The sequence below is a fragment of the Comamonas sp. DB36 genome (assembly GCF_057914905.1).
In genome coordinates, this window is record NZ_CP196631.1 from 2,004,885 (window position 1) to 2,116,390 (window position 111,506).

General features: G+C 66.4%; 101 protein-coding genes (2 of these 101 cut by a window edge). 50 read left to right on the forward strand and 51 right to left on the reverse strand.

The annotated features are described in order from the left end of the window. Positions 1-144, reverse strand: partial view of a glutathione S-transferase gene (locus ACSVDO_RS09300; protein ID WP_489596049.1) — the start only. It extends 519 nt beyond the left edge of the window; 144 of the gene's 663 nt are visible here — the first part of the coding sequence; it begins with the start codon at positions 142-144; the stop codon falls past the left edge of the window. A gap of 87 nt (positions 145-231) precedes the next feature. Further along, positions 232-1,578, reverse strand: a complete 1,347-nt coding sequence (argA, locus tag ACSVDO_RS09305) for an amino-acid N-acetyltransferase (protein ID WP_489596051.1) — start codon at positions 1,576-1,578, stop codon at positions 232-234. A 298-nt stretch (positions 1,579-1,876) separates the two neighbouring features. Between argA and hrpA the strand changes: the two genes are divergently transcribed. The 4 genes from hrpA to ACSVDO_RS09325 all read left to right on the forward strand — a co-directional run bounded on the left by hrpA (position 1,877) and on the right by ACSVDO_RS09325 (position 9,479). Next, a complete protein-coding gene (hrpA, locus tag ACSVDO_RS09310) occupies positions 1,877-5,878 on the forward strand; it encodes an ATP-dependent RNA helicase HrpA (RefSeq protein WP_489596374.1) in 4,002 nt (1,333 codons plus the stop codon). A 140-nt stretch (positions 5,879-6,018) separates the two neighbouring features. Further along, on the forward strand, positions 6,019-6,582 hold the full coding sequence (locus ACSVDO_RS09315) for a hypothetical protein (RefSeq protein ID WP_489596053.1): 564 nt from the start codon (positions 6,019-6,021) through the stop codon (positions 6,580-6,582). A gap of 123 nt (positions 6,583-6,705) precedes the next feature. After that, complete coding sequence (locus ACSVDO_RS09320; RefSeq protein WP_489596055.1) at positions 6,706-8,397, forward strand: long-chain fatty acid--CoA ligase; 1,692 nt, start codon at positions 6,706-6,708, stop codon at positions 8,395-8,397. A gap of 74 nt (positions 8,398-8,471) precedes the next feature. Continuing rightward, positions 8,472-9,479, forward strand: a complete 1,008-nt coding sequence (locus ACSVDO_RS09325; protein WP_332534181.1) for a Bug family tripartite tricarboxylate transporter substrate binding protein — start codon at positions 8,472-8,474, stop codon at positions 9,477-9,479. Between the two features lie 36 nt (positions 9,480-9,515). Here ACSVDO_RS09325 and ACSVDO_RS09330 read toward each other — a convergent pair whose 3' ends face one another. Both ACSVDO_RS09330 and ACSVDO_RS09335 read right to left on the reverse strand, forming a co-directional pair. Then, positions 9,516-12,668 (reverse strand): multidrug efflux RND transporter permease subunit, encoded by a 3,153-nt coding sequence (locus ACSVDO_RS09330; protein ID WP_489596056.1) that lies wholly within the window; start codon positions 12,666-12,668, stop codon positions 9,516-9,518. Positions 12,669-12,704: 36 nt separating this feature from the next. After that, positions 12,705-13,805 (reverse strand): efflux RND transporter periplasmic adaptor subunit, encoded by a 1,101-nt coding sequence (locus tag ACSVDO_RS09335; RefSeq protein WP_489596058.1) that lies wholly within the window; start codon positions 13,803-13,805, stop codon positions 12,705-12,707. Between the two features lie 255 nt (positions 13,806-14,060). Between ACSVDO_RS09335 and ACSVDO_RS09340 the strand changes: the two genes are divergently transcribed. From ACSVDO_RS09340 to ACSVDO_RS09350, 3 genes are all read left to right on the forward strand, one after another. After that, a complete protein-coding gene (locus ACSVDO_RS09340) occupies positions 14,061-14,627 on the forward strand; it encodes a TetR/AcrR family transcriptional regulator (RefSeq protein ID WP_332534184.1) in 567 nt (188 codons plus the stop codon). 76 nt (positions 14,628-14,703) lie between these two features. Continuing rightward, positions 14,704-15,513: a glucose 1-dehydrogenase gene (locus ACSVDO_RS09345; protein ID WP_489596059.1), complete on the forward strand. Its 810-nt coding sequence runs from the start codon at positions 14,704-14,706 to the stop codon at positions 15,511-15,513. Positions 15,514-15,564: 51 nt separating this feature from the next. Next, positions 15,565-16,860 carry a M20/M25/M40 family metallo-hydrolase gene (locus ACSVDO_RS09350; RefSeq protein ID WP_489596061.1) on the forward strand — a complete coding sequence of 432 codons (1,296 nt, stop codon included), beginning with the start codon at positions 15,565-15,567 and terminating at the stop codon, positions 16,858-16,860. A 40-nt stretch (positions 16,861-16,900) separates the two neighbouring features. Here ACSVDO_RS09350 and ACSVDO_RS09355 read toward each other — a convergent pair whose 3' ends face one another. After that, positions 16,901-17,788 (reverse strand): LysR family transcriptional regulator, encoded by an 888-nt coding sequence (locus ACSVDO_RS09355; protein ID WP_489596063.1) that lies wholly within the window; start codon positions 17,786-17,788, stop codon positions 16,901-16,903. Positions 17,789-17,943: 155 nt separating this feature from the next. Here ACSVDO_RS09355 and ACSVDO_RS09360 point away from each other — a divergent pair, with 155 nt between their 5' ends. From ACSVDO_RS09360 to ACSVDO_RS09380, 5 genes are all read left to right on the forward strand, one after another. Continuing rightward, positions 17,944-18,906, forward strand: coding sequence for a Bug family tripartite tricarboxylate transporter substrate binding protein (locus tag ACSVDO_RS09360; protein ID WP_332534188.1), 963 nt, complete (start codon positions 17,944-17,946; stop codon positions 18,904-18,906). Further along, on the forward strand, positions 18,903-20,138 hold the full coding sequence (locus ACSVDO_RS09365; RefSeq protein ID WP_489596065.1) for a CaiB/BaiF CoA transferase family protein: 1,236 nt from the start codon (positions 18,903-18,905) through the stop codon (positions 20,136-20,138). The genes ACSVDO_RS09360 and ACSVDO_RS09365 overlap by 4 nt, the downstream gene beginning before the upstream one ends. A gap of 13 nt (positions 20,139-20,151) precedes the next feature. Beyond that, positions 20,152-20,562, forward strand: coding sequence for a cupin domain-containing protein (locus ACSVDO_RS09370; protein WP_489596067.1), 411 nt, complete (start codon positions 20,152-20,154; stop codon positions 20,560-20,562). Then, positions 20,559-21,722 (forward strand): acyl-CoA dehydrogenase family protein, encoded by a 1,164-nt coding sequence (locus ACSVDO_RS09375; protein WP_489596069.1) that lies wholly within the window; start codon positions 20,559-20,561, stop codon positions 21,720-21,722. Before ACSVDO_RS09370 ends, ACSVDO_RS09375 begins: the two co-directional genes overlap by 4 nt. A gap of 66 nt (positions 21,723-21,788) precedes the next feature. Next, positions 21,789-21,998, forward strand: a complete 210-nt coding sequence (locus tag ACSVDO_RS09380; RefSeq protein ID WP_332549471.1) for a hypothetical protein — start codon at positions 21,789-21,791, stop codon at positions 21,996-21,998. A 117-nt stretch (positions 21,999-22,115) separates the two neighbouring features. Here the strand turns inward: ACSVDO_RS09380 and ACSVDO_RS09385 are convergent, their stop codons facing one another. Continuing rightward, positions 22,116-22,553, reverse strand: a complete 438-nt coding sequence (locus tag ACSVDO_RS09385; RefSeq protein ID WP_332534193.1) for a winged helix-turn-helix transcriptional regulator — start codon at positions 22,551-22,553, stop codon at positions 22,116-22,118. Between the two features lie 169 nt (positions 22,554-22,722). Here ACSVDO_RS09385 and ACSVDO_RS09390 point away from each other — a divergent pair, with 169 nt between their 5' ends. After that, a complete protein-coding gene (locus ACSVDO_RS09390) occupies positions 22,723-23,052 on the forward strand; it encodes a DUF4148 domain-containing protein (protein ID WP_332682857.1) in 330 nt (109 codons plus the stop codon). 31 nt (positions 23,053-23,083) lie between these two features. Here ACSVDO_RS09390 and ycaC read toward each other — a convergent pair whose 3' ends face one another. Both ycaC and ACSVDO_RS09400 read right to left on the reverse strand, forming a co-directional pair. Further along, positions 23,084-23,710 carry an isochorismate family cysteine hydrolase YcaC gene (gene ycaC / locus ACSVDO_RS09395; protein ID WP_489596072.1) on the reverse strand — a complete coding sequence of 209 codons (627 nt, stop codon included), beginning with the start codon at positions 23,708-23,710 and terminating at the stop codon, positions 23,084-23,086. An 86-nt stretch (positions 23,711-23,796) separates the two neighbouring features. Next, positions 23,797-24,663: a pirin family protein gene (locus tag ACSVDO_RS09400; RefSeq protein ID WP_489596073.1), complete on the reverse strand. Its 867-nt coding sequence runs from the start codon at positions 24,661-24,663 to the stop codon at positions 23,797-23,799. A 122-nt stretch (positions 24,664-24,785) separates the two neighbouring features. Here ACSVDO_RS09400 and ACSVDO_RS09405 point away from each other — a divergent pair, with 122 nt between their 5' ends. Then, positions 24,786-25,691: a LysR family transcriptional regulator gene (locus tag ACSVDO_RS09405; RefSeq protein WP_087743192.1), complete on the forward strand. Its 906-nt coding sequence runs from the start codon at positions 24,786-24,788 to the stop codon at positions 25,689-25,691. Position 25,692: 1 nt separating this feature from the next. Here the strand turns inward: ACSVDO_RS09405 and ACSVDO_RS09410 are convergent, their stop codons facing one another. The 4 genes from ACSVDO_RS09410 to ACSVDO_RS09425 all read right to left on the reverse strand — a co-directional run bounded on the left by ACSVDO_RS09410 (position 25,693) and on the right by ACSVDO_RS09425 (position 29,657). After that, positions 25,693-26,382, reverse strand: coding sequence for a hypothetical protein (locus tag ACSVDO_RS09410; RefSeq protein ID WP_489596075.1), 690 nt, complete (start codon positions 26,380-26,382; stop codon positions 25,693-25,695). A gap of 87 nt (positions 26,383-26,469) precedes the next feature. Then, positions 26,470-27,642: a CoA transferase gene (locus ACSVDO_RS09415; RefSeq protein ID WP_489596077.1), complete on the reverse strand. Its 1,173-nt coding sequence runs from the start codon at positions 27,640-27,642 to the stop codon at positions 26,470-26,472. Between the two features lie 89 nt (positions 27,643-27,731). After that, positions 27,732-28,727 carry a tripartite tricarboxylate transporter substrate binding protein gene (locus ACSVDO_RS09420; protein ID WP_489596079.1) on the reverse strand — a complete coding sequence of 332 codons (996 nt, stop codon included), beginning with the start codon at positions 28,725-28,727 and terminating at the stop codon, positions 27,732-27,734. Between the two features lie 51 nt (positions 28,728-28,778). Beyond that, positions 28,779-29,657 carry an HpcH/HpaI aldolase/citrate lyase family protein gene (locus tag ACSVDO_RS09425; RefSeq protein WP_489596081.1) on the reverse strand — a complete coding sequence of 293 codons (879 nt, stop codon included), beginning with the start codon at positions 29,655-29,657 and terminating at the stop codon, positions 28,779-28,781. Positions 29,658-29,732: 75 nt separating this feature from the next. Between ACSVDO_RS09425 and ACSVDO_RS09430 the strand changes: the two genes are divergently transcribed. The 10 genes from ACSVDO_RS09430 to ACSVDO_RS09475 all read left to right on the forward strand — a co-directional run bounded on the left by ACSVDO_RS09430 (position 29,733) and on the right by ACSVDO_RS09475 (position 39,383). Further along, on the forward strand, positions 29,733-30,656 hold the full coding sequence (locus ACSVDO_RS09430) for a LysR family transcriptional regulator (protein WP_489596083.1): 924 nt from the start codon (positions 29,733-29,735) through the stop codon (positions 30,654-30,656). 85 nt (positions 30,657-30,741) lie between these two features. Next, positions 30,742-31,860: a 4-oxalomesaconate tautomerase gene (locus ACSVDO_RS09435; protein WP_489596084.1), complete on the forward strand. Its 1,119-nt coding sequence runs from the start codon at positions 30,742-30,744 to the stop codon at positions 31,858-31,860. Between the two features lie 72 nt (positions 31,861-31,932). After that, positions 31,933-33,309, forward strand: coding sequence for an MFS transporter (locus tag ACSVDO_RS09440; protein ID WP_489596085.1), 1,377 nt, complete (start codon positions 31,933-31,935; stop codon positions 33,307-33,309). A 30-nt stretch (positions 33,310-33,339) separates the two neighbouring features. Then, positions 33,340-34,368 (forward strand): amidohydrolase family protein, encoded by a 1,029-nt coding sequence (locus ACSVDO_RS09445; protein ID WP_087743206.1) that lies wholly within the window; start codon positions 33,340-33,342, stop codon positions 34,366-34,368. 28 nt (positions 34,369-34,396) lie between these two features. Further along, positions 34,397-35,080, forward strand: coding sequence for a 4-carboxy-4-hydroxy-2-oxoadipate aldolase/oxaloacetate decarboxylase (gene ligK, locus ACSVDO_RS09450; RefSeq protein WP_489596086.1), 684 nt, complete (start codon positions 34,397-34,399; stop codon positions 35,078-35,080). A 13-nt stretch (positions 35,081-35,093) separates the two neighbouring features. Next, positions 35,094-36,011 carry an amidohydrolase family protein gene (locus tag ACSVDO_RS09455; RefSeq protein WP_489596087.1) on the forward strand — a complete coding sequence of 306 codons (918 nt, stop codon included), beginning with the start codon at positions 35,094-35,096 and terminating at the stop codon, positions 36,009-36,011. Between the two features lie 2 nt (positions 36,012-36,013). Further along, complete coding sequence (gene ligA, locus ACSVDO_RS09460; RefSeq protein ID WP_087743211.1) at positions 36,014-36,457, forward strand: protocatechuate 4,5-dioxygenase subunit alpha; 444 nt, start codon at positions 36,014-36,016, stop codon at positions 36,455-36,457. Further along, a complete protein-coding gene (locus tag ACSVDO_RS09465; RefSeq protein WP_087743213.1) occupies positions 36,458-37,324 on the forward strand; it encodes a class III extradiol dioxygenase subunit beta in 867 nt (288 codons plus the stop codon). It begins immediately after the preceding gene. Next, positions 37,321-38,280, forward strand: coding sequence for a Gfo/Idh/MocA family oxidoreductase (locus ACSVDO_RS09470; RefSeq protein ID WP_489596089.1), 960 nt, complete (start codon positions 37,321-37,323; stop codon positions 38,278-38,280). The genes ACSVDO_RS09465 and ACSVDO_RS09470 overlap by 4 nt, the downstream gene beginning before the upstream one ends. An 89-nt stretch (positions 38,281-38,369) precedes the next feature. After that, positions 38,370-39,383, forward strand: coding sequence for an aldo/keto reductase (locus tag ACSVDO_RS09475; RefSeq protein WP_489596091.1), 1,014 nt, complete (start codon positions 38,370-38,372; stop codon positions 39,381-39,383). A gap of 88 nt (positions 39,384-39,471) precedes the next feature. On the opposite strand, the gene ACSVDO_RS09480 is transcribed toward ACSVDO_RS09475, so the two are convergent. Further along, positions 39,472-40,473, reverse strand: coding sequence for a Bug family tripartite tricarboxylate transporter substrate binding protein (locus tag ACSVDO_RS09480; RefSeq protein ID WP_087743219.1), 1,002 nt, complete (start codon positions 40,471-40,473; stop codon positions 39,472-39,474). A 165-nt stretch (positions 40,474-40,638) separates the two neighbouring features. Here ACSVDO_RS09480 and ACSVDO_RS09485 point away from each other — a divergent pair, with 165 nt between their 5' ends. After that, entirely contained in the window at positions 40,639-41,547 is a 909-nt protein-coding gene (locus tag ACSVDO_RS09485) for a LysR family transcriptional regulator (protein ID WP_489596093.1), read from the forward strand. A gap of 15 nt (positions 41,548-41,562) precedes the next feature. On the opposite strand, the gene ACSVDO_RS09490 is transcribed toward ACSVDO_RS09485, so the two are convergent. Beyond that, positions 41,563-42,363 (reverse strand): IclR family transcriptional regulator domain-containing protein, encoded by an 801-nt coding sequence (locus ACSVDO_RS09490; RefSeq protein WP_489596094.1) that lies wholly within the window; start codon positions 42,361-42,363, stop codon positions 41,563-41,565. A gap of 129 nt (positions 42,364-42,492) precedes the next feature. Between ACSVDO_RS09490 and pobA the strand changes: the two genes are divergently transcribed. Beyond that, complete coding sequence (gene pobA / locus ACSVDO_RS09495; RefSeq protein ID WP_332683775.1) at positions 42,493-43,668, forward strand: 4-hydroxybenzoate 3-monooxygenase; 1,176 nt, start codon at positions 42,493-42,495, stop codon at positions 43,666-43,668. Positions 43,669-43,746: 78 nt separating this feature from the next. On the opposite strand, the gene ACSVDO_RS09500 is transcribed toward pobA, so the two are convergent. From ACSVDO_RS09500 to ACSVDO_RS09510, 3 genes are all read right to left on the reverse strand, one after another. Then, the gene (locus tag ACSVDO_RS09500; RefSeq protein ID WP_489596096.1) at positions 43,747-44,736 is read right to left on the reverse strand and encodes a TauD/TfdA dioxygenase family protein; all 990 of its coding nucleotides are present in this window, start codon (positions 44,734-44,736) and stop codon (positions 43,747-43,749) included. 25 nt (positions 44,737-44,761) lie between these two features. Continuing rightward, entirely contained in the window at positions 44,762-45,805 is a 1,044-nt protein-coding gene (locus tag ACSVDO_RS09505; protein ID WP_489596098.1) for a tripartite tricarboxylate transporter substrate binding protein, read from the reverse strand. Positions 45,806-45,944: 139 nt separating this feature from the next. Next, the gene (locus ACSVDO_RS09510; protein WP_332534219.1) at positions 45,945-46,625 is read right to left on the reverse strand and encodes a GntR family transcriptional regulator; all 681 of its coding nucleotides are present in this window, start codon (positions 46,623-46,625) and stop codon (positions 45,945-45,947) included. Between the two features lie 106 nt (positions 46,626-46,731). Here ACSVDO_RS09510 and ACSVDO_RS09515 point away from each other — a divergent pair, with 106 nt between their 5' ends. The 4 genes from ACSVDO_RS09515 (at position 46,732) to ACSVDO_RS09530 (ending at position 50,419) form a co-directional block, all read left to right on the forward strand. After that, entirely contained in the window at positions 46,732-47,712 is a 981-nt protein-coding gene (locus tag ACSVDO_RS09515; RefSeq protein ID WP_332534221.1) for a Bug family tripartite tricarboxylate transporter substrate binding protein, read from the forward strand. 38 nt (positions 47,713-47,750) lie between these two features. Beyond that, positions 47,751-49,025, forward strand: coding sequence for a glucarate dehydratase family protein (locus tag ACSVDO_RS09520; protein WP_489596101.1), 1,275 nt, complete (start codon positions 47,751-47,753; stop codon positions 49,023-49,025). A gap of 91 nt (positions 49,026-49,116) precedes the next feature. Next, positions 49,117-49,884, forward strand: coding sequence for a 2OG-Fe dioxygenase family protein (locus ACSVDO_RS09525; protein ID WP_489596102.1), 768 nt, complete (start codon positions 49,117-49,119; stop codon positions 49,882-49,884). 97 nt (positions 49,885-49,981) lie between these two features. Then, entirely contained in the window at positions 49,982-50,419 is a 438-nt protein-coding gene (locus ACSVDO_RS09530; RefSeq protein ID WP_087743264.1) for a universal stress protein, read from the forward strand. 405 nt (positions 50,420-50,824) lie between these two features. Here the strand turns inward: ACSVDO_RS09530 and ACSVDO_RS09535 are convergent, their stop codons facing one another. From ACSVDO_RS09535 to ACSVDO_RS09545, 3 genes are read right to left on the reverse strand one after another with little or no spacing between them, the layout of a single operon-like run. Next, on the reverse strand, positions 50,825-51,886 hold the full coding sequence (locus tag ACSVDO_RS09535; protein ID WP_489596104.1) for a porin: 1,062 nt from the start codon (positions 51,884-51,886) through the stop codon (positions 50,825-50,827). A 42-nt stretch (positions 51,887-51,928) separates the two neighbouring features. Then, positions 51,929-52,933, reverse strand: a complete 1,005-nt coding sequence (locus ACSVDO_RS09540; RefSeq protein WP_087743268.1) for a Bug family tripartite tricarboxylate transporter substrate binding protein — start codon at positions 52,931-52,933, stop codon at positions 51,929-51,931. A gap of 37 nt (positions 52,934-52,970) precedes the next feature. Further along, a complete protein-coding gene (locus ACSVDO_RS09545; protein WP_489596106.1) occupies positions 52,971-54,062 on the reverse strand; it encodes a 4-oxalomesaconate tautomerase in 1,092 nt (363 codons plus the stop codon). 178 nt (positions 54,063-54,240) lie between these two features. On the opposite strand from ACSVDO_RS09545, the gene ACSVDO_RS09550 reads away from it, so the two are divergent. Next, the gene (locus tag ACSVDO_RS09550; protein WP_087748118.1) at positions 54,241-55,167 is read left to right on the forward strand and encodes a LysR family transcriptional regulator; all 927 of its coding nucleotides are present in this window, start codon (positions 54,241-54,243) and stop codon (positions 55,165-55,167) included. A gap of 14 nt (positions 55,168-55,181) precedes the next feature. Here ACSVDO_RS09550 and ACSVDO_RS09555 read toward each other — a convergent pair whose 3' ends face one another. Beyond that, entirely contained in the window at positions 55,182-56,006 is an 825-nt protein-coding gene (locus ACSVDO_RS09555) for a sulfite exporter TauE/SafE family protein (protein WP_489596108.1), read from the reverse strand. Between the two features lie 81 nt (positions 56,007-56,087). After that, the gene (locus ACSVDO_RS09560; protein ID WP_332534227.1) at positions 56,088-56,510 is read right to left on the reverse strand and encodes a hypothetical protein; all 423 of its coding nucleotides are present in this window, start codon (positions 56,508-56,510) and stop codon (positions 56,088-56,090) included. A 107-nt stretch (positions 56,511-56,617) separates the two neighbouring features. Between ACSVDO_RS09560 and ACSVDO_RS09565 the strand changes: the two genes are divergently transcribed. Then, positions 56,618-57,502, forward strand: a complete 885-nt coding sequence (locus tag ACSVDO_RS09565; RefSeq protein WP_489596111.1) for a LysR family transcriptional regulator — start codon at positions 56,618-56,620, stop codon at positions 57,500-57,502. Positions 57,503-57,654: 152 nt separating this feature from the next. After that, positions 57,655-59,535: an FTR1 family protein gene (locus ACSVDO_RS09570; RefSeq protein WP_489596113.1), complete on the forward strand. Its 1,881-nt coding sequence runs from the start codon at positions 57,655-57,657 to the stop codon at positions 59,533-59,535. Positions 59,536-59,614: 79 nt separating this feature from the next. On the opposite strand, the gene ACSVDO_RS09575 is transcribed toward ACSVDO_RS09570, so the two are convergent. Continuing rightward, on the reverse strand, positions 59,615-60,013 hold the full coding sequence (locus ACSVDO_RS09575) for a hypothetical protein (RefSeq protein ID WP_489596115.1): 399 nt from the start codon (positions 60,011-60,013) through the stop codon (positions 59,615-59,617). Between the two features lie 20 nt (positions 60,014-60,033). Between ACSVDO_RS09575 and ACSVDO_RS09580 the strand changes: the two genes are divergently transcribed. After that, entirely contained in the window at positions 60,034-61,053 is a 1,020-nt protein-coding gene (locus tag ACSVDO_RS09580) for an MBL fold metallo-hydrolase (RefSeq protein WP_489596117.1), read from the forward strand. A gap of 36 nt (positions 61,054-61,089) precedes the next feature. Here the strand turns inward: ACSVDO_RS09580 and ACSVDO_RS09585 are convergent, their stop codons facing one another. The 5 genes from ACSVDO_RS09585 to ACSVDO_RS09605 all read right to left on the reverse strand — a co-directional run bounded on the left by ACSVDO_RS09585 (position 61,090) and on the right by ACSVDO_RS09605 (position 67,275). Beyond that, positions 61,090-62,004, reverse strand: a complete 915-nt coding sequence (locus ACSVDO_RS09585; protein WP_489596119.1) for an ankyrin repeat domain-containing protein — start codon at positions 62,002-62,004, stop codon at positions 61,090-61,092. A gap of 241 nt (positions 62,005-62,245) precedes the next feature. After that, complete coding sequence (locus tag ACSVDO_RS09590; protein WP_489596121.1) at positions 62,246-63,838, reverse strand: MFS transporter; 1,593 nt, start codon at positions 63,836-63,838, stop codon at positions 62,246-62,248. A gap of 2 nt (positions 63,839-63,840) precedes the next feature. Beyond that, the gene (locus ACSVDO_RS09595) at positions 63,841-65,730 is read right to left on the reverse strand and encodes an amidohydrolase (RefSeq protein ID WP_489596122.1); all 1,890 of its coding nucleotides are present in this window, start codon (positions 65,728-65,730) and stop codon (positions 63,841-63,843) included. An 81-nt stretch (positions 65,731-65,811) separates the two neighbouring features. Further along, complete coding sequence (locus ACSVDO_RS09600; RefSeq protein WP_489596124.1) at positions 65,812-66,495, reverse strand: hydrolase; 684 nt, start codon at positions 66,493-66,495, stop codon at positions 65,812-65,814. Between the two features lie 60 nt (positions 66,496-66,555). Beyond that, positions 66,556-67,275: a pirin family protein gene (locus ACSVDO_RS09605; RefSeq protein WP_489596126.1), complete on the reverse strand. Its 720-nt coding sequence runs from the start codon at positions 67,273-67,275 to the stop codon at positions 66,556-66,558. Positions 67,276-67,438: 163 nt separating this feature from the next. Between ACSVDO_RS09605 and ACSVDO_RS09610 the strand changes: the two genes are divergently transcribed. Beyond that, entirely contained in the window at positions 67,439-68,341 is a 903-nt protein-coding gene (locus ACSVDO_RS09610) for a LysR family transcriptional regulator (protein ID WP_332534245.1), read from the forward strand. Here ACSVDO_RS09610 and ACSVDO_RS09615 read toward each other — a convergent pair whose 3' ends face one another. Continuing rightward, positions 68,342-69,550 (reverse strand): MFS transporter, encoded by a 1,209-nt coding sequence (locus tag ACSVDO_RS09615; RefSeq protein WP_489596127.1) that lies wholly within the window; start codon positions 69,548-69,550, stop codon positions 68,342-68,344. Positions 69,551-69,705: 155 nt separating this feature from the next. Between ACSVDO_RS09615 and ACSVDO_RS09620 the strand changes: the two genes are divergently transcribed. The 4 genes from ACSVDO_RS09620 to ACSVDO_RS09635 all read left to right on the forward strand — a co-directional run bounded on the left by ACSVDO_RS09620 (position 69,706) and on the right by ACSVDO_RS09635 (position 73,519). Continuing rightward, positions 69,706-70,623 carry a LysR family transcriptional regulator gene (locus ACSVDO_RS09620; RefSeq protein ID WP_489596129.1) on the forward strand — a complete coding sequence of 306 codons (918 nt, stop codon included), beginning with the start codon at positions 69,706-69,708 and terminating at the stop codon, positions 70,621-70,623. A 123-nt stretch (positions 70,624-70,746) separates the two neighbouring features. Beyond that, complete coding sequence (locus ACSVDO_RS09625) at positions 70,747-71,085, forward strand: helix-turn-helix transcriptional regulator (RefSeq protein ID WP_489596131.1); 339 nt, start codon at positions 70,747-70,749, stop codon at positions 71,083-71,085. A 17-nt stretch (positions 71,086-71,102) separates the two neighbouring features. Beyond that, complete coding sequence (locus ACSVDO_RS09630; RefSeq protein ID WP_489596133.1) at positions 71,103-72,200, forward strand: carboxynorspermidine decarboxylase; 1,098 nt, start codon at positions 71,103-71,105, stop codon at positions 72,198-72,200. 44 nt (positions 72,201-72,244) lie between these two features. Further along, positions 72,245-73,519 carry a saccharopine dehydrogenase family protein gene (locus tag ACSVDO_RS09635; RefSeq protein ID WP_489596135.1) on the forward strand — a complete coding sequence of 425 codons (1,275 nt, stop codon included), beginning with the start codon at positions 72,245-72,247 and terminating at the stop codon, positions 73,517-73,519. Between the two features lie 68 nt (positions 73,520-73,587). Here the strand turns inward: ACSVDO_RS09635 and ACSVDO_RS09640 are convergent, their stop codons facing one another. The 12 genes from ACSVDO_RS09640 to gcvT form a co-directional block, all read right to left on the reverse strand. Next, positions 73,588-74,568, reverse strand: coding sequence for a Bug family tripartite tricarboxylate transporter substrate binding protein (locus tag ACSVDO_RS09640; RefSeq protein WP_332534255.1), 981 nt, complete (start codon positions 74,566-74,568; stop codon positions 73,588-73,590). 385 nt (positions 74,569-74,953) lie between these two features. Beyond that, a complete protein-coding gene (locus ACSVDO_RS09645; protein WP_489596136.1) occupies positions 74,954-75,712 on the reverse strand; it encodes an SDR family NAD(P)-dependent oxidoreductase in 759 nt (252 codons plus the stop codon). 270 nt (positions 75,713-75,982) lie between these two features. Continuing rightward, on the reverse strand, positions 75,983-76,693 hold the full coding sequence (locus ACSVDO_RS09650; protein WP_489596138.1) for an ABC transporter ATP-binding protein: 711 nt from the start codon (positions 76,691-76,693) through the stop codon (positions 75,983-75,985). After that, positions 76,693-77,460 carry a high-affinity branched-chain amino acid ABC transporter ATP-binding protein LivG gene (gene livG / locus ACSVDO_RS09655; protein ID WP_489596140.1) on the reverse strand — a complete coding sequence of 256 codons (768 nt, stop codon included), beginning with the start codon at positions 77,458-77,460 and terminating at the stop codon, positions 76,693-76,695. Before livG ends, ACSVDO_RS09650 begins: the two co-directional genes overlap by 1 nt. Next, positions 77,457-78,710: a high-affinity branched-chain amino acid ABC transporter permease LivM gene (locus ACSVDO_RS09660; RefSeq protein ID WP_489596142.1), complete on the reverse strand. Its 1,254-nt coding sequence runs from the start codon at positions 78,708-78,710 to the stop codon at positions 77,457-77,459. The genes livG and ACSVDO_RS09660 overlap by 4 nt, the downstream gene beginning before the upstream one ends. Next, positions 78,710-79,639: a high-affinity branched-chain amino acid ABC transporter permease LivH gene (gene livH, locus ACSVDO_RS09665; RefSeq protein WP_332534261.1), complete on the reverse strand. Its 930-nt coding sequence runs from the start codon at positions 79,637-79,639 to the stop codon at positions 78,710-78,712. The genes ACSVDO_RS09660 and livH overlap by 1 nt, the downstream gene beginning before the upstream one ends. A gap of 86 nt (positions 79,640-79,725) precedes the next feature. Continuing rightward, the gene (locus ACSVDO_RS09670; protein ID WP_489596145.1) at positions 79,726-80,850 is read right to left on the reverse strand and encodes a branched-chain amino acid ABC transporter substrate-binding protein; all 1,125 of its coding nucleotides are present in this window, start codon (positions 80,848-80,850) and stop codon (positions 79,726-79,728) included. A gap of 130 nt (positions 80,851-80,980) precedes the next feature. Further along, on the reverse strand, positions 80,981-81,637 hold the full coding sequence (locus tag ACSVDO_RS09675; RefSeq protein ID WP_489596147.1) for an RluA family pseudouridine synthase: 657 nt from the start codon (positions 81,635-81,637) through the stop codon (positions 80,981-80,983). 4 nt (positions 81,638-81,641) lie between these two features. After that, positions 81,642-83,837: a PAS domain-containing hybrid sensor histidine kinase/response regulator gene (locus tag ACSVDO_RS09680; protein ID WP_489596148.1), complete on the reverse strand. Its 2,196-nt coding sequence runs from the start codon at positions 83,835-83,837 to the stop codon at positions 81,642-81,644. A 100-nt stretch (positions 83,838-83,937) separates the two neighbouring features. Further along, a complete protein-coding gene (gene gcvP, locus ACSVDO_RS09685) occupies positions 83,938-86,856 on the reverse strand; it encodes an aminomethyl-transferring glycine dehydrogenase (protein WP_489596150.1) in 2,919 nt (972 codons plus the stop codon). A 78-nt stretch (positions 86,857-86,934) separates the two neighbouring features. After that, positions 86,935-87,309, reverse strand: coding sequence for a glycine cleavage system protein GcvH (gcvH, locus tag ACSVDO_RS09690; protein ID WP_332548377.1), 375 nt, complete (start codon positions 87,307-87,309; stop codon positions 86,935-86,937). A 91-nt stretch (positions 87,310-87,400) separates the two neighbouring features. Beyond that, positions 87,401-88,567 carry a glycine cleavage system aminomethyltransferase GcvT gene (gcvT, locus tag ACSVDO_RS09695; RefSeq protein WP_489596152.1) on the reverse strand — a complete coding sequence of 389 codons (1,167 nt, stop codon included), beginning with the start codon at positions 88,565-88,567 and terminating at the stop codon, positions 87,401-87,403. A 118-nt stretch (positions 88,568-88,685) separates the two neighbouring features. On the opposite strand from gcvT, the gene ACSVDO_RS09700 reads away from it, so the two are divergent. Both ACSVDO_RS09700 and ACSVDO_RS09705 read left to right on the forward strand, forming a co-directional pair. Next, positions 88,686-90,275, forward strand: coding sequence for a long-chain-fatty-acid--CoA ligase (locus ACSVDO_RS09700; RefSeq protein WP_489596154.1), 1,590 nt, complete (start codon positions 88,686-88,688; stop codon positions 90,273-90,275). Between the two features lie 93 nt (positions 90,276-90,368). Further along, complete coding sequence (locus tag ACSVDO_RS09705) at positions 90,369-91,883, forward strand: amidohydrolase family protein (protein ID WP_489596155.1); 1,515 nt, start codon at positions 90,369-90,371, stop codon at positions 91,881-91,883. Between the two features lie 2 nt (positions 91,884-91,885). Here ACSVDO_RS09705 and ACSVDO_RS09710 read toward each other — a convergent pair whose 3' ends face one another. From ACSVDO_RS09710 to ACSVDO_RS09740, 7 genes are all read right to left on the reverse strand, one after another. Continuing rightward, on the reverse strand, positions 91,886-93,373 hold the full coding sequence (locus ACSVDO_RS09710) for an amino acid permease (protein ID WP_332548375.1): 1,488 nt from the start codon (positions 93,371-93,373) through the stop codon (positions 91,886-91,888). 170 nt (positions 93,374-93,543) lie between these two features. Next, positions 93,544-95,019, reverse strand: a complete 1,476-nt coding sequence (locus ACSVDO_RS09715; protein WP_489596157.1) for an ankyrin repeat domain-containing protein — start codon at positions 95,017-95,019, stop codon at positions 93,544-93,546. A gap of 150 nt (positions 95,020-95,169) precedes the next feature. Continuing rightward, complete coding sequence (locus ACSVDO_RS09720; protein ID WP_489596159.1) at positions 95,170-95,964, reverse strand: ABC transporter ATP-binding protein; 795 nt, start codon at positions 95,962-95,964, stop codon at positions 95,170-95,172. 16 nt (positions 95,965-95,980) lie between these two features. Next, positions 95,981-96,871 carry an ABC transporter permease gene (locus ACSVDO_RS09725; protein ID WP_489596161.1) on the reverse strand — a complete coding sequence of 297 codons (891 nt, stop codon included), beginning with the start codon at positions 96,869-96,871 and terminating at the stop codon, positions 95,981-95,983. A gap of 109 nt (positions 96,872-96,980) precedes the next feature. Beyond that, the gene (locus ACSVDO_RS09730; protein WP_332534283.1) at positions 96,981-97,946 is read right to left on the reverse strand and encodes an ABC transporter substrate-binding protein; all 966 of its coding nucleotides are present in this window, start codon (positions 97,944-97,946) and stop codon (positions 96,981-96,983) included. Between the two features lie 158 nt (positions 97,947-98,104). Continuing rightward, on the reverse strand, positions 98,105-99,811 hold the full coding sequence (locus tag ACSVDO_RS09735; protein ID WP_489596163.1) for an electron transfer flavoprotein-ubiquinone oxidoreductase: 1,707 nt from the start codon (positions 99,809-99,811) through the stop codon (positions 98,105-98,107). Next, positions 99,801-99,962, reverse strand: coding sequence for a hypothetical protein (locus ACSVDO_RS09740; protein ID WP_332534285.1), 162 nt, complete (start codon positions 99,960-99,962; stop codon positions 99,801-99,803). The genes ACSVDO_RS09735 and ACSVDO_RS09740 overlap by 11 nt, the downstream gene beginning before the upstream one ends. Positions 99,963-100,014: 52 nt before the next feature. On the opposite strand from ACSVDO_RS09740, the gene ACSVDO_RS09745 reads away from it, so the two are divergent. After that, positions 100,015-100,437: an acyl-CoA thioesterase gene (locus ACSVDO_RS09745; protein ID WP_332549607.1), complete on the forward strand. Its 423-nt coding sequence runs from the start codon at positions 100,015-100,017 to the stop codon at positions 100,435-100,437. A 3-nt stretch (positions 100,438-100,440) separates the two neighbouring features. On the opposite strand, the gene ACSVDO_RS09750 is transcribed toward ACSVDO_RS09745, so the two are convergent. Next, complete coding sequence (locus tag ACSVDO_RS09750; RefSeq protein WP_332534289.1) at positions 100,441-101,445, reverse strand: LysR family transcriptional regulator; 1,005 nt, start codon at positions 101,443-101,445, stop codon at positions 100,441-100,443. 142 nt (positions 101,446-101,587) lie between these two features. Between ACSVDO_RS09750 and ACSVDO_RS09755 the strand changes: the two genes are divergently transcribed. The 8 genes from ACSVDO_RS09755 (at position 101,588) to ACSVDO_RS09790 (ending at position 110,128) form a co-directional block, all read left to right on the forward strand. Then, positions 101,588-102,775 carry a muconate/chloromuconate family cycloisomerase gene (locus ACSVDO_RS09755; protein WP_489596165.1) on the forward strand — a complete coding sequence of 396 codons (1,188 nt, stop codon included), beginning with the start codon at positions 101,588-101,590 and terminating at the stop codon, positions 102,773-102,775. Positions 102,776-102,833: 58 nt separating this feature from the next. Continuing rightward, complete coding sequence (gene catA / locus ACSVDO_RS09760) at positions 102,834-103,769, forward strand: catechol 1,2-dioxygenase (protein WP_489596167.1); 936 nt, start codon at positions 102,834-102,836, stop codon at positions 103,767-103,769. A 91-nt stretch (positions 103,770-103,860) separates the two neighbouring features. Next, entirely contained in the window at positions 103,861-105,222 is a 1,362-nt protein-coding gene (locus ACSVDO_RS09765) for a Rieske 2Fe-2S domain-containing protein (protein ID WP_489596169.1), read from the forward strand. Next, positions 105,222-105,713 carry a benzoate 1,2-dioxygenase small subunit gene (gene benB / locus ACSVDO_RS09770; RefSeq protein ID WP_489596170.1) on the forward strand — a complete coding sequence of 164 codons (492 nt, stop codon included), beginning with the start codon at positions 105,222-105,224 and terminating at the stop codon, positions 105,711-105,713. Before ACSVDO_RS09765 ends, benB begins: the two co-directional genes overlap by 1 nt. A 16-nt stretch (positions 105,714-105,729) precedes the next feature. Further along, complete coding sequence (gene benC / locus ACSVDO_RS09775; RefSeq protein ID WP_489596172.1) at positions 105,730-106,749, forward strand: benzoate 1,2-dioxygenase electron transfer component BenC; 1,020 nt, start codon at positions 105,730-105,732, stop codon at positions 106,747-106,749. A gap of 13 nt (positions 106,750-106,762) precedes the next feature. Then, complete coding sequence (locus ACSVDO_RS09780) at positions 106,763-107,536, forward strand: 1,6-dihydroxycyclohexa-2,4-diene-1-carboxylate dehydrogenase (protein WP_489596174.1); 774 nt, start codon at positions 106,763-106,765, stop codon at positions 107,534-107,536. A 47-nt stretch (positions 107,537-107,583) separates the two neighbouring features. After that, entirely contained in the window at positions 107,584-108,942 is a 1,359-nt protein-coding gene (locus ACSVDO_RS09785) for an MFS transporter (RefSeq protein WP_332534302.1), read from the forward strand. Positions 108,943-108,964: 22 nt separating this feature from the next. After that, a complete protein-coding gene (locus ACSVDO_RS09790; RefSeq protein ID WP_489596376.1) occupies positions 108,965-110,128 on the forward strand; it encodes a benzoate/H(+) symporter BenE family transporter in 1,164 nt (387 codons plus the stop codon). 65 nt (positions 110,129-110,193) lie between these two features. Here ACSVDO_RS09790 and ACSVDO_RS09795 read toward each other — a convergent pair whose 3' ends face one another. Next, on the reverse strand, positions 110,194-110,784 hold the full coding sequence (locus ACSVDO_RS09795; protein WP_489596176.1) for a peroxidase-related enzyme: 591 nt from the start codon (positions 110,782-110,784) through the stop codon (positions 110,194-110,196). Positions 110,785-110,921: 137 nt separating this feature from the next. Further along, positions 110,922-111,506: the 3' end of a catalase gene (locus ACSVDO_RS09800; RefSeq protein ID WP_489596178.1), read on the reverse strand. Its footprint extends 861 nt past the window's final position; 585 of the gene's 1,446 nt are visible here — the last part of the coding sequence; its start codon lies beyond the right edge, outside the window; its stop codon occupies positions 110,922-110,924.

The following is a 111,506-nucleotide window of genomic DNA, read 5'->3' on the forward strand; positions in this document are numbered from 1 at the left end:
GGGCGAGGCCTGCAGCAGCGCTTCGGGCTTGGCGCGCAGATTGACTTCGCGCAGCTCGCAGGCAATGCCCGAATGGGCCAGCGCCAGGCGGGCGCGAATGGCATAGGGGCAGCGGCGAAAGGAGTAGAGAACGGGCAGGGGCATGGGCTGGGGTGAATGGGGCCGAGGAAAAAAGTGTGCCGATGATAGCCCCGCGTCGCAGTAAAAGCGGGCGCGAGGCCATTACATGCTTCAGAGCTTTTTGACCAGTACCTGGCTCTTGCGGTCCCAGTTGTACTTGGCCTTGCGCGATTCAGGCAGCCAGTTCGGGTCCACGGGCTGGAAACCGCGCTTGATGAACCAGTGCATGGTGCGCGTGGTCAGCACGAACAGGCTTTCCAGCCCCTGGTTGCGCGCGCGCTGCTCTATGCGCTTGAGCAGCTTTTCGCCGTCGCCCGTGCCCTGGCTCTTGGGCGAGACCGTCACGGCCGCCATTTCGGCGGTCTTTTCCTTGGGATAGGGGTAGAGCGCGGCGCAGCCGAAGATCACGCCGTCGTGCTCGATCAGCGTGTAGTTGGTGATGTCGCGCTCGATCTCGGTGCGGCTGCGCTTGACCAGCGTGCCGTCGTTCTCGAACGGCTCTATCAGCTGCACGATGCCCGCGACATCGTCGGCCGTGGCTTCGCGCAGCTCTTCGAGCTTCTCGTCGATGACCATGGTGCCTATGCCGTCGTGCACATAGATTTCGAGCAGCAGCGCGCCGTCGACCGCGAACGGCAGGATATGGCTGCGCTCGACGCCGGCCTTGCAGGCCTTGACGCAGTGCTGCAGGTAGAACGCGGTGTCGGTGGGCTGCTGGGGCGCGGGCAGCTGGGCCAGCAGCGACTGGGCGGTGGCCAGCGGCAGCTCGGTGTCTATGGGGTTGTCGTCGCCCGCGGGCTCGAGCGGGTGCTGGTAGATGCCGGGCACTTCGGTCAGGAAGATCAGCTTGTCGGCCTTGAGCTCTATGGCCACGCTGGTCGCGACCTCTTCCATGTTGAGGTTGAAGGCCTCGCCCGTGGGCGAGAAGCCGAACGGCGACAGCAGCACCATGGCGTCCATGTCGAGCGTCTGGCGTATCGCGTTCACGTCGACCTTGCGCACCAGTCCCGAATGCTTGAAATCGACGCCGTCGACGATGCCCACGGGGCGTGCGGTGACGAAATTGCCCGACAGCACGCGCACCGTGGCGCCGGCCATCGGCGTGTTGGGCAGGCCCTGGCTGAACGCCGCTTCGATTTCATAGCGCAGCTGGCCCGCGGCTTCCTGTGCACAGTCGAGCGCCACGGAGTCGGTGATGCGGATGCCGTGCGAATACTGCGGCGCATGGCCCTTGGCCTGGAGCTGCTCGTTGACCTGGGGACGGAAACCGTGGACCAGCACGATGCGCACGCCCATCGCCTGGATCATCGCCAGGTCCTGGGCGATGCTTGTGAGCTTGCCGGCCGCAATGGCTTCGCCCGTGATGCCGACGACAAAGGTCTGGTTGCGGAATTTGTGGATATAGGGCGCAACCGAGCGGAACCAGGGAACGAAGGTGAAGTTGAAGACGGTGGACATGGGCGGCGTGGACGGGGCGGGCGAAGGCGGGCTACAAGCCCGGGGCGACAAATGTCGCATCATAAGCACGCCGCGACATCCTGCGAGGCGCAGGGCGAAGAAGTTGTCAGCGCGCATCGGTCGCCTGCAGAGTCCTGCGCCGGCCCGGAATAAATCATGGGCCGCCAGCGCTGGGAGCCCGGGCTGCGGATAATGGCGGGCTATGCCTTTTTCCGATCCGCAGACCGCTGCCGCGCCGCGCGCGTACACCCTTGACTTTCCTGCCTCCCTGCCCGTGTCCACGCGGCGCGAGGAGATCATGCGCGCCATGGAGCAGCACCAGGTGATCATTGTCTGCGGCGAGACCGGCTCGGGCAAGACCACGCAGCTGCCGAAAATCGCGCTGGCGCTGGGCCGCGGCAAGTGCAATGCGCCGGCCGGCACCCAGGGCAAGCTGATCGGCCACACCCAGCCGCGGCGCATTGCCGCCAGTTCGGTCGCCAAGCGCATTGCCGAGGAGCTCAAGACGCCGCTGGGCGGCGTGGTCGGCTACAAGGTGCGCTTCCAGGACCGGCTGTCCAAGGACACCACGGTCAAGCTGATGACCGACGGTATCCTGCTGGCCGAAACCCAGACCGATCCGCTGCTCAAGGCCTACGACACGCTGATCATCGACGAGGCGCACGAACGCAGCCTCAACATCGACTTTCTGCTGGGCTATCTGCGCCAGATCCTGCCCAAGCGCCCCGACCTCAAGGTGGTCGTGACTTCGGCGACCATCGACGCCGACCGCTTTGCGCGCCATTTCGCCTCCGCCGACGGTCCGGCGCCCGTCATCATGGTCTCGGGCCGCACCTTCCCGGTCGAGCAGCGCTACCGGCCGTTCGAGGAAAGCCGCGACTACGGCCTCAACGAGGCGATTGCCGACGGCGTCGACGAGCTCTGGGCCGGCGGGCGCGGCGGCGACATCCTGGTGTTTTTGCCGGGCGAGCGCGAAATCCGCGAAGCCGCCGACCATCTGCGCAAGCACCTGCAGCACCAGCCCGTGCTGCGCGGCGCCGAAGTGCTGCCGCTGTTCTCGCGGCTGTCGCAGGCCGAGCAGGACCGCATCTTCGAAGGCCACACCGGCCGGCGCATCGTGCTGGCGACCAACGTTGCCGAGACCTCGCTGACCGTGCCCGGAATCCGCTATGTGATCGACGCGGGCACGGCGCGCGTCAAGCGCTACAGCTTCCGCAGCAAGGTCGAGCAGCTGCTGGTCGAGCCCATCAGCCAGGCCGCGGCCAACCAGCGTGCGGGCCGCTGCGGCCGCGTGGCCGACGGCATCTGCATTCGTTTGTACGACGATGCCGATTTCCTCGCGCGCCCGGCGTTCACCGACCCCGAAATCCTGCGCAGCTCGCTGGCCGGCGTGATCCTGCGCATGAAGTCGCTGGGCCTGGGCGACGTGGTCAACTTCCCCTTCCTCGAGGCGCCTTCGGGCCGGGCCATTGCCGACGGCTACCAGCTGCTGGCCGAGCTCGGCGCGGTGACCGACCACGGCGACATCACGCCCATGGGCCAGGAGCTGTCGCGCCTGCCGCTGGACCCGCGCGTGGGCCGCATGATTCTCGAGGCGCGCGCGCGCGGCGCCGTGGCCGAAGTGCTGGTCATCGCCTCGGCGCTGTCGGTGCAGGATGTGCGCGACCGGCCCATAGACGCCCAGCAGCAGGCCGACCAGCAGCACGCCAAGTTCGACGACGAGAAAAGCGAGTTCAGCGGCTATCTGCGGCTGTGGAAATGGCTGCAGGACGCGCGCGGCGGCAAGGTCGTGGCGCAAAGCCGGCGCGAGATGGCCAGTCAGGCCGCGCCCGCGCCCAAGGCCTCGGCGCGCAATGCGGCCTTCCTGCCCGTGGCCCAGCGCAGCACGGGCGCTCAGGCATCGGTCCAGGCCGATGCGGCCCCGGCCTGGAAGCCCGACGCCGGCGTGCCCGTGCCGGCCGACGACGCCTCGCACAAGATCAGCAACCGCCAGTGGGAACAGCTGCTGCGGCAGAATTTCATCAACATCCGCCGCGTGCGCGAGTGGCGCGACATCTATTCGCAGCTGCTCACAGTGGTCAAGGAGCAGCGCTGGCAGATCAACACCCAGCCCGCGGGCTACGAGGCGCTGCACCTGTCCATGCTTTCGGGCCTGCTGGGCAACCTCGGCTACAAGGGCGACGAGAGCGACAGCTACCTTGGGGCGCGCGGCATTCGCTTTCACCCGCACCCGGGCGCGCACCTGTCGAAAAAGCCCGGCCGCTGGATCGTTGCCGCCGAACTGGTCGAGACCTCGCGCCTGTACGGCCGCGGCATTGCGGCCGTGGAGCCGGTGTGGCTGGAAGAGGTCGGCGCCCATCTGCTGAAGAAACAGCTGCTCGACCCGCACTGGGAAAAGAAAAGCGCCGATGTGGTCGCGCTCGAGCGCGCGACGCTGTACGGCCTGGTGGTCTACAACGGCCGGCGCACCAGCTTCGGCAAGGTCGATCCGCAGTCGGCGCGCGAGCTGTTCATCCGCCAGGCGCTGGTCGACGGCGGCTGGGACACGCGCCTGCCTTTCCTGCAGGCCAACCGCAAGCTGGTCGCCAAGATCGAGGAGATGGAGCACAAGTCGCGCCGCCAGGACGTGCTGGTCGACGACGAGCTGATCTACGCCTTCTATGACCAGCAGTTGCCGCAGGGCGTGTTCAGCGGCGCCACATTCGAGCGCTGGTTCCAGATGGCCAGCCGCGAGAACAGCGACCTGCTGCGTCTCACGCGCGACGAACTCATGCGCCACGAGGCCGCGGGCATCACCACCCAGGCGTTTCCCAAGGTCATCAAGCTCGGCGGCGTCGACTGCGCGGCCCAGTACCTGCATTCGCCGGGCGACGCGCGCGACGGCGTCACCGTCACGGTGCCGCTGTTCGTGCTCAACCAGGTCAGCGAGGAGCGCGCCGAATGGCTGGTGCCGGGCATGCTCAAGGACAAGATCCAGGCGCTGCTCAAGAGCCTGCCCCAGCGCCCGCGCAGCCGCTTCGTGCCGCTGCCCGAGAACGCGCAGCGCCTGGCCGAGCTGCTGTGCGCGCCCGAACGCTTCGTGCAGGGCGGGCTGGTCGACGCGCTGCTCAAGCAGGCGCGCGATGAAACCTCCCTGGACATCAAGCGCGCCGATTTCAAGCTCGACATGCTGAGCCCGCACCTGTTCATGAACTTCCGCGTGACCGACGAGCATGGCCGCCAGCTGGGCCAGGGCCGCAACCTGGGCGCGCTCAAGGCCCAGCTCGGCGCCAAGGCGCGCGGCGCGTTCCAGGCGCTGGCCGGAATGAAGCTGGCCAATGTGCTCGAAGACGGCGCGCCCGCACCGGCATCGGCATCGGCGGCGGCAAAGCCGACGGCCAAGGCCGCGGCGCCCGTGGGCAAGTCCCAGGCACAGCCCGTGGCCAAGCCGGCCAGCGACGCGCCCGCGGCCGGCCAGCGCTACACGCAATGGAGCTTCGGCACGCTGCCCGAGCTGATGGAAATCCGCCAGGGCGCGCAGTCGCTGGTGGGCTTTCCGGCGCTGATAGACCACGGCGATGCCGTCGGCATCGAAGTCTTCGACGAGCCCGAAGTCGCGGCCGCCAAGCACCGCGCGGGCCTGCGCCGGCTGTTCGCGCTGCAGATCAAGGACGCGCTCAAGTACCTGGAAAAGAACATTCCCGACCTGCAGAAAATGGCCGTGGCCTTCATGCCGCTGGGCACGCAGGAGGAGCTGCGCCAGCAGATCATCGATGTCGCGCTGGACCGGGCTTTCGTGCTCGATCCCCTGCCCACCAACGCCGCGGAATTCACGCAGCGCGTGCAGGACGGGCGCGGCCGGCTGACCTTGATCGCCAACGAAGTCGCGCGGCTGGCGGGCGCCATCCTGGTCGAGTACACGGCTGCGGCGCGCAAGATCAAGGACACGAAGAATGCGCCCGAGGCCACGGCCGATGCGCTGCAGCAGCTGCAAAAGCTCATGCCCAAGCAGTTCATTGCCGCCGCGCCCTGGACGCAGCTGGCGCATTTTGCGCGCTACCTCAAGGCCATCACGCTGCGCCTGGACAAGTGGCGCGCCGATCCCGCGCGCGACGCCGCGCGCCTGGCCGAGCTGCGCCCGCACGAGCAGCGCTACTGGCGCCTGGTTGCCGACCGCAAGGGCCAGGTCGATGCGCGCATGCAGGAATACCGCTGGATGCTCGAAGAGTTGCGCGTGGGCTTCTTCGCCCAGGAACTGCGCACGCCTTACCCGGTGAGCGTCAAGCGCCTGGACAAGCTCTGGGCGCAGATGCAGAAATGACCCCCCTGAGCGGCTACGCCGCTTCCCCCCAGGGGGACGGCAGCCTCGGTGCGGGGCGGCCCTTCCTCGCTGCCCCCTTGTCGGGGCACGCCGGTTTCATGGACAGAGGGTTTGGAGAGCACCTTGAGTAACCGAACACAATGAGCGCGATGGTGGACTGGTTCTGGAGCCGTCCGCTGCTGCCGCTGGAGCGCGCTTTCGTGCGCCGGCATTTCGGCGCCACGCTCGATGCGCATCTGCCCGGGCTGCGCATCTACCTGCGCCGCGTGGGCGACACGCGGCGCGCGCTGTCGTTCAACGGCGGGCGCATCTCCATGCCACGCATCTGCTTTGTGGCCAGCGATCCGCGCCAGCCGCTGCGCCTGGTGCAGCCGCAGATCGCGGGCGTTTTTGCGCACGAACTGCTGCACCAGTGGCAGCGCGTGCAAGGCCAGGCCGTGACGCGCCAGGCGTTCTGGCTGCAGCTGCGCCAGCTGTGCGGCGGGCACAACCCCTATGCGTATGCGCGCTGCAGCGATGCGCAGGTGATGCACGACACGTTTCTTCAGGCCCAGGTGGAGCAGCAGGGCCAGATATGGGAAGACCATGTGCAGGCTTGCGTCGCCGGCGCGCCCGCGGCGGAATTCGCGCGCATTGCCGCCCATGTGCGCGGTGACCGGGCGATGGCCGGCGCCGCGCCTGGGGACGCGGCTTCGCGCGCTTGAGTTTTCGGCGGGGTTGCGGCCGTGTCAGCGTCGCGCAGGTGACCCGTACCTAGGTCTTGTGCCTAGTGCCAGCGCCGGCGCGCTGGCCTAGTCTAGCTGTTGATTTCATAGCGAGCAACATCCATGCGCCCTCATCACGCTTTCTGGCCCGCCCGGCTGCCCCATTCGATCACCGTTCCCGCCACGTCGGTATGGGACAACCTGGCCGTCAGTGCGCGGCGCTATCCCGACAAGACCGCGCTGGTGTTCTTCGGCCGCCACCTGACCTACGGCGCGCTGGCCGCGGACGTGGAGCGCGTCGCGGCCTATCTGCAAAGCCTGGGCGTGGGCCGGGGTGACCGCGTGGTCGTGCTGATGCAGAATTCGCCGCAGCTGGTCATTGCGCATTACGCGATCATGCGTGCCAACGCAGTCGTGGTGCCGGTCAACCCCATGAACCGCGCCGACGAGTTGCAGCACTACATCACCGATCCCGACGCCAAGGTCGCGCTGACCAGCGGCGATCTGGCCGGCGAACTCGCCAAGGCCAGCAATGCCTTGCCCGCGGGCAGCGGACTGCAGCATCTGGTGGTCACGCAGTTCAGCGATGCCTTCGATGCCGATGTGCAAGGCCCCGACGCGCCGCCCGAACAATGGCGCGAATGGCTGCTCACGCGCCACCCTTTGCCGGCCCTGGCGCAAGGCCAGGTCCACCCCTGGGACGAGGCGCTGGCCTGCACGGCCATGGCTTCGGCGCATACCGTGGGCGCCGACGATCTGTGCGTGCTGCCGTACACCAGCGGCACCACGGGACTGCCCAAGGGCTGCATGCACACCCACCGCTCCATCATGCACAACGCCGTGGCTTCGGGCTTCTGGAGCAACGCGACCAGCGAGCAGGTGGTTTTGGGCGTGGTGCCTATGTTCCACATCACGGGCCTGGTGTCCATGCTGCACACCTGCATCTGCCTGGGCGCGACGCTGGTCATCATGCCGCGCTGGGAGCGCGAGCTTGCCGGCCGGCTGATCTCGCGCTACCAGGTCACGAGCTGGACCAATATCCCGACCATGGTCATCGACCTGATGGCCAGCCCCCACTTCGACCAGTACGACCTCACCAGCCTGCGCCACATCGGCGGCGGCGGCGCGGCCATGCCCCAGGCCGTGGCCCAGCGCCTGCTCGACCAGTTCGGCCTGCGCTACATCGAAGGCTATGGCCTGACCGAAACCGCCGCGCCTTCGCACAGCAATCCGCCCGACCGCCCCAAGCAGCAGTGCCTGGGCATTCCTTTCATGAGCACCGACGCGCGCGTGATCGACCCCGATACGGGTCAGGAAGTGCCGCAGGGCGAGCAGGGCGAGATCGTGATCCACGGCCCCGAAGTGTTTGCCGGCTACTGGAAATGCCCCGAAGCCACGGCGGCGGCGTTCATCGAGATCGAAGGCAAGCGCTTTTTCCGTTCGGGCGACCTGGGCCGCATCGACGAGGAAGGCTACTTCTTCATCACCGACCGCCTCAAACGCATGATCAATGCCAGCGGCTTCAAGGTCTGGCCGGCCGAAGTCGAGGCGCTGATGTTCAAGCACCCGGCGGTGCAGGAAGCCTGCGTGATCTCGGCGCGCGACAGCTACCGCGGCGAGACCGTCAAGGCCGTGGTCGTGCTGCGCGCCACGCACAAGGGCCAGGTCGGCGAACAGGAAATCCTCGACTGGTGCCGCGAACACATGGCCAGCTACAAGGCGCCGCGCCAGCTGGTGTTTGTCGATGCGCTGCCCAAGAGCGGCAGCGGCAAGGTGATGTGGCGCGTGCTGCAGGAACGCGAAGCCGCGGCGTGAAGGCGCCGGCTCCGATTCGATCAATTCCGGGTTTTTAGGCTTTACGCATGACTTCGCACTCTCAGGATTTCGCCATGAATGTTCCCCCATTGAGCCGCCGCAGGCTGCTGCAAGGCGCGGCCGCCTGGACCGGCGCCGGCGTGCTGGGCAGCGCCCAGGCACAGGGCAGCAAGGCCGCCTGGCCGTCCAAGCCGATACGCATCATCGTGCCCTACAACGCGGGCGGCAGCACCGATGTCGTCGCGCGCACGCTGGCCGACGGCATGAGCAAGCGGCTGGGCAAGCCGGTGCTGGTCGACAACCGCGGCGGCGCGTCCGGCATTCTCGGCACCGACGCCGTGGCGCGCGCGCCGGCCGATGGCCATACGCTGCTGGTGTCGCTGTCGACCTCGATGATGGTCAACCAGTTTCTCTACTCCAAACTGCCCTACAACCCCGAAAAGGACCTGGAACTCATCACCCAGATCGCGACCGCGCCCATCGTGCTGGTGGTCCACCCCTCGGTGCCGGCCAACAACATGCAGGAGCTGCTGGCGTACGTCAAGGCCAACCAGGGCAAGCTGTCCTATGGCTCCTGGGGCCAGGGATCGCAGGCGCATCTGGTCGGCGCCTATCTGAGCAAGATGACGGGCTCCGACATGACCCATGTGGCCTACAAGGGCGAGGCACCCATGCTGCAGGACCTGCTGGGCGGGCAGCTGCAGCTGTGCTTTGCCGGCGTGGCCGGCGCCAAACCTTTTGTCGACGCCGGCCGGCTCAAGGCCATAGGCCTGGTGGGCCGCGAGCGCGCGCCTACCTTGCCCAAGGTCGCGACCCTGCATGAGCAGGGACTGACCGACTCCGCCTATTCGGTGGTCGGCTGGATAGGCATGGGCGCGCCCGCGGGCATTCCCGCGGATGTCGTCGCCCAGCTCTCCAGCCTGGTCAAGGAGCTGGCGCAGGACCCCAAGGTGCAGGAGCAGTTGGTCAACACGGGTGGCCTCGCGGTGATGGGCACGCCGCAGGCGTTTCGCGCCGCCTACCAGCGCGACGCGCCGGCCTGGAAGGCGCTGGTCGCGGCGGCCAACGTGCAGCTCGACTGAGGCCGCGTCAGCGCGCCGCCGGGAAGTTGAAGTTCCTCACTTTTCCGGGCAGGCCGGTTCGCCGGCCTGTGGGGTGGCGTTGCCCTGCGGCTTCCTGCGGCGGGTCAGCGACAGCACCCAGACAAAGAAGACGGGAACGAAAACCACGCCCAGCAGCGTGGCGCTGAGCATCCCGCCGATGACGCCGGTGCCTATCGAGCGCTGGCTGGCGGCGCCCGCGCCCGAGGCCATGACCAGGGGCAGCACGCCCAGAATGAAGGCCAGCGAAGTCATGACGATGGGCCGAAAGCGCAGGCGCGCGGCGCGCAGCGCGGCATCGACCAGCGGCTGGCCCTGGGCCATCAGGTCCTTGGCGAACTCGACGATCAGAATCGCGTTCTTTGCCGCCAGGCCGATGACGGTGATCAGCCCCACCTTGAAGTAAACGTCATTGGACATGCCCAGAATGCTCACGGCCAGCACCGAGCCCAGGGCGCCAATCGGCACGATCAGCATCACCGAAGCCGGTATGGACCAGCTCTCGTAGAGCGCCACCAGCAGCAGGAACACCACCAGGATGGCCAGCGTGAAGAGAAAGGGCGCCTGCGCGCCGGCAAGCTTTTCCTGGTGCGACAGGCCCGTCCATTCGTAGCCGATTCCCGGTGGCAATTCGCCCATCATGCGCTCGAGCTCGGCCATGGCCTCGCCCGTGCTGTGGCCGGGCGCGGCGTCGCCGCCGATGTTGAACGCCGGATAGCCGTTGTAGCGCGAGATCTGCACCGCGCCGCTTTCCCAGCGCGGGGTGACAAAGGACTTGAGCGGCACCAGCTTGCCGTCGCGGTTGGGGACGTTGAGCTCCAGCACTTTTTCCGGCGTCATGCGGCTGCTCACATCGGCCTGCACGACCACGCGCTGCAGCCGCCCCGCGTTGGCGAAGTCGTTGATCGTCGCCGAACCGTAGGCGGTGGAGATTGCCGAGCGCACGGCATCGAAGTTCACGCCCAGCGCCTGGGCCTTGTCGCGGTCCACGTCCAGCCGCAGCTGGGGCGCGTCCTGCAGGCCTTCCATCATGGCGTAGGCAATCACGGGCGAGCTGCTGGCCATCTGCAGCAGCTTGTCGCGCGCAGCGGTCAGCGCCGCGCGGCCCAGGCCGGCGCGGTCCTGCAGGCGCAGCGAAAAGCCGCCCGAGTTGCCCAGGCCTTCGATGGGCGGCGGCGAGACCGCCATCACGGTGCCGTCGGAAACGCTGGCAAAGCGCGCGTTCAAGGCCGCGACTTCATCCATGGCCGACTGGCCGGCGCCGCGCTGCGACCAGTCCTTGAGCGTGGGAAACGCAATGGCCGCGTTCTGGCCGCTGCCCGAGAAACTGAAGCCCAGCACCGAGAACGCCGAATCCACGCCGGCGCGCGACAGCAGGTATTGCTCCACGTCGTCGACCAGCGCCTGCGTGCGCAGATGCGTCGCGCCCGGCGGCAATTGCATGTCGACAATCAGCGTGCCCTGGTCTTCGGTGGGCACGAACGACTCGGGCAGGCGCGCATACAGCACGGCCAGCACCGCCACAAGGGCCAGGTAGACCAGCATGTAGCGTCCGGTCCTGCGCAGCAGTTGGTGGTTGAGCGCCTCGAAGCGCTCGCTCAGGCGCGCGAAGAGGCGGTTGAACCAGCCGAAGAAGCCTTTCTTCTCGGCGTGCTGTCCCTGGGGGATGGGCCTGAGCAGCGTGGCGCACAGCGCGGGCGTCAGCGTCAGCGCCAGGAAGCCGGAGAACATGATGGACACCGCCAGCGACAGCGAGAACTGCTGGTAGATCACGCCCACCGAGCCGCTCATGAACGCCAGCGGCAGGAACACCGCCGCCAGCACCAGCGTGATGCCGACAATCGCGCCGCTGACCTGCTCCATGGCCTTGATGGTGGCCGCGCGCGGCGACAGGCCTTCCTCGGCCATGATGCGCTCGACGTTTTCCACCACCACGATGGCGTCGTCGACCAGAATGCCTATGGCCAGCACCATGCCGAACATGGTCATCATGTTGACCGAGAAGCCGAGCACCGACATCACCGCAAACGTGCCCAGCAGGCACACCGGCACGACAATGGTGGGAATCAGCGTGTAGCGCAGGTTCTGCAGGAACAGGAACATCACCAGGAACACCAGCACCACGGCTTCGATCAGCGTGTGGATCACCTTTTCAATCGCCACCTCGACAAACAGCGAGGTGTCGTAGGGAATGGAGTACTCCACATCGGCGGGGAAGGCCGCCGACAGCTCCTGCAGGCGCGCGCGCACCGCCTTGGCGGTCTTGATGGCATTGGCGCCCGGGGCAAGCTGCACGGCGGCGGACACCGCCTTCTTGCCGTCCAGCGTGGTGTCGAAGCTGTAGTCCTGGCGACCGATCTCCAGCCGCGCCACATCGGCCAGGCGCACGGTGGAGCCGTCGACATTGGCGCGCAGCACGATGCGCTCGAACTCCTGCGGCGTCTCCAGCATGCCCTTGACGGCAATCGTTGCCGTGAGTTCCTGCTCGGGTGAGCCTGGCCGGCTGCCGAAACTGCCCGCGGGCACGGGAACGTTCTGCGCGGCAATCGCGCGGTTCACATCCTCGACCGACAAGCCATAGCCCAGCAGCTTCTGCGGATCGATCCAGATGCGCATTGCGGCTTCCGAGCTGAAGAACTGCAGCTTGCCCACGCCCGGCAGGCGCCGGAGCTCGTTGTTGATGCTGCGCGCCGCGTAGTCGGACAGGCCGACCACGTCCTTGTGGCTGTCATCGCCCTTGTAGGTCAGGGCGTAGATGATCAGGAAGCCGGCATTCGCCTGATCGACCTGCAGCCCCTGCTGGGTCACAGCCGCGGGCAGGCGCGCTTCGGCCTTCTTGAGTCGGTTCTGCACGTCGACCTGGGCCAGATTGGGATCGGTGCCGGGCTCGAAGGTGGCGGTGATTTCGGCCGTGCCATCCGAGCTGCTCGATGAGGCGAAGTACATCAGACGGGTCGCGCCGTTGAGCTCCTCCTCGATCACGCTGGTGACCGAATCGACCAGCGTGGCAGCCGAAGCGCCGGGGTAGGTGGCGAAGATGGAGATCTGCGGCGGAGCGACCACCGGAAACTGCGACACCGGCAAAGACGGTATCGCCAGCACGCCGGCCAGCGTGATGAAAATGGCCACGACCCAGGCAAAGTTGGGCCGGCCAATGAAGAAATTGGGCATTGTCTGTCCTTGGGAATCCTGGCGCGCGCAGGCGCCTTATTTGCCCGCGTCGGCGGGCGCGGCCTGCGGCTGGGCCCATGTCACCTTGTCGCCGGGGTTCACGGCCGGCCCGCCGACAATCACCCGCTCGCCGGCCTGCAGGCCTTCGGTGATCAGCCAGTCCGGGCCGTACATCGCGCCGGTCTTCACCAGCCGCACGGCGGCGGCGCCGGCTTCGTCGACCACCAGCACCTGGGGTTTGTTGTCGGTGCTGCGCTTGACCGCGCGCTGCGGCACCAGCACGGCCTGGGGGTTCACGCCCTGGTGGGTGGTGACGCGCACGTACATGCCGGGCAGCAGCAGGCCGTCGGGGTTGGCGAATTCGCCGCGCACCAGGATCTGCCCGCTGGTGGGGTCCACCGCGATGTCGGAGAACTTCAGCCGGCCCTCGCGCACCTTGTCCGTGCCCTCGACCGTGACGCTGACGCGGCCGGCATGCGCGGACGCGCGCGCTGCCGGGGCGGCGGCGTCGCGCAGGCGCAAGGCCTGGGCCACGGGCTGCGTGAAATCGGCATAGATGGGATGCAGCTGCTGGATGGTGGCCAGCGCCGTCGCCTCGCCCTGGCCCACGAGCGCGCCCTCGCTGACCAGCGAGCGGCCTATGCGGCCCGAGATCGGCGCCTTGACGCTGGCGTAGCCCAGGCTCAGCTGCGCGCTCTCGAGATCGGCCAGCGCCGACAGCCGCGCCGCCTGGGCGCGCTTGAACGCGGCGCTGGCGGCGTCGAAATCCTGCTGGCTGATGGCCGCCATCTTGACTAGCGGTTCGTAGCGTCTGAACACGGCCTGGGCCTCGGTCAGCGCGGCTTCGGTGCGCGCCAGCTCGCCCTGGGCGCGGCGCAGGGCGGCGGCCAGGGGCGCGGGGTCTATGCGAAACAGCAGCTGGCCGGCCTTGACATCGGCGCCTTCCTCGAAATGGCGGCTCAGCACGATGCCGGCCACGCGCGCGCGCACCTCGGCGACGCGCGCCGCCGTGATGCGCCCGGGATATTCCTCGCTCATGTCCAGCGCCCGCGGCTGCACCGAAATCGTCTCCACCTGGGGCGCAGGCATCTCGGCCGGCTCCGGCACGCCACGGCTGCAGCCGCTCAACAAAACCATTGCAGCCACGCCTGCTGCGAGCGGCGCCACGCGACCCTTGCCCATCTCAAACCCCTGGTGATTGATGCGCATTGATGTCTGCGCGAGTCACATAGTGTTTCACAGTTTCAAATGAATCACAAGTGATTCATTTGATCTTTGATGGCTGGAATTTGAATGTCAGCAATGTGAATCGATTAAAATAAAGGCTATTTGAATCACGACATCTGTCGTCCCGTACGGTGCCGACAGACGTCACCAGAGGGGAGTCCACCGATGAATGCGCTTGCTGCCGTGGAAGACGAGAAGACTTTGGCGGCCCTGGCCCTGGCGATGGTGAACCACCCGCGAGCCACCTTGCAGGAGCTGGCCAAGGCCATAGGCGTGAGCAAGGCCACGCTCTATCGGTTCTGCAAGACCCGCGACCAGCTGATCGAACGCCTGTTCGAGCACAGTGCCAGCCAGCTGCGCCGCTCCATCGATGAAGCCGAACTGCACCAGGGCCCGGCTGAGCAGGCCTTGCGCCGCCTGATACAGGGCCAGCTGCGGCACAAGGAACTGACCGCATTCCTGACCTATTACTGGAAGCCGGATTCCATGCAGGACCCGCGCGCGGTTGCAACCTGGGCGGCCTTCGATGCGGCGGTCGATGCGTTCTTTCTGCGCGGCCAGCAGGAAGGCGCGTTCCGCATCGACATCAGCGCCGCGGCGCTGACCGAAACCCTGTTTTCCATGGTCATAGGCCTGCTCGATGCCGAGCGCCGCGGCCGGGTGGCGCGGGCGGCCGTGCCGGACATGGTCGAGCAGGTGTTTCTGCGCGGCGTGGCGGCGCCGGCAAAGTGATTGCCGCGCCGCGCCGGGTCAACGCGTAGACTGGGCCATCCCCATTTCGCGCGCCTTGCGGCTGCGCTGCTGCCCCATGACCCAGAAACTCGCTTCCAAGACCGCCATCATCACCGGCGCTGCCCAGGGTATAGGCGCGGCCATCGCCCGCGCTTTCGTGCAGGAAGGCGGCTTTGTCTATGTCACCGACATCAACGATGAACTCGGCATGCGCGTGGCGCAGGCGCTGGGCGAGCAGGCGCGCTATGTGCCGCTCGATGTGCGCAGCGAGGACGACTGGCAGCGCGTGACGGGCCAGGCGCTGCTCGAGCGTGGCCGGCTCGATGTGCTGGTGAACAACGCCGGCATCACGGGTTTCGAGCAGGGCGCGGTCGCGCATGACCCGGAAAACGCCAGCCTTGCGGACTGGCAGGCCGTGCACCGCACCAATCTCGACGGCGTGTTCCTGGGCTGCAAGCACGCGATACGCGCCATGCGCGGCCATGGCATAGGCGCCATCATCAATATCTCCTCGCGCTCGGGCCTGGTGGGCATTCCCGGGGCCGCGGCCTATGCGTCCTCGAAGGCCGCGGTGCGCAACCACAGCAAGACCGTGGCGCTGTACTGCGCCGAGCAGGGCCTGAAGGTGCGCTGCAACTCCATCCACCCGGCGGCAATTCTCACGCCCATCTGGGAGCCCATGCTTGGCACGGGCGCGGACCGCGAGGCGCGCATGGCGGCGCTGGTGCGGGACACGCCGCTGCGCCGCTTCGGCCTGCCCGAGGAAGTCGCGGCCATGGCCGTGCTGCTGGCGTCGGACGATGCCACCTACATCACCGGCAGCGAGTTCAACATCGACGGCGGGCTGCTCGCGGGTTCGGCCGCAACGCCCGCGAAGGTGGAGTAGTCTGGCGGGCGGTATTTCCTTTTTCCCATCCATAGCCTGAGGGTTCCATTCATGTCCATCCGTCCGTTCGCCGGTCCCGTCATCCGGCCCCTGTTCGCATCCCTTTCGCTGGCGCTGTTCGCCACGCTGGCGCAATCACAGCCCGCGCCCCATGCTGCGGTGCACGCGCTGGCCCAGCAGGAGCAGCAGCCGCTGCTCGACACGCTGCGCGACCTGGTGCATATCGAGTCGGGCAGCAAGGACCTCGAAGGCCTGGACAAGATCGCGGCGCTGATCGCCAGCCAGCTGCAGCAGCGCGGCGGCAAGGTGGAGATCCTGCGGCCGACCGACATCTACCGTCTCGACGACACGCCCGAAAAAGTCGGCCCCGTGGTGCATGCCACCTTCCAGGGCCAGGGCACGAAGAAGATCATGTTCATTGCCCACATGGACACCGTCTACCTCAAGGGCATGCTCAAGGATCAGCCGTTTCGCATCGATGGCGACAAGGCCTACGGCCTGGGCATAGGCGACGACAAGCAGGGCGTGGCGACCATCATCCATACCGTGGGCATGCTGCAAAAGCTGGGCTTCAAGGACTACGGCACGCTCACGGTGCTGATCAACGGCGACGAGGAAATCAGCTCGCCCGGCGCGCGCGGCACCATCACGCGGATTGCGGCCGAGCAGGACGCGGTGTTCTCGTTTGAAGGTGGCGGCGCCACGGGTTCGCTGCGCCTGGCGACCAGCGGCATTGGCGCGGCCTACCTCACGGTGGACGGCAAGGCCTCGCACGCGGGCGCCTCGCCCGAGAAAGGCGTGAACGCGCTTTACGAGCTGTCGCACCAGCTGCTGCAGATGAAGGAGCTGTCCAAGCCCGAGCAGGGCCTCAAGCTCAACTGGACCGTGGCCAGCGCCGGCACCAACCGCAACGTGGTGCCCGCCCAGGCCAAGGCCCAGGCCGATGCCCGCGCGCTCAAGGTCTCCGACTTCGACGCGCTCGACAAGCAGCTGCAGTCCAAGGTGCAGAGCAAGCTGCTGCCCGAATCCAAGGTGCAGGTGAAGTTCGAAGTGCGCCGCCCGCCGCTGGAAGCCACCGAGACCTCGCGCCGCGTGGCCGAGCATGGCAAGAAGATCTACCAGGAAATCGGCCTGCCGCTGACCGTGGTGGCCGAAGCCACGGGCGGCGGCACCGACGCCGCGTTTGCCGGGCTCAAGACCCGCGGCGCGGTGGTCGAGGGCATGGGCCTGTCGAGCTTCGGCGCGCATTCCAACGACGCCGAATACGTGCTCATCAACACCATCGTGCCGCGCCTGTATCTGGCCACGCGCATGGTCATGGACCTGTCCAGCGGCAAGCTCCAGTAACGCGCCTTGGCGGTGCGCCGCACTTCCTGGCGTGGCGCGCTCAGCGCGGCTGCAGGATTCTCTCGGCGCACTCGATGAAACTGCGCAGCGTGGGCGGGCAGTAGGCGGGATTCCAGACCAGCATGGCCGGGGCCCGCACCTGCTCGCCCTTGATCTTCACGAACCGCACACCATGCACCCGTGACTGCGCCAGCGAGCGCGGAACCACGGACACGCCCAGTCCGTTGGCGACCATGGCCACGATGGTCAGCCACTGGCGCGCGGCGTGGGCCAGGCGCGGGTGGATTCCGGCGCGCGAGAAGATGGCAATCACGTTGTCATAGTTGGCCGGAGCGACATCGCGCGAGAACATCACAAAGCGCTCGTCGACCAGCTGCGTCAACTCGATGGCCGCGCACTGTGCGTGCGCATGGTCTTCGGGCAGACAGATCAGGAATTCATCTTCCGCCATGGGCAGAAATGCCAGCTGCGGCGGCACCGCCGAGGCATTGACAAAGCCCGCATGGATCTGGCCGCGCAGCAGTTCGTTGACCTGGTCGGCGCTCGACATCTCGCCGAGCACCACGTCGACATCGGGCGTCTCGGCGTTGAACTGCCGCACGATGGCCGGAACCTCGCGGTAGACCTGCGAGCCGGTCATGCCGATATCGAGCCGCCCGCGCATTCCCCGGCCGACGATCCTGGCGACATTCGATGCCCGCGCCACCTGCTCCAGGATCTGGCGTGCCTCCTCCAGAAACGCCGCGCCGGCCTGGGTCAGCTCGACATGCTTGCTGTCGCGTATCAGCAGCTTGACTTCCAGTTCCTCTTCCAGCGACTTGATGGCGCTGCTCAGCGGCGGCTGGGTGATCGCCAGCTTGCCGGCCGCGCGGCCGAAATGCAGCTCTTCGGCCAGGACGACAAAGTAGCGCAGAAAGTGAAGCTTCATGGGGCAGGGGGGCGAAGGCGCAGCACCTTCAACGATTCTCAAAAAGAATCACTCTAGCCAAATTGAGGATTGGACGCGAATGGTTGTGCCCATGAAGATGGCGCTGCATCGCTTGACACGGCGCTGCGCATTCGAACTACAAAAGGAGACACGGCATGAAAATCTTTCCCCGGGCCCTGACCCTGGTGGCCAGCCTGCTGGCGGCTGCAGCGTCCATAGCCCAGACCTACCCGTCCGCGCCGGTCACCATGGTCGTGCCGTTTGCCGCCGGCAGCGGCACCGATGCCGTGGCGCGCATCGTCGCCAAAAAGCTAGGCGAGCGCCTCAAGCAGCCGGTGCTGATCGACAACCGCGCCGGCGCCAACGCCCAGATCGCGGCCCAGTTCGTCGCCAAGGCCAAGCCCGACGGCTACACCTTGTTCATGACGACCAATACCTCGCACTCGGCCAACCCCAGCCTGATTGCCAATCTCAAGTACGACCCGATCAAGGATTTCACGCCGGTGGCGCGCGTGGGCGAGCTGCCGTTCGCGCTGGTCGTGGGCAGGAACGACCCGGCAAAGACGCTCAAGGGCTGGATAGAGCAGGTCAAGGCCAACCCCGGCAAATTCTCCTATGCGACGCCCAACAGCACTTCGCTGGTGGCCTCGGAAACCATCAAGCGGATTCTGGGCCTGGACGTGGTGGCCATTCCCTACAAGTCGAGCCCGCAGGCGCTGACCGATCTGATTGGCGGCTCGGTGCAGATGTATGTGGTCGATCTGGGCTCGGGCATGGGAATGATCAACGCGGGCAGCGTGCGCGTGCTGGGCGTGACCACCAAGGAGCCGCTCAAGTCCATGCCCGATGCCGTGCCCATCGTCAAGGAGGTGCCGGGCTTCGATCTGACGTCCTGGAACGGCATCTTCGGCCCCGCAGGCATGGCCAAGCCCGTCGTCGACAAGCTCAACCAGGAGCTGCAGGAAGTGCTGGCCGACAGGGAGGTGCAGAAATCGCTGGCCCAGCTGGGCTTCGAGACCTGGCCGACCAGGACGCCCGAGGAATTCGCCAAGTACGTGGCCGACCAGCTCGCGCACTGGAGCACGCTCGTCAAGCAGGCCGGCATACGCGCCGAATGAACATGACTGCAGCGCATTCCCCCGCCGCCACCGGACCGCTGGCCGGTGTCAAGGTGCTTGACCTGACATCGGTCGTGATGGGGCCGTTTGCCACCCAGATCCTGGCCCAGCTCGGCGCCGAGGTCATCAAGGTCGAGACGCCCGAAGGCGACAACATGCGCCATGTCGGGCCGATGCGCCATGCGGGCATGGGGCCCATCTTCCTGCATGCGAACGCAGGCAAGAAAAGCATCGTGCTGGACCTCAAGCAGCCCGAGGGCCGCGAGGCCGCGCTCAAGCTGGCCGAAAGCTGCGATGTGTTCATCAGCAACGTGCGGCCCCAGGCGCTGGCCCGTCTGGGACTGGACTACGCGGCGGTGGCCGCGCGCAGCCCGCGCATCATCCATGTGAGCTGCTGCGGCTTCGACCAGGAGGGGCCCGATGCCGCGCGCCCGGCCTATGACGACCTGATCCAGGGCGCGACCGGCGTGCCCTGGCTCATGGAGCAGTACGGCGCGCCCGAGCCCGCCTACATGCCGACCACGCTGGCCGACCGCGTGACCGGCCTGCACACGGTCTACGCGGTGACGGCGGCGCTCTATGCGCGCGGCCAGACGGGCCTGGGCCAGGCCGTGGTGGTGCCGATGTTCGAGGCCATGGCGCAGTTCATCCTGGGCGATCACATGGCGGGCCTGACGTTCGACCCACCGATAGGCAAGCCCGGCTACGCGCGCCTGCTGACGCCGCACCGCAAGCCCTATGCGACCCGCGACGGCATGCTGTGCGTGCTGATCTACAACGACCAGCATTGGCAGCGGTTCTTTGCCGCCATGGACGAGAGCGAAGGGCTGGCGCGCGATCCGCGCTTTGCCACGCACAGCGCGCGCGCCGCGAACATCGATGCGGTCTATGCCGAAGTCGCGCGCCTGATGCGCACCCGGACCACGCAGGAATGGCGCGCGCTGCTGGATGCGGCCGACGTGCCCAACATGCCGATGAACAGCCCGCAGGACCTGCTGGCCAATCCCCAGCTGCGCGCCACGGGCTTTGTCAGCGACAGCGTGCATCCCAGCGAAGGGGCCATGCATGCCCTGGCCCATCCCACCAAGTGGTCGGCGACGCCGCCCGCGCGCCAGTTCTCTCCCGCGCCCCGCTTGGGCGAACACACCCGCGAACTGCTGCAGGCCGCCGGCTATACCGGCGAGCGCATAGACGCGCTGCTGGCGCAGGGCGCCTGCCGCACCGAACCCTGAAGGAAAGATCCCCATGAATCCCAGCTACCTGGTGCGCAGCGCCGATGTGCCGGCCTATCAGCCCGCCAATCACCATCACACCTTCAACCAGCGGCTGATCGGCCCCGAAACCGTGGGCGCGCGGCAGATGGAAGTGCTGCTGGGAACGCTGCACAAGGGCGGCGGCGCCTTGCCGCATGCCCATCCCGGCATAGAGCAGGCCTGCCATCTGCTCGAAGGCACGGCCCATGTCGAGGTCGCCGGCCAGGCCTTCGACATGGTGGCCGGCGACACCTGCTTTTTTCCCGCCGATGCCATGCATGTCTTCACCGTGACCAGCGACAGCCCGGTGAAGCTGCTGGTGATCTACAGCCCGCCCTACGGCGAATCGCCCGACAAGGTGATACGCCCAGCCGCCGTGGCTGTCGAAGGAGCCGCGCAATGAACTTCGCCCTGAGCTCCGAACAGGAACAGATCCGCGACGCCATCGAGCGCGTGTGCGCGCCCTTCGATGCCGATTACTGGCTGCGCAAGGACCAGGAAGGCGGCTTTCCCGAGGATTTCCACCAGGCGCTGGCGGCGTCGGGCTGGCTGGGAATTGCCATGCCCGAGGCCTATGGCGGCGCCGGCCTGGGAATCAGCGAGGCGGCGCTGATGATGCACACGATTTCCGCCACCGGCGCCGGCCTGTCGGGCGCCTCTGCGGTGCACATGAACATCTTCGGCCTGCACCCGGTGGTGGTGTTCGGCACCGACGAACAAAAGCAGCGCTGGCTGCCGCCGCTGATCGCCGGCACCGACCGCGCCTGCTTTGGCGTGACCGAACCCAATACCGGGCTCAACACGCTCAAGCTCAGGACACGCGCGCTGCGCGACGGCGACCATTACGTGGTGCATGGCCAGAAAGTCTGGATCAGCACCGCCCAGGTGGCCAACAAGATGCTGCTGCTGGCGCGCACCACGCCGATAGAGGAGTGCACGGGCACCGAAGGCCTGAGCCTGTTCTACACCGATATGGACCGCAGCAAGGTGGAAGTGCGCGAGATCGAGAAGCTGGGCCGCAAGTGCGTGGACTCCAACCAGGTGTTCATCGACGGCCTGCGCATTCCCGTGGAAGACCGCGTGGGCGAGGAAGGCAAGGGCTTCAGCTACATCCTGCACGGCCTGAACCCGGAGCGCATCCTGATTGCCAGCGAGGCCGTGGGCCTGGGGCGCGCGGCGCTGCAGCGCGCCGCGGGCTATGCCAACGAGCGCGAAGTGTTTGGCCGGCCCATAGGCCAGAACCAGGGCATACAGCATCCGCTGGCCAAGTCCTGGATGGAACTCGAAGCCGCCCACCTCATGGTGCAAAAAGCCGCCTGGCTCTACGACCAGCACCTGCCCTGCGCGGCCGAAGCCAACAGCGCCAAGTACCTGGCCGCAGAGGCCTGTTACCACGCCTGTGAAAACGCCATCTTCACGCATGGCGGCATGGGCTATGCGAAGGAATACCATGTCGAGCGCTATCTGCGCGAGTCCTGGATTCCGCGCCTGGCGCCCGTGAGCCCGCAGCTGATCCTGTGCTTCATTGCCGAGAAAGTGCTGGGGCTGCCCAAGTCCTATTGAGCCTGCAGCGGTGGCCGCCGGCGTTTTGCGGCCACAATGCGGGTTGTCTAGAATCTGGAAATACCTGTGAACCAACCCATTGCCCACGCCGAACTGATTGCCAGCTACCGCAAGGTCGCCGCCGAGGCTGCCATGAAGGCCGCCAAGGTGCAGGCTGCATCCTCCAAGGGCCCGGCGGTCGCCAAGGCGGCCAGCGATACCGCGGCCAAGGCGGCGCGTCGCCGCGACGTGCTTGCCGCCAAGCTCGCCAAGCTGGGTGTCGTGCTCGCTGACTGAGGCCCTGTCTCAGCCAGCCGCGATCCGCAGATCGCGCAAGAAAGCGGCGAATCCCGTTGTGGACTCGCCGCTTTTTTTCGCCTGGCTTTCATGGCGGCCCGGGGTGGGGCCGCAGGCTCATTCCGGGTAGACGGCCTTGATGGCGCGCGTGCCCAGTTCGGCCCCTGTGGCCGCATCGATGGCCAGGGGCTGTATTTCGGTGCCGGTTTCCGCGTCGAGCAGCCGCACCATGGAGCCGTAACCGCGGTGCTTGCGCCCCCAGGCGCCAATCAGCAGCAGCACCGGCAGGAAATCGCGTCCTGCCTGGGTCAGCACGTACTCGTCGCGCGGCGGACGCTCGGAGTATTGGCGCTTTTCGAGCAGATTCTCCTCGGTCAACACGGCCAGCCGCTTGGTCAACATGGTGGGCGCGATGCCCAGGCTTTTCTTGAACTGCTCGAAGCGGGTCATGCCCGCGTTGGCATCGCGCAGTATCAGCATGCTCCAGGCGTCGCCCAGCAGATTGAGGCTGCGGGCAATCGGGCAGGGGCAATCGGCAGAATTTTTCAAGTCCATATCGTTTTAGTATTGACTCACTATTGTTTCGATACTAACATCCAGACCACAGCCAGTCCAGCAAAGCCACTTCGGCTGATGGAGAACGCCATGGGCGCCTGCGCATTCTGCGTCCAGGCAAGGTGTTGCGGTTGTCAAAGATGTCAAATCAAACGAAAAGGAAATGAAAATGGCCACCCCTTCGAACGCAGCTTCTCGCGCCATCGCCCACAGCGTGCTTCCGTCGCTGGCGACTTCGCTCGCGCTGTCGCTTGCCTTCATCCTGCCGGTCCAGGCCCAGCAAAAGCCCGTCGATCAACGCGATGCCGCGACCGCGCGCGCCGAAGTGATTGCCGACCTGGCGCTGTGGCGCCGCGCCGGTCTGGACCGCAGCGAGCCGCTGCACAGCTCCTACAGCCTGCAGTCGTCGGAGTACAGCGCGGCGCAGCAGGAATATCTGCGCCTGCGCGCCAGCGACGAGTTCCAGCGCGAAGTCCAGAAGGCGCTGGCGCAACAGTGAGCGCGGGCCGCACCATGCCCGCGCCTGGCGCTTACTTGCGCCCGGTCAGCTGGGCATAGCTGTTCATCAGGTTGCGGTAGTCGGGAATGTGGTTGGAGAACAGCGTGCCCAGGCCTTCCACATCGTTGCGCCAGTCGCGGTGCAGCTCGCAGGCCACGCCGAACCAGGTCATGAGCTGCGCGCCCGCCGACGACATGCGGTCCCAGGCGGACTGGCGCGTGAGTTCGTTGAAGGTTCCCGACGCGTCGGTGACGACAAACACCTCGAAGCCTTCGGCAATCGCCGACAGCGCAGGGAAGGCCACGCAGACTTCGGTGACCACGCCGGCGATCAGCAGCTGCTTCTTGCCCGTGGCCTTGATGGCCTTGACGAAGTCCTCGTTGTCCCAGGCATTGATCTGGCCGGGGCGCGCGATATAGGGCGCGTCGGGAAACTGGGCCTTGAGCTCGGGCACCAGCGGGCCGTTCGGGCCGTCCTCGAAGCTCGTGGTCAGTATGGTCGGCAGCTGGAAGTAGCTCGCGAGATCGGCAAGAGCAAGCACGTTGTTCTTGAACTTGTCGGGGTCTATATCGCGCACCAGCGACAGCAGGCCGGTCTGGTGGTCGACGAGCAGCACGGCGACGTCGTTCCTGTCGAGACGCACATAAGGCTTGGACATGGTATTTCCTTTGAACTCACAAACAAAGCCCGTCAGGGCGGGAAAAGCCGGTGCGGCCGGCGACATGGCCGGTCGCACCGACGGTATCAGGCGTGCATCTGGCCGAAGCGGCCACTGTTGAAGTCGGTGATCGCTTCGGCGATTTCGGCCTGGGTGTTCATCACGAACGGCCCGTGACCCACGATGGGCTCGTCAATCGGCTGGCCGCCTAGCAGCAGCAGCGTGGCATCGCTGTTGGCTTCGATTTCCACGCCGCTGCCGTCGCGCTCGAACTGCAGCAGCTGGCCTTCGCGCACCACTTCCTGGCCATTGACCAGCACCGTGCCGTGCAGCAGCACCAGCGCCAGCGTATGGCCCGCGGGCGTGTCAAAGTGCGCGGCGCGCCCTTGCTGCAGCCGCACATCCCACACATCGACCGGCGTGAAAGTCTGCGCCGGGCCGCGCTGGCCGTCGAACTCGCCCGCGATCACGCGCACCTGGCCCGCGCCTTCGGGCAGCGCCACCGACGGAATCTGCGCGTCCTGCAGCGTCTGGTAGCGCGGCGCGGCCAGCTTGTCCCTGGCCGGCAGGTTGACCCACAGCTGCACCATTTCCAGCGTTCCGCCGCGTTGCGCGAACGCTTTTGAATGGAACTCTTCATGCAGGATGCCGCCGGCGGCAGTCATCCACTGCACGTCGCCCGGGCCTATCAGGCCGCCGGCGCCGGTGGAATCGCGGTGTTCGACTTCGCCCTCATAGACGATGGTCACGGTCTCGAAGCCGCGGTGCGGGTGCTGGCCCACGCCGCGCGGCTGGTCGGTGGGCGTGAACTGCGCCGGGCCGGCGTGATCGAGCAGCAGGAACGGGCTCAGATGCGCGCCGTGGCTGTTGTAGCTGAACAGCGAGCGCACGGGAAAGCCGTTGCCCACCCAGTGCGGGCGGGGCGCGCTGTAGGTTGCGAGGATCTTCTTCATGGCTTTTCTCCTGTGGCACGAGGCGGTGCCTCGAATGCATGGCTAGAGAATAAATCCAGAACGATGCTGGCGGTAGTCAGTAATATTTGCCTTCATCGTTCTATTTGAGGAACAATGAGCGCATGAGAGACCTCAACGATCTTTATTACTTCGTACAGGTGGTGGAGCAGGGTGGCTTCGCACCCGCGGGCCGCGCCCTGGGCGTGCCCAAGTCCAAGCTGAGCCGGCGCATCGCGCTGCTCGAGGAACGGCTGGGCGTGCGCCTCATACAGCGCTCGACGCGGCGCTTCGCCGTGACGGACATTGGCCAGACCTACTACCAGCACTGCAAGGCGATGCTGGTCGAGGCCGATGCCGCGGAGGAGGCGATTGCCCTGACCCAGGCCGAGCCCTGCGGCACGGTGCGCATGACCTGTCCCGTGGCGCTGCTCGATGCGCGCGTCGCCGCGATGCTGGCGGACTTCATGGCGCTGTATCCGCGCGTGCAGATCCAGTTGGAGGAAACCAATCGCCGTGTGGATGTGCTGGGCGAAGGCATCGATCTCGCGATACGCGTGCGCCCGCCGCCGCTCGATGACAGCGACCTGGTGATGCGCGTGTTCGCCCAGCGCGACCAGTGCCTGGTGGCCAGCCCGCGGCTGTTGGAGAAGACCGGCATGCCGCGCAATCCGGCCGATCTGGCCGGTCTGCCGAGCATGGGGCTGGGCCAGCCACAGACCGACCATGCCTGGGCGCTGATCGGGCCGGACGGCGCCCACGCCAGGATTGCCCACGCGCCGCGCTTCGTCACGCAGGGCATGTTCGCGCTGCGCACCGCGGCCATCGCGGGCGTGGGCATTGTGCAACTCCCGCGGATGATGATCAACGGCCATTGCGCGCGCGGCGAACTCGTCGAATTGCTGCCCGGCTGGGCGCCGCGCAGCGAAATCATCCATGCGGTGTTCGCTTCGCGCCGCGGCCTGCTGCCTTCGGTCAGGGCCTTGCTCGATTTCCTGGCCGAGCGCTTCGCGGCGCTGCAGGAGGATTGAACTATTGCGGCGGCGGCTGGGGTTGGTCGGCCGCGGGGATGTCGGGCCGCAGCTCGGTCATCACCGCGCTGTCCACCGCGCCTTGCAGCGTGCAGGTCACCCGCGTCCTGCCGCCCTGGCTGCCTTCATCGGGCTCCAGTATGAGCACCCGCTCCAGGCGGCTGCGGCCAGGCGCGTCGCCGGACAGGGTGGCGACCGGCTGCCACAGCCCGTCCTTGCGCACTTCGCCCCGGGCATAAAGCGCTTTCACCGGTTTCAGGTGCGCGGCCTGATCAATCAGCGGGCGCAGCTGCTGCGCAACCTTGTCGGGGCTGCCTTCGACCACAAAGCCCCAGAACAGGTAGTTGCCCAGCAGGTCGAGATCGATGCTCTTGTCGAAATAGGACAGCAGCTTCACGCCGCCCACCTGCGGCGCATTGCGCAGCGGCGCGAAGTTGGCCGCGTTGTACGCGCGCTCGCCGACGGGAATCCAGCTGATGCTGCCTGCGGATTTGAGCCCCACGTGCTTTTTCCACGCCGGCGCATGCGCATGCAGGCTGGAGAAGAATGTGCCATCGCAGCGGGTGAATGCCTTGAACGTTGCATCCAGCGCGCCGTTGCCGGCTTGCAGCGTGGGGGCCAGCAGCAGGCTGGAAAGCAGCAGGGCCTTGCGGGTCGGCGGGCGGCAAAAAAGTGCACGGTTCTGTGTCATTGTCTCGAGAAGGCGGAATTTCAACCAGCCGCATATTCCAGCAGATGGTTGAATGCCGCCTTGTCGGCAAAGCGCTTGACTTGCTGTTTACCGCGGCGGCTGGGAGTCCAGCGTGTCGCGCAGCCACTGCGTGTGCTGGCCCAGCGTGGGCGCGGCAAACGGCGCGGGGCCGGGCGTGCGGTCAAAGGCAATGGCGCGCGTGAAGCCGCGGTAGCTGCCCAGCGTGGGATGGGCGATATCGGCAATCATTTCCTCGGCCACCACCTGCGGGTGGTCGAACATGTCTTCGACCGCGCGCGCCGCGGCGCAGGGCACGGCTTCGCCAAACAGCGCTTCCCATTCGAGCGCGCTGCGCGCGGCCAGCGCCTGGCGCAGCAGCGGCACCAGTTCATCGGCATGCTGGGCGCGCAGGCGCACGCTCGCATAGCGCGGGTCGGCGGCGAGTTCGGCCAGGCCGACCTTCTCGCACAGCGCCTGCCAGAAATGCGGCGTGTTGGCCGAGATGTAGAGGTGACCTTCGCGTGTCGGATGGATGCCGGTGATGCCGCCCGAGCGCATGTCGCGGCCGATCTCGCGCGGCTCGCCTTCGGCCCACACCAGGCGCGCCGACTGCATGGTCAGCGCCGCGCGCAGCAGCGACACGCCCACATGCTGACCCAGTCCGCTTTGCGCACGCTCGTACAAGGCGGACGACACGCCCGCGGCAACCAGCGCCGAAGCGTAGTAGTCGACCACCGAGCCATAAAGGATTTCGGGCGGACCGCCTTCCTTGGCCTGCATGGCACACATGCCGGTCATGGTCTGCAGCACCTGGTCGTAGCCGGCCTTGGTGCGCAGCGGGCCGCTGGCGCCGTAGCCGGTGACGCTGCAGTAGACCAGGCGCGGATTGATCTGCGTGAGCTGCTCGAAGGCAATGCCCAGGCGCTCGGGCACGCCGGGGCGGAAGTTGTGCACCAGCACGTCGGCGTCGCGCACCAGGCGCAGCAGCGTCGCGAGTTCCTCGGATTGCTTGAGGTCCAGCACCATGCCCCACTTGCTGCGGTTGACGCCGACAAAGGCGCGGCTTTCGGCCTCCAGCGTCGACGGGTACTTGCGCAGGTTGTCGCCCGTGGGCGGCTCGATCTTGATGACTTCGGCGCCCTGGTCGGCGAGCAGTGAACAGCCATAGGGTCCGGCAATGTAGGCGCTCAAATCAAGCACGCGAATGCCGCTCAAAGGGCCGCGCGGGCCGGGCCGCTGTTCTGTCAGGTCTTGCTGCATGGTGTCTTGTGTCTCACGGGAATGCCATGGGCCTTGAGCCCATGGCGGCAGGCCGCATGCGCGGCGCTGCCTGGGGAAGTGGCGACCGGTCAGTCGGCCACGATGTTGCGGTCCTTGGCGAGCTTTTTCCAGCGCTCGACGTCCTTCTGGATGACTTCGCCGAACTGCTGGGGCGAGATCGATGACGTCAGTGCGCCTTCGCGCAGGAAGTTGGCCTTGATCTGCGGGCTGGCAAGTATCTGGTTCACCGCCTGATTGAGCTGGTTGACGATGGGCGCGGGCGTGCCCGCGGGCGCCAGCAGCCCCCACCACAGGTCGAACTCGTAGCCCGGCACGGCCGTGGCCATGGGGGTTAGGTCGGGAGCGACCGGGCTGGGTTGCAGGCTGGTGATGCCGATCGCGCGCAGCTTGCCGTTGCGCACCATGGGCAGGATGGACGGGCCGCTGGAAATCATCAGCTGCACCTGGTTGCCGATGACGTCGGTGACGGCAGGACCCTGGCCCTTGTAGGGCACATGGGTGATGTCGAAGCCCGGCGCCATGGAGCGCAGCAGCTCGGTGGCGAAATGGTTGACGCTGCCCGTGCCCGAAGACGCATAGTTGAACTTGCCGGGGTTGGCCTTGACGGCGCTGATCAGCTCGGCCGGTGTGCGCGCCGCGAAATCATTGTTGACGGCGACGATGAACGGGCCGCGCGCGAACATCGCCACGGGCGCAAAGCTCTTGACCGGATCGAAAGGCATCTTGGTCTGCACGGCGGAGTTGGTCGTCATGCTCGACGAGACCGCAACCAGCGTATAGCCGTCGGGCTGGGCCTTGGCGACCTGACCGGTGCCGGTGTTGCCGCTGGCGCCGGGACGGTTCTCGACAATCACCGACTGCTTGAGCACATCGCCCAGCTCCTTGGCGATCTGGCGCGCAAACGAATCGTTGGAGCCGCCCGGCGGGTAGGGCACGACCATGGTGATCGGCTTGGCGGGGTATTGCTGGGCCTGGGCCAGCGGCGCGAAGCCGGCGACGGCCAGCGCGGCGGCGCTGCACAGCAGGCTGCGGCGCAGCAAGGGGTTGCGGTTCAAGGTCTGCATTTTTGTCTCCTGGTTGTCATTGGTCTCGGCGGGCTCTTCGGCCCCTGGCCATCAGTTGTCGTCTGCAATCAGTCCCAGCGCCCGTGCCTGGGCGACGATCGCCTGGGCGCGCAGCACGAAGGGCTTGTCTATCATCTTTCCGTCGACCACATAGGCGCCCACGCCGTCGGCATCGGCCCGCGCCGCGGCGCTGACCACCTTGAGCGCGCTGGCCAGTTCCGCGGCGCCGGGCTGGAACACCTCGTTGGCCGTCGCCACCTGGCTGGGATGTATGCAGGTCTTGCCCGTGAAGCCCAGGCGCGCGGCAAGCTGGGCTTCGGCGCGAAAGCCGTCGGCGTCCTGGATGTTGGCAAACGCGCCGTCGTAGGCCGCGATGCCGGCCTCGGCTGCGGCCATGCGCACGCTCATCAGCACCTGGGCAATCGCCGCGGGCTCGCGCCGGTGCACGCCATAGGGCTCGAACAGATCGCCCAGGCCCACCTGCAGGCCCACGGCCAGCGGATGGGCGCAGGCAATCTCATGCGCCAGGCGCAGCGCGCGCGGTGTCTCGATGTTCAGCAGCAGGCGCGGCGCCCGTGCCATGCCCGCGGCGCGCGCCGCGCGCTCCACGGCGTCGGCGGCGGCGCGCACATCGGCGGCGCTCTCGGGCTTGGGCAGGTTGATCCAGTGCACGGCGGGGCACACGATGTCCGCGACATCGCGCTCGAAATGTGCCGTGTCCATGGCGTTGATGCGCACGATCAGCGTCTTGCGGTGGCCGCCCAGAGCTTCTGGACTGCGCAGAAAGCCTTGCAGCAGCGCGCGCGCTTCGTCCTTGCGCGGTTCGGCGACGGCGTCTTCGAGGTCGAAGGACAGGCTGTCGGCCGAGCCGACCAGCGCTTTGGCGAACAACTCGGGGCGGGATGCGGGGACAAACAGTTTGCTTCTCATGCGGCCATTGTGGAACGCGCAAAAAACAAAAGAAACACATGCAATCTTTCTTCAAAAGAAAGAAATAATGATGAAATGGAAACCCAATATCTGCGCAGCTTCCTGCTGGTCATGGAAACCGGGTCGATTGCCGAGGCCGCGCGCCGCCTGCACCTCACGGCCGCGGCCGTGGCCCAGCAGATGCGCACGCTGGAGCGCGAGTTCGGCACCGAGCTGCTGGCGCGCGCCGGGCGCACCGTGGCGCCCACGCCCGCGGGCCACCGCCTGGCCGCGACCGCGCCGCAGCTGCTGCGCGACCTGGCCCATGCGCGCACCCATGTGAACCAGGAGTCCGAGGTCGGCGAGCTGACCCTGGGCACGATCAACACCGCGCTGCACAGCCTGCTGCCCGACATCCTGGCGCGCTTCGTGGCCGAGCTGCCCGGCGTCAAGGTATTCCTGCAGTCAGGCACGACCCAGCAGGTCTACCAGGCGGTGCAGCAGGGCGCGCTCGATGCGGCGATCTGCCTTTACCCCTCGTTTGCGCTGTCCAAGGCCTTTGACTGGTCGCTGCTGCGCGAGGAGTCGCTGATACTGCTGGCGCCGCGCCATCTCGCCGGCCTGACGCCGTTCGAGCTGCTGCGCAGCCAGCCGCTGATACGCTACGACCGCAGCCTGGGCGGCGGGCAGATGATAGAGCGCTACCTGCGCGCCAACCAGATCACGGTGCAGCGCGAGCGCTTCGAGCTCAGTTCGCTGGTGGCGATCTCCATGATGGTCGACCGCGGCCTGGGCGTGGCCGTCGTGCCCGACACCGCGCTCGACTGGCCCGACGGCCACAACGTCGTGCGGCTGGCGCTGCCCGGCCAGACCGAGTCGCGCCGCTTTGGCACGCTGTGGCTGCGCTCCTCGCCGCGGCTGGCACGCATACGCCGGCTGGTCGAATGCGCCCAGGCGGTCGTGCTGGAGCGCGGCTATGCCGTTCCCGGCAGCAGGCCCTCTGCGGGTTATGCCGAATAGCTATACCTGCTAGCGGGCGATAAGGCTGGTGGGGTCCGCTGCAAGTGTTCAGAATGTGCAGCAATACACAGGAGAGACAACAGCAATGCAAACGGCCATTCCCTGCCTTTTGATGCGTGGCGGCACCTCGAAAGGCCCGTTCTTTCGCGCCGAAGACCTGCCGCAAGACCTGGCAACGCGCGACAAGGTGCTGCTCGCGGCGCTGGGTTCGCCCGACAAGCGCCAGATCGACGGCATTGGCGGCGCCCACCCGCTGACCAGCAAGGTCGGCATGGTGTCGCTGAGCCAGCGCGAAGGCATTGATCTCGAATTCCTGTTTGCCCAGCTTCAGCCCGAGAAAGACACTGTCGACACCACGCCCAACTGCGGCAACATGCTGGCCGCGGTCGTGCCGTTTGCGCTCGAGACCGGCATGGTCAAGGCGCGCGGCGAGACCAGCACCTTTCGCGTGCTGACGCTCAACACCGACATGGCGGCCGACATCACGGTGCAGACGCCGGGCGGCCAGATTTCCTATGAGGGCCAGGCGCGCATCGACGGCGCACCGGGCCAGTCTGCACCCGTGGACATCAGCTTTCTCGATACCGCGGGCTCGGTCTGCTCCAGCCTGCTGCCCACGGGTCAGCCCAGGGACACCATCACCGTCAGCGGTGAAGGCTTTGACGACTTCACGCTGGACGTGACCTGCATAGACAACGGCATGCCGCTGGTCATACTGCGCGCCGCCGACGTGGGCCGCACGGGCCAGGAAAGCGTTGCCGAACTCAATGCCGACACCGACCTAAAGCTCCGCATCGAGGCGCTGCGCCTGCAGATCTCGCAGCGCATGGGCCTGGGCGACGTGACGCAGAAGAACTACCCGAAGATGACGCTGATCGCGCCGCCCGCGCATGGCGGGGCGCTGACCACGCGCAGCTTCATTCCCCACGCCTGCCATGACGCCATCGGCGTGCTTGCGGCGGTGACCGTGGGCACGGCGGTGAAGATGCCCGGTACGGTCTGCGAGGGCGTGGCCCAGGTGCCCCAGGGCGCGGGCAGCGTCACGGTCTCGGTCGAGCATCCCACGGGCGAGTTCAGCGTGACGCTCGACAGCGATCCGGACCAGCCTTCGGTCGTGACCAAGGCCGCGCTGCTGCGCACCGCGCGCCTGCTGATGCGCGGCGAAGTGATGGTGCCGCTCAGCGCCTGGGACGGCAAGCGCTGATTGCCGGGCGCAAGATGTTTGCAATGGCCAGCGTCGATCCGGGCGCCGGCCGCGAGAGTGAAGTGAAGCGTTATGTCATCCAAGTCCCCGCGTGAGACAGGCTCTGCCGTGAATGTGCAGACCCTGCTCAACGAACACCCGTTCTCGGGTTTCCAGTGGCGCATCTTCGCGCTGTGTTTCTTCATCGTGCTGCTCGACGGCTTCGACACTTCGGCCATCGGCTACATCGCCCCGCATCTGATGACCGAGTGGGGCGTGAGCAAGCCTGATCTCGCGCCGGTGCTCAGCGCCGCGCTGTTCGGCCTGGCCGCGGGCGCGCTCAGCGCCGGACCGCTGGCCGACAAGCTCGGCCGCAAGGTGGTGCTTGTCGGCTCGGTGGCGCTGTTTGCCGTGGCCTGCCTGGGCTCGGCGTTTTCTCCCGATCTGTGGACCCTCACGGCGCTGCGCTTCGTCACCGGCGTGGGCCTGGGCGCGGCCATGCCCAACGCGGTGACGCTGATGAGCGAGTACTGCCCCGACAGCCGGCGCGCGACGCTGACCAATGCGATGTTCTGCGGCTTTCCGCTGGGCGCGGCGTTTGGCGGCTTTCTCGCGGCCTGGATGATTCCACTGCTGGGCTGGCGCAGCGTGCTGATACTGGGTGGCGTGCTGCCGCTGCTGCTGGTCGCGCTGCTGCTGTGGCAATTGCCCGAGTCGGTGCGCTACATGGTGGCCAAAGGCTACCCGATGGAGCGCGTGCGCCGCGTGCTGCTGCGCATCGCGGGCGACAGCGTCCGCAGCGTGCAGCGCTTCGTGCTGACCGAGACCGCGCCGGAGTCGCACGCCAAGAGCGGCATAGGCGTGGTGCTGTCGGCGCAGTACCGCGTGGGCTCGGTCATGATGTGGCTGGCGTATTTCATGGGCCTGGTGATCTTCTATGCGCTGATCAACTGGATGCCCATCCTGTTTCGCGACGCGGGCCTGGACCCCAAGACCGGCGCGCTGGTGGCGGCGCTGTTCCCGCTGGGCGGCGTAGGCGCGGTGTTCTTCGGCTGGCTGATGGACCGCTTCAACGCCACGCGCATCATTGCCGTCGGCTATGCGCTGACTGCCGTATCGATCTGGTGGATAGGCCAGACCGCGGGCAACCTCGGCTGGCTGGTGGTCTCGGTGTTTCTTGCCGGCACGATCATGAACACCGCCCAGTCGTCGATGCCGGCGCTGGCTGCGGCCTTCTACCCGACGCGCGGCCGGGCCACGGGCGTGGCCTGGATGCTGGGCATAGGCCGCTTCGGCGGCATCGCCGGCTCGTTCCTGGTTGCCGAGCTGTCGGCGCGCCACCTTGGTTTCAGCGAGATCTTCAGCGTGGTGGCCGTGGCCGGCCTGGTTGCCACGGGCGCGCTGATCGTCAAGGAAATTTTCAGTCCCAAGCCCCATGGCGAGACCGTGGGCCGCACCGCCGCGCATTAAGCCCATTCAGAATTACAGGAGAACATTGCGATGATCATTGACGTACACGGCCACTACACCACGGCTCCCGCAGCGCTGGGCGCCTGGCGCGACCTGCAGATTGCCGGCCTCAAGGACCCCAGCCAGGCCCCGTCGGCCAGTTCGCTGAAGATCAGCGACGACGAGATCCGCGACACCATAGAGAACAACCAGCTCAAGCTGATGAAGCAGCGCGGCTCCGACCTGACGATCTTCAGCCCGCGCGCCAGCTTCATGGCCCACCACATCGGCGACTTCGAGACTTCGTCGACCTGGGCGGCGATCTGCAACGAGCTGTGCTATCGCGTCAGCGAACTGTTTCCCGAGCACTTCATTCCCGCGGCCATGCTGCCGCAGTCGCCGGGCGTCGATCCCGCGACCTGCATTCCCGAGCTGGTGAAATGCGTGGAGCAATACGGCAACGTGGGCATCAACCTCAACCCCGATCCCTCGGGCGGCCACTGGACTTCGCCGCCGCTGTCGGACCGCAGCTGGTACCCCATCTACGAGAAGATGGTCGAGTACGACATTCCCGCGATGGTCCACGTGAGCACCAGCTGCAACAGCTGCTTCCACACCACGGGCGCGCACTACCTGAACGCCGACACCACGGCCTTCATGCAATGCCTGACCAGCGACCTGTTCAAGGACTTCCCCACGCTCAAGTTCCTGATTCCGCATGGCGGCGGCGCCGTGCCCTACCACTGGGGCCGTTTCCGCGGCCTGGCGCAGGAACTGAAAAAACCGCTGCTCGACGAACACCTGCTCAACAACATCTTCTTTGACACCTGCGTCTACCACCAGCCGGGCATTGATTTGCTCACCAAGGTGATCCCGGTCAAGAACATTTTGTTTGCCAGCGAGATGATTGGCGCGGTGCGCGGCATCGATCCGACCACGGGCCATTACTACGACGACACCAAGCGCTACATAGAGGACACGGTGAACCTCAACGAGGAAGAGCGCTTCCAGGTCTACGAAGGCAATGCGCGCCGCGTGTTCACGCGCCTCGACGCCGCGCTCAAGAAGAAGGGCCTGTAAGCAGGCCATCAGCAAACAGGAGATTCAGATGTACGAACTCGGTGTGGTTTACCGCAATATCCAGCGTGCCGACAAGGCCGCGGCCGACGGCCTGGCAGCATTGGGCTCGGCAACGGTGCACGAGGCCATGGGCCGCGTGGGCCTGCTCAAGCCCTATATGCGTCCCATCTATGCAGGCCAGCAGGTCTCGGGCACGGCCGTCACCGTGCTGCTGCAGCCCGGCGACAACTGGATGATGCATGTCGTGGCCGAGCAGATCCAGCCCGGCGATGTGGTCGTCGCGGCCATCACTTCGGAATGCACGGACGGCTATTTCGGCGACCTGCTGGCCACCAGCTTCCAGGCGCGCGGCGCGCGTGCGCTGATCATCGACGCCGGCGTGCGCGATGTGAAGACACTGCAGGAAATGAACTTCCCGGTCTGGAGCCGCGCCATCTCGTCGCGCGGCACGATCAAGGCGACGCTGGGCTCGGTCAACATTCCCGTGGTCTGCGCCGGCATGTGGGTCACTCCCGGCGACGTGATCGTCGCCGATGACGACGGCGTGGTCTGCGTGCCCGCGGCCAGGGCCGTCGCCACGCTGGAGGCCGCGCAAAAGCGCGAGAGCTTCGAAGGCGAAAAGCGCGCCAAGCTGGCCTCGGGCGTGCTGGGCCTCGACATGTACAAGATGCGCGAGCCGCTGGCCCAGGCAGGCCTGCGTTACATCGACTGAAGGACTGCAAAAAATGGCAAATTTTGAAAAGACCCCCGGCTGGCTCGACTGGTACAGCGGCCCGGCCAAGCCGAAATTCCAGGTGCCCGCGGGCGCGGTCGATGCCCATTGCCATGTGTTTGGCCCGGGCGATGAATTCCCGTTCGCGCCCGAGCGCAAGTACACGCCCTGCGACGCCAGCAAGCAGCAGCTGTTTGCGCTGCGCGACCATCTGGGCTTTGCGCGCAATGTGATCGTGCAGGCCACCTGCCACGGCGCCGACAACAGCGCCATGGTCGATGCCTGCAAGTCTGCGGGCGGCAAGGCGCGCGGCGTGGCCACCGTGAAGCGCAGCATCAGTGATGAAGAGCTGCAGGCGCTGCATGACGCCGGCGTGCGCGGCGTGCGCTTCAACTTCGTCAAGCGCCTGGTCGACTTCACGCCCAAGGACGAGCTGCTCGAAATCGCCGGCCGCATCCAGAAGCTGGGCTGGCATGTGGTGATCTACTTCGAGGCCGTCGACCTGCCCGAGCTGTGGGATTTCTTCACCAGCCTGCCGACCACGGTGGTCGTGGACCACATGGGCCGCCCCGATGTGAGCAAGCCCATCGACGGCCCCGAGTTCGAGCTGTTCCTCAAGTTCATGCGCGAGCACCCCAATGTCTGGAGCAAGGTCTCGTGCCCCGAGCGCCTGTCCATCACCGGCCCCAAGGCGCTTGATGGCGAACAGAATGCCTACCAGGACGTGGTGCCGTTCGCGCGCCGTGTGGTCGAGGAGTTCCCCGACCGCGTGCTCTGGGGCACCGACTGGCCGCATCCCAACCTCAAGGACCATATGCCCGACGACGGCCTGCTGGTGGACTTCATTCCCCACATCGCACCCACGGCCGAACTGCAGCGCAAGCTGCTGGTGGACAATCCCATGCGTCTTTACTGGCCAGAGGAAGTCTGATCATGGCTCTGCATAAACCCTATACCGATGTGCCCGGCACCATCATCTTTGACGCCCAGCAGTCCCGCAAGGGCTACTGGCTCAACCAGTTCTGCATGTCGCTGATGAAGGCCGAGAACCGCGCGCGCTTCAAGGCCGACGAGCGCGCCTACCTCGACGAGTGGGCGATGACCGAAGAGCAGAAGCAGGCGGTGCTCGCGCGCGACCTGAACTGGTGCATGCGCACCGGCGGCAACATCTACTTCCTGGCCAAGATCGGCGCGACCGACGGCAAGAGCTTCCAGCAGATGGCAGGCTCTATGACCGGCATGACCGAAGACGAATACCGCGCCATGATGCTTGCCGGCGGCCGCTCGGCCAACGGCAACCGCGTTGTCGGCGAAGACGGCGACGCCCAGGCGCACCGCCAGCCCCAAGGAAACTCTGCCCGCAAGGAGGGCAACTGAATGGCCCGCATCACCGCTTCCGTCTTCACTTCCCATGTGCCCGCGATAGGCGCGGCCCTCGATCTGGGCCGCGACCAGGACGACTACTGGAAGCCGCTGTTCAAGGGCTATGAGCCCTCCAAGCAGTGGATGAAGGACAACAAGCCCGACGTCATCTTCCTGGTCTACAACGACCACGCGACGGCGTTCAGCCTGGACATGATCCCGACGTTCGCGATCGGCACGGCCGACACCTTCACGCCGGCCGACGAAGGCTGGGGCCCGCGCCCCGTGCCCACCGTCGTTGGCCACCCCGATCTGGCGTCGCACATCGCGCAGTCGGTGATACAGCAGGATTTCGACCTGACCATCGTCAACAAGATGGACGTGGACCACGGCCTCACCGTGCCGCTGTCGCTGATGTGCGGCCAGCCCACGCCTGAAGAAGGCTGGCCCTGCCCGGTGATTCCGTTTGCGGTCAACGTGGTGCAATACCCCGTGCCTTCGGGCCAGCGCTGCTTCAACCTGGGCCGCGCGATCCGCAAGGCCGTGGAAAGCTATGACGAGGACCTCAACGTCCACATCTGGGGCACGGGCGGCATGAGCCACCAGTTGCAGGGCGCGCGCGCCGGCCTGATCAACAAGGAATGGGACCTGAACTTCCTGGACCGCCTGATCGACAACCCCCACGGCCTGGCCAAGATGCCGCACATCGACTATGTGCGCGAAGCCGGCTCGGAAGGCATCGAACTGGTGATGTGGCTCATCGCGCGCGGCGCGATGAGCGACATCGACAGCCCGGCGCCCGTGCCCAAGGTCGCCCACCGCTTCTACCATGTGCCTGCGTCGAATACCGCCGTGGGCCACCTGATACTGGAGAACCAATGAACAGCAAGAAGACCATCAAAGTTGCCCTGGCCGGTGCCGGCGCATTCGGCATCAAGCACCTCGACGGCATCAAGAACATCGATGGCGTTGAAGTCGTCTCGCTGGTGAGCCGCGACCTCGAAAAGACGCGCGAAGTCGCGGCCAAGTACGGCATTGCCCATGTGACCACCGATCTCGCCGACAGCCTGGCGCTGCCCGAAGTCGACGCCGTGATCCTGTGCACGCCCACACAGATGCATGCTTCGCAGGCAATTGCGTGTCTCAAGGCCGGCAAGCATGTGCAGGTCGAGATTCCCATGGCCGACAGCCTGGCCGACGCCGAAGCCGTGGTCGCGGCGCAAAAGGAATCGGGCCTGGTCGCGATGTGCGGCCACACGCGCCGCTTCAATCCCAGCCACCAGTGGATCCACAAGAAGGTCGGCGCAGGCGAGCTGAACCTGCAGCAGATGGACGTGCAGACCTATTTCTTCCGCCGCACCAACACCAACGCGCTGGGCCAGGCACGCAGCTGGACCGACCACCTGCTGTGGCACCACGCAGCCCACACCGTGGACCTGTTTGCCTACCAGGCGGGCAGCCCCATCGTGCAGGCCAATGCCGTGCAAGGCCCCATCCACCCCGTGCTGGGCATCGCCATGGACATGAGCATCCAGCTCAAGGCCGCGAACGGCGCGATCTGCACGCTGAGCCTGTCGTTCAACAACGACGGCCCGCTGGGCACCTACTTCCGCTACATCGGCGACACCGGCACCTATCTGGCGCGCTACGATGACCTGTTCAACGGCAAGGATGAAAAGATCGACGTGTCCCAGGTCGATGTGTCGATGAACGGCATCGAGCTGCAGGACCGCGAGTTCTTTGCCGCGATCCGCGAAGGCCGCGAACCCAATGCCAGCGTGGGCCAGGTGCTGCCTTGCTACCAGGTGCTGCATAAGCTTGAGCAGCAATTGAACTAAAGCTTCGGGCAAGCTTGCCTGACTTCGCAACCCCACGGCCAGCGCCTGCAGACAGCAGGCGCTGGCTTTGCCTTTTCAAGGATTGACCCATGCAGACACGCAAAATCGGCTCTTTCGACGTCACTTCCGTCGGTCTGGGCTGCATGAATCTGAGCCATGCCTACGGCACGCCGCCCAGCGCCGAGCAGGGCCGCGAGCTGCTCGCCCATGCGCTCGACCAGGGCGTGACGCTGTTCGACACCGCGGCCCTCTACGGCTTTGGCGCGAATGAAACCCTGGTCGGCCCGGTGCTGGCGCCGCACCGCGACCGCATCACGCTGTGCAGCAAGGGCGGCATGGCCGGGGTGGTGGGCGAGGATGGCGTCACGCGCCGCGTGATCGACGGCCGGCCGGCCACGCTGCGGCGCAATTGCGAGGACAGCCTGCGCCGCCTGGGCACGGACGTGATCGACCTCTACTACCTGCACCGCTGGGACAAGTCGGTGCCTATCGAGGAATCGGTGGGCGAGATGGGCCGGCTGCTGCAGGAGGGCAAGGTGCGCGCGCTGGGCCTGTCCGAAGTCTCGGCCGAGACGCTTGCGCGCGCCCACCGCGAGCACCCGATCACCGCGCTGCAAAGCGAGTACTCGCTGTGGTCGCGCAACGCCGAACTCGGCACGCTGCAGCGCTGCGCCGAGCTGGGCATTGCCTATGTGGCTTTCAGTCCGCTGGGCCGTGGCTTTCTGGGCGGCGATCTGCTCGATGCGGCGACGCTGGGCGAAAAGGACGTGCGCACGGCCATGCCGCGTTTCTCGGCGGAAAACTACCCGCGCAACCTGCGGCTGCTCGCGCCCATGCGCGAGATCGCCGAACAGGCCGACTGCAGCCTGGCCGCGCTGGCGATTGCCTGGGTGCTGCACCAGGGCGAGCATGTGATCGCGCTGCCCGGCACCACGCAGCGCAAGCACCTGGATGAAGACCTGCATGGCGCCGAAATCAAGCTGTCTAGCGCCCAGCTCGAGCAACTCGACGCGCTGTTCCAGCCATCGGCGATCGTCGGCAGCCGCTACGCGCCGCAGGGGCACCGCGAAGTCGATACCGAGGAATTCGTGCGCGCCGACTGAGCGCCTGGCGTGCAAGCCATGTAAAAAGCCGCTGCAGTTGCCTGCAGCGGCTTTCTTTTCCAGCACCCGGCAACACCGGGCGCCCGGATCACAGCTCCAGGTTCGCGCGCCGGATCACGTCGCCAAAGCGCTTGTTCTCTTCGACCATGAAGGTCTTGAATTCCTGCGGCGTCGGGAAGTAGTTCTCGTAGCCGAAGGTCTGGAACTTGGGCTGCACATCGGGCTCGGCCAGCGCCTTCATGGTGTCGCGGCGGATCTTGTCGACCACGGCCGCGGGCGTGCTCTTGGACACTGCAAACGCGTTCCAGCCCGTGACGATGGCATTGGCCGGGCCGCCCGATTCGGCGACCGTGGGAACGTCTTCGTAGCCCTTGAGGCGGTGGGGTGCGAGCACGGCCAGGAAGCGCAGCTTGCCCGAACGCGCGAGCGGACCCGCGGTGCCGGAAGATCCCAGCGCGAACGCGAGCTCGCCCGTGGCGACGCTGGTGTAGAGCTGGCTGGTTTCCTTGTAGATCACATGCTCCATCTTGGTGCCGGTCAGCGATTCGAGCAGCGCCGAGCCCAGGTGCACGGGATTGCCCACGGACCACGAGCCGTAGTTGAGCTTGCCGGGACGCGCCTTGGCATCGGCAATCAGGTCGGCGACGGTCTTGTAGGGGCTGTCGGTCGCGACGCAGACGAAGAAGAAGGTGCGAAACAGCGGCAGAACGACTTCGAAGTCCTTGTCGATGTTGTAGGGCAGCTTCTTGAACAGGTGGGGGTAGGCCGCGAGGTGGACGTTGTCCAGCTGGATGATGTCCGTGCCGTCGGTCGCGCCGCGCTTGAACGCATCGATGGCGATGAAACCGTTGCCGCCGGGGCGGTTCTCGACGATCACCGGCTGGTTCCAAAGGCGCGACAGCTTGTCTGCGACCAGGCGCGAGGTGCCGTCGGGGCCGCCGCCCACGGGAAACGGATTGATGATGCGCACCTGCTTGGTGGGCCAGTTGGTCGCGGTCTGGGCGCGTGCCGGGGCCATGGCGCCGAGCGCGAGCGCGCCCAACGCAAGGCCGGCGCTGCGGCGGTTCATTTGACGTGTGTCTATGGTCATTTTGTCTCCGTTATCGGCTGATCGCGTTTTTTAGCGCGTTCGCTCTTGTGCAGGCTAGGGGCGAACGCAGCTTATTCTGCATTGTGGCAGGCCGGCCCGTATCACCTAGACGCCCGCCTCTCTACCAGCTATAGCAAAATGGCATGGTTACAGTTTGAGTGCGCCATGAATCTTCAGCAGATAGAAACTTTTGTCCAGGTGGCCGAGACCGGCAGCTTCAGCAAGGCCGCGCTCTTGCTCGATATTGCGCAGCCGGCGCTCAGCCGCCAGGTGCGAACCCTGGAAATCGAGCTGCGCGAGACCTTGCTGATACGCACCGGCCGCGGCGTGACGCTTACCGACGCGGGCCGACGCCTGCTCGAGCATGGCCACGCCATCATGCAGCGCGTGGCCCTGGCCAAGGAAGACCTGGGCAGCCAGCGCGACGAACCCGTGGGGCGCATCGTGGTCGGCCTGCCGCCCAGCCTTGCGCGCCGGCTCACGCTGCCGCTGATCGACATCTTCAGCCGGGAAATGCCCAAGGCGGGTCTGGCCGTGGTCGAAGGCTTTTCGGTCAACATGGCCGAATGGCTGACTTCGGGCCGCATGGACCTGGCCCTGGTCTACACGCCCGAGCCCCAGCCCCAGGTCGAGGTCACGCCCGTGCTCGAGGAGCGGCTGTGCCTTATAGGACCGGCGAGCATGGGCCATCGCACTGCAGTGCGCTTCGAGGAGCTCTCGGGCTATCCGCTGGTCATGCCCCAGCGCGGCCAGATCTTCCGCAAGCTGATGGAAGCCCAGGCGACGCTGTCGCAGGTCAAGCTCAACGTGGTCTGGGAAGTTTCCAGCGTCCCCGCCATTCTGGACCTGGTGCGTGGCGGCTACGGCTATGCGGCGCTCACGGCGAGTGCGCTCAGCAGCCATGACCATCAGGACGAGCTGGCCTGCATTCCCATCGAGTCACCGGGCATAGTGAGCACGCTGTGCATGGCGCAGTCGGCAAAGAAGAAAAGCACGCCGCTGATACGCCGCACTTCGGAGTTGCTGCGCGGCCTGTGCCTGGAGGCGGCTGTGAGGCCTTTGAAGGGGGAGTGACTGGGAGGCCTGGCCTCACAGCAGCGGCCGCAACTCCTGGGCCGCGTCGCGCAGCAGCGGCAGCAGATTGCGCTCCAGGGCCTGGGCCGTCATGTGCTGCGAAGACATCACGGCGTTGAGCGCGGCCACGGTCTGGCCCGCGCTGTTGCGCAGCGGCACGGCGATCGCCTGTACACCCAGCTCGTGCTCTTCCTGGGCAACGCAGTAGTCCTGGGCGCGCACCTGGTCCAGACAGGCGCGCAGCTCGGGAGGCTGGGTCAGCGTGTGCAGCGTCAGCCGGTGCAGCGTGCGGCAGGCCAGCCATTCCTCCAGCGCCTGCAAGGGCAGGGCGGCCAGCAGCACGCGGCCGGTCGACGAGGCATGCGCGGGCAGCCGGCTGCCCAGATGCACGCCGTGGGCGAACAACTGCTGGGCCGCGCCCTGGGCCGTGCTGCGCGCGATCACCACGGTTTCGCTGCCCGCAAGAATCGCTGCGGAAAACGAGAACGCGGCCAGCGCGCTCAGGCGATTGAGCACAGGCTGCACGGTGCGCGGCAGGCGGGCACTGGCCAGATAGCTGCCCGACAGGCCCAGCACCTTGGGCGTGAGCCAGAAATGGTGGCCGTCGGATTCAAGATAGCCCAGGTGCGCCAGCGTCAGCAGATGGCGGCGCGCGGCGGCGCGCGTGAGACCTGCGCGCTCCGCGGCCAGCGTGGCGTTGAGCCGCTGGCGCTCGGTGTCGAAGCACTCGAGCACGGCCAGGCCCTTGCCCAGGCCGGCGATGTAATCGGCCGCGGCAATGCCGGGGCCGGGCGATGAGGAAGGCAAGGGCGTCATGGGCAGGCGTGAAGTATTGCGCGATTGCCGCACATTTTGCGCGATCATCGCGCAAAAGTCGATCCCGGTTTGCGCTGGCGCAGAGCATCGCTTCTACGCTAGCGGCAAACAACTTTGGTGGAGAGACAGATGCGTACACAAGTGGCAATCATCGGCGCCGGCCCCGCAGGCCTACTTCTGGGACAGCTGCTGTATGAAGCAGGCATCGACAACGTGATCCTCGAGCAGCGCAGTCCCGACTACGTGCTGGGCCGCATCCGCGCCGGCGTGCTCGAACAGGTCACGGTCGATCTGCTGACCCAGGCCAAGGCCGACAAGCGCATGCGCGCCGAAGGCCTGCCGCACGACGGCATCGAACTGCTGTTCGGCGGCAAGCGCCACCGCATCGACCTGCATGAACTCACGGGCGGCAAGCGCGTGATGGTCTACGGCCAGACCGAAGTCACGCGCGACCTGATGGAAGCGCGTGAACGCGCGGGCCTGCTCACGGTGTACGAAGCCCAGGACGTGACGCCGCTTGAATTCGGCAGCGAACGCCCGCGCGTGCGCTATCACAAGGACGGCGAGCAGCATGAGATCAGCTGCGACTTCATTGCCGGCTGCGATGGCTTTCACGGCGTGTGCCGCGCGAGCATTCCCGCAGAAAGCATCCGCAACTACGAGAAGGTCTACCCGTTCGGCTGGCTGGGCATCCTGGCCGATGTGCCGCCGGTCTCGCATGAGCTGATCTACGCCCACACCGAGCGCGGCTTCGCCTTGTGCAGCCAGCGCAGCGCCACGCGCAGCCGCTATTACCTGCAGGTGCCGCTGACCGACAAGGTCGAGAACTGGAGCGATGAGGCGTTCTGGGATGAACTGCGCCTGCGCCTGGACCCCGAGGCGCGTGACAACCTGGTCACGGGCGCTTCGCTCGAAAAGAGCATTGCGCCGCTGCGCAGCTTCGTGTCCGAACCCATGCGCTTCGGCCGCATGTTCCTCGCGGGCGACGCGGCCCACATCGTGCCGCCCACGGGCGCCAAGGGGCTCAACCTGGCGGCCTCCGACGTGGGCTATCTGTCGAACGCGTTTGCCGAGTACTACCAGCAGCGCAGCAGCGAAGGCATAGACCGCTATTCGGAAGTCAGCCTGCGCCGCGTCTGGAAGGCCGAGCGCTTCTCGTGGTGGATGACTTCGCTGATGCACCGCTTCCCCGAGTCGGGCGACTTCGAGCGCAAGGTGCAGGAAGCCGAACTCGACTATCTGGTGCATTCGCGCGCCGGTTCGACGTCGCTGGCGGAAAACTATGTCGGCCTGCCGTTGAACTGAGCGGCTGCAAGGAAAAAAAAGGCGCTGCATGCGCAGCGCCCGAATTCCCTGAGGGGAAGAGACATTCGTTGCGGCGGCTCAGTAGGCCGCACCATGTGCGGCCAGCACCGGATCGCCCTGGAGCGCCGTCGAAGCGCGGCCGTCGGCGCCCACGGGCACTTCGCCGACCAGCGTGCTGCGATAGAGCTGGCGGTCGTATTCGAGCGCGAAGATGTCCTGCGGCGCGACATGGGCGGTGGAGCGGTTGTCCCAGAAGGCAATCGAGCCGGCTTCCCATTTGAAGCGCACGGTGAATTCGCTGGCCACCGCATGTTCCCACAGCAGTTCCAGCAGAACGCGCGATTCGCGCGTGCGCAGGCCGGAGATGGTCTTGAGAAAACCCGGGCTGATGTAGAGCACCTGCTCGCCGGTCTCGGGGTGCACGGTGACCAGCGGATGCTCGCTGACCAGCGTATTGTTCTTGATCAGTTGCAGATATTCGGGCGTGGGGCTGGCGCCCGTGGGCGGGCTGAAGCGGTGCTCGCCGCGCAGGCCTTGCAGGAAAGCCTTCAACGGCTCGGACAGCGCGTCGTAGGCGGCGGCCAGATTGGTCCACTGCGTGTCGCCGCCATAGGGCGGAATGGTCACGCCGCGCAGGATGGAGGCCGCGGGCGGGTTGTGCGCGGCGGTGACGTCGGCATGCCAGCCAGTCCAGGGGCGGCGCTCGGGTTCGCTGCCATGGCTGTTGGCGCGGCGGTGCTTGGCAATCGAGTACAGCTCGGGATGGCCTTCGACATGGCCGAACACCGGATGGCCTATGGTCAGATCGCCGAACTGGCGCGCGAAGGCCACATGCTGTTCATGGCTCAGATGCTGCTCGCGAAAGAACACCACCTTCCAGCGCAGCAGCGCCGAACGGATGCTGTGCACTTCGGCCGGCGTCAGCGGCTGGCTCAGATCCACGCCGCCAATCAGCGCGCCGATATGCGCCGACTGCGGCACGGCGCTGATATGCGGCGTAGCCTGCAGCGCGGTCTCGAGACGATCGGTCAGCAACTCTTTGGCGCTGGTGTTCAAACGCATGTTCATTGTTGTCTCCTGGTTCTGGTGGTGTTCAGGGGGCTTTGGCGATCTTGCGCGGCGCGGCCGGCAGCAGTCCCAGTTCGCCGAGCAGCGCCTGATTGGTGGCTAGCTGGGCCTGCAGCAATTGCTGCGTTGCCTGCGGACCCTGGAACCAGGGCTCCCATTGGTTCAGGGCCACAAAGTCATTCCACTCACGGGTTTCCGCAACCCTGCGCAGCGCGGCTACCCAATAGGCCTTTTGCGCGGCGCTGGCGCCGGGAACGGTCATCACGCCCTGGAACGAGTCGCTGACGTAGTCGATGCCTTGCTCCTTCCAGGTCGGCGCCTGGGCGAATGCGCCGCCCAGACGCTGTTCTGCGGCAACCGCCAGCACGCGCACGCGTCCGCTTTGCAGATAGGGCAGCAGATTGGGCGTGGTCGCGGAGACCACGTCGAGGTGGCCGCCCACGAGGGCCGTCATGGACTCGGCCGAGGACTTGTAGGGCACGATGCGCAGGCCCTTGATGTCCACGCCGGCCAGCTTTAGCGGCTGGGCGACACCCAGATGGATATGGTTGCCCAGCGTGGTCGCAATGCCTATCGAATATTTGCCCGGGTCCTGCCTGAGCTGGGTGACCAGGTCCTGGGTGCTGCGCAGCGGCGAGTCGGCGCGCACCACCACCGTGACGAATTCGCGGAACAGCGTGGCCAGCGGCGTGCCTTTTTGCAGGTGGTCGGGCAGGGCGTTCTGCGCCAGGCTGTTGCCGTAGCTGGTGCTGAGCGTCATCAGCGCATGGGCGTCGCCCGGGTGGCGGTGCAGGCCTTCGAGCGCGACGATGCCATGCGCACTCGATTTGTTGCTGACGATGAAGCCGGGCGCGAGCTTTTCGCGCGTCAGCAGCTCGGTGAGCTTGCGTGCCGCGACATCGAGCGCCGCGCCCGCGCCGCTGGGCACGATAAATTCGGTCGACTTGCGCGGTTTCCAGTCGGCGTCGCCTTGCGCCTGCGCCTGCGCCGGCAGCCAGGCGCTGCAAGCCAGCGCCATGAGCGCGGCAAGGGCGGGGCGCAGTGACAGGGGACGGGGCGTGGTCGGCATGGCGTGGTTCCTTGGAAGGCAAGATCGCAGCTTTTTGCTGCGTTGATCTGCACTTTAGGAAGCATGGCCTGCGCGGGGAACAAAGCTTTTCGCATGAGCTTGCGCGGGAAACGTGTAAGCGCCTCTGCGCCTGGCAGTCTCAGTCGGTGATGTACTCGGGATGGCGCTGGCGGATGTCGGTGACGCGGCTGAGCGTGCCCGACAGATGCGCGCGCAGCGCGGCCTGGGCCGCGTCGGGCGCGCCGCTGGCCAGGGCTTCGACGATGCGGCGGTGGTCGCGCACCACGCGCTCGGCGTTGCCGGCAGAAGGCAGGTCGAGCCGGCGCAGCCGGTCGAGGTGGCCGCTGCGCCGGCGCACCAGCTCGTACAGATCGGGTGCGCCCGCGGCTTCGTACATGGTGCGGTGAAAGGCCTGGTCGGCGGCGATGAACTCCTCGGCGCCGCTGGTGGCCAGCGCCGCCTGGACATCGACCATGGACCGCAGGCGTGCGTGCAGCGCGCCGTCGCCGGCCAGCGCGAGCGTGCGCACCACTTCCAGTTCGATCGCGCAGCGCAGGAACTGCGCCTGCTCGGCCGAGGGCAGGTCGATGCGGCTCACGCGCGTGGCGTGCTGGGCAAAGATGTCGACCAGACCTTCCTGGCGCAACTGCATCAGCGCATCGCGCACTGGCGTCTGGCTCAGCTCGAAGCGTTCGGCGATTTCGGCGCGTGACAGGGGCGTGCCTGGCGCGAGCTCCAGGGAAATGATGGCTTCGCGCAGCCATCCGAAAACCTGCGGGGCGGCCTGGCGAGTGCGGTCGAGCTTGTGGATTGTCTTCATCGGGTGTCGCTGTATGGGCCTTGATTTTAAGGTCTTGCAGCATTGACGCGCTAATACATTAGTGCTTCAATTGGCCTGCATTTCAATAATTCCCGGAGACAAATCCATGCACCGTCGCCTTGCCCTGGTTGCTGCCGCCTGCAGCAGCCTTTGCCTTTTCGCCACCGCCGCCCATGCCGCCGACTGGCCCACGGCCAAGCCCATCACCTGGGTCGTGCCTTTTGCCCCCGGCGGATCGACCGACGTGGTGGCGCGCATGGTGGGCCACGAGCTGTCCGCGGCGCTCAAGCAGTCGGTGGTGATCGACAACCGCCCGGGCGCGGGCGGTGCGATCGGCGTGCAGGCCGTGGCGCGTTCGCCGGCCGATGGCTATACGCTGATCGGCGGAACGATCAGCACGCATGCGATCAACTCCGCGCTCTACAAGAAGCTGCCATACGACCCGGTCAAGGACTTCGAGCCCGTGACGCTGATCGCCTATGTGCCCAACGTGCTGATGGTCAACAGTTCGCTGGGCATCAACACCGTGCAGGAACTGGTCGCGTGGATCCGCAAGAACCCGGAGAAAGCCTCCTATGCCTCGTCGGGCGCGGGCACCTCGACCCATCTGACCGGGGCGCAGATGGCCGAACTGCTCAAGGTGCCCATGCAGCACATCGCCTACAAGGGCAGCCCGCAGGCGCTGCAGGACGTGGCCGCGGGCAATGTACCTTTTCTTTTCGACCAGCTCACGGCCGGACTGCCGCTGGTCAAGGCCGGCAAGCTCAAGTTTCTCGCCGTGACGACCAAGACGCGTTCGCCGCTGGCCCCCGATGTGCCCACCACGGCGGAAGCGGGCTTTCCGGGCCTGGATCTGGTGTCCTGGCAGGCGGTCTACGCCCCCAAGGGCACGCCTAAGGATGTCGTGAGCCGGCTCAACACCGAAGTCGTCAAGGCCCTGAAGTCGCCCGAACTCAAGGGCAAGCTCGAGACGCAGTTCGGCATGCAGGTGGTGGGCAGCACGCCGGCCGAGCTCGCTGCCGTGACAGCGGCCGACATGGCGCGCCTGGGTGAGTTGGTCCGCAAGACCGGAGCCACCACCGAGTAACGCTTGGACAGACACAGCAACCGAGACACCACAGAACCATGGCACGCGACACCACCATCACCCACGTCCGTATAACTCCCATCGCTTTTCGCGACGGACCGCTGCTCAACGCGGCCGGAATCCACGAACCCTGGGCACTGCGGGCCATCGTCGAGATCGAGACCAGCGACGGCCGCATAGGCATCTCCGAGACCTATGGCGACGAGCCCATGCTCAAGGTGCTGGAGCAGGCCAGGCCACTGCTGATCGGCCTGTCGCCGTTTGCGCTCAACACCATGGAGGAGCGCGTGCGCGCCACCATCACGGCCGTGCCCGGCGCGGTGGAGTTCGAGCTGGCGCCAGGCTCGCATGCTGCCAAGAACGCGCCCAAGGTGATCAGCACCTTCGAAGTCGGGATGCTCGACCTGCAAGGCCAGATCGTCGGCGCCCCCGTGGTCGATCTGCTGGGCGGCGCGGTGCGCAAGTCGGTGCCCTACAGCGCCTATCTGTTCTTCAAATATGCGGAGCATATCGGCCAGCCCTATGCGCCCGACGCCTGGGGCGAAGGCATCAGCCCCGAACAGATCGTCGAGCAGGCGCGGCGCATGATCGGGCTCTATGGCTTCCAGAGCATCAAGCTCAAGGGCGGGGTGTTCGAGCCAGCACACGAAGTGGCCTGCATGCAGGCGCTGGCCAAGGCCTTCCCGGGGCTGCCGCTGCGCCTGGACCCGAACGCCAACTGGTCGCTGGCCGCGAGCATTGCCGCCGCACCCGCGCTCGATGAAATCCTCGAGTACTACGAGGACCCGACTCCTGGCCTCGAAGGCATGGCCGAACTGGCAAAGCACACCAAGCTGCCCCTGGCGACCAACATGGTGATCACCACCATGGAAGACTTCCGCAAGGGCTGCGAGATGGGCTCGGTCAAAGTGTTGCTGTCGGACCACCATTACTGGGGCGGCCTGCGCGCCACGCAGACGCTGGCGCGCATGTGCCGGCTCTGGGGTCTGGGCATGTCGATGCACTCGAACTCGCATCTGGGCATCAGCCTGATGGCCATGACCCATGTCGCGGCCAGCGTGCCCAATCTGACCTATGCCTGCGACACCCACTATCCCTGGCAGGAGGAAGAGGTGGTCAAGGGCGGACGCATACGCTTCGAGCAGGGTTCGGTGGTCGTCCCCATGACGCCTGGCCTGGGCGTGGAGCTGGACCGCGAGGCGCTGGCCACGCTGCATGCGCAGTATCTGGAGTGCGGCGTGCGCAATCGCGACGATCTGCAGCAGATGCGGCGTTACGACCCCTCGTTCACAGGTAAGACGCCGCGCTTTTGACCCGGCGCTCGGGCTGGGCGCTTGCGTTGGCGCAAAAAAGTGTGGGGCGTTGGCGCCAGCACCCGGGCCGCGGCGTTAAGCTCGGGAATCTATGACGAACGTCACTTTTCCACCCCCGTACATCCACCCCGACCAGGCGGCCAGCCAGCTGCGCAGCCAGGGGTATGCCGTTTTGTCTCCCGCCGACGTCGCGGCCTGGATCGGTGCGACGCCGGCGCAGCTGCAGACGCTGGCCGACGACTGGTCCGATCTGCCGCCCGACGAGCATCTCAAGGACGGCGGTCGTTACCGGCGCCGGCGCCACTCGTGCTTCATCGCCGAGGACGGGCAGCTGGAGCAGGTCGCGCACCGCGCGCACTGGCAGCCGGTGGAGTACAACGCGCTGCACGGCGGCATGCTGCGCATGTTCGCGCCCATGCATGAGCATGTCGTGGCCCAGCCCGCATGGCGCAAGCTGCTGATACAGCTCGGTCACCTGTCGGACCAGGTGTTTCGCCTGCACGCGCCGCCCGCGCCCTGGTTCATCGAATCGCACCAGTTTCGCATCGATACCCAGCACGGCATTGGCCGGCCCACGCCCGAAGGCGCGCACCGCGACGGCGTCGATCTGGTGGCGGTGTTTCTGGTCGGCCGCGATAACGTGAAAGGCGGCGAGACCCGCGTTTTCGAAGCTTCGGGACCGCAAGGCCAGCGCTTCACGCTGACCGAACCCTGGTCGCTGATGCTGCTCGACGACGCGCGCATGATCCATGAGACCACGCCCATTCAGCCCGTGGCAGATGGCGGCTATCGTGATACGCTGGTGGTCACCTGCCGCCGCGGTGGTTTTCAGGGCGCGCAATTCGATGAACCCGCGTGACTTGACAACTATCAATGCCTGCGGCCTGGTGGCATGCCACACTGCAGTCATTGGGCCCGCGCTGCGGCCTGTCGTGTTCATCTAGAGGAGAGACATTATGTTCAAGCACATTCTGGTTCCGGTCGACGGCTCGTCCACATCGCTGCTCGCGGTCTCCAAGGCCGCTGAACTGGCCAAGGTCTTCGGCAGCAGCGTGACCGCTGTCTATGTGGTCGATCCCTATCCTTTCACCGGCGTGGGCGCCGACTTCGCCTACGGCCAGGCCCAGTACCTGAGCGCGGCCACGGCCGAAGCCAACACAGCGCTCGAAGCCGTGCGCAAGATCATGGACGAATCCGGCCTGGCGGTGAATACCGTGGTCGGCGAGGGCCATGCGGTGCATGAAGGCATCGTGCGCGTGGTGGAAAATACGGGCGCCGACCTGATCGTCATCGGCTCGAACGGCCGCCGCGGCCTCGAAAAGCTGATGCTGGGCAGCGTGACCCAGCGCGTGCTGCGTTCGGTCCATATCCCGGTGCTGGTCGTCAAGCCTTGATGGCGGCGTTGCGCCCATGAAAAAGCCGCTGGGAACAGCGGCTTTTTTGTGGGCAGGGGGTTTGGGAGCAACAACGGGCCTAAATCCCCCGTTCGTCCTGAGCGAGGTAAGCAAGCCGAGGTCTCGCAAGGCGTCAAAAAGAAACAGCGGGCTTTATCCCCCGTTCGTCCTGAGCCTGTCGAAGGATGAACGACCCGCGCTCAAGTCATGAGGACGGGGCGTTCATGGTTCGACAAGCTCACCACGAACGGTTTGGAAGCGCTCGTCGCTGTTTGTCCCAATAGACCGCCTTCTAAGTCATTGATTTATTTGAAAAAAGCTGTTTCTTGAGAGCCTGCCTCGCCGGCCGGGTCGAAGGATGAACGGCCTGCGCTCAAGCCGTGAGGCCGGCACCCGCCAACAGACTCAGAACGAATGCACCACGCCCGCCGACAGACCCGTGGCGCGCGCCTTGTTGGCCGCGCCCTGGAAGCCATGGCGCCAGCGCGTGTTGTCGACCTCGGCATAGAGCTTGGTGCGGCGCGAGAGCTTGTATTCGGCAAAGGCCACGAGGCGGCCGTAGCCGTCGTCGGCGGCGCCGGTGCGCGTGCGGTCCACCTTGTAGTAGGCGGCCGTGAGGTCGGTCTGACCGCTCACCGCCCAGGTCGCGCCCGCGGACAGCATGCGCTGTACGGTGTGCTGGTTGGCCGCGGTTTCGGCCTTGCTGCGCCCGGCATTGGCCGCGAGCCGCAGCTTGCCCCACTGGTAGGCCGCACCCAGCGTCGCGCCATCAAGCTCGCGCTGGTTGAGGTCCTTGAACGTCTGGAACGCGCCCGATACCGTCAAGCCGTCGGCCGCATAGGCCAGGCCCAGGCCGCGTGACGACAGCGCGCCGCTTTGCCCCGCGACCTCGCCCAGACCCAGCATGGCGCGCGCCGTCAGGCCACCCCAGCGGCCCGTGTATTTGAGCGAATTGTCGAGGCGGTACGAGCCCGAAGTCGAGCCCGCGCTGCCGAATTGGATGCCCAGGCCATGCTGGCTCAGCGCCGCCACGCCGATGTTGGGGTTGAAGCCCGCAAAGCGCATGGCCAGCGGATCGACGGGCGAGACCGCGTCGGCCAGCGTGGTCGTCTGGCGGCCCAGTGCCAGCGTACCCCAGCCGCCCTGCAGCCCGACCCATGATGCGCGGTCGAAGTACTTGCTGGCGTTGGCCGATGTGCCGGTGTCGGCGTTGATGCCGCTTTCCAGCTGGAACAGCGCTTTTGTGCCGCCGCCCAGGTCTTCGCTGGCGCGGATTCCCCAGCGGCTGGTGGTATTGATTCCGCTGCCCAGACTGCTGGTCGAAGCGGCCGCGGGCGCGTTGCCGGCCGTCAGGCCGCTGCCGTGGCGCGCGCCCAGGTCAACGATGCCGTACAGCGTGACGCTGCTGGTCTGCGCCGTGACGCAGGTGCTGGCGAGCAGGGCGCACAGCGTGGCTATGGTTTTCATTCTTGTCTCCCTCTTGTTGAAATGTGAAATGGCGCAGCGTCTTCAATCGGGCGTGAGCTGGGCCTTGAGCACCACGCCTTTCCACTTGGCGATCTCCTGGCGTACGGTCTGGCCCAACTGCTCGGGGGTGCTGCTGTCGACCACCGCGCCCTGCTCCTCGATGCGGCGCACCACGTCCTTGTCGGCAAGCGCGGCATTCAGGGCCTTGTTGAGCTGGTCGACCACGGGGCGCGGCGTCTTGCCCGGCGCGAACATCGCGTACCACTGCGTGACTTCCACGCCCTTGATGCCGGCTTCCGCGAGCGTAGGCACATCGGGCAGCAGCGACGAGCGCTTGGAGCCGGCGATCGCCAGCGCGCGCAGCTTGCCGCTCTTGACATGGGTATAGGCGGAAAACAGGCTGGGGAACATGACCTGGGTCTGGCCGGCCATGGTGTCGTTCATCGCGGGCGCCGCGCCGCGGTAGGGCACATGCGCCATCTGCGCGCCGCTTTCGAGCTTGAAGATCTCGGCCGTGAAATGCGGCGCCGTGCCGTTGCCGGCCGAGGCGTAGTTGTAGTCCTGGGGCTTGGCCTTGGTCAGTGCGACCAGTTCGGCCACCGTCTTCACCGGCACCTTGGGGTTGACCACCATCAGCGTGGCCGAATAGCTGACCATGCCTATGGGCTCGAACTGCGTGATCGGGTCGTAGCGCAGCTTCTGCAGCGCCGGGCTCATGCCGTGCGTGCCGATGTAGCCGAAAAGAATGGTGTGGCCGTCAGGCGTGGCGCGCGCCACATGTTCGGCCGCGATCGCGCCGTTGGCACCCGCCTTGTTGTCGACGATCACCTGCTGGCCCAGCAGGCCAGACATCTTCTGCGCCACGACGCGCGCCATGGCGTCGTTGCCGCCGCCGGCAGCCGTGGGCACGACCAGGGTGATGGCCTTTTCGGGAAAGGCCGCGTGGGCCAGGGGCGTGAGCCAGGGCGCGCAGGCGGCGATGAGCGCGGCCGAGGCCAGCAGTGAACGGCGCGAAAGGCACGAGGAATAGGCGTTGGATTTTTTCATTTTTTGTCTCCTGTCTTGGAAGGCTTGAGTCTTGGAATCATTCGGTCAATGCGTGTTCTGCAACGTACAGCGTGCCCTCCAGGATCTTGCGTGCGGTGCGCACCAGCGCGGCCTGCACGAGTTTGAATTGGCCGTCGACTTCGCTGAGTTCGACGTCCACATGAATGCGGCCCGCGGGATGCAGCACCTCGACGCGGCGCGTGCCCGCGCTCGCGGCCTGGAAGCTGTCGGTGATCACCGTGCCCGGCAGCACATGGGCCGCGGCGACGCCTATGGCCCCGGTCACGGCATGCGAGCGGTGGCAGCGCAGCGGCGTGAAGTAGCGCGAGACCACGCTGCCCGCCTGCGCGCCCGGCGACACGATCACCGGCTTGGGCAGCACGCTGTTCGAGACATCGCCCATGCCCATGCGCAGCCCGGCTTCGCGGCGCAGCGATTCGAGCCTGGCCAGCAGTGGCGTATCGGCGTCGAGCTGGGCCGGCGTCTCGTCGCCGCGCAGGCCCAGGTCGGCGGCGCGCACCAGCACCATCACCTGCGCGGCGTCTATGCAGGTGACCTGCAGGCCCTGGATGGTGTCCACGCGCTGGCCCGTGGGGAAGATCTGGCCCGTGACCGCGCCCCAGGCGTCGAGGAAGTTCATCAGCACCGGTGCGGCCGTGCCCTGCACGCCGTCGATGTGCACGTCACCGTCGTACTGCACGCGCCCGCCGGCGGTGCAGACCTGGACATTGATGCGCGAACGCGTGTTGACGTTGTAGACACGCACCGTCGTGGTCGGGCTGTCGGCCGCGGCGGGCACCAGCCCCTGCTCGATGGCGAACGGGCCGACACCGGCGAGCATGTTGCCGCAGTTGGGCCGGGTGTCGACGCGCGCCTCCTCGACGCTGACCTGGGCGAACAGGTAGTCGACGTCGCAGTCGGTATGCACCGACTTCGAGACTATCGCCACCTTGCTGGTCAGCGAGTTGCCGCCGCCCAGTCCGTCGACCTGCAGTTCGTGGGGCGAGCCAAGTGCCGCGATCAGCGTGCGGTCACGCGCCGCGGGGTCGCCGGGCAGCCAGTCGGCGAGGAAGAACGGACCCCGGGAGGTGCCGCCACGCATCAGTACGCAAGGAAGGTTGTAGCTCATGGGTTCGCATGGTGCGACGCTTGCGATCTTCTGTGAATTGCATTGTTGGCAATGATTGATGCACCAGGCGCAATAGCCTTCCAGCCCATTTACATGGTGAAATCGCCTGCGTGAATTGCAATGTTCTCAACGTTTGATGCATCCCATGCATCAGAGAAATGCCTTGAAAGCGATCGCCATGAACAATAAATTCGACCTCGGTGACATCCAGGCCTTCGCGGCCGTAGCCGAGCTGCAGAGCTTTCGCGCCGCGGCCGAGTCCATCCATCTGTCCCAGCCCGCGTTCAGCCGCCGCATCGACAAGCTGGAAGAAGCACTGGGCGTGCGCTTGCTCGATCGCACCACGCGCCGCGTGACGCTCACGGCCGTGGGGCGCGACTTCGCGCGCAAGACGCGCGTCTGGCTCGACGATCTCGACGGCATGCTGATGGGCCTGGGCGATGTGGCCGCGCGGCGCATGGGCGAAGTGACGATTGCCTGCGTGCCTTCGGCCGTCTATTACTTCCTGCCGCAGGTGGTCAAGCGCTACCACGAGCGCTTTCCCCGGATCCGCGTGAAGGTGCACGACGCGAGTGCGAACGAAGTGCTGGTGGCCGTGGCGCAAGGCGATGCCGATTTCGGCCTCAACTTCATCGGTAGCCAGGAGTCCGAGATCGAGTTCAAGCCCGTGCTGGCCGAGCGCTTTGTCGCCGCCTGCCGGCGCGACCATGTGCTGGCCAGGCGCAAGAAAGTCACCTGGGCCGAACTCGGTCAGCACGATTTCATGTCGGTGGGCAAGACCTCGGGCAACCGCCTGCTGATGGACCTGGCGCTGGCGAATGTGCCCGACCGGCCGCAATGCCTCTATGAGGCCAAGCATGTGACCACGCTGCTGGGACTGGTCGAGGCCGGTCTGGGCGTGGCCGCTGTTCCGAGCCTGGCGATGCCGGGCAAGGACCACCCGACGCTGGTGAGCATTCCGCTGGTCGAGCCCATCGTCACGCGCCAGATGGGCCTGATCAAGCGCCGTGGCAGGTCGCTGTCACCCGCGGCCCAGCAACTGTACGACCTGCTGGTGGAGACGCGCTCGGCGCGCATTCGCCGCTCGCCCAAGCGGGCCGAGTAGGCGCGGCCCGGCGCTCAGCCCCCCGACAGGCTCGTGTAAAGCATATAGGTCGCGAGGCTGGCCAGCAGCAGCGCAAAAACCTTCTTCAACGCTGCCACGTTCAGCGCGTGCGCCGCCCGTGCACCCAGCGGGGCGGTGCAGACGCTGCACAGCACGATCAGCACCAGCGCCGGCAGATAGAAATATCCCCAGCTGCCGGCCGCCGGGGCAGGCAGGCCCCAGCCGCCCACGACATAGCCCAGCACATTCGCCACGGCGATGGGAAAGCCGAGTGCGGCGCTGGTCGCGATGGCCTGGTGCATGGGCACATTGCAGCGCGTCATATAGGGCACCGACAGGAAACCGCCGCCCGCGCCCACCAGCCCCGAGATGAAACCAATGGCGCCGCCGATGGCGCTCAGGCCCAGCGGCCCATGCACGTCCTGGCGCGCGCTGGCCGTTCTTGCCGCGCCCTTGAACATGCGCCATGCGGAGTAGCCGACGAAGGCGGCGAAGAACAGGCCCAGCGCCTGGCCCTTGATGAAAGTGAACGCACCCGCGCCGGCCAGCAGCCCGCCGCCCACGATGCCCGGCACCAGGCCGCGCACGATGCGCCAGCGCACGGCGCCGCGCCGGTGGTGCGCCCAGACGCTGGACAGCGAAGTGAACAGGATGGTCGCCATCGCGGTCGCGATCGCCATCTTGATGGCGATGTCGCCGCTCACGCCCTGCTTGCCGAGAATGAACACCAGGCAGGGCACGAGCACCATGCCGCCGCCAACGCCCAGCAGGCCGGCGAGAAAGCCGCTGCCCAGGCCTATGGTCAGCAGCATCACGATCAATGCGATATCCAGGTTCACGGCAGCGCTCTCCGGCAGGCAGTCAAGTGCGCTGGACGGTGGTCCAGCGCTTGGCTCACTGTAGCGCAGCTGCCGGCGATGTCAGCGCAGTGGCGCTGCGTCCGCGTGGCCGGCCACGCGCGCATTGCCGGGGCGGCGGCGCTTGAGCACGGCGATCAGCACATGGGCGCCGATGGTCAGGGCCAGCAGCGTCAGCGCGCCCAGACCCCATATCACCCAGGCCAGCACCGAGACGGCGCCCGACAGGAACGGCACGGTTTCCAGCGCGGCCTGCACCATCGGGCCCAGCGAGGCGATCATGGATTGCAGGGCCTGGGCCAGCTCCGGCGGAATCCAGAAGTTGATCCATTCGGGCCACAGCGACGCGCCCAGCGCGGCGCTGCCGCCCGCGAGTGCGCCCGCGCTGGCCACGGCCCATACAGTGACTGCGTGCAGGCCCCAGCAGGCCAGCGACCACAGCGCCAGCAGCGCGAAAGAGAGAAACCAGGCAAGTGCGTAGAACATGAAATGGGAAATTCTGAAAATGGCAATGTGGAAGTATGGCCAAATCGGAGGTTGCAAAACACCAGGTTCAGCCGAATCAGGTATTCGGTTTTTACGAAATGACGACCATGCTGAATTTTCGCCATCTGTACTATTTCTGGCTGGTGGCGAAGGAGGGCGGCTTTGCGCGCGCCGCCGACCGCCTGGGAATGGCCGTGCAGACCATCAGCGTGCAGGTGCGCGAACTCGAAAAGGACCTGGGCCACCAGCTGCTCAAGCCCGCGGGCCGCGGCGTCGCCTTGACCGCGGCCGGCCAGGCCGCGTATGCGCGCGCCGAAGAGATCTTCGCGCTGGGCCAGGGCATTGCCGAGGAAGTGCGCGCCGCCGGCAGCGCGCCGCTCGCGCGCCTGTCTGTAGGGCTGTCCGACGGCATTTCCAAGCTCGCTGCCCATGCCTTGCTCGAGCCCATACTCGCGACGCCCCGGCTGCGCCTCGTATGCCATGAAGGCGAACTCGACGAACTGCTGTCCGAGCTGGCGCTGCACGAGCTCGATGTGGTGCTCGCGGGCCAGGCCGCGCCGCGCAATGCGAACCAGCGCCTGTCCAGCGAACGCATCGCGCGCTCGGCGCTGCATTGGTATGGCCCGGCCTCACTCGTCAGGAAGTCCACGCGCGAACGCTTTCCGCAGTCGCTGCAGGATCTGCCCGTGCTGCTGCCCACGGCCCATTCGCCGCTGCGCGCCACGCTCGACAGCTGGTTCGAGGACCTCGGGGTGCAGCCGCGCATCGTGGGTGAATTCGAAGACAGCGCGCTGCTCGCGGTATTCGCCGCGCGCGGCCTGGGGGTGTTCCCCGTGAGCGAGCTCGGCGCCAAGGACGTGGGCCTGGTGCGCGGGCTGCGCCTGCTGGGTGAATGCCCTGATCTGCACGAGGAAGTGCATGCGATCTGGTCGCGCCGCGGGCGCGATCATCCGCTGGTGCGGCAGATTGTGGCTGCGGCGCAAAGCGCATGACGCGGCCTTGCCAGCGCCGGACTGCTTGCAGCGGGCCGCCGCGTTGACACCAGGCTTTTGCAATCGAAACTAGAATCGTTATCTTTTACGAGTCTCGTTTTATGGTGTTTCCATCGTGGTTTCGGGTCTGCGCTTCGCTTGTCTGTGCGCTGATGCTGTCCCTTGCTGCTGCGGCACATGCGGGCGAGGCCGATGTCCGCCGCATCTGGCAACTGCTCGATTACCTTGCTGTCGACTATCCGGGGGCAGTCAAGGACGGCGCGGTGATCAATGCGTCGGAGTTCGAGGAGATGCGCGAGTTCGCAAGGACGGGCCAGGCCAAGCTCGCCGCGCTAGAGCCCCACGCCGAGCAGGCCGCGCTGCTCGCCCAGGCGCAGGCGCTGTCCGATGCCATCGAGGCGAAGAAGCCTGCCGCGCAGGTCGCGACTCTGGCCAAGGCGCTGGCCAATCATCTGCTCGCGGCCTACCCTGTGCCGTCCTCTCCGGCAAGCGCTCCGCTGGTGGCCCAGGCGGCGGCGCTCTACCAGGCGCAGTGCGCGGCCTGCCATGGCACGAGCGGCGCTGGCGACGGCCCCGCGGGGCTGCAGCTGGAGCCGCGCCCCGTGGCCTTCACCGACCAGGACCGGGCGCGCGAACGCAGCACGTTTGCGCTCTACCAGGCCATCTCCCAGGGCATAGAAGGCACGGCCATGCCGGGCTTCGGCACGATCTCCGAATCCGACCGCTGGGCGCTGGCGTTCTTCATCGGTCAGTTCGCCCATGACGCGGCCGAAGTCAAGGCCGGCGAAACGGTCTGGCGCGAGAATGCCGCGGTGCGCGCCCAGCTCACCAGCCTGGATGCGCTGTCGCGCACCACGCAGTCTGAACTGGCCGCGCAGGTGGGCGAAGCCCCCGCGGCGGCGGCCATGGCCTATCTGCATTCGCATCCCGAGGCTGTGGTGCAGAAGCTGGGCATGGGTTTCGATGTGGCCCGCCAGAAGCTGGCGCAAAGCGTTCAGGCCTATGAAAAGGGCGAAGCTGCGCGCGCGACGGATCTCGCGCTGTCGGCCTATCTGGACGGCGTGGAACCCATAGAGCCCACGCTGGCCACGCGCGACGCCGCGTTGATGGGCCGCATAGAGACCGCGATGGGCCACTACCGCTCGTTGCTGTCCGGCAAGGCCTCGATGCCGGAACTGCAGGCGCAGCTCGACACCATCGACGGCCTGTTCCACGAAGCAGATACCTTGCTTGGATCGAGCGCCGATGCCACGGCGGCCTTCCTCGGCAGCTTTACCATCCTGGTGCGCGAAGGGCTGGAAGCGCTGCTGGTGGTCGTCGCCATGCTCGCGTTTCTGCGCAAGGCCGAACGCGGCGACATGCTGCGCTATGTACATGCGGGCTGGGTCGGCGCGCTGGCCATGGGCGCGGTGACCTGGGCGATAGCTACCTACTTTGTGAGCATCAGTGGCGCCAGCCGCGAAGTCACCGAAGGGCTTTCTTCGCTCTTTGCCGCCGTCGTGCTGCTGAGCGTGGGTATGTGGATGCACCAAAAGAGCATGGCCGGCGCATGGCAGCAGTACCTGCACGACAAGCTGTCCACGGCCTTGAGCCGCAGGTCCGCCTGGTTCATGTTCGGCTTGTCGTTCATTGCCGTCTACCGCGAAGTGTTTGAAACCATATTGTTCTACGCCGCGCTGTGGGAGCAGGGCAATCACGATGCCGTGCTGGGCGGTCTGGTCAGCGGCGCCGTGGTGCTGGCCATCATTGCGCTGGCGCTGCTGCGCTTCAGCGCGCGACTGCCCATAGGCAAATTCTTCACCTGGAGTTCCGCGCTGGTCGCGCTGCTGGCGGTGGTGCTTACCGGCAAGGGCATTGCCGCGCTGCAGGAAGCGGGTTGGCTGGGCGCAGCGTCATTCAGCGGCCCACGCATAGACCTTCTGGGCATTTATCCTTCACTGCAGGGCGTGTTTGCCCAGCTGCTGATGGCGGCGCTGGTGATCTCGGGCTTCTGGTGGAATGCGCGCGTGGCGGCACGGAAGGCGCGCGTGTAGCGCTGCGCCAAGGGCGCCCCGGCATGGTCTGGGGCGCTGGCCCAGCGGCTGCGACCCAGATGGGGCGTTGACATGGTTTTCAGCGCAGCGCAATGGTGTTGCATCCGGCCAGCGCCGTGTGCGGCTGGTGGCTGAGCGCGCTCATCGTGGTGCTTGGCAAGCGCGCATGCAGCACCGCCGCTTCGGTTTTCTTGTTCAGCGTTGACGTGCTTTCGTCCAGAAACATCAAGGGGCGACCACGACGGTGTTCGCGCCGGCCGGCACAGCCGCGCCGGTGATCGCGCGCCTCCATCCCGAGATCAACAAGGCCTTGCAGCACGCCGATATCGTGGCCCTGGGTGAAAAGCTCGGTGTTACGCTGGTGGGCGGCACGCCCGGTCAGTTGGGCGCGCTGCAGAAATCCGACTCCGTCAAATGGGCCGAAGTCATTCGCAAGGGTGGCATCAAGGCCGATTGAGCCCGGGTCGAAAGACACCATTCAACCAGGAGACAGGCTTCATGACTTTTCAGCCACAACGAGTCGCCGGGCTGTGCCTGCTGGCCGGCATCACCGCTTTGTGGGGCTGCGCCGGCCCGGCGCGCCAGGCGCAAGCGCCTTCCGAGGCCAGTGTCGCCGCGCATGTGCAGGCCGCGACGCAGGCCGCGGGCAGCGATCTGCGCGAAGTGCTGGCGCTTTGCAAGCCCGCGCCGGCGACGCGCGCGGCGCAGGACGCCATGGACAAGGGCCTGCGCGCGCTGATCAACAAGCCCGCGCCGCCGCCGGGCCGGGCTTTCGACAATCTCTATTTCGTTGGCGGCGACTGGTCCAGCGCCTGGGCCATCGATACGCCCGAAGGCATCATTCTCATCGATGCGCTCAATACCCCGATGGAGGCCGCGGCGCTGATCGAGGGCGGGTTGCGCAAGCAGGGGCTGGATCCGGCGCGCATTCGCTACATCATCGTGTCGCACGGCCATGGCGACCACTATGGCGGTGCGCCGTATCTCGCGCAGAAGTATGGTGCGCGGGTGGTGATGAGCGATCTGGACTGGACCATGACCGAAACGCGGCTGGAGTTCGCAACGCCGATCTGGGGGGCGCCGCCCAAGCGCGATATCTCGGTCAAGGATGGGGACCGCATCACGCTGGGCAACACCAGCGTCACGCTCCATGTGATTCCCGGCCACACCTGGGGCACGCTGGCTTCGGTGTTCGATGTGGCGTGGCAAGGCAAGACGCACCGCGTGTTGCTCTGGGGCGGCACGGGCTTCAACTTCGGCAAGGACATACCGCGGCTTGAAGCCTATGGCGCCTCCACGCAGCGCATGGCCAGTCTTTCCCGCAGCCAGGGCATCGATGTGATGCTGTCCAACCATTCGCGCATGGATGGTTCGCAGACCAAGCTGGAGAGACTGCGCCAGGACCCGGGCACGCCTGCCAATCCTTTTGTGATTGGCCAACCCACCGTCGAGCGCACGTTGACGGTGATGAATCAATGCGCATTGGCGCAGCGCGACCGGTTTGCGCTGATGCCTTGATGCGTGATGCCGGCCCGGCGGCCGGCAACATGGCGCCTAACTGGTGTGCCAAGGCCCGCAAGGAGCTGTCGGCAAGGAGGGGAGCAAAACGCCTGTCAGTTCGATGTCCGTCGGGACATCGATGACAGCCGGGCAGGGGGCGGCGACTTGCGTGGACAGGTCGATGTCCGACATGGTTTGATTCGTCTCCATGCCATCGGTATCGTCGTGGTTCACGGCTCCCGGCAACACCTGGACATTGTGCTGATCGTCAGACCTTGCTGACCATGGCAGCCGGGCAGGGTCGGTGCCTGGCTGTTCCACGCGTGAATCGCGTTGCGCGAGCATCGCGTACAGCTCCTGCCCAACCCCTTGCCACTGCGCAATCAGCCAGGCGGTCTGCCCGTTGTATGGATTGGCAAGATGTTCATTTGCGCCATTTTCCACAAGCACCTCGGTGGCGTGAAAGTTGGCGTTGTAGAGCGCGACCATCAAGGGGGTGTTCCCGTCGAAGGGATTGATGAAATTGGGATCTGCACCGTGCTCCAGCAGAGTTTTCATCGTGTTCCCAAAAGGCATGGACATTGCCACGATGATGGGGGTAACGCAGGTCCGCGAATCGACGAAATTCACATTCGCTCCACCCTTTAGCAGCCTCCACACTTCCACAGGCTCCGCGCGTTCAACCGCGTCCATCAGCCTCCTGTCCAGCATCAGTTGCGACTGCGCATCGGCCGCCAGTGCGGCCATCAGGGTTTCGCCCGTGGCGCGCGGCGCCGTTGGAACCATTGCGGGCAGCAGGGGCTGCGCGGCATCCTGTTCCAATGCGTCTGCGGGCAGGTAGCTTCGCTTCACCGTGGCGACATCGTCGTCTTCTTCCGCGGGTGGCCGCGGCCGGCGCATGCCCTCGATACACGGTGAAGAGGGGGCCGCATGCATCCCGGTGCTGTTGGCCGGCTTGGGGTCACGCATGGGCAGTGCCTCCGGCATCTTCGGCGTGCATGGGAAGCGGATGGCAGTGTGGAAGCTGGTTTCGCATCTGATGTTGAAGTTGAATTATCTATCGATTGAAATTAAATCATAGATTTTATCTATCAAAAGAATTTTTATGTTGAACGCGACGGATTTGTCGTTTTGAAAACACGCCTGCTGCGGTCGATGGGTGCGCAAGGCGCGCAGGCCCTGCATGTTTCTGCAGCGGACAACCGCTTGGCTACTGCGCCAGCGCCAGGAAGTGCTGCACCTGCGGTTTGTCCGGACCGCTGTGCCATTGCAGCACCTCGCCCTGCAGATCCGCATCAGCTTTCGACACGCGCTGGTGCTGGCGCAGATGTTCGGCCCACGACGCCACCAGAAACCATTCCATCACCTGCTGCGCGTCGGCGCTGTGCTCCATCACGCCCCAGGCGTAGGCGCCGTCGCGCAGCCGTTCATGCGACAGGCGGCGGATGGCGGCAAGGAATGCCGGGCGGTTTTCAGCGCGCACCTGGTAGGTGATCTGCACCATGACCGGGCCGCGGTCGTGGGCCACGGGTTCGCTCGGCAGCGGCTCGGGCCAGTGGTTGGATGGTTGCAGATCCGCCTCGCCGGCCGGCAGCCGGGCGCGGTGGAACAGCAGGGCAACGATCACCAAGCCGGCAGCGCTCGCGGCCAGCGCCCAGGGCAGGCCGATGGCGCGCGCCAGCAGGCCCCAGCCCAGGCTGCCCGCGGCCAGCGCGCCGTTGAACACCGTGAGGTAGACGGCGAGACCCCGGCCGCGCACCCAGTTCGGCAGTATGGCCTGGGCCACGCTGTTGAACGTGGTCAGCGCCGTGATCCAGCCCATGCCCAGCAGCAGCATCAGCACGACGGCCAGCCATTGCGGCGGCGCAAACACTAGGGCGGCCATGACACCGGCGCTCAGCAGCGAAGCCGCCAGCACCAGGCCGTCGGCATCGAGCCAGCGTCGCAGATGCGGCATGACCAGTGCACCGGCAATGGCGCCCGCCCCCACCGCGCCCAGCATCACGCCATAGAAGCCCGCCGTGCCGCCCAGCATCTGGCGCGCCACCAGCGGCAGCAGCGCCCAGACCGCGCTGGCGAACAGGAAGAACACGGCGGCGCGCAGCAGCACGCGGTGCAGTTCCTGGCTGGCCCAGGTGTAGCGCAGGCCGGCGCGAAACGCGCCCAGGAAGTTCTCCGACAGCGTGCTGTCGGCGGCTTTCGGCCGCTTCCACCACACAAGGGCGGCAATCACGAACACGTAGCTCAGCACATCGAGGCCATAGGTCACGGCCGCGCCAAAGCTCGCCAATATCAACCCGCCGGCCGCGGGGCCGATGGCGCGCGCGATATTGATGCCCAGCGAGTTGAGCGCCACCGCGCCCTTGAGGTCGGCGCGCGGCACCAATTCGGGCACGATGGACTGCCAGGTCGGCCCCATCAGCGCCGCGCCTATGCCGCCGATGAAGGTCAGCGCAATCAGATACTCGACGGTCAGCGCGCCGGTATGCGACAGCAGCAGCAGCGTGCCGCTGACAGAGGCCAGCACCAGTTGCACGAAGATCAGAAAGCGCCGGCGGTCCAGAATGTCCGACAGCACACCCGCAGGGATGGCCAGCAGGAAGATGGGCAGCGTGGCTGCGGTCTGGATCAATGCCACGGCCGTGGGGCTGGCCGAGAGGTCGGTCACGAGCCAGGAGCTGGCGACATCGCGCATGAAGCTGCCGGTGTTGCCGAGCACGGTGGCGGCCCAGAGCACGGCAAACACCGGCTGGCGCAGCGCGGCAAAGCTGCCGGCGCTGGAGGGGGTGGCGTGGGTGCCCATGTTCATACCGCCCAGCAGGCGCAGCCCAGCGCGCCCCAGAAGCTCTTGGCGTCCGATGTGGGCAGCTGCGTGTTCCAGGAACTGCCGTGCGCATGGCCGTGCACATTGCACAGGCTGGCGCAGGCACAGGCCGCCGCGGCCTGCTGGGCCAGGTTCTTCAGCGGGCCGCTGTCCTTGGCGCCCCAGGCACCGTAGCCGCCGAAGCGGCGCACCGGCGACCAGTCGGGCATGGCCGGGGGCAGCGCGGCTTCGTCGAAGCGCGTGAAATCGCCGGCGGCGTAGACCACCTTGCCGCCCACCATGGTCAGCAGCGCCGAAGTGTCGGCAATGTCGGATTCGGGGCAGGCAAAGAAGTCGCGGTCGGGAACGACCAGGTCGGCGAGCTGGCCGGCCTCGATGCGGCCCTTCTTGCCTTCCTCGTTGGAGAACCAGGTGACGTTCTCGGTCCACATGCGCAGCGCCTGCTCGCGGTCCAGGCAGTTGCGCTGGGGCGTGAGCTGCAGGCCGCCGACGGTGCGGCCCGTGACCAGCCACGACAGCGAGACCCAGGGGTTGTAGCTCGCGACCCGCGTGGCGTCGGTGCCGGCCGAGGTCTTGACGCCCATCTCCAGCATGCGCTTGACGGGCGGAGTGGCCTCGGCGGCGCGTGCGCCGTATTGCTCGACGAAGTATTCGCCCTGGTAGGCCATGCGGTGCTGCACGGCCACGCCGCCGCCCAGGGCCGCGACGCGTTCGATGGAACGGTCGGAAATCGTCTCGGCGTGGTCGAAGAACCAGTTCAGACCCGTGAGCGGAGTGTCCTGGTTGACCTTCTCGAACACATCGAGCGCGCGGCTGATGGTCTCATCGTAGGTCGCATGCATGCGCCACGGCCAGCGGTTCTGCGCCAGCACGCGCACCACTTCCTCGAGTTCGCCTTCCATACCGGCCTCGAGCTCGGGCCGCGGCTGGCGGAAATCCTCGAAGTCGGCGGCCGAGAACACCAGCATTTCACCCGCGCCGTTGTGGCGGAAATAGTCGTCGCCCTGCTTGTACTTGGAGGTCGCGGTCCAGTTCAGGAAATCTTCCTTTTCCTGCTTGGGTTTTTGCGTGAAAAGGTTGTAGGCCAGGCGTATGGTCAGCTGGTCGGCTGCGGCCAGCTCCTCGATCACCGCGTAATCGTCGGGATAGTTCTGGAAGCCGCCGCCGGCGTCGATGGCGCCGGTCACGCCCAGGCGGTTGAGCTCACGCATGAAGTGGCGCGTGGAGTTGATCTGGTACTCGCGCGGCAGCTTGGGGCCCAGGGCCAGCGTGGCGTAGAGAATGGCCGCGTTGGGCTTGGCCAGCAGCAGGCCCGTGGGGTTGCCCGCGCTGTCGCGCAGGATCTCGCCGCCATGCGGCGCGGGCGTGTCGCGGGTATAGCCCACGGCGCGCAGCGCCGCGCCGTTGAGCAGCGCGCGGTCATAGAGGTGCAGGATGAACACCGGCGTGTCGGGCGCGGCGGCATTGAGCTCCTCCAGCGTGGGCAGGCGCTTTTCGACGAACTGGTGCTCGGTGAAGCCGCCGACCACGCGCACCCATTGCGGCGCGGGCGTGATGTCGACCTGGGCGCGCAGCATCGCCATCGCGTCGGCCAGGCTGCGCACGCCGTCCCAGCGCAGCTCCATGTTGAAGTTGAGCCCGCCGCGGATGATGTGCAGATGGTTGTCGATCAGGCCCGGCAGCGCGCTGCGGCCCTGCAGGTCAATGCGGCGCGTTCCCGCGCCCGCGAGCGCGAGTACTTCGGCATTGCTGCCCACATGGACAAAGCGGCCGTCGGTGATGGCCACGGCCTGGGCCGTGGGATTGGCGCGGTCCAGCGTGGTGAAGCGGCCGTTGAAGAGAACGAGGTCGGGCGTGGAAGGCAATGGCATGGTGTGTCCTGGAATGCGGGGCGCACGCACCCCATTGGTCTTTGGCAGACGCCCCGAGCGTAATGCCCGGGGCGCGTCCCATCAGCCTTCGTGGGCGTTGAACATGCTCTTGGCGTAGTTGATGCCAATGCCGTAGGCGCCGCCGAACTTCTTGGCAATGCCGGTGGTCATCTCATAGGAATCGGTGCGCGCCCAGTCGCGCTGCAGCTCCAGCAGGTATTGCAGCGAAGTGATGGGGCGGGCGCCGGCCTGCACCATGCGGTCCATCGCACGCTCATGGGCCTCGGTGGAGACATCGCCGCAGGCATCGGCAATCACATAGACCTCGAAGCCCTGGTCCAGCGCCGACAGCGCGGGGCCCACGATGCAGACGCTGGTCCACAGGCCGGCCAGCACGATGCGCGGCTTGGCGATCTCGTTGACGCGGCGGATCACGGCCTCGTCTTCCCAGGTGTTCATCGAGGTGCGGTCCAGCAGCGCCTGGCCGGGGAAGGGCGCGGTCACTTCCTCGAACATCGGGCCGCTGAAGCTTTTCTCGGCCACCGTGGTGAGGATGGTCGAGACGCCGAAGCCGGCGGCGGCATGCGAGACCAGCGCGGCGTTGTTGCGCAGCGTCACGGCGTCTATCGAATGCGTGGCAAACGCCATCTGCGACTGGAAGTCGATCATCACCAGCGTGTGGTCGTTGGCGTTGAGCAGCGTGGCGCCGGGCTTGGCCACTGCAACAGGTTGAGCGACAGGTTGGGCGATGTTGGCGTTGTTCATGGCGATATCTCCGAAACTGAATGAATTAAATGAATTGAATGAATGCGTGAAAACGGGGGCTTACATGCCGGGCAGCTCGTTGGGGCGCAGGTCGAAGACCAGCACTTCGGCGTTCTCGCCCTGGTCGAAGCGCAGCGCGCCGGCGTTGCGGATGCGCGCACCGTCGCCTTCGGCCAGGCGCTCGCCGTTGACCTCCACGCTGCCCTGGGCCACATGCACATAGACATGGCGGTTGGCGGCAACTTCCAGCGTCGCGGCTTCGTCGCCGTCGAACAGGCCGGCGTAGACCCGGGCGTCCTGGCGCACGGCCAGCGCGCCTTGTTCGCCCTGGGGCGCGATGATCAGGCGCAGGCGGCCGCGCTTTTCGGCTTCTTCAAAGTGCACCTGCTGGTAGCGGGGCTCGGCGCCGCGCTCGTTGGGCACGATCCAGATCTGCAGGAAGTGCACCGGAGCTTCGGCCGAGTGGTTGAACTCGCTGTGCTGCACGCCGCTGCCGGCGCTCATCATCTGCACGTCGCCGGGACGTATCACCGAGCCCGTGCCCATCGAGTCCTTGTGCGCCAGTTCGCCTTCAAGCACATAGGAGAAGATCTCCATGTCGCGGTGGCCGTGGGTGCCAAAGCCCTGGGCCGCGGCCACGCGGTCGTCGTTGATCACCAGCAGGTCGGAGAAGCCTTGCTGGTTGGCATCACGGTAGCTGCCGAACGAGAAGGTGTGGCGCGATTGCAGCCAGCCATGGTTGGCGCGGCCGCGGTGGTCTGCTTTGCGGATTTCGATCATGATGTGTGCCCTTTCGTTCGATGAAATTCATGCAAGGTTTTCAGCGTTTTTGCTGCGTTCCTTGCTGCGATGAATGTAGTTTCTCGCTTTTTGGCCGCTTGTAGATTGAAGGTTTTGGCGATTCATCATCGATAATTTCGAATATGGAATTTTTGGAGTTGCCATGCTCAAACTGTCGCTGGAAGCCATAGAAATCGTCGATGCCATTGCGCGCCATGGCTCGTTTGCCGCCGCCGCCGAGCGCCTCTACAAGGTGCCGTCGACCATCTCCTACGCGGTCGCCAAGCTCGAAGACCAGCTCGGGCTGGCGCTGTTCGTGCGCAACGGCCCGCGCGTGACGCTGACCCCCGCGGGCCAGGAAATGCTCAAGGAAGGGCGCTGGCTGCTGGCCGCGGCGCGCCAGCTCGAGTCGCGCATGCGGCAGATCTCCACGGGTTTCGAGGCCGAGCTGCGGCTGGTGCACGACTCGCTGATTCCCACCAGCGCGTTCAACCCCGACATCTGCGCGTTCGAGGACCTGAACTGCGGCACGCGGCTGCGCATAGGCAGCGAGGCCATGACCGGCACCTGGGAAATGCTGCGCGAAGGCCGGGCCGATCTGATCGTCGCCGCGGGCGAAGGCCCGCCCGGCGGCGGCTACAAGGCCGTGGCCGTGGGCAGCCTGGAGTTCGCTTTCTGCGTCACGCCCACGCATCCGCTGGCAAAGCTGCAGCGGCCGCTGGTGCGCGACGATCTGCTCGAACACACGGCCATCGTCGTGGGCGACGGCGCGCGCTCGTCGGCCGACCGCACCGTGGGCCTGCTGATGGGCCAGCGGCGCATCACCGTGCCCAGCATGCAGGCCAAGATCGCGGCCCAGACCGCGGGCCTGGGCCATGGATTTTTGCCGCGCGCCTGCGTGCGCGCCGACCTCGAGCAGGGCGTGCTGGTCGAACTGCAGATCGAGCAGCCGCGCCCGCCCGAGACATTCTGGCTGGCCTGGAGCACCGAGCGCATGGGCGAAGCGCTCAAGTGGTGGATTCAGCGGCTGGACCGGCCGTTGCTGCCGGGCATACTGCCGTTCTGATCAGCGGCGCAGGCGCAGGATGAGCGCTGCCAGCGCCGTGCCGGTGGCCAGCGCGGTCACGGCCATCCAGCCGAAATGCGCGAACAGCTGGGCGGCCAGGGCCGAGCCAACGGCCATGCCGATGAACATTCCCGTGAACAGCACCGCATTGAGCCGGCTGCGCGCCGCGGGGTCCAGGCCGTAGATGATGCTCTGGTGGGCAATCAGCGCGGCCTGTATTCCCAGATCGAAGCCTATCGCGGCTGCGACCAGCAGCCCCAGCTGCGCGCCCGCAGGAATGAAGCCGGCCAGCGCCATGGCCGCAAACGACAGCGTCACCAGGCCCGCGCCCAGCCGCGTCACGAGGGCGGGGCCGTGCTTGTCGGCAATGCGCCCGGCCAGCGGTGCGGCCAGCGCGCCGGCCGCGCCGGCCAGGCCGAACGCGCCCGCTGCGGCCGCGCCCAGATGGAAAGGCGCGCCATGCAGCATCACGGCCAGGGTCGACCAGAACGCGCTGAAGCCTATCGACAACAGGGCCTGGGCCAGGGTTGCGCGGCGCAGCGCGGGGTGTGCGCGCCACAGCGCTCCCAGCGAGGCGAGCAGCGCAATGTAGGGCAGCTGCGTGGTCACGGCAAAGCGCGGCAGGCGCCGCCAGGCGGCCAGGCCCAGCAAGGCGATGCTCACGGCGGCGGCGGCAAACATCGCGCGCCAGCCCCATTGCTCGGCGACGAAACCGCTGACCACGCGCGACAGCAGAATGCCCAGCAGCAGGCCGGTCATCACCGTGCCCACGACCTTGCCGCGCCGGGCCGCGGGCGCCAGCGTCGCGGCCGCGGGAACGATGTCCTGGGCCAGCGAGGCCGACAGGCCTATGACCAGGCTCGCGGCCAGCAGTGTCGCCAGCGACGGCGCGAGGGCCGCGAGCGCCAGCGCGGCGCACAGCACGGCCGCCTTGCCCAGAATGATGCGGCGCCGGTCGTATTTGTCGCCCAGCGGGGCGAGGAAAAGAATGCCCAGCGCATAGCCCAGCTGCGTCAGCGTGGGCAGCAGGCCCACCGACTGCGTCGAAGCTCCCATGTCGGCGCCCAGCACGCCCAGCATGGGCTGGCTGTAGTAGAGCGTGGCGGCCGCGAGGCCGGCGCCGCTGGCGAGCAGCAGGGTCAGCGACATGGGCAGGGCGGTCGTCGAGGCTGGAGTGGTGTCTGGGCTGGGTGCAGGTTGGGCGGACATGGTGGATTCCTGGAAATCGGTGGCGGGAGCCGACAACAAAAGTGTGCCTGGGGAAAACCCTTGTGTTGGCGATGCCCAGAGATTAATCTTTGCGTTCCCGTAATGGAATATGCTTTGTCTGCAATGCACGGTTGCGATAAACGCAAATATGAGTCATGGACAAACTTCAAGCCTTGCGCGCTTTCATGGATGTGGCGCAAACCGGCGGCTTCTCCAAGGCCGCCCAGCGCCGCGGCGTCGCGACCTCGTCGGTCACGCGGCTGATCGACGGCCTGGAGGCCTCGCTCGGTGTGTCACTGCTCACGCGCTCCACGCGCCAGGTGGCGCTGACCGATGCGGGCGCGGCCTATCTCGAGCAGATCACGCGGCTGCTCTCGGACCTTGATGAAGCCGACGCCAGCGTGTCCGACGGCGGCGTCGAGGCCGTGGGCCCGCTGCGCGTGTCGGTGCCGGTCACGTTCGGCCGGCTGTGCCTGGGGCCGCATATCGCCCGATTCCTGCATGGGCATCCGCGCGTCTCGCTGGAGCTGGTGCTGTCCGATGCCTATGTCGATCTGGCCGCGGAACGCATCGATGTCGCGGTGCGCATAGGCGTGCCGGACAACGCGCCCCAGCTGATCGTGCGCGAGCTTTCCGGGCATCACCGCTATGTGGTCGCGAGCCCGCAGTATCTGCGCTGCCACGGCAGGCCCGCACAGCCCGCCGACCTGGGCCTGCACGAGTGCCTGCGCTATGCCTACCAATACCAGGCCGGGCCCCAACGCTGGTCCTTCCTGCGCGCGGGCGAGGAACTGGGCGTGGAGGTCAACGGGCGGCTCGCGGCCAACAGCGGCGACATGCTGCGCGATGCCGCGCTGGGCGGGGCCGGCATTGCGCTGCTGTCGCACTGGCTGGTCGAGGACGACGTGCAGGCGGGGCGGCTGCAGCGGCTGTTCGCGGACTACGAGATCAATCCACGCGAGCACCGCGTGAGCATCCATGCGGCGTATCTGCCCAACCGCCGGCATTCGCGCAAGGTACACGCTTTCCTGGATTTTCTGCAGTCCTGCATCGCGGCCCGGCCGCAGGGCTGACGGCAGCGCCCGGCGTGCAAAGTCGCACGTTCCATGCCGCTATTGGCGGGCGGATATGCAGTGCCCGCCATATGTCGTTAAAGTCATATTCCGAGTCCGTTCCGGACTTCAAGGAATTGCATTATGGCGACCAAGCGTATGCCTGATCCCGCGCCGCTGCCGGCCCCTGCGCCGCTGGCCATGATCCGTCTCAAGGACTTGCGCAAGAACGCAGGCAGGACCCAGGAAGACCTCGCGCTTGCCCTGGGCGTGGGCCAGGACACCATCTCCCGGCTCGAGAAACGCAGCGACATGCTGCTGTCCACGCTGCGGCATTACGTTGCCAGCGTGGGTGGCGAGCTGACGCTGGTCGCACGCTTTTCCGATCGACCCGCGGTGGTCATAGACCATCTGGGCGAAGACCGGCCCGTCATCCGAGCGCGCAAGCGCGACCTGAGGTCCGCCAAGGACGGCGAACCCTAGCGTTAATCACCTTTGAAATGATCCCCACTCCTTACTATCTCATCGACAAATCCGCGCTGCTGCGCAACCTGCAAACGATAGACCATGTGCGCACCCATTCGGGCGCCAAGGTGCTGCTGGCGCTCAAGTGCTTTGCCACCTGGTCGGTGTTCGACCTGATGCGCGAATACATGGACGGCACGACCTCGTCATCGCTTTACGAGGTCAAGCTGGGCCAGCAGAAGTTCGGCGGCGAGACCCATGCCTACAGCGTTGCCTTTGCCGACCACGAGATCGAGGAAGTCGTTGCTCACAGCGACAAGATCATCTTCAATTCCATTGCCCAGCTCGAGCGCTTCGCGCCGCTGACGCGCGCGCTGCCCCGCGGCCTGCGCCTGAACCCCGGCGTGAGCTGCGCCGGCTTCGACCTGGCGGACCCGGCCCGGCCCTTCAGCCGGCTGGGCGAATCCGATCCGGCGCGCATCCTGTCCGTGATCGACGCCATCGACGGCGTGATGATCCACAACAACTGCGAGAACCAGGACTTTGCGCGCTTCGATGCCTTGCTGAGCGAAGTCGAGCAGCGCTATGGCGCAATCCTGGGCCGGCTCCAATGGGTGAGCCTGGGCGGCGGCATACGCTTTACCGCGCCCGGCTACCCGCTGGACGCATTCTGCGCACGGCTGCGGCGCTTTGCGCAGGACCATGGCGTGCAGGTCTATCTGGAACCGGGCGAAGCCACGGTGCGCGAGACCACGACGCTCGAGGTCAGCGTGCTCGACCTGGGCTTCAACGGCAAGGCGCTGGCCATAGTCGACAGCTCGACCGAAGCGCACATGCTGGACCTGCTGATCTACCGCGAGACCGCGGCCATGGGCGACGGCAAGGGCGAACATGTCTACCAGGTCTGCGGCAAGACCTGCCTGGCGGGCGACATTTTCGGCGACGCGCGCCTGGCCAGACCGCTGCAGGTCGGCGACCGGCTGTCGATTGCCGACGCCGGCGCCTACACCATGGTCAAGAAGAACTGGTTCAACGGCATCCACATGCCGGCCATTGCCGTGCGCGAACTCGACGGCAGCGAGCGCCTGGTGCGCCAATTCACTTTTGAGGATTACGTCGCGAGCCTGTCCTGAGACGGCCGACCAAAGCATGTGAACGAAAGAGAGGAAGTGATTCAATGAAGCGTAATGTTCTGATCATCGGCGCTGGTGGGGTGGCACAGGTCGTGGCGCACAAATGCGCACAAAACAATGCCCGCCTTGGCCATATCCACATTGCCTCGCGCACGCTGGCCAAATGCCAGGCCATCATCGATTCCATCCATGAAAAGCACAGCCTGCAGCAGCCTGGAACGCTGCAGGCGCATGCGCTTGACGCCATGGACGTGGAGGCGACCAAGTTCCTGATCCGCGCGACCCACAGCCAGATCGTGATCAATGTCGGCTCGCCGTTTCTCAACATGTCGGTGCTCGCGGCCTGCCTGGAGACCGGTGCCGCCTACCTCGACACCGCCATCCACGAAGACCCGCTCAAGGTCTGCGAGACCCCGCCCTGGTACGCCAACCACGAGTGGAAGCGCCGCCAGGCCTGCCGCGATGCGGGCGTGACGGCCATCCTGGGCGTGGGCTTCGATCCGGGCGTGGTCAACGCCTATGCGCGTTATGCGCTGGACCACTGCTTCGACCGCGTCGACTCCATCGACATCATCGACATCAACGCGGGCCGCCACGGCCGCTATTTCGCGACCAACTTCGATCCGGAAATCAACTTCCGCGAGTTCGTCTCCACGGTCTGGTCCTGGGAAAACCGCGCCTGGAAGGCGAATGCGATGTTCGAGCACCGGCGCGACTGGGACATGCCGGTCACCGGTGTGAGCACCACCTATCTCACCGGCCATGACGAGCTGCACTCGCTGTCGCAGCATCTGGATGTGCCCGACATCCGCTTCTGGATGGGCTTTAGCGACCATTACATCAACGTCTTCACGGTGCTCAAGAACCTGGGCCTGCTGTCCGAGCAGCCGGTGCGCACGGCGCGCGGTCTGGAGGTGGTGCCGCTGGAAGTGGTCAAGGCCGTGCTGCCCGACCCCGCGTCGCTTGCGCCCGACTACCAGGGCAAGACCTGCATTGGCGACCTGATCAAGGGCGAGCGCGGCGGCCAGCCGCACGAGGTGCTGATCTACAACAGCTGCGACCACGGCGAGAGCTTTGCCGAAGTGGGCAGCCAGGCCATCTCGTACACCGCGGGCGTGCCGGCCGTGGCCGCGGCGCTGCTGATTGCCAACGGCATCTGGGATGTGGGCCAGATGGCCAATGTCGAGGAGCTCGACCCGGTGCCGTTCATCGCGCTGATGAACCGCATGGGCCTGGAAACGCGCATCCGCGATGCGCAGGGCGACCGCCTGCTGGACGCCCAGCTGCCCGAGGAGAAGCTGCGCGCCAACGCGCGCTGAACAGGCCCGGCATGCAAAACGCCCTGACCCCGTGAAGGGGGCAGGGCGCTGCAGCCGGAGCAGAGGGCTTACTGGATCTTCGCGCCCGAGTCTTCGACGACCTGCTTGGAGGCCTTGTAGTCGGCCTTGAACATCTTGTCGAAGTTGGCCACGCTCATTGCCTGGGGCTCTGCGCCCTGGGCCAGGATGGCGTCGCGGATTTCAGGCATGGCCAGCAGATGGTTGACTTCGGCATTGACCTTGGCAACGATGGCCGCGGGCGTGCCCGCAGGCATGAACAGCCCGTACCAGGTGCTCACGTCGAAGCCCTTGATGCCAGTTTCGGCCAGCGTGGGGACGTCGGGCAGCGAGGTCGAGCGCTTGGCCGAAGTCACGGCCAGCGCGCGCAGCTTGCCGGCCTTGATCTGGGCGATGGCCGAAGGTACGGACGACACCAGCAGATCGACATTGCCGGCCAGCGCATCCATCAGCGCGGGGTTGGAGCCCTTGTAGGGCACGTGGGTCAGCTGCACCGAAGCGGCTTTTTCCAGCAGCACGCCGGCGATATGGATGCTCGTGCCGTTGCCGGGCGAGCCATAGGTGATCTTGCCGGGCTGGGCCTTGGCCGCGGCGAGCACGTCGGCCACGGTCTTGTAGGGCGAATTGACGCTGGTGGCGATGACCACGGGCGTATAGGCCACATGGGCGACGGGCGTGAGGTCGCGCACCGGATCCCAGGGCAGGTTCTTGTAGAGGTAGGGGCCCAGGACCAGGTTGTCCTTCTGGCCCATGACCATGTCATAGCCCGTGGGCGCGGACTTGGCCGCATCGCTGATGCCAATGGTGCCGCCGGCGCCGGCCTTGTTCTCGGGCACCACGGTCCACTTGGTGACTTCGGTGAGCTTGTTGGCCACCACGCGGGCCAGGATGTCGGTGCCTCCGCCCGGGGGGAAGGGAATGACCATGCGGATGGGCTTGGTCGGGTATTCGGCGGCAGGTTGGGCAGCGCTGGCAAAGCTCGCCGTGAAGGCGCAGGCCACGGCAGTGGCGGTAATCAGTGGGCGAAACATGGAACAACAAACTCCGTTGACGGATCGAGAAGAACAGCGGGCCGGACGCGCGCGACAGCTGGTGGCCATCGGGCATCGCAGCCGCTAGCTGAAACAAAATGGGCAGATTCGATGATCGGGGAGGGTGTTTCCGCCATCAATGGGTGTTTGTCTCTAGGTCGTAGAGGGACGGCAAGGCGCAAGGCCATTTCCGTCTCACAGCCCGTGCCATGCACAGCGGGGTTGCCGACTGCGCGATCACCGGCAATGCAGCCGATCTGGTGCACTGCCCTGTGTGGCCCACGGGACGCGGGCTGGGAGCAGGAGCTTACTGCATTTTGTTACCCCGGCGCTTGCAGGCGCGGGGTATAGCAGGCCACGTCAACGGGCCTTTGGTGCCTGTCTTTCAGGCCTGGCGCACATCGGCTACGGCTTCGGCACCGAAATCGGCGCGCTGCAGCCAGGCCAGCACCTTGGCCGCGGCCTGCTCGGGTGAATCCAGCTGGTCCTGGGACTTGAGCGCGGCAAAGCGCTGCAGGTCGGGAAACGCCGCCGGATCGGCATTGCGCAGCTGAACCTGCATGTCGGTGTCGATCACGCCGGGTGCGAGCGAGCACAGTTTGGCGCCATGCGGCTTGAGCCCTTCTTCGAGCGCCACGCAGCGTGTGAAATGGTCCATGCCGGCCTTGGCCGCGCAGTAGGCGGCCTGCGAGGCCATGGCGCGCCGGCCCAGGCCCGAGGAGATGTTGAGCACCTTGCGCTCGGCGGGCCAGTGCTCCGTTGCGCCCAGGAAGGCCGCGGTGAGCAGCATAGGCGCCTCGAAGCCCACGCGCAGCGCGGGCGACAGTTCGGCCGCAGTGAGCGACGACAGCGGCTCGATCGGCGGCATCACCCCGGCGTTGTTGATCAGCGTGGCCTGCCGGTATCGGCCCGAAGGCTGTTGCTTGAGCCAGTCGGTCAGCCGCGCCGCGGCCTGGGCCGGATCGCCGAGATCGACCTGCCACTGCTCCAGCGGGGCGCCCGCGGCCGCGGCCGCGGCGGCAAGATCGTCGTTGGCGTTGCGCGCCAGGCAGATGAGCTGGTGGCCGGGATGCAGCAGCTGCCGTGCCATGGCCAGGCCCATGCCGCGCGAGCCGCCGGTGAGGAAAATCAGATGGGATGTCATGGGGCAATGGTAATCGCGTGGGGGGAACGCAGGTGCCGTAGCGTGCGTCGAGAGGGCTGGGCACAAAAGGAGGACGGTTTCCTGAATGCCGGGGCTTCGACAGGCTCAGCCCGAACGGATTCTTCTCGCGCGCCCCCCATTGTCTTTTGCCATTGACGGGCCGTTCATCGTTTGACGGGCGCGCCCGGCCAAGCGCGGCATGAACGGTTTTCGCCGTTCGCCCTGAGCCCGTCGAAGGGCCGGTATTCCAGAGTCAAACAACCAGGCGACCTACGCCCCCAGATACGCTGCTCTTACCGCATCATTGCGCAGCAGATTGGCCCCGGTGTCCTGCAGCACCACGCTGCCGGTCTCCAGCACATAGCCGCGGTCGGCGATCTGCAGCGCACGGTTGGCGTTCTGCTCGACCAGGAACACCGTGACGCCGGCCGCGCGTATGGTCTGGATGATCTCGAAGATCTGCGCGATGATCAGCGGCGCCAGGCCCAGCGTGGGCTCGTCCATCAGCAGCAGGCGCGGCTTGGACATCAGCGCCCGGCCTATGGCCAGCATCTGCTGCTCGCCGCCCGACATGGTGGCCGCGCGCTGGCGCGCGCGCTCGCGCAGCCGCGGGAACAGCTGGAAAACATGTTCCATGCCGTCGCCGATCTGCTCCTTGCTCTGGAAGAAGCCGCCCATCATCAGGTTCTCGGCCACCGTGAGATGGGGAAAGACGCGCCGGCCTTCGGGCGAGATCGCAATCCCCTTGCGCATGATCAGGTGCGTGGGCAGTTGCGTGATGTCTTCGCCTTCGTAGACCACGCGGCCGCTGGTCGCGCGCGGCGTGCCGCACAGCGTCATCAGCAGCGAGGTCTTGCCCGCGCCGTTGCAGCCGATCAGCGTCACGATTTCGCCCGGGTGGACTTCAAGGCTCACGTCGTTGACCGCGCAGATCGCGCCGTAGTGGGTGAACACGTTTTCAAGTTGCAGCATTGCCGCCATCAGGCCTCTCCCAGATAGGCCTTGATGACCCGTTCGTCGTGGCGTATGGCCTCGGGCGTGCCCGTGGCGATCGGTTTGCCGTATTCCATGACCAGGATGCGCTCGGAGACTCCCATCACCAGACCCATGTCGTGCTCTATCAGCAGCACCGCGACATCGTGCTGCTGGCGCAGCTGGTCTATGAGGTGCTGCAGATCTTTCTTTTCCTGCGGGTTCAGCCCCGCGGCGGGCTCGTCGAGCATCAGCACCTGGGGCTCGGTGATCATGCAGCGCGCGATCTCGAGCCGGCGCTGGTGGCCGTAGGCCAGGTTGCCCGCGGGTCGGTTGGCGTAGGCGCGCAAGCCCATGTAATCGAGCCAGTGCAGCGCGTTGTCCAGCGCCTGCTGTTCGGCGCGCCGGTAGCCCGCGGTGTTGAACAGCCCGGCGAGAAACGAGGTGCGCATCTGGCGATGCTGGGCGACCAGCAGGTTCTCGAGCGCGGTCATGGACTTGAACAGCCGCACGTTCTGGAAGGTGCGCACCACGCCGCGGCGCGCGACGTTGTGGCTGCCCAGGCCTGCAATGCTGCGCCCGGCCAGCGCGATGCGGCCCGCGCTGGGCTGGTAGAAGCCGCTGATGCAGTTGAACACCGTGGTCTTGCCCGCGCCGTTGGGGCCGATGATGGCAAACACTTCGCGCGGCTGCAGCGCAAAGCCCACGCTGTCGACGGCCAGCAGGCCGCCAAAGCGCATGCTCAGCGCCTCGACTTCAAGCAGGGGCGTGCTCATGGACCGACCTCCAGATGGTGGCGCTTCATGGGCAGCAGGCCTTGCGGGCGCCAGACCATCATCAGAATCATCACCAGGCCGAAGATCAGCATGCGGTACTCGGAGAATTCGCGCGCCAGCTCGGGCAGCACGGTGAGCAGGATGGCGGCGATGATCACGCCCAGCTGCGAGCCCATGCCGCCGAGCACCACGATGGCCAGAATGAGCGCCGACTCGATGAAGGTGAACGATTCGGGGTTGACTATGCCCTGGCGCGCGGCGAAGAAAGCCCCGCCCAGGCCCGCGAACATCGCGCCCAGCGTGAACGCCGACAGCTTGATCTTCATCGGGTGCAGGCCCAGCGAGCGGCTCGCGATCTCGTCCTCGCGCAGCGCTTCCCAGGCCCGGCCTATGGGCATGCGTATCAGCCGGCTCGAGATCCACAGCGTGACCAGGGCCAGCGTCAGCGCCATCAGGTACAGCGCGATCACCATGTGCAGCGACTGGAACTCGAGGCCGAAGAACTGGTGAAAAGTGGTGCCGCCTTCGGTGCTGGCATTGCGCGTGAGTTCCAGCCCGAACACCGTGGGCTTGGGAATTCCCGAGATGCCGTCGGGCCCGCCCGTGAGCGTGGTCAGGTTGATCAGCAGCAGCCGGATGATCTCGCCAAAGCCCAGCGTCACGATCGCCAGGTAATCTCCGCGCAGCCGCAACACGGGAAAGCCCAGCACGAAGCCGAACATCGCGGCCATGGCGCCGGCCAGCGGCAGCGCTTCCCAGAAGCTCCAGCCGGCCCAGTGGAACAGCAGTGCGTAGGTGTAGGCACCGACGGCGTAGAAGCCGACGAAACCCAGGTCGAGCAGCCCGGCAAAACCCACCACGATGTTCAGGCCCAGGCCCAGCATCACGTAGATCATTGCCAGCGTCGCGATGTCCACCGCATTGCGGCCGGCGAAGAACGGCCAGGAAACGGCGATCAGCAGCGCGGCCAGCATCAGGCCCTGGCGCTGGCGCTGCGTGGCTGCGGGCAGGGCCGGGCGCTGGATGCGCGGCGCGCGCGCCCAGGCACGCGCGAGCCAGGGGCGCAGCAGCTGCACCACGAACACCAGCGCGCAGGCCCAGGCGACCGTGGTCCAGTGCGGCACGATCAGCGTGCGCCCGCCCGCGCGCTCCAGGTGCAGGCCGAAGATGGGAATGGTGACCAGCGCCGTGAGCACGGCGGCGATGACTGCGTCGCGCAGGTTGTGCCTAAGCAGGGAAGCCGTCGTCATCAAACTTTCTCCACCTCAGGTTTTCCGAGAAGGCCGGTGGGGCGCACGAGCAGGATCAGCACCAGCAGCGTGAACGCCACGATGTCCTTGTATTCGGAGGAGATGTAGGCCGCGGCCAGCGTCTCGGCCACGCCCAGCAGCACGCCGCCCAGCATGGCGCCTGGAATGCTGCCAATGCCGCCGAGCACGGCCGCCGTGAAGGCCTTGATGCCGGCCAGAAAGCCGATGAACGGGTTGAGCTTGCCCACGGCCAGGGCGATCAGCACGCCGCCCACGGCCGCGAGCACCGCGCCCAGGATGAACGTGAAGGAAATCACGCGGTGGGTGTTGATGCCCAGCAGGTTGGCCATGTGCATGTCCTGAGCGCAGGCGCGTGAGGCCCGGCCCATGCGCGAGTGGCGGATGTAGAGCGTGAGCAGCACCATCAGCACCACGGCGACGACGATGATCATGATGCGCGTATACGGTATGAAGATCTCGAAGCCGCCGCTGCCGCCGCCGAACTGCAGCGCACCGGGCAGCAGCTGCGGCACAGCCATGTCGCGCGCGCCCTGGCCCAGCGCGACCCAGTTCTGCAGGAAGATCGACATGCCGATGGCGGAGATCAGCGCCACCAGCCGCGGGCTGTTGCGCACCGGTTTATAGGCCACCTGTTCGACGACGAAGCCGTAGACGCCGGTGATGATGGCCGCAACCACCAGCATCAGGCCTATCACCAGCCATATAGGCACGCCGCCCTGGGTGCCCACGGCTGTCAGCGTGACCAGGCCTACATAGGCGCCGATCATGTAGATGTCGCCGTGGGCAAAGTTGATCATGCCTATGATGCCGTAGACCATCGTGTAGCCGATGGCGATCAGCGCATAGATCGCACCCAGCGACAGCCCGTTGAACAGCTGCTGCAGCAGCTGGGGCAGGAAATCATCCATCGGTCACCACCTTCCGGCAGAAATGACTGTCTGTACCAAGGGCCGCCAGCCCGGCTGCGCGGCCCTTGGTATGCGTGGCGAAGGCCTTACTTGGCCGCCGCGGTCTTGCTGCCGTCCTTATGCCACTCGAAGACCTGGAAGTCAAAGGCCTTGAGGTCACCCTGCTTGTTCCAGCCCACGGTGCCCAGCGCGGTCTCGAAGTTGGTCTTGTGCAGATGGTCGGCGACCTTGGCGGGGTTGTCGCCCACGGCCTTGATGCTTTCAAGCAGCACCTGCACGGCCGCGTACGAAGTGAGCTGGAACGCGCCCGAAGGGTTGCGCTTCTGGTCCTTGAACGCCTTGACCACGGCCGCGTTCTTGGGATTGGCCGCGAAGTCGGCCGGCAGGGTCACGAGCATGCCTTCGACCGCATTGCCGGCGATGGCGTTGACCTCCGGGTTGCCCACGCCTTCGGGGCCCATCATGCGCACCTTGAGGCCTTGCTCGGCAGCCTGGCGCAGCAGCAGGCCCATTTCGGGGTGGTAGCCGCCGTAGTAGACGAAGTCGACGCCGTTGCTCTTGAGCTTGGTGATCACGGCCGAGTAGTCGCTGTCGCCCGCGTTGATGCCTTCGAACAACGCGACGTTGATGTTGGCTTTTTTCAGCGCGTCGCGCACCGAGGTCGCAATGCCCTGGCCGTACGACTGCTTGTCGTGCACCACCGCGACTTTCTTGGGCTTGGCCTTCTCGATGATGAACTTGGCAGCCGACGGGCCTTGCTGGTCGTCGCGGCCTATGGTGCGGAAGATGTAGTGGAAGTTCTTGCCGTCGGTCAGCGCGGGCGAGGTCGCCGAAGGCGTCACCACGACCACGCCTTCATTGTTGTAGATGGGCGCGGCGGCAATCGCCGCACCCGAGCACACGGGCCCGACCACATAGCCGATCTTGGCGTTGACCACGCGGTTGGCCGCGACCGGCCCCTGCTTGGGCTCGCAGGCGTCGTCCACCGGAACGAGTTCTATCTTCTTGCCCTGGATGCCGCCCGCGGCATTGATCATTTCGACGGCCGTGGACGCACCTTCCTTGACCATGTCGCCGTACTGGGTCAGCGCGCCCGTGGTCGGAATGACCATGGCAATGCGGATGTTCTGCGCATGGGCCACAGGAAGCAGGCCCGCGGCGACCAGACCCGCAGAGGCGACCAGAACAGACAGGCGAAACGGTTTTTGCATGGCGATCTCCTTGAATGGCGTGTAGGAGTCCCAGCTTATGCGAGCCCGCAAAGCCTGCAATAGGGTATATGCCAGGGGACGAAGCGTGGTGTGTGCGCTTCAGGGTAAATCCGTGCGCCGAGCGCAGGTGTCAGAACGGCGCGGACAACTCGAATGCGCGCCAGTCGCCCGTTTGCGGGTGGGTCAATCCGAGTTGCTGGGCGTGCAGCAGCAGCCGCGGTGCAGCCGCTGCGATCGGGCCGTCGGCGTAGAGCGCATCGCCCAGGATGGGGTGGCCCAGATGGGCAAGGTGCACGCGCAGCTGGTGGGTGCGGCCGGTGATGGGTTCGAGCTCCACGCGCGTGCAGCCGGGCCAGCCCGGCGGATCGTGGGCCAGCACGCGCCAGCGCGTCTGGCTGGGCTTGCCCGCGACGTCTATGATGCGCAGCGGCCGGCGCGGCCAGTCGGCCGCAATCGGCGCGTCTATGGTCTGCCATTCGTCGCTGCCGTGGACAGTCAGGATTCCGTGGACCACGGCCACATAGCGCTTGTGCACCGCGCGCTGCTCGAACGCCAGGCTCAACTGGCGCTGCACCAGCGGCGACAGCGCCATCAGCACCAGGCCCGAGGTCGACATGTCGAGCCGGTGCACGACCAGCGCCTGCGGCCACTGCGCCTGGGCACGCGCGCTCAGGCAGTCCTGCTTGTCCTCGCCGCGTCCGGGCACGCACAGCAGGCCCGAGGGTTTATCGAGCACCAGCAGCGCGTCATCGGCCGCGATGCAGCGCAGTCCTTCGCACATCGCCATCACGTCAATCGCGCAGCGGCTGGTTCATGAGCTGGTCGACGGTGGTGCACAGCTCCTCGACATCGTTGGGCTTGTGGATCAGCGCGCGCGCGCCCGCGGCCAATGCCTCGGCCTCGATTTCGGCCGTGACATAGCCCGAGGCCAGCGCCACCGGCAGGTCGGGGCGGGTGGCCAGCGCGGCGCGCACCAGATCCACACCGCAGAAGCCGGGCATGTTGTAGTCGGTGACCAGCAGGTCGTAATGGGCAGGCGCAGCTTGCAGCGCGGCCATGGCCTCGCGCGGATCGGTGAAGCCGCTGACGTCGTAGCCGCGCCGGCGCAGCAGGCGCTGCACCAGGAACACCAGCGCCTGGTCGTCATCGACATACATCACATGCCGGCGCGGCACGCCGCCGGGCTGCGCGTCGGGCGCGGCAGGCGCGTTGAGCGCCGGGCGGCGCGCGACCGGCGTGGCGATCACCGGCGCCGAACCGCTGGCCACGGGGAAATAGAGCGTAAAGCGGCTGCCTTCGCCGAGAACGCTGGAGACGTCGACCGCGCCGCCATGGGTGCGCATCACACCATGCACCACGGCCAGGCCCAGGCCCGTGCCCTGGCCCACGGGCTTGGTCGTGAAGAACGGCTCGAAGATGCGCTGCAGCGTCGCGGCGTCGATTCCCGGGCCGTTGTCCTGAACGCTTAGCGCAACGTAGTTGGCCAGCGGCAGGCCCAGCCGGTCGCTCAGGCGCTGGTCGGCCAGCGTGAGGCTGGCCGTGACCTGCACCATGCCGCGCGCGTCGCCGATGGCGTGCACGGCATTGGTGGTCAGGTTGAACAGCGCCTGCTCGACCTGGGTCACATCGGCGAGCAGCGGCGGCAACTGGGGCGCGATATGCGAGTGCAGTGCGATCGCCGGCGGCAGCGTCACGCGCAGCAGGCGCTCGGTGTCGCGTATCACTTCGGCGGCCTGGACGGCGCCGCGCTTGGGCGGCTCGTTGCGGCTGAAAGTCAGGATCTGGCGCACCAGATCGCGTGCGCGCCGGCCGGCCTTCTCGATTTCGAGCAGGCTTTCGAGCATCGCGGAATTCTCGGGGCAGTCGGCGCGCGCAAGTTCGACATTGCCCAGGATGGCGCCGACGATGTTGTTGAAGTCGTGGGCAATGCCGCCGGCCATGGTGCCCACGGCCTGCATCTTGTGCGATTCGCGCAACTGCGCTTCGAGCTCGCTGCGGTGGGCTTCGGCTTTCTTGCGGCTGCTCAGGTCGCGCGCGAACACCGTGGTGGTGGTTTCGCCGCCGCTGTGCTGCACGAAGGCCAGGCTCACCTCGACGGCCAGCTGCTTGCCGCTGGCGGTGCGTGCTTCCATCTCGCCGAGTACGGCCTGGGTGGTCAGCGCGGCGAATTCAAGCGCGCTCGCGGCATCGGGCAGGAAGCGCTCTAGCGGGCTGCCCAGCGCATCCTCGGCGGCGCAGGTGAACAAGGCCGCGGCCGTGGGGTTGAACACCGTGATGCGCTGCGCGCTGTCGACGCACAGGATGGCGTCCAGACTCGAGTTGATCACCGACTCGAGCCGGCGTTCGCTGGCGAACAGCTGGTTGTTGCGCTCCTGCAGCGCCAGGCGCTCGGCCAGCAGCGGACCCTGGTCGACGACGGCGCAGAGGAACTGGGCGATCGGCGGCCCTTTTTTCTGCGGAATCTCTATGCAGGCGATATGCAGGTCGCCGCAGAGGTTGATTTCCGAATTGATGGAGAAGACCACCTCGTGGACTTCGCTGCCGCCGCGTTCGCGCGCTTCCATGAAAGCCTCGCAGACGCGGTCGGCGTGCTTTTCGCTGACCAGCGGCATGAACGACACCAGGATGCGGTCGCGCTCCGTGGGCTGGAAGGCGTTGTGCGCCATGGCATTGGCCTGGATCACCATGTCGTGCTCGTCGAGCACCAGCAGCGGCAGCGGAATGCTCGCGAACAGCGCTTCGAAGCGCTCGGACGCGCTTTCGGCCACAGCCTGGCTGTAGTCGAGCACCTTGTTCTGGATCTCCAGCTCGTGCTGGTAGTTGCGCAGCTCGGCGACGAGCGCGGCCAGCGGCTCCTCGGCAATGGGCTCTAGCACTTCCTCGGTCCACGGCAGAGGCGTCATATCCTGGGCATCCGGCCCCATGAGGGCGTGCAGACCCATGGGATCGTCTTTGCGCAGGAGAAAGGACAGGTCGGGACGGCTCATGTGAGGTGGTGCAGTGGCCGTACGCCAGAGGTTGCGCAGACGCCGCGAGTTTAAGCGCGCGCCCGCGGCCTCACAAGCCTGGGGCCAAGTGGGCGGACAATCAGCTCAGGTAAGACTCCAATGGTATGCAACTGCAGTGCAGGTTGCGGTCGCCATGCACGTTGTCTATGCGTGCCACGGGTGGCCAGTACTTGGCGTGGCGCAGCGCGGGCTGCGCAAAGGCTGCCTGTTCGCGGCTGTACGCATGCGGCCATTCGGTGGCCAGCAGTGCGGCGGCGGTATGCGGCGCGTTCTTCAGAACGTTGTCGCTACGCGACACTTCGCCCGATTCTATCGCCCGGATTTCCGCGCGTATGGCAATCATGGCGGCGATGAAGCGCTCGATTTCCTCCAGCGGCTCGCTTTCCGTGGGCTCGACCATCAGCGTGTTGGGCACGGGAAACGACAGCGTGGGCGCATGCAGGCCGTAATCGATCAGCCGCTTGGCCACGTCCTCGGCCGTGACGCCGCTGGTGGCCTTGAAGCCGCGCAGATCGAGAATGCATTCGTGGCCCACGCGTGCGCGCCGGCCTTGCGTCCCGACGTTCATGCTGGGGCTGGCGTACAGCGTGGGGTAGTGCTCCTGCAGGCGACAGCTGATGTAGTTGGCGCTCAGGATGGCGGTCTCGCTCGCATGCTTGAGGCCTTGCGCGCCCATCATGCGCATGTACATCCAGCTGATGGGCAGCACCGCGGCATTGCCCAGCGGCGCGGCGCTGACCGCGCCCACGCCCGAATGCAGTCCCGTGCTCGCATGGCCGGGCAGGAAAGGCACGAGGTCTTCGACCACGCAGACCGGGCCCACGCCCGGGCCGCCGCCGCCATGCGGAATGCAGAACGTCTTGTGCAGGTTCAGATGGCTCACGTCGCCGCCGAACGCGCCGGGCGCGGCAATGCCCACCAGCGCATTCATGTTCGCGCCGTCGACATAGACGCGCCCGCCGTGGCGGTGCACCAGCGCACACAGCTCCTCGACGCGGGCCTCGAACACGCCGTGCGTGCTGGGGTAGGTGATCATCACGCACGACAGCCGCTCGCTGTACTTCTCGCACTTGTCGGCCAGGTCGGCCAGGTCCACATTCCCCTGGGCATCGCAGGCCGTGACCACGACTTCGAGTCCGGCCATCTGCGCGCTCGCGGGGTTGGTGCCGTGGGCGCTCGAAGGAATCAGGCAGATGTCGCGCTGGCCCTGGCCGTTTGCCGCGTGGTAGGCGTGGATGGCCAGCAGGCCCGCGTATTCGCCTTGCGAGCCGGCATTGGGCTGCAGGCTGACGCCCGCATAGCCCGTGGCTTCGCAGAGCCAGGCGCGCAGCTCGGTGTCCAGCTGCCGGTAGCCCGCGAGCTGGTCGGCGGGCGCGAACGGGTGGATCTGCGCGAACGCGGGCCAGGTGATGGGAATCATCTCGCTGGTGGCATTGAGCTTCATGGTGCATGAGCCCAGCGGAATCATCGTGCGGTCCAGCGCCAGGTCCTTGTCCGACAGCGCGCGGATGTAGCGCAGCATCGCGGTTTCGGCGTGGTGGCGCTGGAACACCGGGTGCGTGAGAAAGCGGCTGGTGCGGCGCAGCGCCGCGGGAATGCGCAGCGCCGTGCCGGCTTCTAGCGCCGCGACATCGGGCAGCGCCTGACCGGGCGCGGCAAATATCTGCCACAGCAGCGCGAGGTCGGCGCGCGTCGTGGTCTCGTCGAGCGCTATGCACAGCTCTTCGGGCGAATAGCGGCGCAGGTTCGCGCCCAGGCCCACGGCGCGCTGTGCCAGCGTCTCGGTGGCCGCGCCGGAGTGCACCAGCAAGGTGTCGAAGCTGCCGTGCTCGGCCACTGTGCGGCCCAGTTGCTTGAGACCCTGGGCCAGGATGGCGCAGTAGCGCGCGATGCGCAGCGCGATGCGCGTGAGGCCTTCGGGGCCGTGGTAGACCGCGTACATGCTCGCCACGACCGCGGGCAGCACCTGGGCGGTGCAGATATTGCTGGTCGCCTTCTCGCGCCGGATGTGCTGCTCGCGCGTCTGCAGTGCGAGCCGGTACGCGGGCTGGCCCTGGGTGTCGCGGCTCACGCCCACGATGCGTCCGGGCAGGGCGCGCTTGTAGGCATCGCGGCAGGCCATGAAGGCCGCGTGCGGCCCGCCCGCGCCCATGGGCATGCCCAGGCGCTGGCTGCTGCCGACCACGATGTCGGCGCCCCATTCGCCGGGCGGCGTGAGCAGCGTCAGCGCCAGCAGATCGGTGGCGACGATGAACGCCGCCTGGCGCGCATGGACCTGCGTGGCGTCGGCGCCCAGATACGCGATCCGGCCGTCGGTTGCCGGGTACTGCGTCAGCGCCGCGAAATAATCGCCTTCGAGTGCGCGCTGCCAGGCCGCAGGCGAGTCGGGCACCAGCACTTCTATGCCCAGCGGCTGCGCGCGAGTACGTATGACTTCAATCGTCTGCGGGTGGGTGCCGGCCGAAACGACGAAGCGCCGGCTGGCCGATGCCGTCATGCGCAGCGCCAGCGTCATGGCTTCGGCCGCGGCCGTGGCCTCGTCGAGCAGCGATGCATTGGCTATGGGCAGGGCCGTGAGGTCGCAGACCATGGTCTGGAAGTTGATCAGCGCTTCCATGCGCCCCTGGGAAATTTCCGCCTGGTAAGGCGTGTACGCGGTGTACCAGGCCGGGTTCTCGAGCACGTTGCGCAGGATCACGCCCGGCGTGTGCGTGCCGTAATAGCCCTGGCCGATGAAGCTCTTGAGCTGCTGGTTGCGCGCGGCCAGCTGCTGCAGTTCGGCCAGCGCCTGGGCTTCGCCCACGGCCGGCGGCAGCTGCATGGGGGTGTGCCGCGCGATGCCGGGCGGAACGATTTCGGCGATCAGCGCGGCGCGCGAGGCGGCGCCGACCACCGACAGCATCAGCGCTTCGTCGGCCTCGCCGGGGCCAATATGGCGGGCAATGAATTCGTCGGGGTTTTCGAGGGAATGCAGCGCGGGAACATGGGGCATCGTCATGGCAGGACCTGTGGAAAAGGCTGAAGCAATGGGATTGCCGGGCCACGAAAGCCCGGTCGCGCGGCGCAGTTCCCGCGTTTACGCGCTCTGCGCGAAAGCCGTGTAGGCGGCTTCGTCGAGCAGGCCGTCCAGCTGCGCGGGGTCGCTGAGCTTGATCTTGAAGAACCAGCCGCCGGCCAGCGGGTCGGAATTGGCCAGCGAAGGGTCGTCGCGCAGCGCCTCGTTGACTTCGACGATCTCGCCGCTCACCGGCATGTAGATGTCGGCCGCGGCCTTGACGGACTCGACCACGCCGGCGACATCACCCTGGGCGAAGGTCTTGCCCACTTCGGGCAGGTCGACGAACACCACGTCGCCCAGCGCGTCCTGCGCGTGCACGGTGATGCCCACCACGGCAGCGGCCGGGTCGGCGGCGTTGATCCACTCGTGGTCTTTGGAAAATTGAACGCTCATGAGAACTCCAGGAAAAACAAAAAAGAAAAGCGCAAGGCCGTAGTTCGCACTGTATCCCGTCGGCGGCCACCCGGGCGTCAGATGACGGACTTCATCCGCGGTAATAGCGGCTGGGAACAAATGGCATGGCCGTGACTTCCATGGGCACGGGCTTGCCGCGCACCAGCGCCTCCAGCCTTGTGCCGGGCGCGGCACTGGCGGATTCCACATAGGCCTGGGCAATGGGCTGGTTGAGCGTGGGCGACAGCAGGCCGCTTGTGACCTGGCCCACCTGCCGGCCGCCGGCATCGAGCAGGGCCGCGGGCTCGCGCACCGGAACGCGCTCGAGCGCGCGCAGTCCCACGCGCTGGCGCGGGCGCAGCGCGGGCTCGGCAATCTGCGCCAGCAGGCGCTCGGCGCCGGGAAAGCCGCCGGCGCGCGCCCCGCCGGTGCGCCGCACTTTCTGCACCGCCCACAGCAGGCCGGCCTCGGCGGGCGTGGTCGTGGTGTCGAGTTCATTGCCATAAAGGCACAGCCCGGCTTCCAGGCGCAGCGAATTGCGCGCGCCCAGGCCCGCGGCAGCGACTTCCGGGTGGTGCAGCAGCGCGCGGGCAAAGGCTTCGGCCATGGGCCCGGGCAGCGAAACCTCAAAGCCGTCCTCGCCCGTATAGCCGCTGCGCGTGATGTACAGCTCGCTGCCTTCCCAGACAAAGGCCGCGCCGTCCATGAACAGCAGCTGCTCGACGCCGGGCACCAGCCGCTGCAGCGCATCCACCGCCAGCGGCCCCTGCAGCGCGAGCAGCGCCTGTTCGCTCAGCGGCGTGATCTCGCAGCGCGCGCCGATATGCGCCTGCAGGTGGGCGAGGTCGGCGTGCTTGCAGGCGCCGTTGACGACCAGCAGGAAATCGTTGCCGCGCTGGATCAGCATCAAGTCGTCGAGCACGCCGGCCTGGTCATTGAGCAGCAGGCCGTAACGCTGGCGGTGCAGCGCCAGGTCCAGCAGGTCCATGGGCATCACGCTTTCCAGTGCGGCCGCGGTGTCGGCGCCGACCAGGCGCAGCTGGCCCATGTGCGAGACATCGAACAGGCTGGCGGCCGCGCGCGTGTGCTGGTGCTCGGCGATCAGGCCCTGGGGAAAATGCACGGGCAGGTGGTAGCCCGCGAAATCGACCATGCGCGCACCAAGTTCGAGGTGCAGCGAATGCAGCGGCGTGGGCAGCAGTTCGCCGGCAGCGGCCTGGGGGAAATGGGGCGTGGGAGGGCTGGTCACGGTGGTCATGGCGTTCTCCGGTCAGGCAGGCGCTGGGCCAGGCCGCAGCGCCATATGCAAATTTCCATTGGCGATAAGCCCAAGCCTACACTGGCCCGCAAGATTCGTGAATTCCCGGAGATTTTCAATGCAACTCACCCTGGGCGATACCCTGTCCTGGCCCGCGCGCTACCTGCCCCACAAGGAGGCGCTGGTCGCCTGGGAGGGCGGCGAGCGCCGCGCCTGGACCTATGCGCAGCTCGACGCCGAAGTCAACCGCCATGCCCATGGCCTGCTGGCGCTGGGCATCGCGCGCGGCGATGTGGTCGCAGCCTTTCTCTACAACACGCCGGCCTTTGTGTTCACGCTGCTGGCCGCGGCGCGCATAGGCGCGGTGTTCAATCCGATCAACTACCGGCTTGCGCCGCAGGAGCTGGCCTTCATCCTGCAGGACGGCAACGCGCGTGCGCTGGTCTTCGAGCGCGAAGTCGCCGAGGTCGTGACGCGCACCCAGGCCCTGCTGGGCGACGACAGCGCGCGTCCGGCGCACTGGATCTATGCCGATGAAGGTGCGGCCGACGCCACGCCCGAAGGCGCGGGCACGCGCCTGAGCGCGCTGGCTGCGGGGCACGCGAGCGACGCGCCGCAGGTGAGCGTCGACGAGACCGACCCCTGCATCCTGATGTACACCAGCGGCACCACGGGCCGGCCCAAGGGCGTGCTGCACAGCCACCGCAGCAAGCTCGCGCACAACGCGCTGATGCACCAGGTGATGCAGCTGCGCCGCGAGGATGTGGGTTTGTCGGTCGCTCCGCTCAACCATACGGCCGAGCTGCACACCAGCTTCCTGCCGCGGCTGCAGGTGGGCGCGACGCTGGTGCTGCAGCGGCGCTTCGACGCCGCCGAAGCCTGGCGCCTGGTCGAGGCCGAAAGAGTCACGTTCTTCTTCGCCGCGCCGACCATGGTCTCCATGCTGCTGCACGAGCCCACGCTGGCCGCGCGCGACACGCAAAGCCTGCGCCTGGTGGAATACGGCGGCGCGTCGATGGCGCCGCACCTGATACGCGAATGGACGCGCCAGGTAGGTTCGGGCCTGGTGCAGGTGTTCGGCACGACCGAGATGGGGCCTTGCATGTCGGTGCTCTACCCGCACGAGCAGCTGTCGCACGCGGGCTCGGCCGGCCTGCCGGCGCTGAGCCATGACCTGGTCGTGGCGCGCATTCCCGCCGACGGCAGCCCCACCGATCCCGCCCTGCGCTGCGCCGTCGGCGAAGTCGGCGAGATCCTGGTGCGCGGGCCCTGCATGATGGCCGGCTATCTGCACCGGCCCGACGCCAACGCGCGCGCCCTGGCCCATGGCTGGTACCACACGGGCGACATGGGTCATCTGGACGCGGACGGCTATCTGTGGATTCGCGACCGCATGGACTACATGATCAATTCGGGCGCCGAGAACGTCTATCCGCGCGAAGTCGAGGATGCGCTGGTCGAGCACCCGGGCGTGCTCGAAGTGGCCGTGGTCGGCGAGGCCGATGAACGCTGGGGCCAGGTGGTCGTGGCGCATGTGGTGCGCAAGGCCGCCGCCGCTGCCGCCGACGCGGCCGGCCTAGACGCTTTCCTGGTGCATGGCGACCGCCTTGCGGCCTACAAGCGCCCGCGCCGCTATCACTTTGTCGAGTCGCTGCCCAAGACCACCAGCGGCAAGATCCAGAAACATCTGCTGCGCCAGCCGCGTTGAGGTTCGCAGGCTGCAATACCCGGATCAAGGGCTCCTGCATTGGCTGCAGGGGCCTTTTTTTCGGTGTAATGACAGCAGATCAGGGAGGAAGTCATGCCGCTGCCCGCACGCATCTTTGATTTGCACACCCATCTGTTCAACGCGCGCTACCTGCCGCTGGCCAGCGTCATCGCCCATGCGATGGGCCGCGACGCGAGCCCGCTCGCGCGCCAGGTCGCGCGCCTGCTGCAGGCCCTGACGGGCTCGGCGTATGCGGTCGTTCCCGTCGAAGCCGTGTTTTCGCAGGCCACCGACGACACGCTGGAAATCGAGTGCCTGGAGCATATCTGGCGCATGGTCGAGTACGAGTTGCTGCTGGGCACGGGCTCGCTCGCCGCCGTGGAGCAGGGCGTGCTGCCGCAGCTCGAGCAGTCGCTCGAGGCGCCGGTGTTCGATCGCCTGCGTGCCTCGCAATTCATGGACATCCTGCTGACGCTGGACCAGATCGATTACGCGGCCGAAGGCTGGCCCGGGCCGCGTGCGCCCGAAGCCGAGGAGGTCGCAGTGCAGCAGATCCCCGAAATGAACGCCCGCTTCTCGGACTTCCTGCAATGGGCCGAGCGCGTGGTGCGCAAGGCGCTGTGGGTCGTGACGCGGCTCATGGACCCCATGGCCTGGGGTGAAGTCGTCAACTATCCCGCTTTCTTCCTGACCCTGCTGCATTCGGAAGAGCAGCTGCTGCAGAAGCTCTTTGCGAGCTATGGCGCGGGCCTGCCGCCGCTGCAGGCCGCGCACTACCTGATCGACATGCAGATGGCCTATCCCGGACAGGAGGCGCCGTTCTATCCGCTGCAGCCCGTGCAGGAAGACCGCATGCAGGCGCTGCAGCGCGCGCACCCGGCGCGCGTCTTCGGTTTCGCCGCATTCGATCCGCGGCGCGAAGATTGGCATGCGCGCGCGCTGCATTCGCTGGGCAAGGGTTTTGCGGGCTTCAAGTTCTATCCGGCCATGGGCTTCAAGCCCACGGGCAACGACGCGCCGATCCAGGCGCGCGTCGATGCGTTCTTCGACTTCTGCATTGCGCGCGATCTGCCGGTGTTCGCGCACTGCACGCCCGTGGGCTTCCAGACGCGGCTGCGGCTGGGCGCCAACGCCCATCCACGCCACTGGCAGGCGCTGCTGGAGCAGCCGCGCTGGCAGAAACTGCGGCTGTGCCTGGGCCATGCGGGCGGCGGCAACCTGCGCAACGGCGCGCTGCATTCAGCGGGCTGGTTCGCGGTTTCGGACGAGGCCTGGCAGCATGCAGACAATTTTGCGCGCATCGTGAGCGAGCTGTGCACGCGCTATCCGAATGTCTATTGCGAAGTCGGCTACCTGACCGAGTTGCTGGCGGATGACGATCCCGCGCGCCTGGAGTCCAACCTGCAGCGCGCGCGCGCGGCGCAGCAGCCGTTCGAGCTGCTCGACAAGATGGCCTATGGCTCGGACTGGCATATGCCCGAAGTGGTCACGCGCACGCGGCAGTATCTCGAACAATGGCTGGCACTCATGGAAAAGCCCGCGTATGCGGGCTTTCGCGAGCCGTTCTTCTGGAAGAACGCCTACCGGTATCTGCGCCTGCCTTTGTGAGCTCAGTACGGTTCGGCCTTGACCCGCATTTCGCTGTAGGGAACGATGCGCGAGCCCTTGACCAGCCGATAGCCCCACCAGATCAGCAGGAACAGCGGCAGGCCGATATAGGTCGCGACCACGCCGCCCCAGTCGATGCGGTCCTGGATGAAAGCCTGGTAGTTCTGGCCCAGCGTGATGATCAGGCACAGCACGAAAGCGAAGATCGGCCCGAACGGGAATGCGGCCGCGCGGTAGGGCAGGGCCGCCAGGCTCAGGCCCTGGGCTTCGTAGCCCTTGCGAAAGCGGTAGTGGCTGATGGCGATTCCCAGCCAGGCAATGAAGCCGGTCATGCCCGACAGGTTCAGCAGCCAGATGTAGACCGCCTGGGGGCTGAAGATGTTGGTCAGAAAGCACAGCGCGGCAATCGCCGTCGTGGCCAGCAGCGCCATCAAGGGCACGCCGTTGCGGTTGACGCGCGCGAAGATGCGCGGCGCCATGCGCTGGCAGGCCAGCGTGTAGAGCATGCGCGTGGAGGCATACATGCCCGAGTTGCCGGCCGACAGCACCGAGGTCAGCACCACGGCATTCATCACGGCCGCGGCAGACAGCAGGCCGGCGCGCTCGAACACCAGCGTGAACGGGCTCACGCTGATGTCGCTCACATCGTTGCGCAGCAGCTGCGGGTCGTTGTAGGGCAGCAGCAGGCTGATGATCAGGATGGCGAACACATAGAACAGCAGAATGCGCCAGAACACCTTGCGCACCGCGCGCGGCACGTTGCGCGCCGGATCCTCGGATTCGCCGGCCGCGATGCCGATCAGCTCCGTGCCCTGGAACGAGAAGCCGACGATCATCGCCACGCCGATCAATGCCGCGAAGCCGCCGGCGAACGGCGCGTCGCCCACGGTCCAGTTGGCCAGATTGCCCCAGATGCCTTCGGGCGCGCCGCCTTGCATGATGCCCAGCACCATCAGCAGGCCCAGACCGATGAAGACGATCACCGTCACCACCTTGATCGCGGCAAACCAGTATTCGGCTTCGCCAAAGCCTTTGACCGAAATCGCGTTGAGGCCGAACATCAGCGCCAGGAACAGCGCGCTCCAGACCATGCCGTTGACATCCGGTATCCAGTAGGCCATGACCAGCTGCGCCGCGACCAGGTCGACCGCAATCGTCACCGCCCAGTTGTACCAGTAGTTCCAGCCGAGCGCGAAGCCGAAGCCTTCATCCACATAGCGCGCGCCGTAGGTCGCAAACGAGCCCGAGACCGGCAGGTGGGCGGCCATTTCGCCCAGGCTGGTCATGAGGAAATAGACCATCAGGCCGACGACCATATAGGCGAGCAGCGCGCCGCCCGGGCCGGCCTGGGAAATGGTCGCGCCCGAGGCCACGAACAGGCCGGTGCCGATGGAGCCGCCGATGGCAATCATCGACAGGTGACGCGCCTTGAGGCTGCGGCGCAGGCCGGGCTCGGCCTGCGCGGAAGAGGGAGAAGCGTGGTCGCTCATTGCTTGGTTTCCTGTGCTCCGCTGCGCTGTGCACATGGCAGCAACGCAAAAGGCCGCACTGGCGCGGCCCGGAAAGACGGCATTGTGCGCGATTTGCCCGGCGCAGGCCGCGCCGTTGCAAAAAAACCTAAGCACGATTCAGCGAAACGCAGGCCCCGATGGATTGCCGCTCAGAAGGAGTCATGCAGCGGCGCCGTCAGTCCCGTAGTGTCCGTCGGCGCCATGGGCTCGGCGTATTCATTGATGTCGGTGTCCGTGGCTGTTTCGCTTTCCCAGGTAACGTTCATCAGTTGTAACGAGCTTTCATCGATATCGTCCATGCATTCTTTCCATGCAGTCGCTCTGATCGCTTCGTTGAGGGCGTGCTGCACTGCGCTCCTGCGCTGTGGATCAAGGCATAGACAGGCATAGTCCATAGCGGTTCGCCCCGCAATGTCCGGGATATACAGGTTCGCCCCCGCGTGCACCAGAACGTCGATTGTGCGGGAATTGCCGGCTGCGGCTGCAATCATCAGCGGGGTCGTGCCGTCGCTGTACGCGCGGGCATTGGGGTTGGCGCCGGGGTAGCCATTGTGCGTCTCCAGCAACGCATTGACGACTTCCGGTGAGCGTACCTCGCAGGCCCGCATCAGCAAGGTGTGACCCCTGCCGTCGTCGGCGTCGCCGCCGTATCCGGCGTCGCGCAGAATTTCTATGATGTCCACCGTGCCCACTTCCACGGCAAGCGTCATGGGGTTGTAGGCTTGGTCCTCGGAGCCGTCGGCCTGCGGGGCTGAATGCTCAGGGATCCATTGCGCCGCGGCCTGCCCAATGCCCAACCTGAAAGCTTCCACCAGCGCACGCCAGCCTTCAGGCTCCGCCAAATCCGGGCACGCACCCGCTTCCAGCAGCGCTTCCAGCACCCCAGTATCGGGCGCAACGAGTGCAGGCTCGAGCGCCTGGCGGTTGGCGCCCTCGTTGGGGTCGGCGTTCGCGGCAATCAGGCTGCGTACCAGACGCGCATCTCCCTGCTCGGCCGCATGGGTCAATACGGCCTTGCCGTTGTCATCGACGGCATTGGGATCGGCGCCCGCGGAAAGCAGCAGTTGCGCGGTGTCGGTCAGCTGGTAGACGACGGCCACCACCAAGGCGTCCCGATTCGCGGGATGAGTGAGATCTGCCTTGGCGTCTAGCAGGCTGCGCACCATGCCCGTGTCACGCGATGCGAGCGCCAGCGCGGATTGCCCCAACGCATTGGTGCGGTGCACATCCGCACCAAGTTCTATCAACTTGTCGACCGTGGGCTGGTCGCGGATTTTCACAGCCGCAGTCAACAGATTGTGGCCATTGCCGTATGTGGTGTTGAGGTCCGCTCCGGACGCCACCAGCAATTGGATGATGTCGGGGCGCTGGTTAAGCACGGCATACGACAGCGGCGTAAGGCGATGCGCGTCGGGAAGATCGACGCGGGCTCCCAGGTCGAGCAGTGTCCTGACCGCATCGGGTTGATTGCAAACGGTGGCTGCGATCAGGGCGGTAGTGCTGTCCACGAGGGCGTTGATGTCTGCGCCAGCGTCCAGCAAGCCCCTGAATTCGCCTGTGCGGCCTTCGCATGCGGCGTTGATGAGCTTCCGGTTCAAAACGGTGTTATTCGGGCTCTTTGGCATTGTGTTTGCAAATTAACTATTGATTTATTATATAAATAGTTAAAAGCTATTGCAACAGGCGAAAGCCGGCATTTCGCATTGCCGGTGGACCGCAATGCTGTGGCGCGGGAGCAGGGCGGGACGCGCGTGGTCCGCCCTGCGGGCTGGATCTCAGCCCAGCAGCAAGGCGTCGTCGGCGAGCTTTTCGCCGCGGACTTTCTCGAACATCTTGAGCAGATCGGGCACGTCTAGGCGCTTGCGTTCCTCGCCGCTGACGTCGAGCACCACCTGGCCCTGGTGCAGCATGACCGTGCGGTCGCCCACGTCAAGTGCCTGGCGCATGCTGTGCGTGACCATCATGGTCGTGAGCTTGGCCTCGGCCACGATGCGCGCCGTGAGCTGCAGCACGAAGTCGGCGGTGCGCGGGTCCAGCGCGGCCGTGTGCTCGTCGAGCAGCAGGATGCGCGATGGCTGCAGCGCTGCCATCAGCAGGCTCACGGCCTGGCGCTGGCCGCCCGAAAGCAGGCCAATGCGATCCGACAGGCGCTTTTCGAGGCCCAGACCCAGTGTGGCCAGGCGCTCCTGGAAGACTTCGCGCATTTCGGCACGCACTGCGCGCGTGAGCCGGCGCGACGCGCCGCGGCGCTGGGCCAGCGCCATGTTTTCCTCTATGGTCAGGTCTTCGCAGGTGCCGGCCATCGGATCCTGGAAGACCCGGGCCACGCGCTCGGCGCGCGCCCAGACGGGCAGGGCGGTCACGTCCTGGCCGTGGATCACGATGGAGCCGCCGTCGACGCGCTGGTCGCCCGACACGGCGTTCAGGAAAGTGGACTTGCCCGCGCCGTTGGAGCCGATCACGGTCACGAACTGTCCGGCCGGAATCTCCAGCGACAGTCCGCGCAGCGCGCGGGTTTCGATCGGCGTGCCGGGGTTGAAGGTGAGAACGATGTCTTTTGCACTCAGCATGGGATCTCCGACCGACTTAACGCGGCTTGCGCTTGGACAGCTTCTGCTTGAGCTGCGGGATGACGAGGGCCACGGTCACGAGTACGGCCGTGACCAGGTTCAGGTCCTGCGCCTTGAGGCCGATGAAGTCGCTGTTGAGCGCGGCGGCAATGAAGAAACGGTAGACGATGGCGCCGATCACCACGGCCAGCGTCGCATAGATGATGCGCCGCGAAGGCAGCAGGCTTTCGCCGACGATCACGGCCGCCAGGCCGATGACGATGGTGCCTATGCCCATCGAGATGTCGGAGCCGCCCTGGGTCTGCACGAACAGCGCGCCGCCCAGGCCCACCAGGCCGTTGGAGACCGCCATGCCCAGCAGGATCATGCCGCCGGTGTTCACGCCCTGGGCGCGCGCCATGCGCGCGTTCGAGCCTGTGGCGCGGATCGCCAGGCCGCGTTCGGTCGAGAAGAACCAGTCCATCGCGAGCTTGGCGATCAGCACGATCACTGCCAGGATCAGCGGGCGCGCGACGTAGTCGGGCATGCCTTCGGGCTGCAGCAGGGTGAACAGCGTGGCGTCGTTGATCAGCGGCACATTGGGGCCGCCCATGATGCGCAGGTTGACCGAGTACAGCGCGATCATCATCAGAATGGACGCGAGCAGGTCCATGATCTTGAGCTTGACGTTGAGCCAGCCCGTGACCATGCCCGCGGCAGCGCCCGCGGCCGTCGCGGCCAGCGTCGCGAGCCAGGGGTTGGTGCCCGTGGAAATCAGGATGGCGCAGACCGCGCCGCCCAGCGGAAAGCTGCCGTCCACGGTGAGGTCGGGAAAGCGCAGCAGCCGAAACGAGATGAAGACGCCCAGCGCCACCAGGCTGAAGATCAGGCCGATCTCGATGGCGCCAAGAAATGAGAAAAATGACATGGGGAGTGCGGTTGCGCCCGCAGGCTGGGTAAAAACAATGGCAGGTCCGTGCATCGTACGGTACCTGCCATATGGAAGCCCCCACCGGGCTATATACCCGGGTGGTCTTTTATTGAATCACTTGCGCGGCCGACTTGACCAGCGCATCCGACAGCTTCACGCCTTGCTTCTCGGCGGCACCGGGGTTCACGAAAAGCTCCATCTTGGTGCTCACCTCGGGCTTGATGTCGCCGGGCTTCTCGCCCTTGAGGATGCGCGCCACCATGCGGCCGGTCTGCTCGCCCAGGTCACGGTAGTTGATGCCGTATGCCGCAACCGCGCCGCGCTTGACGGAGTCGGTGTCGGAAGCAACCAGCGGGATTTTCGCATCCTGCCCGACCTTGACCAAAGCTTCGTAGGCCGAAACCACGTTGTTGTCGGTGTTGGTATAGATCACATCGACCTTGCCGACCAGGCTGCGCGCGGCGCTGCTGACGTCGACCGAGCGCGGCGCGGCGGCTTCGACCAGCGTCAGGCCCAGGGTAGGCAGGAGTTTCTGCATTTCCTTGACCACGACCATGGAGTTCGCTTCGCCCGGGTTGTAGACGATGCCCACGCGCTTGGCGTTGGGCACGACCTGCTTGACCAGCTGCATCTGCTTGTCGAGCGCGAGCAGATCGGACACGCCGGTCACGTTGCCCTTGCTCGGCTCCCAGCTGGGCAGCAGCTTGGCGGCCACGGGGTCGGTCACGGCCGAGAACACCACGGGCACGGCCTTGGTCGCGGCAACCACTGCCTGGGCCGAGGGCGTGGCGATGGCGACGATGGCGTCGGGCTTGTCACCGATGAACTTGCGCGCAATCTGCGCGGCCGTGCCGGTATTGCCCTGGGCGCTCTGGTATTGCCACTTGAGATTCTTGCCGGTTTCAAAGCCCGCATCCTTGAGCGCGGCCTGCACGCCGTCGCGCACCGCGTCGAGCGCGGGGTGTTCGACGATGGCGGTCACGGCCACCGATTTCTGCTGGGCATGCACCGAAGTCATCGATGCCAGGGCCAGGGCCACCGCGCCCAGTGGCGCCAAGGACAGGAATTTCATTTGTATCTCCACCGCTGAATGAATGTTGTGCTCCGAACGAAGCCTCGATTCGAAGTCTACTGCAGCCCAGGCCGCTTGCGAACGAGTCCGACCCCCGAGGTTTCCACGGGACGCGCGCGGCCTGCGATGAAAAAAGGCCTGCAGTGCAGGCCCTTCGTTTACATGCCCGAATAGTTCGGGCCGCCACCGCCTTCGGGCGTGACCCAGACGATGTTCTGCGTCGGGTCCTTGATGTCGCAGGTCTTGCAGTGCACGCAGTTCTGTGCGTTGATCTGCAGGCGCTGGCTGTCGCCGCCCTTGCTTTCGTCGGGCACGAATTCGTAGACGCCGGCCGGGCAGTAGCGGCTCTCGGGGCCTGCATAGCGCGCGAGGTTGATGTCCACGGGCACGCTCGCGTCCTTGAGCGTCAGGTGGGCCGGCTGGTTCTCGGCGTGGTTGGTGTTGCTGATGAACACGCTCGACAGGCGGTCGAAGGTCAGCTTGCCATCGGGCTTGGGATAGACGATGGGCTGGCACTCGGCCGCGGGCTTGAGGTAGGCGTGGTCGGGCTTGTCGCGGTGCAGCGTCCAGGGGATGTTGCCCTTGAGCACGAATTGCTCCAGGCCGTTCATCAGGGTCGCGGTGGTCAGACCCTTCTTGAACCAGGCCTTGAAGTTGCGGCTCTTGTTGAGTTCGGTGTAGAGCCAGCTGTTCTCGAACGCCGTGATGTAGCTGTTCAGTTCGTCGCCCTGGCGGCCGGCCTGGATGGCCTCGAACGCGGCTTCGGCGGCCAGCATGCCGGTCTTGATCGCGGCGTGGCTGCCCTTGATGCGGCTGACGTTGAGAAAGCCCGCGTCGCAGCCGACCAGCGCGCCGCCGGGGAACACGAACTTGGGCAGCGACAGCAGGCCGCCGGCGGTGATCGCGCGCGCGCCGTAGCCTATGCGCTTGGCGGGCTTGATGCCCTTGGCTTCGTCGCCTTCGAGGTAGTAGCGGATGTTGGGATGGGTCTTCCAGCGCTGCATTTCCTCGAACGGGCTCAGATACGGATTCGAGTAGTCGAGGCCCGTGATGAAGCCCAGCGTGACCTTGTTGTCTTCCATGTGATACAGGAAGGCGCCGCCGTAGGTGTCGGCCTTCATGGGCCAGCCTGCGGTGTGCAGCACGAAGCCCGGCTGGTGGCGCGCCGGGTCGATTTCCCAGAGCTCCTTGACGCCCAGGCCGTAGGTCTGCGGATCGCGCCCTTCGTCGAGCTTGTAGCGCGCGATCAGCTGGCGGCCCAGATGGCCGCGCGCGCCTTCGGCGAAGATCGTGTACTTGCCGTGCAGTTCCATGCCCAGCTGGAAGTCGCCCGTGGGTTCGCCATCCTTGCCCACGCCCATGTTGCCCGTGGCCACGCCTTTGACCGAGCCGTCCTCGTTGTAGAGCACTTCGGCCGCGGGAAAGCCGGGGAAGATTTCCACGCCCAGGCCTTCGGCCTGCTCGGCCAGCCAGCGCACGACGTTGCCCAGGCTCACGATGTAGTTGCCGTGGTTCTGGAAGCAGGCCGGCAGCAGGAAGTTGGGCGTGCGCAGCGACGACTTCTCGCCCAGGAACACCATGGCGTCGTCGGTCACGGGCTGGTTCAGCGGCGCGCCGAGTTCCTTCCAGTTGGGAATCAGCTCGGTCAGCGCCTTGGGGTCCATGATCGCGCCGGACAGGATGTGGGCACCGGGTTCCGAGCCTTTTTCGAGCACCACGACCGACAGTTCCTGGCCTTTTTCGGCGGCCAGCTGCTTCAGGCGAATCGCGGTGGACAGGCCGCCTGGGCCGCCGCCGACCACGACCACGTCGTATTCCATGGCCTCGCGGGGGCCGTACTGGGCCAGGATTTCATCATTTGTCATCGGGCGTCTCTTTTTGATTCAGATGGGTAGGCGTAACGCGGCGCACCTCGGCCGGGCGCGCTCCAGCAGCGGCTGATTCTATGCGCAGCGCGTGCGCGTTCATGTCACCTCGGATTTTTTCTGCGGCCGCTGTCGCCTCGGAGGCGGTCATTCAGCGCCATCCCTGCGATGCTGGCGGGCATGCCGAATAACCAGGATATCCGATGAAAATTGAAATTCCGCAGAACAAGAAACGGGTCCACGAGCTGCGCTTTCCAGTGCGCTGGGGCGACATGGACGCCATGGGCCATGTCAACAACAGCCAGTATTTTCGCTATATGGAGACGGCGCGCATCGAGTGGATGTGCGCCATCGGCTGTCAGCCGGCGCCGCAAGGCCAGGGGCCGGTGATCGTCAATGCGTTCTGCAATTTCTACCAGCAGCTGGCCCATCCCGACCAGCTGCTGCTGACCACCTATGTCAGCGACCCGGGTCGCTGCACGTTCGAGAGCTGGTGCACGATAGAGCGCGAAAGCCAGCCGGGTTTGATTTGCGCGGCCGGCGGCGCGACCGTGATCTGGGTCGATGCGGCGCTGCAAAAAGCCAGCCCGCTGCCGGATTGGATGCGCGCGCTGGTGAGCGAATGAGCGTCAAGGACCGGCTTTTTTCCTGCCGCGCGGCCTGGGCGCTGGTGCCGGCGGGGTTTCCCGGTCTTCGTCGGGCGCCGTCTTGCCGCTGGGAAAGGCGTTGGTCTGAAAATCGAGCCAGGGGGGATTTTGCGTATACATCAGCGCGATCAGCTCCTTGATCGCGGGGATGTACCAGGAGTCGTCGTTGAGGCGGTGGCTCAGGATGATGGGCGAGGTCGCCTGCTCGTCCTCGATCAGGCGGTAGACCAGGTCGGAGCGCAGCCGGGCCGCGGCCGGCACTATGCACACGCCGATTTCGCAGGCCACCAGCCCGAGCGCGGCCTGCAGCTCGCGCACTTCATGCACCTGGGCCAGCGGCACTGCCTGCTCGTGCAGCAGGCCCAGCACGTGGTCGGCGTAGCTGGGCCGGGGCTCCTTGGGAAACACGATCAGGTGCTGGTTCGCGATCTCGCTCAGCCGCACCGGGCCGCTGCTGGCGGCCAGCGGTGAACTCGGTGCCAGCGCCAGCACCAGCCTTTCCTCGCGCAGCACCGAGCGCGCCACCGAGGTGTCACGCGTCCTGATGCGGCCGAATCCCAGGTCGATGCGGCCCGACTTGAGCTCGGTGATCTGCTGCACCGAACTCAGGTCGACCAGGTGCACGTCGGTGTCCGGATACTTCTGGCGGAACATCCGCACCAGCATCGGCAGGCCGCCGTACAGCGTGGAGCCCACATAGCCTATGGAGATCGACTGGCGCAGGTTGCGGCCCGCCTGGCGCATGCCGGTCTTCATCTGATCGACGCGCTGCAGCACCTGCAGCGACTGCTCGTAAAACAGCCTGCCGGCTTCGGTCAGTGCCACGGGCCGGCTGTTGCGCAGTACCAGCTGCACGCCCAGCTCCTCTTCGAGCAGCTGGATCTGGCGGCTCAGCGGGGGCTGGGCGATGTGCATCTGTTCCGCGGCACGCGTGAAATTGCGCGTATTGGCGACGGCGACGAAGTAGCGCAGCTGGCGTAGATCCATAAGGGAAAACGATATGGTTGATGATTTTTAAGCCGTAAGTCATTGTTTTGCAATGCGTGTTCTGTGAATTATATGGAAAAGGTATCGAACTAGATTGATTTGGTGTTGGCGTGCTGCGCGGGGCCAGGATTCCAATGGAGGCATGCAACATTCATCCCGCTTCTCGCAGCCCGGCGCTGTCGCTGCCGCGCCCGTGATCATCGAAAAGGTCGAGACCATGCTGGTCGACCTGCCGACGATTCGTCCCCACAAGCTCTCCATGGCCGTGATGAGCGGCCAGACCCTGATGCTGGTGCGCATCCACTGCGCGGACGGCACGGTCGGGGTGGGCGAAGGCACGACGATTGGCGGCCTGGCCTACGGCGGCGAGTCGCCCGAAGGCATGAAGCTGGCGATCGATACCTATTTCACGCCCCAGTTGCTGGGCGCCAACGCCAACCGCGTGGCGGCCGTGATGGCCGGGCTCGACCGGGGCATACGCGAGAACCGCTTTGCCAAGTGCGCCGTCGAAACGGCGCTGTTCGACGCGCTGGGCCAGCGCGTGGGCCTGCCGGTGTCCGAGCTGCTGGGCGGGCGCCTGCGCGACCAGTTGCCCGTCGCCTGGACGCTGGCGTCCGGCGACACGGCCAAGGACATCGACGAGGCGCAGCGCATGCTGGACCAGCGCCGGCACCGCATCTTCAAGCTCAAGATCGGCCGCAAGCCGGTGCGCGAGGACATCGCCCATGTGGCGGCAATCAAGCAGGCGCTGGGCGAGCAGGCCGCGGTGCGCGTCGATGTGAACATGGCCTGGACCGAGCTGCAGGCCCAGTACGGCCTGGCCGGCCTGGTCGATGCCGGCTGCGAGCTGGCCGAGCAACCCGTGGCCAGCGCCGAGGCCCTGGCCCGTCTCAAGGGCAGGTTCCCGATCGCGCTCATGGCCGATGAATCGCTGATGGGCCCGGCGACGGCCTTTTCCCTGGCGCGCAACGCCGCGGCCGATGTGTTTGCCATCAAGACCGAGCAGTCGGGCGGCCTGCAGGCCGCGCAGCAGGTCGCGGCCATCGCCGATGCGGCGCAGATCGAGCTGTACGGCGGCACCATGCTCGAAGGCGCGTTCGGCACCATTGCCTCGGCCCAGGTGTTCTCCACCTTCCGTGCGCTGCAGTGGGGCACCGAGCTGTTCGGCCCGCTGCTGCTGACCGAGGAAATCCTGACCCAGCCGCTGGAATACAAGGATTTCCACCTCACGCTTCCCGCCGGCCCGGGGCTGGGAATCGCGCTGGACGAAGACCGCGTGCGCCACTTCCGCCGCGACCGCACGCGCGTCAGCGTCCCGACCTTTGCCTGACGCCGCGGGCACAGCCAAGCCTTTCAGATCACAACAAACCCCCGTTCAGGAGACCACGATGAGCACGCAAATCTTTCACACCCCCGAAGTCCAGGACTTTCTGCGCCTGGCCAGCGGCCTCGACCAGCCAGGCGGCAATGCCCGCACCAAGGCCATCATCCACCGCATCCTCAGCGACCTGTTCAAGACCATCGAAGACCTGGACATCACGTCCGACGAGTACTGGGCCGGCGTTGCCTATCTGAACCAGCTGGGCGCGCGCGGCGAAGCCGGCCTGCTGTCGCCCGGCCTGGGCCTGGACCGCTACTTCGACATGCGCATGGATGCCGAAGACGCGGCGCTGGGCGTGGCCAACGGCACGCCGCGCACCATCGAAGGCCCGCTGTATGTCGCCGGCGCACCCGTGGAGCAGGGCTTCGCGCGCCTGGACGACGGCAGCGACGCCAACGGCCACACGCTGATCATGCACGGCACGGTGCACGGGGCCGACGGCCGGCCGCTGCCCGGCGCGACGGTGGAAGTCTGGCACGCGAACACCAAGGGTTTCTATTCGCACTTCGACCCTACCGGCGAACAAAAGCCGTTCAACATGCGCCGCACCATCGTCACCGATGCGCAGGGCTGCTATCGCTTCCAGAGCATCGTGCCCGTGGGCTATGGCTGCCCGCCCGACGGCCCGACGCAGGCGCTGCTCAACCAGCTCGGCCGCCATGGCAACCGCCCCGCGCACATCCACTTCTTCGTCAGCGCCGAAGGCCACCGCAAGCTGACCACGCAGATCAACATCGATGGCGATCCGCTGGTGTATGACGACTTCGCCTATGCCACGCGCGAAGGCCTGGTGCCGCCGCTGGTCGAGCGCAGCGATGCGGACAGCATCGAGCGCAACGGCCTGAGCGGCCCGTTTGCCGAGATCGCGTTCGACATCACGCTCAGCGCGCTGGTCGACGGCGTCGACAACCAGATCGTCGAGCGCGCGCGTCTGGCGGCCTGAAGCCATTGCCCCCAGCCCCATGCGGGGCCTGTCTGCAGCTACCGACCGCGATGGGCATCGCGGCGGATGAACCCACCCCAAGGAAATTCCCATGAACACCACCGCATCAACAGATCGCTACGGTGAAGTCGAAAAACTGCTGGACTCGGCCCTGCAGGACGACAAGGACAGCGGTGTCTTTCGCTGCCGTCGCGACATCTTCACCGACCCCGCGCTTTTCGAGCTGGAGATGAAGCACATCTTCGAAGGCAACTGGGTCTATCTCGCGCACGAGAGCCAGATTCCCGCGATCAACGACTACTTCACCACCACCATAGGCCGCCAGCCGGTGGTCATCACGCGCGGCAAGGACGGCCAGCTCAACGCCGTGATCAACGCCTGCGCCCACCGCGGCGCGATGCTGTGCCGCAAGAAGCACGGCAACAAGGGCAGCTTCACCTGTCCGTTCCACGGCTGGACGTTCAGCAATACCGGCAAGCTGCTCAAGGTCAAGGACGAGAAGACCACCGAGTACCCGGTGCAGTTCAACACGCAAGGCTCGCACGATCTCAAGAAGGTGGCGCGCTTCGAAAGCTACAAGGGCTTTCTGTTCGGCAGCCTCAACGCCGACGTGCTGCCGCTGGCGGATTATCTGGGCGAGACCCGGGTCATCATCGACCAGATCGTCGACCAGGCGCCCGAGGGCCTGGAAGTGCTGCGCGGCAATTCCAGCTACACCTATGACGGCAACTGGAAGCTGCAGATGGAAAACGGCAGCGACGGCTACCACGTCAGCTCCGTGCACTGGAACTACGCCGCGACCATGGGCCGGCGCAAGGACGGCGGCACCAAGGCGGTCGACGCCAACGGCTGGAGCAAGAGCGTGGGCGGCGTCTACGGCTTCGAGCACGGCCATATCCTGCTGTGGACCCAGACCATGAACCCCGAGGTGCGTCCGGTCTACCACCGCCGCGAGGAGCTTGCCCAGCGCCTGGGCGAGGATACGGCCAACTTCATCGTCGGCCAGACGCGCAACCTGTGCCTCTATCCCAATGTCTATCTGATGGACCAGTTCTCCACGCAGATCCGGGTCACGCGCCCGATCAGCGTCGACAAGACCGAAATCACCATCTACTGCTTCGCGCCCAAGGGCGAGAGCGCCGAGGACCGCGCGCTGCGCATCCGCCAGTATGAGGATTTCTTCAACGTCTCGGGCATGGGCACGGCCGACGATCTGGAGGAGTTCCGCTCCTGCCAGACCGGCTACGCAGGCAAGGCCGCACCGTGGAACGACCTGAGCCGCGGCGCGCCGCTGTGGGTCCAGGGCGCCGACGAGAACGCGCAGCGCATGGGAATGAAGCCGCTGATCAGCGGCGGGCGCAGCGAGGACGAGGGGCTGTTCGTGTGCCAGCACGACTACTGGGCCGAATCCATGCGCCGCGCGGTGAAGTCCGAGCGCGAAGGAGACCTGTAATGAGCGCGGAACACGCCAGCATCTGCGCCTTCCTCTACCGGGAAGCGCGCCACCTCGACGATCGCGAATGGGAGCCCTGGCTGGCGCTGTATGCGCCCGAAGCCGAATACTGGATGCCCGCCTGGGACGACGACGACAAGTTGACCGAGGACCCGCACCGCGAGATCTCGCTGATCTATTACCCCAACCGCAACGGCCTGGAAGACCGGGTGTTCCGCATCCAGACCGAGCGCTCGAGCGCGTCCATGCCCGAGCCGCGCACCTGCCACATGCTGAGCAATGTGGAAGTGCTTGACGAGCGCGGCGATCAGGTGGACGTGCGCTACAACTTCCACACGCTGAGCCACCGCTACAAGGCGACCGACCAGTTCTTCGGCACCATCTTCGTGACCTTGAAGAAGGACGCGGACGGCAGCTATCTGATCCTGCGCAAGAAGATCGTCCTCAAGGACGACTACATCCGCCAGGTCATCGACATCTATCACATCTGACACGAAAGGATTGACGATGACCAGCTATCGCATCGCGCTGAATTTCGAGGACGGCGTCACGCGCTTCATCGACTGCGGCGCCAACGAAAAAGTGCTTGATTCGGCGTTTCGCAATCGCATCAACCTGCCCATGGACTGCTCGGACGGCGTCTGCGGCACCTGCAAGTGCCGCGCCGAGGCCGGCAGCTATGACCTGGGCGACGAGTACATCGACGAGGCGCTGACCGAGGAGGAGGCCGGCGCGGGCCTGGTGCTGACCTGCCAGATGGTGCCGCGCTCCGACTGCGTGATCTCGGTGCCCATGTCGTCCACGGCCTGCAAGACCGCCACCGCGCAGTTCGCGGCCTCGGTGGCGCAGGTGGCGCGCCTGGGTGACGCGGCCTACGAGCTGGTGCTGGACGCGCCGGACGCGGCGCCGGTGTTCCTGCCCGGGCAGTACGTCAACATCGGCGTGCCCGGCAGCAGCCAGCACCGTTCCTATTCGTTCAGCTCGCTGCCGGGCGCAGGCCGCATGGGCTTTCTGGTCAAGCAGGTGCCGGGCGGGCTGATGAGCTCCTGGCTGCAGGCCGCCCAGGCCGGGCAGGCGCTGGAGATGACCGGTCCGCTGGGCAGCTTCTACCTGCGCGCCGTGACCCGGCCGCTGCTGCTGCTCGCTGGCGGCACGGGTCTGGCGCCGTTTCTCTCCATGCTCGAAGTGCTGGCGCTGAAGGGCACGGACCAGCCCGTGCACCTGATCTACGGCGTCACGCGCGACCAGGATCTGGTGCTGGTCGACAGGCTTGTCGAGTACGCCCAGCGCATTCCCGGCTTCACATTCAGCACCTGCGTGGCCGATGCCGCGACCACGCACGAGCGCCAGGGCTATGTGACCCAGCACATGCCGGCCGCGGTGCTGCACGGCGGCGATGTCGATGTCTATCTGTGCGGCCCGCCGCCCATGGTGGACGCGGTGCAGCAGCACTTCAAGTCCGCGGGCATTGCGCCGGCCAATTTCCATTACGAAAAATTCACCCCGACCCAGCCGGTCGCGGCATGAACGGAGACAGTCCATGAAGACATTCGAAGGCAAGGTGATGCTGATCACCGGCGCGGCCCAGGGCATAGGCGAGCGCGTGGCCGAACTGGCCGCGGCGCAGGGCGCGCGGCTGGCGCTGGTCGACCGCTCGCCGCTGGTGCAGGACCTGCGCGCGCGGCTCGAGGCCCTGACCGAAGTGCTGGCGCTGGAGCTGGACCTGGAGCAGTTCGATGGCGCCCAGCAGGCCGCGCAGCGCACCCACGAAAGGTTCGGCCGCATCGACATCCTGGTCAACAACGTGGGCGGCACGATCTGGGCCAAGCCCTACGAGGAATACGCGCCGCAGGAAATCGAGGCCGAGGTGCGGCGCTCGCTGTTTCCCACGCTGTGGGGCTGCCGCGCAGTGCTGCCGTACATGGTCGCGCAGCAGCAGGGCGCCATCGTCAATGTCTCGTCGATCGCCACGCGCAGCGTCAACCGCGTGCCCTACGGCGCGGCCAAGGGCGGCGTGAATGCGCTGACCGCCTGCCTGGCCTTCGAGAACGGCGAGCGCGGCATTCGCATCAATGCGGTCGCGCCCGGGGGCACCGAGGCGCCGCCGCGGCGCATTCCGCGCAACGCGGCCGAGCAGAGCCCGGCCGAAAAGGCCTGGTACCAGCAGATCGTCGACCAGACCGTCTCCAGCAGCCTGATGAAGCGCTACGGCTCGCTGGACGAGCAGGCCGCGGCGATTCTCTTTCTCGCGTCCGACCAGGCTTCCTACATCACGGGCACGGTGCTGCCCGTCGGTGGCGGCGACCAGGGCTGACGCCGCAGCGCTGACAACGACAACAAACCAGCACAACAGGAGACAACATGAAGACATTGGATGTGAACGAGGTGATCGACAACGCGCGTTTCACGCGCTTTCACTGGACGGTGATGTGGCTGTGCGCCACGCTGCTGATCTTCGACGGCTACGACCTGTTCATCTATGGCGCGGTGCTGCCCACGCTGATGCAGCATTGGCAGCTCACGCCGGTGCAGGCGGGTGCGCTGGGCAGCTATGCGCTGTTCGGCATGATGTTCGGCGCGTTCATCTTCGGTCCGCTGGCCGACCGCATAGGCCGCAAGAAAGGCATTGCGATCAGCTTTGTGCTGTTCAGCCTGGCGACGTTCTGCAGCGGTTTCGCGGCCACGCCCACCGAGTTCGGCATCTTCCGCTTCATTGCCGGTCTGGGCTGCGGCGGCCTGATGCCCAATGCGGTGGCGCTGATGAACGAGTACGCGCCCAAACGCTCGCGAAGCACGCTGGTGGCCATCATGTTCAGCGGCTACTCGCTGGGCGGCGTGCTGTGCGCCGGCCTGGGCATCTACATGCTGCCGCGGTTCGGCTGGCAGTCGATGTTCTTTGCGGCCGCCGCGCCGCTGGCGATCCTGCCCATCGTGCTGTGGAAGCTGCCCGAATCGGTGGGCTTCATGCTGCGCCAGGGCCAGCATGAGAAAGCCCGCGCCACGCTGCTGAAGATGGCGCCGCATCTGGATCTTGCGGACACGCAACTGGTGCAGTCGGGCACCAAGGGCGCAGGCGCGCCCATGCTGGACCTGTTCAAGGACGGACGCAGTCTTGGCACGTTCATGATCTGGCTGTCGTTCTTTTGCTGCCTGCTGATGGTCTATGCGCTAGGCTCCTGGCTGCCCAAGCTGATGGCCAGCGCCGGCTACAGCCTGGGCTCCAGCCTGTCCTTCCTGCTGGCGCTCAATTTCGGCGGCGTGATCGGCGCGATTGCGGGCGGCTGGCTCGGTGACCGTTTCAGCCTGCCCAAGGTGATGGTCGGCTATTTCGCGCTGGGCACGGCGTCGATTGCGCTGCTGGGCTTCAACAGCCCCATGCCCATGCTCTATCTGCTGATCGTGATTGCGGGCGCCACCACCATAGGCACGCAGATCCTGCTGTATGCCAACACCGCGCAGTTCTATCCGCTGGCAATCCGTTCGACCGGCATTGGCTGGGCTTCGGGCGTGGGCCGCATCGGCGCGATTGTCGGGCCGCTGCTGGGCGGCTCGCTGATGGCCGCGGCGCTGCCGCTGAAGATGAACTTCCTGGTGTTCGCCGTTCCCGGCCTGGTGGCGGCGCTGGCCATAGGCGTCTTCATGCTGGTCTATCGCGCGCGTGCCGCTGCGCCCACGCTTGCCGCCCAGCCACCCGCGGTCGGTGCGCGCAAGCTGGCCTGAAGCCGCCGCGCTGCGCATGCCAATGAGCTTCAAGGACTTCTCCCTCAGCGCCTGGGTCGCCGGCGCACTCGCGGTGCTGATTTCATACTGCGGGCCACTGGTGATCTTCATCCAGGCCGCGCAGGCCGGGGGCATGGACGCGCAGACGCTGAGCTCGTGGATCTGGGCGATTTCCCTGGGCGCGGGGCTCAGCGGCCTGCTGCTGAGCGCCTGGCTGCGCCAGCCCATCATCACGGCCTGGTCGGCGCCGGGAACGGCGCTGCTGTTGAGCCTGTTTCCGCAGATATCCATGGCCGAGGTGGTGGGGGCCTACCTCACGACGGCAGTGCTGGTCATCGCCATCGGCGTCACGGGCTGCTTCGAGCGCATCGTGCGGCTGATTCCCAAAGGCATTGCGGCCGGGATGCTGGCCGGCATCCTGTTCCAGTTCGGCGCGCAGGCGTTTCGCGCCAGCGCCGACATGGCGCCGCTGGTGTTGGCGATGCTTGCGGCCTATCTGCTGGGCCGGCGCCTGTGGCCGCGCTATGCCATCGTGCTGGTGGCCGGGGTGGGCCTTGCGGTGGCGACGCTGCTGGGCGACACGCGGTTGCAGATGCTCGCGCCGGTGCTGGCCAGCCCGGTATTTGTCGCGCCGGCGTTTGGCTGGAGCGCCTTCTTCAGCTTCACCGTGCCCTTGCTGCTGGTGAGCCTGACCGGCCAGTATCTTCCGGGCATGAGCCTGCTGCGGCTTGCGGGTTATCAGACCCCGTCGCGCGCCGTGCTGACCGGCACGGGCCTGGCCTCGCTGCTGGTGGCCTGCTTTGGCGGCATCACCATCGTGCTGGCTTCCATCACCGCCGCGCTGTGCACCGGCGCCGACGCCCATGCCGATGCGCGCAGGCGTTATGTCGCGGGCATTGCCAGCGGCATCTTCTACCTGGTCGGCGCGGCGTTTGCGGGCAGCATCGTGCTGCTGTTCAATGCCTTTCCGCCGCCCTTCATTGCCGCGTTGGCGGGGCTGGCGTTGATCGGCGCAATTGCCAGCAACCTCGAATTGCTGGCGCAGCAGCGCGGCACGCTCGAAGCTTCGGTGATTGCCTTTCTGGCCACGGCCTCGGGCATGTCGCTGTTCGGGCTGGGCGCCGCGTTCTGGGGCGTGGTGCTGGGCATGGCCAGCCACCTCATGCTGCGCCCACGCGTCACCTGAGCGCCCGCGCCTTGCCGCGAAAACCGCCGCCACGAGGTCTTCGCTGGATCGCCGGCGCCGGGCGATCAGGTGCGCGCCGCGGGCTTGTCCTTGGGAACGCGGCCCATCAGGTAGAACTCGGCGTTGGGCTGCATGCCCGCAAAGCTCGCCATGCGGTTCGACAGCCCGAAGAACGCGGTGATCGCCGCGATGTCCCAGAGGTCTTCGTCATCGAAGCCATGGGCGTGCAGCGCCGTGAAGTCGGCGTCGTCGATTTCATGGCTGCGCTCGCTGACTTTCATGGCGAAGTCCAGCATGGCGCGCTGGCGCGGCGTGATCTGCGCCTTGCGGTAGTTGACCGCGAGCTGGTCGGCCAGCAGCGGCTTCTTCTCGTAGATGCGCACGATGGCGCCATGCGCGACCACGCAATACAGGCACTGGTTGGCGGCGCTGGTGACGGTGACTATCATCTCGCGCTCGCCCTTGGTCAGCGAGCCTTCCTCCTTGAGCATCAGCGCGTCGTGGTAGGCAAAGAACGCGCGCCATTCGGCGGGCCGGCGCGCGAACGCGAGGAACACGTTGGGAATGAAGCCGGCCTTTTCCTGGACTTCGAGGATGCGCGCGCGGATATCCTCGGGCAGGGCGTTGAGATCGGGGAAAGGGTAGCGGGTGGACATGGTCAGCGTTCTCCTGAAGATGCCTCAGCATAGTGCGCGGCGCGCCCCTTTGCCATGCGAACAATCCAGCAGAGCGCGACAAAAAAAGCCCCCGCCGGCCTGGACCGACGGGGGCTTGGAGCCACCAGGCTGGACGCTTACTTGCCGGCCTTGAGCGCGGCAATCGCCTTGGCCACGCCCGCGCCATAGGCCGGGTCGGCCTGGGTGCAGTGGGCAATGTGCTTTTGCACGATATGCTCGGACACGCCGTGGATGTTGCGCGCCGTGTTATCGAACAGCCGCTGCTGGGCGTCGGGCGTCAGCAGGCGGAACAGGTCGCCGGGCTGGGTGAAGTAGTCGTTGTCGTCGTCACGGTAGTTCCAGCGCGCGGCCGCGCCATGCAATGCAAGTGGCGGCTCCGTGAAGTCGGGCTGCTCCTGCCATTCTCCCTTGGTGTTGGGCTCGTAGGCAATGGTCGCGCCGTAGTTGCCGTCAACGCGCATTGCGCCGTCGCGGTGGTAGGAGTGCACCGGGCAGCGTGGCGCATTGACCGGAATGCTGTGGTGGTTCACGCCCAGGCGGTAGCGCGCGGCGTCGCCGTAGGCGAACAGCCGCGACTGCAGCATGCGGTCGGGCGAGACGCCTATGCCGGGCACCAGGTTGGCGGGCGTGAACGAGGCCTGCTCGACATCCGCATGGTAGTTGTGCGAGTTGCGGTTGAGCTCGACGATGCCGACTTCGAT

Excerpts from the sequence above, each read along its gene's own strand:
- ACSVDO_RS09335 (WP_489596058.1), bottom strand. The coding sequence starts at position 13,805 with ATGGTTTTGTTGAGCGGCTGCAGCCGTGGCGTGCCGGAGCCGGCCGAG.
- ligK (WP_489596086.1), top strand. The coding sequence starts at position 34,397 with ATGTACGAACTCGGTGTGGTTTACCGCAATATCCAGCGTGCCGACAAG.
- ACSVDO_RS09575 (WP_489596115.1), bottom strand. The coding sequence starts at position 60,013 with ATGGTGTCTTTCGACCCGGGCTCAATCGGCCTTGATGCCACCCTTGCG.
- ligA (WP_087743211.1), top strand. The coding sequence starts at position 36,014 with ATGGCTCTGCATAAACCCTATACCGATGTGCCCGGCACCATCATCTTT.
- ACSVDO_RS09720 (WP_489596159.1), bottom strand. The coding sequence starts at position 95,964 with ATGCTGAGTGCAAAAGACATCGTTCTCACCTTCAACCCCGGCACGCCG.
- ACSVDO_RS09745 (WP_332549607.1), top strand. The coding sequence starts at position 100,015 with ATGAAAATTGAAATTCCGCAGAACAAGAAACGGGTCCACGAGCTGCGC.
- ACSVDO_RS09570 (WP_489596113.1), top strand. The coding sequence starts at position 57,655 with ATGCTGTCCCTTGCTGCTGCGGCACATGCGGGCGAGGCCGATGTCCGC.
- ACSVDO_RS09705 (WP_489596155.1), top strand. The coding sequence starts at position 90,369 with ATGCCGCTGCCCGCACGCATCTTTGATTTGCACACCCATCTGTTCAAC.
- gcvP (WP_489596150.1), bottom strand. The coding sequence starts at position 86,856 with ATGACGATGCCCCATGTTCCCGCGCTGCATTCCCTCGAAAACCCCGAC.
- ACSVDO_RS09330 (WP_489596056.1), bottom strand. The coding sequence starts at position 12,668 with ATGCCCAATTTCTTCATTGGCCGGCCCAACTTTGCCTGGGTCGTGGCC.
- ACSVDO_RS09765 (WP_489596169.1), top strand. The coding sequence starts at position 103,861 with ATGAACACCACCGCATCAACAGATCGCTACGGTGAAGTCGAAAAACTG.
- ACSVDO_RS09520 (WP_489596101.1), top strand. The coding sequence starts at position 47,751 with ATGGCACGCGACACCACCATCACCCACGTCCGTATAACTCCCATCGCT.
- ACSVDO_RS09370 (WP_489596067.1), top strand. The coding sequence starts at position 20,152 with ATGAATCCCAGCTACCTGGTGCGCAGCGCCGATGTGCCGGCCTATCAG.
- livG (WP_489596140.1), bottom strand. The coding sequence starts at position 77,460 with ATGAGCACGCCCCTGCTTGAAGTCGAGGCGCTGAGCATGCGCTTTGGC.
- ACSVDO_RS09700 (WP_489596154.1), top strand. The coding sequence starts at position 88,686 with ATGCAACTCACCCTGGGCGATACCCTGTCCTGGCCCGCGCGCTACCTG.
- ACSVDO_RS09345 (WP_489596059.1), top strand. The coding sequence starts at position 14,704 with ATGACCCAGAAACTCGCTTCCAAGACCGCCATCATCACCGGCGCTGCC.
- ACSVDO_RS09735 (WP_489596163.1), bottom strand. The coding sequence starts at position 99,811 with ATGACAAATGATGAAATCCTGGCCCAGTACGGCCCCCGCGAGGCCATG.
- ACSVDO_RS09355 (WP_489596063.1), bottom strand. The coding sequence starts at position 17,788 with ATGAAGCTTCACTTTCTGCGCTACTTTGTCGTCCTGGCCGAAGAGCTG.
- ACSVDO_RS09650 (WP_489596138.1), bottom strand. The coding sequence starts at position 76,693 with ATGGCGGCAATGCTGCAACTTGAAAACGTGTTCACCCACTACGGCGCG.
- ACSVDO_RS09610 (WP_332534245.1), top strand. The coding sequence starts at position 67,439 with ATGCTCAAACTGTCGCTGGAAGCCATAGAAATCGTCGATGCCATTGCG.
- ACSVDO_RS09485 (WP_489596093.1), top strand. The coding sequence starts at position 40,639 with ATGAATCTTCAGCAGATAGAAACTTTTGTCCAGGTGGCCGAGACCGGC.
- ACSVDO_RS09660 (WP_489596142.1), bottom strand. The coding sequence starts at position 78,710 with ATGACGACGGCTTCCCTGCTTAGGCACAACCTGCGCGACGCAGTCATC.
- ACSVDO_RS09635 (WP_489596135.1), top strand. The coding sequence starts at position 72,245 with ATGAAGCGTAATGTTCTGATCATCGGCGCTGGTGGGGTGGCACAGGTC.
- livH (WP_332534261.1), bottom strand. The coding sequence starts at position 79,639 with ATGGATGATTTCCTGCCCCAGCTGCTGCAGCAGCTGTTCAACGGGCTG.
- ACSVDO_RS09640 (WP_332534255.1), bottom strand. The coding sequence starts at position 74,568 with ATGTTTCGCCCACTGATTACCGCCACTGCCGTGGCCTGCGCCTTCACG.
- ACSVDO_RS09425 (WP_489596081.1), bottom strand. The coding sequence starts at position 29,657 with ATGAGAAGCAAACTGTTTGTCCCCGCATCCCGCCCCGAGTTGTTCGCC.
- ACSVDO_RS09670 (WP_489596145.1), bottom strand. The coding sequence starts at position 80,850 with ATGCAAAAACCGTTTCGCCTGTCTGTTCTGGTCGCCTCTGCGGGTCTG.
- gcvT (WP_489596152.1), bottom strand. The coding sequence starts at position 88,567 with ATGACCACCGTGACCAGCCCTCCCACGCCCCATTTCCCCCAGGCCGCT.
- ACSVDO_RS09415 (WP_489596077.1), bottom strand. The coding sequence starts at position 27,642 with ATGCAGCAAGACCTGACAGAACAGCGGCCCGGCCCGCGCGGCCCTTTG.
- ACSVDO_RS09630 (WP_489596133.1), top strand. The coding sequence starts at position 71,103 with ATGATCCCCACTCCTTACTATCTCATCGACAAATCCGCGCTGCTGCGC.
- ACSVDO_RS09590 (WP_489596121.1), bottom strand. The coding sequence starts at position 63,838 with ATGGGCACCCACGCCACCCCCTCCAGCGCCGGCAGCTTTGCCGCGCTG.
- ACSVDO_RS09550 (WP_087748118.1), top strand. The coding sequence starts at position 54,241 with ATGAACAATAAATTCGACCTCGGTGACATCCAGGCCTTCGCGGCCGTA.
- ACSVDO_RS09445 (WP_087743206.1), top strand. The coding sequence starts at position 33,340 with ATGATCATTGACGTACACGGCCACTACACCACGGCTCCCGCAGCGCTG.
- ACSVDO_RS09440 (WP_489596085.1), top strand. The coding sequence starts at position 31,933 with ATGTCATCCAAGTCCCCGCGTGAGACAGGCTCTGCCGTGAATGTGCAG.
- ACSVDO_RS09540 (WP_087743268.1), bottom strand. The coding sequence starts at position 52,933 with ATGAAAAAATCCAACGCCTATTCCTCGTGCCTTTCGCGCCGTTCACTG.
- ACSVDO_RS09360 (WP_332534188.1), top strand. The coding sequence starts at position 17,944 with ATGAAAATCTTTCCCCGGGCCCTGACCCTGGTGGCCAGCCTGCTGGCG.
- ACSVDO_RS09510 (WP_332534219.1), bottom strand. The coding sequence starts at position 46,625 with ATGAAGACAATCCACAAGCTCGACCGCACTCGCCAGGCCGCCCCGCAG.
- ACSVDO_RS09560 (WP_332534227.1), bottom strand. The coding sequence starts at position 56,510 with ATGTTCTACGCACTTGCCTGGTTTCTCTCTTTCGCGCTGCTGGCGCTG.
- ACSVDO_RS09675 (WP_489596147.1), bottom strand. The coding sequence starts at position 81,637 with ATGGCGATGTGCGAAGGACTGCGCTGCATCGCGGCCGATGACGCGCTG.
- gcvH (WP_332548377.1), bottom strand. The coding sequence starts at position 87,309 with ATGAGCGTTCAATTTTCCAAAGACCACGAGTGGATCAACGCCGCCGAC.
- ACSVDO_RS09410 (WP_489596075.1), bottom strand. The coding sequence starts at position 26,382 with ATGACACAGAACCGTGCACTTTTTTGCCGCCCGCCGACCCGCAAGGCC.
- ACSVDO_RS09515 (WP_332534221.1), top strand. The coding sequence starts at position 46,732 with ATGCACCGTCGCCTTGCCCTGGTTGCTGCCGCCTGCAGCAGCCTTTGC.
- ACSVDO_RS09400 (WP_489596073.1), bottom strand. The coding sequence starts at position 24,663 with ATGAAGAAGATCCTCGCAACCTACAGCGCGCCCCGCCCGCACTGGGTG.
- catA (WP_489596167.1), top strand. The coding sequence starts at position 102,834 with ATGAGCACGCAAATCTTTCACACCCCCGAAGTCCAGGACTTTCTGCGC.
- ACSVDO_RS09385 (WP_332534193.1), bottom strand. The coding sequence starts at position 22,553 with ATGGACTTGAAAAATTCTGCCGATTGCCCCTGCCCGATTGCCCGCAGC.
- ACSVDO_RS09595 (WP_489596122.1), bottom strand. The coding sequence starts at position 65,730 with ATGCCATTGCCTTCCACGCCCGACCTCGTTCTCTTCAACGGCCGCTTC.
- argA (WP_489596051.1), bottom strand. The coding sequence starts at position 1,578 with ATGTCCACCGTCTTCAACTTCACCTTCGTTCCCTGGTTCCGCTCGGTT.
- ACSVDO_RS09490 (WP_489596094.1), bottom strand. The coding sequence starts at position 42,363 with ATGACGCCCTTGCCTTCCTCATCGCCCGGCCCCGGCATTGCCGCGGCC.
- ACSVDO_RS09435 (WP_489596084.1), top strand. The coding sequence starts at position 30,742 with ATGCAAACGGCCATTCCCTGCCTTTTGATGCGTGGCGGCACCTCGAAA.
- ACSVDO_RS09505 (WP_489596098.1), bottom strand. The coding sequence starts at position 45,805 with ATGCCGACCACGCCCCGTCCCCTGTCACTGCGCCCCGCCCTTGCCGCG.
- ACSVDO_RS09625 (WP_489596131.1), top strand. The coding sequence starts at position 70,747 with ATGGCGACCAAGCGTATGCCTGATCCCGCGCCGCTGCCGGCCCCTGCG.
- ACSVDO_RS09600 (WP_489596124.1), bottom strand. The coding sequence starts at position 66,495 with ATGAACAACGCCAACATCGCCCAACCTGTCGCTCAACCTGTTGCAGTG.
- ACSVDO_RS09535 (WP_489596104.1), bottom strand. The coding sequence starts at position 51,886 with ATGAAAACCATAGCCACGCTGTGCGCCCTGCTCGCCAGCACCTGCGTC.
- ACSVDO_RS09785 (WP_332534302.1), top strand. The coding sequence starts at position 107,584 with ATGAAGACATTGGATGTGAACGAGGTGATCGACAACGCGCGTTTCACG.
- ACSVDO_RS09790 (WP_489596376.1), top strand. The coding sequence starts at position 108,965 with ATGAGCTTCAAGGACTTCTCCCTCAGCGCCTGGGTCGCCGGCGCACTC.
- benC (WP_489596172.1), top strand. The coding sequence starts at position 105,730 with ATGACCAGCTATCGCATCGCGCTGAATTTCGAGGACGGCGTCACGCGC.
- ACSVDO_RS09500 (WP_489596096.1), bottom strand. The coding sequence starts at position 44,736 with ATGAACATGCGTTTGAACACCAGCGCCAAAGAGTTGCTGACCGATCGT.
- benB (WP_489596170.1), top strand. The coding sequence starts at position 105,222 with ATGAGCGCGGAACACGCCAGCATCTGCGCCTTCCTCTACCGGGAAGCG.
- ACSVDO_RS09340 (WP_332534184.1), top strand. The coding sequence starts at position 14,061 with ATGAATGCGCTTGCTGCCGTGGAAGACGAGAAGACTTTGGCGGCCCTG.
- ACSVDO_RS09780 (WP_489596174.1), top strand. The coding sequence starts at position 106,763 with ATGAAGACATTCGAAGGCAAGGTGATGCTGATCACCGGCGCGGCCCAG.
- ACSVDO_RS09390 (WP_332682857.1), top strand. The coding sequence starts at position 22,723 with ATGGCCACCCCTTCGAACGCAGCTTCTCGCGCCATCGCCCACAGCGTG.
- ACSVDO_RS09680 (WP_489596148.1), bottom strand. The coding sequence starts at position 83,837 with ATGAGCCGTCCCGACCTGTCCTTTCTCCTGCGCAAAGACGATCCCATG.
- ACSVDO_RS09580 (WP_489596117.1), top strand. The coding sequence starts at position 60,034 with ATGACTTTTCAGCCACAACGAGTCGCCGGGCTGTGCCTGCTGGCCGGC.
- hrpA (WP_489596374.1), top strand. The coding sequence starts at position 1,877 with ATGCGCGCCATGGAGCAGCACCAGGTGATCATTGTCTGCGGCGAGACC.
- ACSVDO_RS09565 (WP_489596111.1), top strand. The coding sequence starts at position 56,618 with ATGCTGAATTTTCGCCATCTGTACTATTTCTGGCTGGTGGCGAAGGAG.
- ACSVDO_RS09795 (WP_489596176.1), bottom strand. The coding sequence starts at position 110,784 with ATGTCCACCCGCTACCCTTTCCCCGATCTCAACGCCCTGCCCGAGGAT.
- ACSVDO_RS09545 (WP_489596106.1), bottom strand. The coding sequence starts at position 54,062 with ATGAGCTACAACCTTCCTTGCGTACTGATGCGTGGCGGCACCTCCCGG.
- ACSVDO_RS09605 (WP_489596126.1), bottom strand. The coding sequence starts at position 67,275 with ATGATCGAAATCCGCAAAGCAGACCACCGCGGCCGCGCCAACCATGGC.
- ACSVDO_RS09365 (WP_489596065.1), top strand. The coding sequence starts at position 18,903 with ATGAACATGACTGCAGCGCATTCCCCCGCCGCCACCGGACCGCTGGCC.
- ACSVDO_RS09620 (WP_489596129.1), top strand. The coding sequence starts at position 69,706 with ATGGACAAACTTCAAGCCTTGCGCGCTTTCATGGATGTGGCGCAAACC.
- ACSVDO_RS09375 (WP_489596069.1), top strand. The coding sequence starts at position 20,559 with ATGAACTTCGCCCTGAGCTCCGAACAGGAACAGATCCGCGACGCCATC.
- ycaC (WP_489596072.1), bottom strand. The coding sequence starts at position 23,710 with ATGTCCAAGCCTTATGTGCGTCTCGACAGGAACGACGTCGCCGTGCTG.
- ACSVDO_RS09710 (WP_332548375.1), bottom strand. The coding sequence starts at position 93,373 with ATGAGCGACCACGCTTCTCCCTCTTCCGCGCAGGCCGAGCCCGGCCTG.
- ACSVDO_RS09615 (WP_489596127.1), bottom strand. The coding sequence starts at position 69,550 with ATGTCCGCCCAACCTGCACCCAGCCCAGACACCACTCCAGCCTCGACG.
- ACSVDO_RS09480 (WP_087743219.1), bottom strand. The coding sequence starts at position 40,473 with ATGACCATAGACACACGTCAAATGAACCGCCGCAGCGCCGGCCTTGCG.
- ACSVDO_RS09585 (WP_489596119.1), bottom strand. The coding sequence starts at position 62,004 with ATGCGTGACCCCAAGCCGGCCAACAGCACCGGGATGCATGCGGCCCCC.
- ACSVDO_RS09475 (WP_489596091.1), top strand. The coding sequence starts at position 38,370 with ATGCAGACACGCAAAATCGGCTCTTTCGACGTCACTTCCGTCGGTCTG.
- ACSVDO_RS09465 (WP_087743213.1), top strand. The coding sequence starts at position 36,458 with ATGGCCCGCATCACCGCTTCCGTCTTCACTTCCCATGTGCCCGCGATA.
- ACSVDO_RS09430 (WP_489596083.1), top strand. The coding sequence starts at position 29,733 with ATGGAAACCCAATATCTGCGCAGCTTCCTGCTGGTCATGGAAACCGGG.
- ACSVDO_RS09725 (WP_489596161.1), bottom strand. The coding sequence starts at position 96,871 with ATGTCATTTTTCTCATTTCTTGGCGCCATCGAGATCGGCCTGATCTTC.
- ACSVDO_RS09350 (WP_489596061.1), top strand. The coding sequence starts at position 15,565 with ATGTCCATCCGTCCGTTCGCCGGTCCCGTCATCCGGCCCCTGTTCGCA.
- ACSVDO_RS09645 (WP_489596136.1), bottom strand. The coding sequence starts at position 75,712 with ATGACATCCCATCTGATTTTCCTCACCGGCGGCTCGCGCGGCATGGGC.
- ACSVDO_RS09755 (WP_489596165.1), top strand. The coding sequence starts at position 101,588 with ATGCAACATTCATCCCGCTTCTCGCAGCCCGGCGCTGTCGCTGCCGCG.
- ACSVDO_RS09750 (WP_332534289.1), bottom strand. The coding sequence starts at position 101,445 with ATGGATCTACGCCAGCTGCGCTACTTCGTCGCCGTCGCCAATACGCGC.
- ACSVDO_RS09455 (WP_489596087.1), top strand. The coding sequence starts at position 35,094 with ATGGCAAATTTTGAAAAGACCCCCGGCTGGCTCGACTGGTACAGCGGC.
- ACSVDO_RS09320 (WP_489596055.1), top strand. The coding sequence starts at position 6,706 with ATGCGCCCTCATCACGCTTTCTGGCCCGCCCGGCTGCCCCATTCGATC.
- pobA (WP_332683775.1), top strand. The coding sequence starts at position 42,493 with ATGCGTACACAAGTGGCAATCATCGGCGCCGGCCCCGCAGGCCTACTT.
- ACSVDO_RS09325 (WP_332534181.1), top strand. The coding sequence starts at position 8,472 with ATGAATGTTCCCCCATTGAGCCGCCGCAGGCTGCTGCAAGGCGCGGCC.
- ACSVDO_RS09405 (WP_087743192.1), top strand. The coding sequence starts at position 24,786 with ATGAGAGACCTCAACGATCTTTATTACTTCGTACAGGTGGTGGAGCAG.
- ACSVDO_RS09715 (WP_489596157.1), bottom strand. The coding sequence starts at position 95,019 with ATGCCAAAGAGCCCGAATAACACCGTTTTGAACCGGAAGCTCATCAAC.
- ACSVDO_RS09420 (WP_489596079.1), bottom strand. The coding sequence starts at position 28,727 with ATGCAGACCTTGAACCGCAACCCCTTGCTGCGCCGCAGCCTGCTGTGC.
- ACSVDO_RS09315 (WP_489596053.1), top strand. The coding sequence starts at position 6,019 with ATGAGCGCGATGGTGGACTGGTTCTGGAGCCGTCCGCTGCTGCCGCTG.
- ACSVDO_RS09730 (WP_332534283.1), bottom strand. The coding sequence starts at position 97,946 with ATGAAATTCCTGTCCTTGGCGCCACTGGGCGCGGTGGCCCTGGCCCTG.
- ACSVDO_RS09525 (WP_489596102.1), top strand. The coding sequence starts at position 49,117 with ATGACGAACGTCACTTTTCCACCCCCGTACATCCACCCCGACCAGGCG.
- ACSVDO_RS09530 (WP_087743264.1), top strand. The coding sequence starts at position 49,982 with ATGTTCAAGCACATTCTGGTTCCGGTCGACGGCTCGTCCACATCGCTG.
- ACSVDO_RS09470 (WP_489596089.1), top strand. The coding sequence starts at position 37,321 with ATGAACAGCAAGAAGACCATCAAAGTTGCCCTGGCCGGTGCCGGCGCA.
- ACSVDO_RS09740 (WP_332534285.1), bottom strand. The coding sequence starts at position 99,962 with ATGACCGCCTCCGAGGCGACAGCGGCCGCAGAAAAAATCCGAGGTGAC.